At 53.8% G+C, this 114792-nt stretch carries 122 protein-coding genes and 2 pseudogenes (2 of these 124 running past the window's edge); 98 read left to right on the top strand and 26 right to left on the bottom strand.

Annotated elements, in window-relative coordinates; translation table 11 throughout:
* The 4 genes in view from lpdA to RT52_RS14790 are tightly spaced (at most 22 nt apart) and all read left to right on the top strand, a layout consistent with a single transcriptional unit that may run on beyond the window.
* Nucleotides 1-327: the 3' portion of a dihydrolipoyl dehydrogenase gene (gene lpdA / locus RT52_RS14775; RefSeq protein ID WP_034805965.1), read on the top strand. It extends 1083 nt beyond the left edge of the window; 327 of the gene's 1410 nt are visible here — the last part of the coding sequence; its start codon lies off the left edge, out of view; its stop codon occupies nt 325-327.
* 22 nt (nt 328-349) lie between these two features.
* On the top strand, nt 350-1348 hold the full coding sequence (locus tag RT52_RS14780; RefSeq protein WP_034806047.1) for a thiamine pyrophosphate-dependent dehydrogenase E1 component subunit alpha: 999 nt from the start codon (nt 350-352) through the stop codon (nt 1346-1348).
* The gene (locus RT52_RS14785; protein ID WP_034818123.1) at nt 1348-2325 is read left to right on the top strand and encodes an alpha-ketoacid dehydrogenase subunit beta; all 978 of its coding nucleotides are present in this window, start codon (nt 1348-1350) and stop codon (nt 2323-2325) included. Before RT52_RS14780 ends, RT52_RS14785 begins: the two co-directional genes overlap by 1 nt.
* Nucleotides 2326-2336: 11 nt before the next feature.
* Nucleotides 2337-3659, top strand: a complete 1323-nt coding sequence (locus RT52_RS14790) for a dihydrolipoamide acetyltransferase family protein (RefSeq protein ID WP_034818126.1) — start codon at nt 2337-2339, stop codon at nt 3657-3659.
* Between the two features lie 52 nt (nt 3660-3711).
* On the opposite strand, the gene RT52_RS14795 is transcribed toward RT52_RS14790, so the two are convergent.
* Nucleotides 3712-4485 carry a sporulation protein gene (locus RT52_RS14795; protein ID WP_034818128.1) on the bottom strand — a complete coding sequence of 258 codons (774 nt, stop codon included), beginning with the start codon at nt 4483-4485 and terminating at the stop codon, nt 3712-3714.
* A 98-nt stretch (nt 4486-4583) separates the two neighbouring features.
* Between RT52_RS14795 and RT52_RS14800 the strand changes: the two genes are divergently transcribed.
* From RT52_RS14800 to RT52_RS14835, 8 genes are all read left to right on the top strand, one after another.
* Nucleotides 4584-5768: a class I SAM-dependent methyltransferase gene (locus RT52_RS14800; protein ID WP_034818130.1), complete on the top strand. Its 1185-nt coding sequence runs from the start codon at nt 4584-4586 to the stop codon at nt 5766-5768.
* A 31-nt stretch (nt 5769-5799) separates the two neighbouring features.
* Nucleotides 5800-6228 (top strand): BrxA/BrxB family bacilliredoxin, encoded by a 429-nt coding sequence (locus tag RT52_RS14805; protein WP_034818132.1) that lies wholly within the window; start codon nt 5800-5802, stop codon nt 6226-6228.
* A gap of 56 nt (nt 6229-6284) precedes the next feature.
* Complete coding sequence (locus tag RT52_RS14810; protein ID WP_034805977.1) at nt 6285-6626, top strand: DUF952 domain-containing protein; 342 nt, start codon at nt 6285-6287, stop codon at nt 6624-6626.
* 182 nt (nt 6627-6808) lie between these two features.
* Entirely contained in the window at nt 6809-7597 is a 789-nt protein-coding gene (locus RT52_RS14815; RefSeq protein WP_051622579.1) for a transporter substrate-binding domain-containing protein, read from the top strand.
* A gap of 55 nt (nt 7598-7652) precedes the next feature.
* A complete protein-coding gene (locus tag RT52_RS14820; RefSeq protein WP_034805980.1) occupies nt 7653-8312 on the top strand; it encodes an amino acid ABC transporter permease in 660 nt (219 codons plus the stop codon).
* The gene (locus RT52_RS14825) at nt 8309-9031 is read left to right on the top strand and encodes an amino acid ABC transporter ATP-binding protein (RefSeq protein WP_034805982.1); all 723 of its coding nucleotides are present in this window, start codon (nt 8309-8311) and stop codon (nt 9029-9031) included. The genes RT52_RS14820 and RT52_RS14825 overlap by 4 nt, the downstream gene beginning before the upstream one ends.
* A 41-nt stretch (nt 9032-9072) precedes the next feature.
* A complete protein-coding gene (locus RT52_RS14830) occupies nt 9073-9747 on the top strand; it encodes a metal-dependent hydrolase (protein ID WP_034805984.1) in 675 nt (224 codons plus the stop codon).
* The gene (locus tag RT52_RS14835; protein WP_034805987.1) at nt 9747-10328 is read left to right on the top strand and encodes an HD domain-containing protein; all 582 of its coding nucleotides are present in this window, start codon (nt 9747-9749) and stop codon (nt 10326-10328) included. The genes RT52_RS14830 and RT52_RS14835 overlap by 1 nt, the downstream gene beginning before the upstream one ends.
* A 31-nt stretch (nt 10329-10359) precedes the next feature.
* On the opposite strand, the gene fadH is transcribed toward RT52_RS14835, so the two are convergent.
* Nucleotides 10360-11124 carry a 2,4-dienoyl-CoA reductase gene (gene fadH, locus RT52_RS14840; RefSeq protein ID WP_034818134.1) on the bottom strand — a complete coding sequence of 255 codons (765 nt, stop codon included), beginning with the start codon at nt 11122-11124 and terminating at the stop codon, nt 10360-10362.
* Nucleotides 11125-11219: 95 nt separating this feature from the next.
* Nucleotides 11220-12290 carry an N-acetylglucosaminidase gene (locus tag RT52_RS14845; protein WP_034818136.1) on the bottom strand — a complete coding sequence of 357 codons (1071 nt, stop codon included), beginning with the start codon at nt 12288-12290 and terminating at the stop codon, nt 11220-11222.
* 78 nt (nt 12291-12368) lie between these two features.
* Here RT52_RS14845 and RT52_RS14850 point away from each other — a divergent pair, with 78 nt between their 5' ends.
* Nucleotides 12369-13367, top strand: a complete 999-nt coding sequence (locus tag RT52_RS14850; protein WP_034805996.1) for an aromatic acid exporter family protein — start codon at nt 12369-12371, stop codon at nt 13365-13367.
* Between the two features lie 172 nt (nt 13368-13539).
* Entirely contained in the window at nt 13540-14667 is a 1128-nt protein-coding gene (locus RT52_RS14855) for a M20/M25/M40 family metallo-hydrolase (protein WP_034805998.1), read from the top strand.
* A 48-nt stretch (nt 14668-14715) separates the two neighbouring features.
* Here the strand turns inward: RT52_RS14855 and RT52_RS16500 are convergent, their stop codons facing one another.
* The gene (locus tag RT52_RS16500) at nt 14716-14889 is read right to left on the bottom strand and encodes a hypothetical protein (RefSeq protein WP_167331260.1); all 174 of its coding nucleotides are present in this window, start codon (nt 14887-14889) and stop codon (nt 14716-14718) included.
* A gap of 74 nt (nt 14890-14963) precedes the next feature.
* On the opposite strand from RT52_RS16500, the gene rnz reads away from it, so the two are divergent.
* The 7 genes from rnz to RT52_RS14890 are packed head-to-tail and all read left to right on the top strand — an operon-like array spanning nt 14964 to nt 19625.
* Entirely contained in the window at nt 14964-15869 is a 906-nt protein-coding gene (gene rnz / locus RT52_RS14860) for a ribonuclease Z (protein ID WP_034818138.1), read from the top strand.
* 1 nt (nt 15870) lies between these two features.
* Complete coding sequence (locus RT52_RS14865) at nt 15871-16761, top strand: hypothetical protein (RefSeq protein ID WP_034818140.1); 891 nt, start codon at nt 15871-15873, stop codon at nt 16759-16761.
* A complete protein-coding gene (locus RT52_RS14870; protein WP_034806005.1) occupies nt 16758-17168 on the top strand; it encodes a DUF4430 domain-containing protein in 411 nt (136 codons plus the stop codon). The genes RT52_RS14865 and RT52_RS14870 overlap by 4 nt, the downstream gene beginning before the upstream one ends.
* Nucleotides 17146-17820 (top strand): hypothetical protein, encoded by a 675-nt coding sequence (locus RT52_RS14875; protein ID WP_034806006.1) that lies wholly within the window; start codon nt 17146-17148, stop codon nt 17818-17820. Before RT52_RS14870 ends, RT52_RS14875 begins: the two co-directional genes overlap by 23 nt.
* A complete protein-coding gene (locus RT52_RS14880) occupies nt 17783-18739 on the top strand; it encodes an ATP-binding cassette domain-containing protein (protein ID WP_034818142.1) in 957 nt (318 codons plus the stop codon). Before RT52_RS14875 ends, RT52_RS14880 begins: the two co-directional genes overlap by 38 nt.
* Nucleotides 18712-19257, top strand: coding sequence for a hypothetical protein (locus tag RT52_RS14885; protein WP_034806008.1), 546 nt, complete (start codon nt 18712-18714; stop codon nt 19255-19257). The genes RT52_RS14880 and RT52_RS14885 overlap by 28 nt, the downstream gene beginning before the upstream one ends.
* 29 nt (nt 19258-19286) lie before the next feature.
* Nucleotides 19287-19625 carry a hypothetical protein gene (locus RT52_RS14890; RefSeq protein WP_156028832.1) on the top strand — a complete coding sequence of 113 codons (339 nt, stop codon included), beginning with the start codon at nt 19287-19289 and terminating at the stop codon, nt 19623-19625.
* A gap of 25 nt (nt 19626-19650) precedes the next feature.
* On the opposite strand, the gene RT52_RS14895 is transcribed toward RT52_RS14890, so the two are convergent.
* Nucleotides 19651-20445, bottom strand: a complete 795-nt coding sequence (locus RT52_RS14895) for an SDR family NAD(P)-dependent oxidoreductase (protein ID WP_034806010.1) — start codon at nt 20443-20445, stop codon at nt 19651-19653.
* A 147-nt stretch (nt 20446-20592) separates the two neighbouring features.
* Here RT52_RS14895 and RT52_RS14900 point away from each other — a divergent pair, with 147 nt between their 5' ends.
* The 3 genes from RT52_RS14900 (at nt 20593) to RT52_RS14910 (ending at nt 24214) form a co-directional block, all read left to right on the top strand.
* Nucleotides 20593-21492, top strand: coding sequence for a peptidase U32 family protein (locus RT52_RS14900; RefSeq protein ID WP_081852735.1), 900 nt, complete (start codon nt 20593-20595; stop codon nt 21490-21492).
* Nucleotides 21493-21502: 10 nt separating this feature from the next.
* Nucleotides 21503-22753 (top strand): peptidase U32 family protein, encoded by a 1251-nt coding sequence (locus tag RT52_RS14905; RefSeq protein WP_034818290.1) that lies wholly within the window; start codon nt 21503-21505, stop codon nt 22751-22753.
* Nucleotides 22754-22834: 81 nt separating this feature from the next.
* Nucleotides 22835-24214: an MATE family efflux transporter gene (locus RT52_RS14910; RefSeq protein ID WP_034818144.1), complete on the top strand. Its 1380-nt coding sequence runs from the start codon at nt 22835-22837 to the stop codon at nt 24212-24214.
* On the opposite strand, the gene RT52_RS14915 is transcribed toward RT52_RS14910, so the two are convergent.
* Nucleotides 24209-25078, bottom strand: coding sequence for a DMT family transporter (locus tag RT52_RS14915; protein ID WP_034806014.1), 870 nt, complete (start codon nt 25076-25078; stop codon nt 24209-24211). The two genes, RT52_RS14910 and RT52_RS14915, sit on opposite strands and share 6 nt — an antisense overlap.
* Before the next feature lie 124 nt (nt 25079-25202).
* Here RT52_RS14915 and RT52_RS14920 point away from each other — a divergent pair, with 124 nt between their 5' ends.
* Nucleotides 25203-27335: a DNA topoisomerase III gene (locus RT52_RS14920; protein ID WP_034818146.1), complete on the top strand. Its 2133-nt coding sequence runs from the start codon at nt 25203-25205 to the stop codon at nt 27333-27335.
* A gap of 14 nt (nt 27336-27349) precedes the next feature.
* Here the strand turns inward: RT52_RS14920 and ytzI are convergent, their stop codons facing one another.
* On the bottom strand, nt 27350-27529 hold the full coding sequence (gene ytzI, locus RT52_RS14925) for a YtzI protein (protein WP_034806018.1): 180 nt from the start codon (nt 27527-27529) through the stop codon (nt 27350-27352).
* A 154-nt stretch (nt 27530-27683) separates the two neighbouring features.
* On the opposite strand from ytzI, the gene RT52_RS14930 reads away from it, so the two are divergent.
* Nucleotides 27684-28802 carry a PP2C family protein-serine/threonine phosphatase gene (locus RT52_RS14930; RefSeq protein ID WP_245175568.1) on the top strand — a complete coding sequence of 373 codons (1119 nt, stop codon included), beginning with the start codon at nt 27684-27686 and terminating at the stop codon, nt 28800-28802.
* Nucleotides 28803-29393: 591 nt separating this feature from the next.
* Here RT52_RS14930 and RT52_RS14935 read toward each other — a convergent pair.
* On the bottom strand, nt 29394-30329 hold the full coding sequence (locus RT52_RS14935) for a magnesium transporter CorA family protein (RefSeq protein WP_034806021.1): 936 nt from the start codon (nt 30327-30329) through the stop codon (nt 29394-29396).
* A 139-nt stretch (nt 30330-30468) separates the two neighbouring features.
* Here RT52_RS14935 and RT52_RS14940 point away from each other — a divergent pair, with 139 nt between their 5' ends.
* Entirely contained in the window at nt 30469-30846 is a 378-nt protein-coding gene (locus RT52_RS14940; protein ID WP_034806023.1) for an Hpt domain-containing protein, read from the top strand.
* Nucleotides 30847-30885: 39 nt separating this feature from the next.
* Here RT52_RS14940 and RT52_RS17135 read toward each other — a convergent pair whose 3' ends face one another.
* A complete protein-coding gene (locus tag RT52_RS17135) occupies nt 30886-31767 on the bottom strand; it encodes a chemotaxis protein CheV (protein WP_034805146.1) in 882 nt (293 codons plus the stop codon).
* A 222-nt stretch (nt 31768-31989) separates the two neighbouring features.
* On the opposite strand from RT52_RS17135, the gene RT52_RS14950 reads away from it, so the two are divergent.
* The 10 genes and pseudogenes from RT52_RS14950 to RT52_RS14995 all read left to right on the top strand — a co-directional run bounded on the left by RT52_RS14950 (nt 31990) and on the right by RT52_RS14995 (nt 42079).
* A complete protein-coding gene (locus tag RT52_RS14950; protein WP_034818292.1) occupies nt 31990-33426 on the top strand; it encodes an NADP-dependent glyceraldehyde-3-phosphate dehydrogenase in 1437 nt (478 codons plus the stop codon).
* A 327-nt stretch (nt 33427-33753) separates the two neighbouring features.
* Nucleotides 33754-35099 (top strand): annotated as a pseudogene (locus RT52_RS16275) (IS1182 family transposase); the annotation flags it as partial.
* Nucleotides 35100-35314: 215 nt separating this feature from the next.
* Entirely contained in the window at nt 35315-36292 is a 978-nt protein-coding gene (locus tag RT52_RS14960; protein ID WP_034818149.1) for an MBL fold metallo-hydrolase, read from the top strand.
* On the top strand, nt 36286-37035 hold the full coding sequence (locus tag RT52_RS14965; RefSeq protein WP_034818151.1) for an SDR family NAD(P)-dependent oxidoreductase: 750 nt from the start codon (nt 36286-36288) through the stop codon (nt 37033-37035). Before RT52_RS14960 ends, RT52_RS14965 begins: the two co-directional genes overlap by 7 nt.
* Before the next feature lie 19 nt (nt 37036-37054).
* Nucleotides 37055-38224, top strand: a complete 1170-nt coding sequence (locus tag RT52_RS14970; protein ID WP_034818153.1) for an ABC transporter substrate-binding protein — start codon at nt 37055-37057, stop codon at nt 38222-38224.
* A complete protein-coding gene (locus tag RT52_RS14975; protein WP_034818155.1) occupies nt 38211-38987 on the top strand; it encodes an ABC transporter permease subunit in 777 nt (258 codons plus the stop codon). The genes RT52_RS14970 and RT52_RS14975 overlap by 14 nt, the downstream gene beginning before the upstream one ends.
* Nucleotides 38984-39679 carry an ABC transporter permease subunit gene (locus RT52_RS14980; protein ID WP_034818157.1) on the top strand — a complete coding sequence of 232 codons (696 nt, stop codon included), beginning with the start codon at nt 38984-38986 and terminating at the stop codon, nt 39677-39679. The genes RT52_RS14975 and RT52_RS14980 overlap by 4 nt, the downstream gene beginning before the upstream one ends.
* A complete protein-coding gene (locus RT52_RS14985) occupies nt 39679-40554 on the top strand; it encodes an ABC transporter ATP-binding protein (RefSeq protein ID WP_034818159.1) in 876 nt (291 codons plus the stop codon). The genes RT52_RS14980 and RT52_RS14985 overlap by 1 nt, the downstream gene beginning before the upstream one ends.
* A gap of 11 nt (nt 40555-40565) precedes the next feature.
* Entirely contained in the window at nt 40566-41147 is a 582-nt protein-coding gene (locus RT52_RS14990; protein WP_034818163.1) for a CDP-alcohol phosphatidyltransferase family protein, read from the top strand.
* A complete protein-coding gene (locus tag RT52_RS14995; RefSeq protein WP_034818165.1) occupies nt 41144-42079 on the top strand; it encodes an FAD-dependent oxidoreductase in 936 nt (311 codons plus the stop codon). The genes RT52_RS14990 and RT52_RS14995 overlap by 4 nt, the downstream gene beginning before the upstream one ends.
* 28 nt (nt 42080-42107) lie before the next feature.
* Here the strand turns inward: RT52_RS14995 and RT52_RS15000 are convergent.
* Nucleotides 42108-42452 (bottom strand): annotated as a pseudogene (locus tag RT52_RS15000) (thioredoxin family protein); the annotation flags it as partial.
* Between the two features lie 99 nt (nt 42453-42551).
* Between RT52_RS15000 and RT52_RS15005 the strand changes: the two are divergent.
* On the top strand, nt 42552-43091 hold the full coding sequence (locus RT52_RS15005; RefSeq protein ID WP_034818170.1) for a PadR family transcriptional regulator: 540 nt from the start codon (nt 42552-42554) through the stop codon (nt 43089-43091).
* Nucleotides 43092-43094: 3 nt separating this feature from the next.
* On the opposite strand, the gene RT52_RS15010 is transcribed toward RT52_RS15005, so the two are convergent.
* Nucleotides 43095-43925, bottom strand: coding sequence for an aldo/keto reductase (locus RT52_RS15010; RefSeq protein ID WP_034818173.1), 831 nt, complete (start codon nt 43923-43925; stop codon nt 43095-43097).
* A gap of 77 nt (nt 43926-44002) precedes the next feature.
* Between RT52_RS15010 and RT52_RS15015 the strand changes: the two genes are divergently transcribed.
* Nucleotides 44003-44533: an NUDIX domain-containing protein gene (locus RT52_RS15015; RefSeq protein ID WP_081852738.1), complete on the top strand. Its 531-nt coding sequence runs from the start codon at nt 44003-44005 to the stop codon at nt 44531-44533.
* A 113-nt stretch (nt 44534-44646) separates the two neighbouring features.
* Complete coding sequence (fur, locus tag RT52_RS15020) at nt 44647-45126, top strand: ferric iron uptake transcriptional regulator (RefSeq protein ID WP_034818178.1); 480 nt, start codon at nt 44647-44649, stop codon at nt 45124-45126.
* Nucleotides 45127-45170: 44 nt separating this feature from the next.
* Here fur and RT52_RS15025 read toward each other — a convergent pair whose 3' ends face one another.
* A complete protein-coding gene (locus RT52_RS15025) occupies nt 45171-46004 on the bottom strand; it encodes a Cof-type HAD-IIB family hydrolase (protein ID WP_034818181.1) in 834 nt (277 codons plus the stop codon).
* A gap of 157 nt (nt 46005-46161) precedes the next feature.
* On the opposite strand from RT52_RS15025, the gene tnpA reads away from it, so the two are divergent.
* Nucleotides 46162-46560, top strand: a complete 399-nt coding sequence (gene tnpA, locus RT52_RS15030; protein WP_034818184.1) for an IS200/IS605 family transposase — start codon at nt 46162-46164, stop codon at nt 46558-46560.
* A gap of 5 nt (nt 46561-46565) precedes the next feature.
* Nucleotides 46566-47657 (top strand): IS200/IS605 family element RNA-guided endonuclease TnpB, encoded by a 1092-nt coding sequence (gene tnpB / locus RT52_RS15035; protein WP_034818186.1) that lies wholly within the window; start codon nt 46566-46568, stop codon nt 47655-47657.
* Nucleotides 47658-47775: 118 nt separating this feature from the next.
* Here the strand turns inward: tnpB and RT52_RS15040 are convergent, their stop codons facing one another.
* Genes RT52_RS15040 through RT52_RS15050 form a run of 3 tightly spaced genes read right to left on the bottom strand, consistent with a single transcriptional unit; the run spans nt 47776 to nt 50333 of the window.
* Complete coding sequence (locus RT52_RS15040; RefSeq protein ID WP_034805110.1) at nt 47776-48156, bottom strand: VOC family protein; 381 nt, start codon at nt 48154-48156, stop codon at nt 47776-47778.
* On the bottom strand, nt 48153-49328 hold the full coding sequence (locus RT52_RS15045) for an MFS transporter (RefSeq protein ID WP_034818189.1): 1176 nt from the start codon (nt 49326-49328) through the stop codon (nt 48153-48155). The genes RT52_RS15040 and RT52_RS15045 overlap by 4 nt, the downstream gene beginning before the upstream one ends.
* 12 nt (nt 49329-49340) lie before the next feature.
* Complete coding sequence (locus RT52_RS15050; RefSeq protein ID WP_034818191.1) at nt 49341-50333, bottom strand: ROK family transcriptional regulator; 993 nt, start codon at nt 50331-50333, stop codon at nt 49341-49343.
* A gap of 226 nt (nt 50334-50559) precedes the next feature.
* Between RT52_RS15050 and xerD the strand changes: the two genes are divergently transcribed.
* From xerD to RT52_RS15080, 6 genes are all read left to right on the top strand, one after another.
* On the top strand, nt 50560-51444 hold the full coding sequence (gene xerD, locus RT52_RS15055) for a site-specific tyrosine recombinase XerD (RefSeq protein WP_034818193.1): 885 nt from the start codon (nt 50560-50562) through the stop codon (nt 51442-51444).
* Between the two features lie 23 nt (nt 51445-51467).
* Nucleotides 51468-52634, top strand: a complete 1167-nt coding sequence (gene deoB, locus RT52_RS15060; protein ID WP_034818196.1) for a phosphopentomutase — start codon at nt 51468-51470, stop codon at nt 52632-52634.
* Nucleotides 52635-52647: 13 nt separating this feature from the next.
* Entirely contained in the window at nt 52648-53457 is an 810-nt protein-coding gene (locus tag RT52_RS15065; protein WP_034805097.1) for a purine-nucleoside phosphorylase, read from the top strand.
* A 38-nt stretch (nt 53458-53495) separates the two neighbouring features.
* The gene (locus RT52_RS15070) at nt 53496-54797 is read left to right on the top strand and encodes a pyrimidine-nucleoside phosphorylase (RefSeq protein WP_034805095.1); all 1302 of its coding nucleotides are present in this window, start codon (nt 53496-53498) and stop codon (nt 54795-54797) included.
* A 105-nt stretch (nt 54798-54902) separates the two neighbouring features.
* A complete protein-coding gene (locus RT52_RS15075) occupies nt 54903-55373 on the top strand; it encodes a peptidylprolyl isomerase (protein ID WP_420834627.1) in 471 nt (156 codons plus the stop codon).
* A 61-nt stretch (nt 55374-55434) separates the two neighbouring features.
* Nucleotides 55435-55791 carry a GNAT family N-acetyltransferase gene (locus tag RT52_RS15080; protein ID WP_034805092.1) on the top strand — a complete coding sequence of 119 codons (357 nt, stop codon included), beginning with the start codon at nt 55435-55437 and terminating at the stop codon, nt 55789-55791.
* 60 nt (nt 55792-55851) lie between these two features.
* On the opposite strand, the gene RT52_RS15085 is transcribed toward RT52_RS15080, so the two are convergent.
* Nucleotides 55852-56322, bottom strand: coding sequence for a DUF309 domain-containing protein (locus RT52_RS15085; protein WP_034818198.1), 471 nt, complete (start codon nt 56320-56322; stop codon nt 55852-55854).
* Between the two features lie 81 nt (nt 56323-56403).
* Here RT52_RS15085 and RT52_RS15090 point away from each other — a divergent pair, with 81 nt between their 5' ends.
* From RT52_RS15090 to RT52_RS15205, 24 genes are all read left to right on the top strand, one after another.
* Nucleotides 56404-57168, top strand: a complete 765-nt coding sequence (locus RT52_RS15090) for a segregation and condensation protein A (RefSeq protein WP_034818200.1) — start codon at nt 56404-56406, stop codon at nt 57166-57168.
* On the top strand, nt 57158-57739 hold the full coding sequence (gene scpB / locus RT52_RS15095; protein ID WP_034805148.1) for an SMC-Scp complex subunit ScpB: 582 nt from the start codon (nt 57158-57160) through the stop codon (nt 57737-57739). Before RT52_RS15090 ends, scpB begins: the two co-directional genes overlap by 11 nt.
* A 3-nt stretch (nt 57740-57742) precedes the next feature.
* On the top strand, nt 57743-58501 hold the full coding sequence (locus tag RT52_RS15100) for a pseudouridine synthase (protein ID WP_034805086.1): 759 nt from the start codon (nt 57743-57745) through the stop codon (nt 58499-58501).
* 138 nt (nt 58502-58639) lie between these two features.
* Nucleotides 58640-59218 carry a redoxin domain-containing protein gene (locus RT52_RS15105; RefSeq protein WP_051690385.1) on the top strand — a complete coding sequence of 193 codons (579 nt, stop codon included), beginning with the start codon at nt 58640-58642 and terminating at the stop codon, nt 59216-59218.
* Between the two features lie 19 nt (nt 59219-59237).
* Nucleotides 59238-60785, top strand: a complete 1548-nt coding sequence (resB, locus tag RT52_RS15110; RefSeq protein ID WP_034805081.1) for a cytochrome c biogenesis protein ResB — start codon at nt 59238-59240, stop codon at nt 60783-60785.
* On the top strand, nt 60785-61969 hold the full coding sequence (gene ccsB / locus RT52_RS15115) for a c-type cytochrome biogenesis protein CcsB (protein ID WP_034818203.1): 1185 nt from the start codon (nt 60785-60787) through the stop codon (nt 61967-61969). Before resB ends, ccsB begins: the two co-directional genes overlap by 1 nt.
* A 160-nt stretch (nt 61970-62129) precedes the next feature.
* Complete coding sequence (locus RT52_RS15120) at nt 62130-62846, top strand: response regulator transcription factor (RefSeq protein WP_034818204.1); 717 nt, start codon at nt 62130-62132, stop codon at nt 62844-62846.
* A complete protein-coding gene (locus RT52_RS15125; protein ID WP_034818207.1) occupies nt 62846-64549 on the top strand; it encodes a sensor histidine kinase in 1704 nt (567 codons plus the stop codon). Before RT52_RS15120 ends, RT52_RS15125 begins: the two co-directional genes overlap by 1 nt.
* A 53-nt stretch (nt 64550-64602) precedes the next feature.
* A complete protein-coding gene (locus tag RT52_RS15130) occupies nt 64603-65154 on the top strand; it encodes a cob(I)yrinic acid a,c-diamide adenosyltransferase (RefSeq protein WP_034818209.1) in 552 nt (183 codons plus the stop codon).
* Nucleotides 65155-65162: 8 nt separating this feature from the next.
* Nucleotides 65163-66401, top strand: a complete 1239-nt coding sequence (gene yfmF / locus RT52_RS15135) for an EF-P 5-aminopentanol modification-associated protein YfmF (RefSeq protein ID WP_034818211.1) — start codon at nt 65163-65165, stop codon at nt 66399-66401.
* Nucleotides 66398-67657 (top strand): EF-P 5-aminopentanol modification-associated protein YfmH, encoded by a 1260-nt coding sequence (gene yfmH / locus RT52_RS15140; protein ID WP_034818213.1) that lies wholly within the window; start codon nt 66398-66400, stop codon nt 67655-67657. The genes yfmF and yfmH overlap by 4 nt, the downstream gene beginning before the upstream one ends.
* Nucleotides 67654-68349: an SDR family NAD(P)-dependent oxidoreductase gene (locus RT52_RS15145; protein WP_034818215.1), complete on the top strand. Its 696-nt coding sequence runs from the start codon at nt 67654-67656 to the stop codon at nt 68347-68349. The genes yfmH and RT52_RS15145 overlap by 4 nt, the downstream gene beginning before the upstream one ends.
* Before the next feature lie 96 nt (nt 68350-68445).
* Complete coding sequence (locus tag RT52_RS15150; protein WP_024371601.1) at nt 68446-69222, top strand: YmfK family protein; 777 nt, start codon at nt 68446-68448, stop codon at nt 69220-69222.
* A gap of 48 nt (nt 69223-69270) precedes the next feature.
* Nucleotides 69271-70122 (top strand): helix-turn-helix domain-containing protein, encoded by an 852-nt coding sequence (locus RT52_RS15155; protein ID WP_245175569.1) that lies wholly within the window; start codon nt 69271-69273, stop codon nt 70120-70122.
* A gap of 30 nt (nt 70123-70152) precedes the next feature.
* Nucleotides 70153-70731, top strand: a complete 579-nt coding sequence (gene pgsA / locus RT52_RS15160) for a CDP-diacylglycerol--glycerol-3-phosphate 3-phosphatidyltransferase (RefSeq protein ID WP_034818218.1) — start codon at nt 70153-70155, stop codon at nt 70729-70731.
* Between the two features lie 59 nt (nt 70732-70790).
* On the top strand, nt 70791-72020 hold the full coding sequence (locus RT52_RS15165) for a competence/damage-inducible protein A (protein WP_034818220.1): 1230 nt from the start codon (nt 70791-70793) through the stop codon (nt 72018-72020).
* Nucleotides 72021-72096: 76 nt separating this feature from the next.
* The gene (gene recA, locus RT52_RS15170; RefSeq protein WP_034805051.1) at nt 72097-73146 is read left to right on the top strand and encodes a recombinase RecA; all 1050 of its coding nucleotides are present in this window, start codon (nt 72097-72099) and stop codon (nt 73144-73146) included.
* A 187-nt stretch (nt 73147-73333) separates the two neighbouring features.
* Complete coding sequence (gene rny, locus RT52_RS15175; protein WP_034818221.1) at nt 73334-74896, top strand: ribonuclease Y; 1563 nt, start codon at nt 73334-73336, stop codon at nt 74894-74896.
* Between the two features lie 48 nt (nt 74897-74944).
* Nucleotides 74945-75739: a TIGR00282 family metallophosphoesterase gene (locus RT52_RS15180; RefSeq protein WP_034805045.1), complete on the top strand. Its 795-nt coding sequence runs from the start codon at nt 74945-74947 to the stop codon at nt 75737-75739.
* A 26-nt stretch (nt 75740-75765) separates the two neighbouring features.
* Complete coding sequence (locus tag RT52_RS15185; RefSeq protein ID WP_024371608.1) at nt 75766-76026, top strand: stage V sporulation protein S; 261 nt, start codon at nt 75766-75768, stop codon at nt 76024-76026.
* Between the two features lie 169 nt (nt 76027-76195).
* Nucleotides 76196-77272: an L-threonine 3-dehydrogenase gene (gene tdh / locus RT52_RS15190; RefSeq protein WP_051690386.1), complete on the top strand. Its 1077-nt coding sequence runs from the start codon at nt 76196-76198 to the stop codon at nt 77270-77272.
* 15 nt (nt 77273-77287) lie between these two features.
* Nucleotides 77288-78469, top strand: coding sequence for a glycine C-acetyltransferase (locus RT52_RS15195; protein ID WP_034818223.1), 1182 nt, complete (start codon nt 77288-77290; stop codon nt 78467-78469).
* Between the two features lie 325 nt (nt 78470-78794).
* Nucleotides 78795-79001: a hypothetical protein gene (locus tag RT52_RS15200; RefSeq protein WP_156028833.1), complete on the top strand. Its 207-nt coding sequence runs from the start codon at nt 78795-78797 to the stop codon at nt 78999-79001.
* Nucleotides 79001-79483: a hypothetical protein gene (locus tag RT52_RS15205; RefSeq protein ID WP_034818225.1), complete on the top strand. Its 483-nt coding sequence runs from the start codon at nt 79001-79003 to the stop codon at nt 79481-79483. The genes RT52_RS15200 and RT52_RS15205 overlap by 1 nt, the downstream gene beginning before the upstream one ends.
* Nucleotides 79484-79507: 24 nt before the next feature.
* Here RT52_RS15205 and RT52_RS15210 read toward each other — a convergent pair whose 3' ends face one another.
* A complete protein-coding gene (locus RT52_RS15210) occupies nt 79508-80056 on the bottom strand; it encodes a DUF4256 domain-containing protein (RefSeq protein WP_034818227.1) in 549 nt (182 codons plus the stop codon).
* A 90-nt stretch (nt 80057-80146) separates the two neighbouring features.
* On the opposite strand from RT52_RS15210, the gene RT52_RS15215 reads away from it, so the two are divergent.
* Both RT52_RS15215 and RT52_RS15220 read left to right on the top strand, forming a co-directional pair.
* Nucleotides 80147-80974: a hypothetical protein gene (locus RT52_RS15215; RefSeq protein WP_034818228.1), complete on the top strand. Its 828-nt coding sequence runs from the start codon at nt 80147-80149 to the stop codon at nt 80972-80974.
* Nucleotides 80964-81470, top strand: a complete 507-nt coding sequence (locus RT52_RS15220) for a hypothetical protein (protein ID WP_034818229.1) — start codon at nt 80964-80966, stop codon at nt 81468-81470. The genes RT52_RS15215 and RT52_RS15220 overlap by 11 nt, the downstream gene beginning before the upstream one ends.
* Nucleotides 81471-81529: 59 nt before the next feature.
* On the opposite strand, the gene RT52_RS15225 is transcribed toward RT52_RS15220, so the two are convergent.
* The gene (locus tag RT52_RS15225; RefSeq protein WP_034818230.1) at nt 81530-82690 is read right to left on the bottom strand and encodes an MFS transporter; all 1161 of its coding nucleotides are present in this window, start codon (nt 82688-82690) and stop codon (nt 81530-81532) included.
* A gap of 142 nt (nt 82691-82832) precedes the next feature.
* Here RT52_RS15225 and RT52_RS15230 point away from each other — a divergent pair, with 142 nt between their 5' ends.
* Nucleotides 82833-83381 (top strand): GNAT family N-acetyltransferase, encoded by a 549-nt coding sequence (locus RT52_RS15230; protein WP_034818232.1) that lies wholly within the window; start codon nt 82833-82835, stop codon nt 83379-83381.
* On the opposite strand, the gene RT52_RS15235 is transcribed toward RT52_RS15230, so the two are convergent.
* Together RT52_RS15235 and RT52_RS15240 are read right to left on the bottom strand one after the other, a co-directional pair.
* Nucleotides 83382-83777, bottom strand: a complete 396-nt coding sequence (locus RT52_RS15235) for a hypothetical protein (RefSeq protein WP_034818234.1) — start codon at nt 83775-83777, stop codon at nt 83382-83384.
* A 57-nt stretch (nt 83778-83834) separates the two neighbouring features.
* A complete protein-coding gene (locus tag RT52_RS15240; RefSeq protein ID WP_034805020.1) occupies nt 83835-84830 on the bottom strand; it encodes a tyrosine-type recombinase/integrase in 996 nt (331 codons plus the stop codon).
* Nucleotides 84831-84934: 104 nt separating this feature from the next.
* Between RT52_RS15240 and hflX the strand changes: the two genes are divergently transcribed.
* From hflX to glnA, 4 genes are all read left to right on the top strand, one after another.
* Complete coding sequence (gene hflX, locus RT52_RS15245; protein ID WP_034818236.1) at nt 84935-86179, top strand: GTPase HflX; 1245 nt, start codon at nt 84935-84937, stop codon at nt 86177-86179.
* A gap of 3 nt (nt 86180-86182) precedes the next feature.
* Nucleotides 86183-87478 carry a methionine gamma-lyase family protein gene (locus RT52_RS15250; protein WP_034818237.1) on the top strand — a complete coding sequence of 432 codons (1296 nt, stop codon included), beginning with the start codon at nt 86183-86185 and terminating at the stop codon, nt 87476-87478.
* A 93-nt stretch (nt 87479-87571) separates the two neighbouring features.
* Nucleotides 87572-87976: a MerR family transcriptional regulator gene (locus tag RT52_RS15255; protein ID WP_034805014.1), complete on the top strand. Its 405-nt coding sequence runs from the start codon at nt 87572-87574 to the stop codon at nt 87974-87976.
* Nucleotides 87977-88022: 46 nt separating this feature from the next.
* Nucleotides 88023-89363 (top strand): type I glutamate--ammonia ligase, encoded by a 1341-nt coding sequence (gene glnA, locus RT52_RS15260; protein ID WP_034818238.1) that lies wholly within the window; start codon nt 88023-88025, stop codon nt 89361-89363.
* 92 nt (nt 89364-89455) lie between these two features.
* On the opposite strand, the gene RT52_RS15265 is transcribed toward glnA, so the two are convergent.
* Both RT52_RS15265 and lexA read right to left on the bottom strand, forming a co-directional pair.
* The gene (locus tag RT52_RS15265; RefSeq protein WP_034818239.1) at nt 89456-89896 is read right to left on the bottom strand and encodes a metal-binding protein; all 441 of its coding nucleotides are present in this window, start codon (nt 89894-89896) and stop codon (nt 89456-89458) included.
* Nucleotides 89896-90516 (bottom strand): transcriptional repressor LexA, encoded by a 621-nt coding sequence (lexA, locus tag RT52_RS15270; protein ID WP_034818240.1) that lies wholly within the window; start codon nt 90514-90516, stop codon nt 89896-89898. Before lexA ends, RT52_RS15265 begins: the two co-directional genes overlap by 1 nt.
* A 204-nt stretch (nt 90517-90720) precedes the next feature.
* On the opposite strand from lexA, the gene RT52_RS15275 reads away from it, so the two are divergent.
* From RT52_RS15275 to RT52_RS15305, 7 genes are all read left to right on the top strand, one after another.
* Nucleotides 90721-90954 carry a hypothetical protein gene (locus tag RT52_RS15275; protein WP_034818241.1) on the top strand — a complete coding sequence of 78 codons (234 nt, stop codon included), beginning with the start codon at nt 90721-90723 and terminating at the stop codon, nt 90952-90954.
* 72 nt (nt 90955-91026) lie between these two features.
* The gene (locus RT52_RS15280; protein ID WP_034818243.1) at nt 91027-91671 is read left to right on the top strand and encodes a YneB family resolvase-like protein; all 645 of its coding nucleotides are present in this window, start codon (nt 91027-91029) and stop codon (nt 91669-91671) included.
* 60 nt (nt 91672-91731) lie between these two features.
* Complete coding sequence (locus RT52_RS15285; RefSeq protein WP_034804998.1) at nt 91732-91965, top strand: DUF896 domain-containing protein; 234 nt, start codon at nt 91732-91734, stop codon at nt 91963-91965.
* Between the two features lie 198 nt (nt 91966-92163).
* Complete coding sequence (gene tkt / locus RT52_RS15290; RefSeq protein WP_034818244.1) at nt 92164-94155, top strand: transketolase; 1992 nt, start codon at nt 92164-92166, stop codon at nt 94153-94155.
* A gap of 128 nt (nt 94156-94283) precedes the next feature.
* Complete coding sequence (locus RT52_RS15295) at nt 94284-94517, top strand: YneF family protein (RefSeq protein WP_024372458.1); 234 nt, start codon at nt 94284-94286, stop codon at nt 94515-94517.
* Nucleotides 94518-94642: 125 nt separating this feature from the next.
* Complete coding sequence (locus RT52_RS15300) at nt 94643-96397, top strand: ABC transporter transmembrane domain-containing protein (RefSeq protein WP_034818245.1); 1755 nt, start codon at nt 94643-94645, stop codon at nt 96395-96397.
* The gene (locus RT52_RS15305; RefSeq protein ID WP_034804992.1) at nt 96387-98150 is read left to right on the top strand and encodes an ABC transporter ATP-binding protein; all 1764 of its coding nucleotides are present in this window, start codon (nt 96387-96389) and stop codon (nt 98148-98150) included. The genes RT52_RS15300 and RT52_RS15305 overlap by 11 nt, the downstream gene beginning before the upstream one ends.
* Before the next feature lie 77 nt (nt 98151-98227).
* On the opposite strand, the gene RT52_RS15310 is transcribed toward RT52_RS15305, so the two are convergent.
* Nucleotides 98228-98410 (bottom strand): aspartyl-phosphate phosphatase Spo0E family protein, encoded by a 183-nt coding sequence (locus RT52_RS15310; RefSeq protein ID WP_034804990.1) that lies wholly within the window; start codon nt 98408-98410, stop codon nt 98228-98230.
* A gap of 192 nt (nt 98411-98602) precedes the next feature.
* Here RT52_RS15310 and RT52_RS15315 point away from each other — a divergent pair, with 192 nt between their 5' ends.
* Nucleotides 98603-99301 (top strand): cytochrome c biogenesis CcdA family protein, encoded by a 699-nt coding sequence (locus tag RT52_RS15315; RefSeq protein WP_034804988.1) that lies wholly within the window; start codon nt 98603-98605, stop codon nt 99299-99301.
* A 19-nt stretch (nt 99302-99320) separates the two neighbouring features.
* Nucleotides 99321-99773, top strand: coding sequence for a CcdC family protein (locus tag RT52_RS15320; RefSeq protein WP_034805147.1), 453 nt, complete (start codon nt 99321-99323; stop codon nt 99771-99773).
* Nucleotides 99774-99809: 36 nt separating this feature from the next.
* Here the strand turns inward: RT52_RS15320 and RT52_RS15325 are convergent, their stop codons facing one another.
* The 3 genes from RT52_RS15325 to RT52_RS15335 all read right to left on the bottom strand — a co-directional run bounded on the left by RT52_RS15325 (nt 99810) and on the right by RT52_RS15335 (nt 102386).
* Nucleotides 99810-101369: a solute symporter family protein gene (locus tag RT52_RS15325; RefSeq protein ID WP_034818246.1), complete on the bottom strand. Its 1560-nt coding sequence runs from the start codon at nt 101367-101369 to the stop codon at nt 99810-99812.
* On the bottom strand, nt 101366-101695 hold the full coding sequence (locus RT52_RS15330; RefSeq protein ID WP_034804984.1) for a DUF485 domain-containing protein: 330 nt from the start codon (nt 101693-101695) through the stop codon (nt 101366-101368). The genes RT52_RS15325 and RT52_RS15330 overlap by 4 nt, the downstream gene beginning before the upstream one ends.
* Before the next feature lie 259 nt (nt 101696-101954).
* On the bottom strand, nt 101955-102386 hold the full coding sequence (locus tag RT52_RS15335; RefSeq protein ID WP_034804980.1) for a DUF2621 family protein: 432 nt from the start codon (nt 102384-102386) through the stop codon (nt 101955-101957).
* A 173-nt stretch (nt 102387-102559) separates the two neighbouring features.
* On the opposite strand from RT52_RS15335, the gene RT52_RS15340 reads away from it, so the two are divergent.
* From RT52_RS15340 to RT52_RS15385, 10 genes are all read left to right on the top strand, one after another.
* Nucleotides 102560-104155, top strand: coding sequence for a peptide chain release factor 3 (locus RT52_RS15340; protein WP_034804977.1), 1596 nt, complete (start codon nt 102560-102562; stop codon nt 104153-104155).
* A gap of 201 nt (nt 104156-104356) precedes the next feature.
* Entirely contained in the window at nt 104357-107071 is a 2715-nt protein-coding gene (gene acnA, locus RT52_RS15345) for an aconitate hydratase AcnA (RefSeq protein WP_034818247.1), read from the top strand.
* 107 nt (nt 107072-107178) lie between these two features.
* On the top strand, nt 107179-107667 hold the full coding sequence (locus RT52_RS15350; protein WP_245175570.1) for a DUF3939 domain-containing protein: 489 nt from the start codon (nt 107179-107181) through the stop codon (nt 107665-107667).
* A 126-nt stretch (nt 107668-107793) separates the two neighbouring features.
* Nucleotides 107794-109359 (top strand): BCCT family transporter, encoded by a 1566-nt coding sequence (locus RT52_RS15355; RefSeq protein WP_034818249.1) that lies wholly within the window; start codon nt 107794-107796, stop codon nt 109357-109359.
* Nucleotides 109360-109463: 104 nt separating this feature from the next.
* The gene (locus RT52_RS15360; RefSeq protein WP_034818250.1) at nt 109464-110147 is read left to right on the top strand and encodes a hypothetical protein; all 684 of its coding nucleotides are present in this window, start codon (nt 109464-109466) and stop codon (nt 110145-110147) included.
* A 57-nt stretch (nt 110148-110204) separates the two neighbouring features.
* A complete protein-coding gene (locus RT52_RS15365) occupies nt 110205-112466 on the top strand; it encodes an AAA family ATPase (protein WP_034818252.1) in 2262 nt (753 codons plus the stop codon).
* A 30-nt stretch (nt 112467-112496) separates the two neighbouring features.
* On the top strand, nt 112497-112916 hold the full coding sequence (locus tag RT52_RS15370) for an acyl-CoA thioesterase (protein WP_034805448.1): 420 nt from the start codon (nt 112497-112499) through the stop codon (nt 112914-112916).
* Between the two features lie 75 nt (nt 112917-112991).
* Nucleotides 112992-113879, top strand: coding sequence for a M15 family metallopeptidase (locus tag RT52_RS15375; protein WP_034818254.1), 888 nt, complete (start codon nt 112992-112994; stop codon nt 113877-113879).
* Nucleotides 113880-113890: 11 nt separating this feature from the next.
* On the top strand, nt 113891-114505 hold the full coding sequence (plsY, locus tag RT52_RS15380) for a glycerol-3-phosphate 1-O-acyltransferase PlsY (protein WP_034818256.1): 615 nt from the start codon (nt 113891-113893) through the stop codon (nt 114503-114505).
* A 223-nt stretch (nt 114506-114728) separates the two neighbouring features.
* Nucleotides 114729-114792, top strand: partial view of a DeoR/GlpR family DNA-binding transcription regulator gene (locus RT52_RS15385; protein ID WP_034805457.1) — the start only. 707 nt of this gene lie beyond the right edge of the window; the window shows 64 of its 771 coding nt (coding positions 1-64); it begins with the start codon at nt 114729-114731; its stop codon lies beyond the right edge, outside the window.

The following is a 114792-nucleotide window of genomic DNA, read 5'->3' on the forward strand; positions in this document are numbered from 1 at the left end:
TCGGTCGGTTTGACCGAAGAGGCGGCGAAAGCGTCAGGTCGCAACGTCAAGACGGGCACATATCGCTTCAACGGACTCGGTAAGGCGCGAATCGAAGGGCAGGCGGACGGCTTCGTAAAGCTCGTCTCGGATGAAGAGACGGATGATTTGCTCGGAGTCCATATCGTCGGACCGAAAGCGACCGAATTGATCACGGAAGGCGGTCTTGCCCTTGTCTTGAACGCGACGGCATGGGAGATGGGCCAGCTCGTCCATCCACACCCGGCATTGAGCGAGGCTTTCCAGGAAGCGGCACTTGCCGTAGACGGCTTACCGATTCACGCCTAAGGAGGAAACGAAAATGGAACAAATGACAGTGAATTCATATGAAGAACTCGGCCTCTCGAAACAAGATTTGGTTGCGATGTTCGAGACGATGGTCCGAGCACGTAAAATCGATGAGCGGATGTGGAAGTTGAATCGTGCCGGGAAAATCCCGTTCGTCGTCTCATGTCAAGGGCAAGAGGCGGCCCAAGTCGGTGCGGCGTTCGCACTCGAGAAAGGGACTGACTATATTTTGCCGTATTACCGCGATGTCGCGGTCGTCCTGCATTTTGGGCAAACGGCACGAGACCTGATGCTGTCGGCGTTCGCGAAAGCGGAAGACCCGAACTCGGGCGGGCGTCAAATGCCGGGTCACTTCGGCTCGAAACAACATCGGATCGTGACGGGATCGTCACCGGTCACGACGCAAGTCCCCCACGCGGTCGGCGTCGCGCTTGCAGCGAAACTGAAAAAAGAAGAACTCGTGACGTTCGTCTCGTTCGGGGAAGGCTCGTCGAACCAAGGCGACTTCCATGAAGGTGCGAACTTCGCCGGCGTCCATAAATTGCCGGTCATTCTGTTCTGTGAGAACAACAAGTATGCCATTTCGGTACCTTTGTCGAAACAGCTCGCCTGTGAGCGTGTCTCGGACCGGGCGAAAGGTTACGGGATGCCGGGCGTGACGGTTGACGGGACCGACCCGATCGCGGTGTACGCGGCGGTGAAGGAAGCACGTGCACGTGCCCTGCGCGGTGAAGGACCGACGCTCATCGAAGCCGAAGTCGAACGTCTCGTCCCGCACTCGTCCGATGACGATGACAAGGCGTATCGTTCGGTCGAAGAGTTGGCCGACCTGAAGCATCGGGACGGAAACCAGCTGTTCCGCGCCCGTTTGATTGAAGATGGTATCGCGACTGAAGAAGAGCTCGCGTCCATCGAATCGAACGTCGATACGGAAGTGAACGAGGCGACGGCATATGCGGACAAAGCACCGTATGCATCACCGGAATCGACGATGGATCACGTGTACGAGGGGGATAACTGATGAAAACGTTTATTGAAGCGATCAATGAAGCGATTCATGAAGAGATGGAGCGTGACGAGAACGTCTTCGTCCTCGGCGAAGACGTCGGGGTCCGCGGCGGTGTGTTCCGGGCGACGCAAGGATTGATTGAAAAGTACGGTGAAGACCGCGTCATCGATGCTCCGCTTGCCGAGAGTGCGATTGCGGGCGTCGGCATCGGGGCGGCCATGTATGGGATGCGTCCGATCGCCGAGATGCAGTTCGCGGACTTCATCATGCCGGCTGTGAACCAAATCGTCTCGGAAGCGGCGAAAATCCGATACCGTTCAAACAACGATTGGACTTGCCCGATGGTCATCCGAGCTCCGTTCGGCGGCGGCATTCACGGTGCCCTCTATCACTCGCAGTCCGTCGAAGGCATGTTCAACTCGACGCCAGGACTCAAAGTCGTCATCCCGTCTGACCCGGTTGATGCGAAAGGGTTGCTCAAAGCGGCGATTCGTTCGAATGACCCGGTCCTCTTCTTCGAGCACAAACGGGCGTACCGACTTTTAAAAGCTGATTTGCCGTCTGAAGACTATACGGTCGAAATCGGTAAAGCGGCCGTCAAACGTGAAGGTGACGACATCACCATCATTACGTATGGCCTCTGTGTCCACATGGCACAAGAAGCGGCGAAGACGCTCGAGTCTGAAGGGATTAGCGCACATATCCTCGACCTTCGGACCGTCTATCCGCTCGATCAGGCCGGGATTATCGAAGCCGTCAAGAAGACGGGGAAAGTGCTCCTCGTCACGGAAGACAACAAAGAAGGAAGCATCATCGGCGAAGTCGCAGCCATCATTGCCGAGAAGGCGCTGTTCGAGCTCGACGCACCGATTGAGCGGTTGGCTGGTCCGGACGTTCCGGCGATGCCATACGCCCCGCCGATGGAGAAATTCTTCATCGTCTCGCCTGAAAAAATTGCGGAGCGGGCCCGTCAGCTCGCTGCGTTTTAAGGAGGGCTATTATGGAGCAGACGATTAAAATGCCACAGCTCGGTGAAAGTGTGACCGAAGGAACGATTACGACGTTTCTCGTCAAACCAGGGGACCGTGTCGATGAATATGAACCGCTAGCGGAAGTCATGACGGATAAAGTAACGGCCGAGATTCCAGCGACGAGTGCCGGTGTCATCAAAGAAATCCTCATCGGCGAAGGGGATACTGTCGCAGTCGGCACGCCCGTCCTCGTCATGGAAGTCGAAGCTGCCGTGCAAGAAGAACCGGTTCAAGAAGCATCAACAAAAGAAGCGGTCGTGGAAACTTCGGTTACAGAGGGACGTGCCGAAGCCGTGACGGCCTCGTCGGCGCGCAAACCGAGCGGGAACGGCCGCTTCTCTCCGGCCGTCATCCGCTTGGCGAACGAGAACGACATCGATTTGAATGAGCTCGATGGATCAGGACTCGGAGGACGAATCACACGGAAAGACGTGCTCCGTTACTTATCGGAAGGACGTCCTGTGAAGTCAGGGGCCACCCAAGCGCCGCTACAAGAGACGATGGTTCAACAAAAGCTTGATGTGCCGACTGAAGCCGAAGCGGTCAAAGAAGCGCCGCCTGCGCCAGCACCTGCACCGGAAACGTCATCTGATCGGGTCGAGATGATTCCGACAGCGGGCGTTCGCCAAGCGATCGCCACCAACATGGTCCGCTCGAAACACGAGGCCCCGCATGCGTGGCTCATGATTGAAGTCGATGTGACAAATCTCGTGGAAGCGCGCGCCAAATTGAAAGATGAATTCTTTAAACAAGAGGGCGTCAAGTTGACGTTCATGCCGTTCTTCATGAAGGCGGCCGTCGAAGCGCTCAAGAAGTATCCGATGATGAACTCGGAATGGGCAGGCGATCACATCAAAGTGCATAAAGACATCCATTTATCGGTCGCCGTGGCGGCAAATGATGCGTTATACGTCCCGGTGATCAAACACGCGGACGAAAAGAACATCAAAGGGCTCGCCGTCGCCTTACAAGACGTCGCGTCGCGTGCTCGCGCGAACCGCCTGAGTGCGAACGAGATGCGAGGCGGCACGTTCACGATCAACAACACGGGGGCGTTCGGTTCCATTCAATCGGCACCGATTTTGAACTACCCGCAAGCGGCCATCCTCTCGGTCGAGTCGATCGTGAAACGTCCGGTCTGGGTGAACGGTATGTTCGCGGCCCGCGACATCGTCAACTTATGTATGTCGGTCGACCACCGCGTGCTCGATGGCCTCGTCGCTGGTCAGTTCTTACAGGCGATGAAACAGTCACTCGAGTCGATTGACCCGAACACGTCTAGCGTTTATTAATGAAAAAAGAGATGGTCCTTTGTCAGCGTGACATCGGACACATCTCTTTTTTTTACAGCGAACGCTCAATCAACCGTTCCACATCTTGTTGAATCCGTCCACTTGTCAGGTCGCTGACGTCGTAGCTGAGGCGATGCGTCGACTCGTCCGTTCCTGTCAAGTCGGCGAACAGGCTTCCTAAATTGTGTACGCTCTTGTCGACTTGAATCAATACGTCGAGTGACGTCTCGTCTTGCAACAGGACGACTTCAAGTTCATCGAGCTTACGTCCAAAACGAGTCCCGTTTGGGGAATATTCGAGCTCTTGGGCGATCGGCAGGCGGCCGGAACGGTGACGGGCCGGCAACATCTCCGTGTCGGCCTTCTTCAAGCGGAAGCCGATGGCGTCGATGGCGTCGAGGACGGTTTGTTGCGCACGGTTCGGTTTGACGACGATGGCGTCCTCGTCTTTCGGGTCGACGGCTTGCGCGATGTCGAGTCCGGTCTCGATCCATGATTTGGATTGGCTGACGGATAACGGCGTATTATACGGGACGTGTATCGTGAACGGAATCTCTTTCACTTCGTTCGGGCCGATTAAAAACGGCGCCTCGTTCAACGACACCTTCTCGATCGTGAACGTCGAGTACGTCGGTTTATCGTTCACCTCGTGCTTATACAGCGTATTGAAGAAGATATAGATGCGGTCGACCGACTGTTCGACGTTCCCGCCTTTCACATGGACGACTCCGTTAAGCTGACCGCCTGGCTGACAGTTGCTGTCGGCGAGGCGCGTGTCGACGGTCGCGGCGCCGACCCCGATTGATGAAAGCAGTTTTTTGAACATGGTACTTCCTCCTTTGACGTTTGCACGGCTTCGTGTAATAGTATGTACGGATGAACGAATTGAAAAGTTCCGAAACTAATCAAAAAGGAATGATTGAAGTGGAATACGCACAATTAGTGGACCGCCTGAAGACGGCAATCGATCGTGAAGAGCTGGTCACGGCGACGATCAGTCAGCCTCGGTCGAAATCGAGCGACTTGCGACGCGTCAAACTGAAGCCGGTCTTGTTGAAAGAGACATATCATATACAGTTTGAGTACCAATATGAGCGGGTGATGAAACATAAAAATTTACTGCGGGATGAAGCGATGCAAGAACTCGTTGCGCTGCTCGATTCGTTCCGCCAAGGACAGTTCCAATTGAAGTCCTCTGATGTTCAATTCCAATTGTCTAAGAAGTTCAAAGTGACGTTCAAAGAGCGTCAGACGACGGCAAAACAAGTCCAGTTGACCCATAACCGCGAAAAACAGTACGTGTTGCCGTTACATGAGCCGGTACCTTTCCTCATCCGCCTCGGCGTGCAGTCAGAAGACGGGAACGTGAAACGACAAAAGTATGATAAGTTCAAGCAAATCAATCGTTTCCTCGAATTCATTGAGGACTCGATTAAACATTTGCCGACGGACCGGACGATTCGCATTCTCGATTTCGGCTCAGGCAAATCGTATTTGACGTTCGCCCTTTACCATTTCCTTCATGAAATGAAAGGGTATGACGTTCACATCACGGGCCTCGACTTGAAGAAAGAAGTCATCGAGGAGTGTGCCGGGATTGCCCGTGATTTAGGATACGAGCGGCTCGAGTTCCTTGTCGGGGACATCAACGAATATGAGGGCGAATCCGCGGTCGACATGGTCGTGACGCTCCATGCTTGCGACGTCGCGACGGACATGGCGCTCGCACGGGCCGTCCGGTGGGGGGCGAAAGTCATCTTGAGCGTCCCGTGCTGCCAGAAAGAGTTGAACCGTCAGCTCGATGCAAAGCCGTTAGACGTGATGCTTCAGCACGGGCTGATCAAAGAACGGTTCGCCTCACTCGCGACCGACTCGATTCGCGCCGAGTTGCTCGGCTTTGTCGGGTATGAGGCACAGCTGCTCGAATTCATCGATATGGAACATACACCGAAGAATATCCTGATTCGGGCATTTTTTACAAACCGGGAGGCGTCGGCAGAAGAGCGGGCCCGTTATATGGCGTTCAAATCGCTGCTCGGGGCTGACCCGTTCCTCGAACGAGAATTGAGCGATAGACTTGTTTTCCCGGCCAAAGAAGACGTAAAATGAGAAAGAACAGATGTCAGAAAGGGGAAACGATATGGATTTTCAATTATACTTCCAAGATGTAGTCGAACAGGCACGAAATGAGGTTCGCACCGCAGGATATACAGAATTAACGACACCAGAGGAAGTCGATGCCGCCCTCAAAAAAGAAGGGAAGACGCTCGTCCTCGTCAACTCGGTATGTGGTTGTGCCGGTGGGATTGCCCGTCCGGCGGCGGCTTATGTCAACAAGATGGAAGGGACGAAACCGGATCACTTCGTGACCGTCTTTGCTGGTCAAGACCGTGAAGCGACGGATCGGGCTCGCGAGTATTTTGAAGGATATGCTCCGTCATCACCTTCAATCGCGTTGCTTGAGGACGGCAACATCGTCACGATGGTCGAACGCAGCACGATCGAGTCGTCGACAGCGGAAGAACTCGTCGACCAACTTCAAACGTTGTTCGATATTTATTACGCATAACGGACAAGCGCAGAGGCACCGCCTTTGCGCTTTTCGCTAAGAAAGGAACCGATTCGATGGAACCAGTCGTTAAGATTATGAGCGAAGCCGAGTATACGATTGCGTTATCACGCGGTGAAATCAATGAACCGATGCTTCAATCGGAAGGATATGTCCGCTGTTGTACCCCGCAGCAGATCGGGCAATATGTGCGCCGTTATTACCCGAATGAGCGGGTCGTCCTCGTCTCGTTCCATGTCGGGCGTTTGGGGAGCTTGTTGCATTACGAGATGGATGAAGACGGCGAACGCTATCCGCACGTCTACAGTGCGATTCCAATCACCTCGGTCAAACGCGTCCAACCGTATGGCTCGCGAGACAACGGTACGGTCACTTATTTTGCTTACGAGCGAATGTGACCGTATTTTTTTGTCGTTTATGCATGAATATGCTTTACAAGTTATAATTATGTGTATATAGTGGTTGAAGGACAAGTCAGACATATGAAGAGTCAAAGAACGATTGAGTCATATTCACATATATGTCATAATTTTGTTAATGTTCTGATTATTTCATCTCAATGGAGAAGGGAACGATGATCATGAAAAAAGGTTTTCTAGCATTATGTATCGCAAGCCTCGCGGCTTTCTCGGTCGCCTGTGGCGCCGACGTCAACGAGGGAGGCTCTTCTTCTGGAGGCGACGAGGATAAAGTGCTCGTCATGGGTACGAGCGCAGACTACTTCCCGTACGAGTTCGTCGACACGGCGAACGGGGACGAGATTGTCGGATTCGATATCGACATCGCCAAACAAGTCGCTGAAAACATGGGGTATGAACTAAAGATTGAAGATATGGACTTCGGCAGCCTCCTCGGAGCGCTCAACGCCGGTCGTGTCGACTTCGTCATGGCGGGGATGACACCGACGGAAGAGCGGAAAGAGAACGCGGACTTCTCAGACATTTACTTCACAGCGAAGAACTTGATCTTGTCAAAAGGAGATGCCATTCAGTCGCTTGAAGACTTAGACGGCAAACAAGTCGGCGTCCAGCTCGGGTCGATTCAAGAAGGCATCGCCAAAGACCAAATCCCGGGGGCGGAAATCGTCTCGTTGAACAAGATCCCGGAAATCATTCAAGAAATCAAGACGGGCCGCATCGATGCGATGGTCATCGAGGACACGGTCGCGAAGAAATACTTAGATCAAGACAGCGAACTGTCGACGTTTGAAATCGTTGACGAAGAAGAAGCGGGATCGGCCGCGGCTTTCCGCAAAGACGATGAACTGCGCAATCAGTTCAATGAAGAGTTGAATAAGTTGATTGAGAGCGGAGAAATCGAGAAGTTGGCTCAAAAATGGTTTGAAGAAGAAGCCGCACCAGCGGAATAATTCATGTACGAGGCTGACTGGAATATCGGTCAGCCTTTTTTAGGAGGAACTCACAATGGATTTTAGTCGGATTTATGATTCAATCCCTTACATTTTAGAAGGGATTCCGGTCATGTTCCAAGTCGTGCTCGTCTCGGCACTGTTCGGAATCACACTCGGGATCGTGATCGCTACGTTTAAGATTATCCCGAACCGGTTCGTCAATTTCATCGGACATGCGTATACGGCCGTGTTCCGTGGGACGCCACTCATTTTACAACTGGCGATCATCCACTTCGGTCTCCCGCAGTTGACAGGCTTCATCACGACACCGTATCAATCGGCCGTCATCGCCTTCTCGCTCAACTCGGCGGCCTATATCTCGGAGATTATCCGAGCCGGGATTCAAGCCGTCGATAAAGGGCAATGGGAAGCGTCTGACGCACTCGGCGTACCTTATGTCAAACAGCTTCGGTCAATCATTTTGCCGCAGGCGTTCAAGAATATCCTACCGGCGCTCGTCAATGAGATGATTACACTCACAAAAGAATCGGCGCTCGTCTCGACAGTCGGAGTGCTCGACATCATGCGTCGCGCCCAAATCGTCGGTGGGCAAAAGGCGATCTACTTCGAACCGCTTCTGTTCGCTGGTGTGATATACTTTACGATAGTGATGGTGTTGACGTATCTCGGTCAGCGCCTTGAAAAACGGCTTAGAAAGAGTGATGGCAGATGATTCAAGTTAACGATTTATACAAACAGTTTGGTGAGTTAGAAGTATTGAAAGGCATCACGACGACGATTGAGCGTGGCGAGGTCGTCGCCGTCATCGGCCCTTCCGGTTCAGGGAAGTCGACGTTCCTTCGTTGCCTCAACATGTTAGAGGTCCCGACGTCCGGGACGGTCGTTGTCGATGGGTTCGAATTGACGAAAAAGGGTGCCAACGTCGCCAAGGCGCGCCAAAACATCGGGATGGTGTTCCAACAGTTCAACTTGTTCCCGCACATGAACGTGCTCGACAACTTGACGTATGCGCCAATCAACGTGTTGAAGGTGAGCAAGGCCGAGGCGGTCGAACGGGCGAAGAAGTTGCTCGAGCGGGTCGGTTTATCTGAAAAAATAAACGCTTATCCGAGCCAACTGTCCGGTGGTCAAAAACAACGGGTCGCCATCGCCCGTGCACTCGCGATGGAACCGAACGTCATGTTGTTCGATGAGCCGACGTCTGCGCTTGACCCAGAGATGGTCAACGAAGTACTCGACGTCATGAAAGGACTCGCCGAGACGGGAATGACGATGGTCGTCGTCACACACGAGATGGGCTTCGCACGTGAAGTCGCGGACCGTGTCCTCTTCCTCGATGAAGGGATTTTGATGGAGGAAGGTAAACCCGCGGACCTGCTCCTCAACCCGCAGACCGACCGGGCGAAGCGTTTCTTAGAGAAAGTCTTGTAAGTGAACCGTTCCAGCTGACACCAGTTAAGGGAGGAATCATGATGAAGATTACGTACTATGGCCATGCAACTGTGTTATTCGATATGGATGGGGTGAATGTCCTCATCGACCCGTTCTTGACGAGCAACCCGCACACGGACGTCGATCCAGCGACCGTACCGGCTGACTATATCTTGCTCACCCACGCCCATTTCGATCACATCGAGGACGTGGAATTGATTGCAAACAAGACCGGGGCGACAATCGTCGCGACCCACGAGCTCGCCACGTATTATGAGAAGAAAGGCTTCTCGGTCCACGGGATGAACATCGGCGGTGGCAACGCCTTTCCGTTCGGCCGTGTGACGATGACGCAAGCGTTTCACAGCTCCAGCCTCGACATGGGCGACACCCCGGTTTACATGGGCATGCCAGGGGGCTTCATCATCGAGACGAACAGCTTGACCGTCTATCATGCAGGTGACACGGCCCTGTTCTCCGACATGAAGCTGTACGGGGAGCGGTTTGAAATCGATGTCGCCTTCCTCCCGATCGGGGACAACTTCACGATGGGACCGACGGACGCGCTCGACGCGGCGCATTGGCTACAAGCCAAACGGGTCGTCCCGATTCATTTCGACACGTTCCCGCCAATCAAACAAGATGCCCGGGCATTCTGTGACCAGTTGCATCAACGCGGTCTCTTGATTGAACCGAACGCGACGATTGAGATTTGATGCAATCGAACGAGGTGATTGACGCGACGGAACGCTTCGTCGCGGAACTTCATGGAAACGACCATACCGGACACGACGTCGCCCACCTCGAACGGGTGAGGCGACTGGCCGAAGTGCTCTCTGACGGACTAGCGGTCAACCGACTCGTCGTGACGCTTGCGGCTCTCTTGCATGACGTCGAAGACCGTAAGCTCGGTCGGGAAGCGGGACTCGTGAAGCGTCATCTGGATTCACTCGACGTGTCAGACGCGTTGCGCCGACACGTCTTGGATGTCATTTCGGAGACGTCATACTCAAAAGGTTCGGCGCCGTCCTCGCTGGAAGCGGCAATCATCCAAGACGCCGATCGGCTCGATGCGATGGGGGCGATCGGCATCGCCCGGACGTTTCAATACGCCGGTGCGAGCGGCACCGCGTTATATGGAGAATCGAGCGCAATCTCACATTTTCATGAGAAATTGCTTCGGCTTCTTGACGGCATGCATACGGAGGAAGCGAAACGAATCGCGCGTGCACGCCATACGTTCCTCCTGACATTTTTGGAACGGTTCGAGGCGGAATGGAACGGAAGCGACATATGAAATGGCCGAGGAGCTCCTCGGCCATTTATTGTTAGAATGGATGTTTATTGAGCCAGTGACCGCCATCGAGCGAGATGCATTCCCCGTTCAAATAACGCATCTCATCCGACGTCATCCAAAACGCCAAGTCGGCAATCTCTTCAGGTGTGCCGAAGCGGCCGAGCGGGACGTTCCGTCGGATGCGTTCCACTTCCTTTACGTGGACCGCGAGTTTATCGGCGCCGCCCGTCCGTTCAATCGGTCCCGGGCTAATCGCGTTAATGCGCGCGCCGAACTGATAGCCCCATTCCACCGCGAGCGTCCGCGTCAAATTGAGGACACCGGCTTTCGCGGCGGCGCTCGGTGCGACACCGGCCCCGGCCTGCCAGGCGTAGGAGGCGACCATGTTGATGATTGAGCCGTCGCGTATCTGTTCAACTTCCCAATGTTTTCCGAGCGCATGCGTGCAGTTGAACGTGCCGTTTAAGACGATGTCGATGACGCTCGTCCAACCGTTCGGCGTCAAGTCGAGCGTCGGACAAACGAAGTTACCGGCGGCGTTGTTCACGAGCGCATGCACCGGTCCGTAGGAGTCGATGATGCGTTCAAGTGCCTTCTTGCATCCATCATAGTCGCGGACGTCGTGCTGGACGGCCAACGCCTGTCCAGTGTCGATCGCGTTCAGCTCGGCCATCGCCTCATCGAGCCGTTCTGCGTTTCGGCCGCTGATGGCCACGTTCCAGCCTTCTTGTTTGAACTTGAGCGCCATCGCTTTCCCCATACCGGACGACCCACCTGTAATCCAAATCGTTTTCATACATATTCCCCCTTTAAAAATGAATGGTCGTTCATTTATGTATTCTTGATGTGACGGGGAAATTCCTGCAATGAAAAAAGTGATGGTGTGCACCATCACTTGATTCGTTCATAATATGCAGAGCCTAGGGCACGGTCGATCCGATACATCGTGCCGGCAACTTTCTCACCCCAGTACGGGTCTGAAGCGTAATAGATGTTGATGCCTGTTTGTTTGTTCCCTGGGTACGGGCCACGCGCATACGCCCCGGTCACATACTTCTCGGCGAACAATCGTGACGCCGCATCGATGCTCGCCTCGACGGTCTCGAACGCCGCCGCGTTCCCGCTCGGGTCGTCATCGGTCGCCTTGAAGCCGAACAAGTTGTTCTTGTCTCGGGCGATGGCCGACGTGCCGTAACTCGACTCGTGCCCGGCAACGGCGAGGAGGAACACGGCGTTGATGCCATGTTTCGCTTCTGCGTCCTTGAAGGCGGCACCTTTTCCTTTGAGCGGAGAGTCAGCGAGCGTCTCGAGAAAACGGTCTAGTTCAGCCGCTCCGTATGGGGCAGGTGTCTCGATTGAGGCGAATTGATAGGGCGAGGCAAACACGTCGCGAACGTTCTCCGTATAATAGCGATCCGGCGCCGCCCCGCCGGCCGGTCCGACGAGAAACGTGCCGGCCAAAAAGTCGTTCGCCTCGACGGTGTGATACACGTCGCCGTCACGGACTTCATAGAATCCGCGTCGCTCGACGAGTGCGTCCGGATAGAGCGTCATGTTCGCGAGCGGCACATACACGTCCGCGCCTGAGATGCGCACCTTCAAATGGTCGTTCCCACGCTCAAGCAATCGCAATCGAGTACCTCCGGCCACGTACGACTGCCGCTCGGACAAGGCGGCGTCTTTAAAGAGGTAAGTGACCTCGTCCGTCGGCGTCACGGCGATACCGGAGCCGGTGAAGTCGATGACGTCACCATCGGGTCCGACGAGGGCGCGCTGTTCGCCTTGTTCCATATAGGCTCTTGCCTCATCGAGCGACTCGAACTGACGCGTCTCGGTCGTGCCGTCGACGTACGTCTTGACCGTATACGTGCCGACGGAGCGTCCCTCGAGCCAAAGAAACCCAATGACGGCGATACCGAGGATGACGAGGGAAGGGAGGATTTTTTTCTGTTTTGTCTTCATGTTCCATCACTTCCAAACATAAGGATTGCCAAACACGCGAAACTAGTGAACAATTTTGTATGAGAAAGGGGGGGTTCGATGAAAATCGGGTCACGTACGCTGAAGACGGCCGTCGCCGCCGGGATCGCGATGCTCATCGCTGAGACGATTCATTTGGATTACTATGTGTTCGCAGCCATCATCGCCATTCTCAGTATTCAAGAGACGAGGAAGAAATCCTTCCGTGCCTCGTATGAACGGGTCATGGCGAGTTTGATCGCCATCGGCATGGGTGCGCTCATGTTCACGCTCCTCGGCTACTCACCGGCCACGCTTACGTTATATTTTGTCATGTTTATCCCGCTCGTACAACAGCTCAAACTGCAGGACGGGATGATCACGAGTGTCGTCATCTTGACGCATCTGTATACAGAAGGTCGATTCACGATCGAGTTGTTCATGAACGAATTACTGTTGATTGCGATCGGTGTCGGTGTCGGGCTCATCGTCAACATGTACATGCCGGCACTCGACCGGGAGATTGAACGCATTAAAGACAATATCGACCGGGCGCTCGCCGTGTATTTTTATGACATCGCGGCTTGTGTCGAGACAGGTATCTATAACGACCACGCCATGATGCTCTTGAAGACGCGCGATTATTTGAAGCAAGGAAAAGACCTCGCGCTTCGCCGGATGGGGAATTCGATCGGGAAACGGAACGAGGATATGGATTACCTCTACTTCCGGATGCGCGAGCGCCAGTATGACATCTTGAAACGAATCGTCGACAACGCCCGTGAGATCACGCTCGTCGTCGATGAGGCAAAACCGGTCGCGACGTTCCTCCGCCTTGTCGGGGACAATGTGAATGAGCGGGCCGACGCGTCGGCGTTCCTCCGTGAGCTCGATGCGACGATCGACCACTACCGAAAAAACGTACCCCTCCCCACGTCACGTGAGGAATTCGAGGTACGTTCGTCGCTGCTCAATATCTTGTCGGATGTGAAGAGCTACTTGATTTTAAAAGAGCGCTACATTCTGCTGTTAAAAGAACATGGCCATGCTCGAGAGCACCGTGCTGAGCAAAAAGATTGATACGATGACGACAACGCCGATTTGAATGATGCGCTGTCGTTTCTTTTGTTTATTTTTCATGTCGTTCCTCCATTACACGTTTGACCCCATTGTACAGAATGGAAAACGTTCGTGCAATCGTCATGAGTTTGGTATAATGACCAAGAAATGTTTGGATGGAGGGATGGTTTTTATGGTAAACGAGACACGCGTGCTCGACACGTTTTTAGGACTTGTCGGCATCGATTCAGAAACGAAAGAAGAAGCGGTCATCTGTGAGCACTTGAAAGCGGTGTTCACTGAACTCGGCTGTGACGTCTATGAGGATGACGCATCGACGAAGACGGATCATGCGGGGAATAACTTGATCATAACCGTTCCGGCTACGAAAGAAGGTGTCGACCCGATTTATTTCACGGCGCATATGGATACGGTCACGCCTGGTAAAGGCATCAAGACGAGTATCAAAGACGGCTACGTCATCACGGACGGGACGACGATCCTCGGGGCGGACGATAAGACCGGCCTCACGGCGATGATTGAGCTCGTGCGCGTGTTGAAAGAGGAAGCGATTCCGCACGGTCAAATCCAGTTCGTCATCACGGTCGGCGAAGAGTCGGGCCTTGTCGGGGCGAAAGTGCTCGATTTGTCTAAAATCGAAGCCAAGTTCGGTTTCGCGCTCGACTCGGACGGCCCGGTCGGGGACATCATCGTCGCCGCGCCGACGCAGGCGAAAGTGAACGCACGGATTTACGGGAAGACGGCTCATGCCGGCGTCGCACCTGAGAAAGGGGTGTCGGCCATCCAAATCGCAGCGAAGGCGATTGCGAAGATGCCGCTCGGGCGGATTGATGAAGAGACGACGGCAAACATCGGACGGTTCGAAGGCGGTCGAGCGACGAACATCGTCTGTGATTACGTCGAGGTGTTCGCGGAGGCGCGTTCGCTCATCCAGGAGAAGATGGAAGCACAAGCGGACGCGATGAAGCAAGCGTATCTTGAGACAGCGGCCACTCTAGGTGGACGTGCGGAAGTTGACATCGACATCATGTACCCTGGCTTCAAGTTCGAAGAAGGTGACGAGGTCGTCGAAATCGCGAAAGCGGCGGCTGCTTCAATCGGCCGTCCGACGCGCATCCTTCACTCGGGCGGTGGGTCCGATGCGAACGTCATCGCGGGAGGCGGCATTCCGACGGTCAACCTTGGCGTCGGCTATGAAGAGATTCATACGACGAACGAGCGGATGCCGCTCACAGAACTGTATAAAATCGTCGAGTACGTCGTCGAAATCGTCAAGCACGTCGCCACACCGAACAAGTAACCAAAAAAGAGCCGACATGACGTCGGCTCTTCGTATGTGTTCGTGCAATTATGCGGCGAACTCCAGCGACTCGAGAATAAGTTCATCGGTACAGTGAAGTTCTAGTGCTATGTCGTGAATGCGGATTGAGGTGCCTTCTTCTTGTTGGTGTTTGCGATTCAACAAAGTCGCTCGTTCCCGAATCACTTGATAGACAGTGTCGGAATGGTCAACTGTTTTCATCACGGATCACATCCTTTTCAACGATTACGTTAAGTATAGCATGGAACGGTGTACAAGAAAGGACAAAATTATTTATGAAGTTACATTTTTTAGGAACTGGGTCAGGGATGCCTTCGAAACAACGGAACGTGTCCGGGCTCGGTTTGACATTACCGAAACAGACGTGGTTGTTCGATTGCGGCGAAGCGACACAGCATCAAATCCTCCATACGTCATTGAAGCCAAGGAAAGTGTCTGCTGTCTTTATCACCCATCTCCATGGCGACCACGTCTTCGGCTTGCCGGGTTTTTTATCGACGCGCTCGGCGCTCGCGGGGACGGACCCGCTCACGCTTTATGGGCCGAAAGGGATTAAGAAATGGCTCGAGATGACGCTGAACGTGACGGGGTCATATCTAGGGTATCCGTTGACCATCGTCGAGTATAGGGATGGAGACGAATTTCTCCAGGACGGTCATCGCGTCACGGTGAAAAAGCTCGAACACCGTTTTCCGTCGTACGGGTTCCGGATTGAGGCGCCGATTCGCCCAGGGACGCTCCTCGTCGACAAAGTGAAGGCGCTCGGCATCCCGAACGGGCCGATTTACGGTCAAATCAAGCAGGTTGAGACGTTCGAGTTTGAAGGGAAAACGTACGCGTCTAAAGAATACGTCACAGAGCCAGTCACCGGGCCCGTCATCGCAATTCTTGGGGACACGGTGCCTTGTGAGAATGCGGAGCGGCTCGCCCGGGACGCAGATGTGCTCGTCCATGAGGCGACGTTCATGGAGGCCGAGGCAAAACTCGCCCGACAATACGGTCATTCGACGACGGTCGAGGCGGCAGCGCTCGCGAAGACGTGTCGTGTCGGTCAATTGATCGTGACACATATCTCGGCACGCTATCAAGGACGGGAGTCGGAGTTTAAGGCGGAAGTCGTCACGGCGTTCGGCAATAGCCACGTCGCGTCCGACTTTGATGAAATCATAGTGGGGGATTGATGTGACTATTCAACTTTACGTGTGGCTAGGGTTTCTCGTCATCAGCGTGTTGCTCGGCCTGCGCTTGAACCAGCTGAAAGAACCGGAACCGCGCTTCTTCTTAAAGTTCTTGTTCTACTCATTGCTCGGAATCGTCTCGTTCCCAATCGGCGGATTCCATATTCCAATCGGTTTTTTGTTATCTTTCTTGTTTTTCCCGAAACGGAACAGCCGTTACAAATGGTACGGGGCACTCGTCGGCTTCTTTTTCTTTATCGTGCTGTTGTTCGTCCCGCTGTTCGACCAATCCGAGTTTCGGGCCGAGTCGCAACAAATCGGGGCCGTCTCGATTCAAGATGATTCGTTTGACCAGATGACGAACCACATCTTGCGTCGGGTCAACGCGGAAGGGATTAAGCTCGACCGCAGCAAAATGGTGTTCACCCGGGACGGCGACTTGCAGTCACTCGAGTACTTGCTCCTCGTCGAACGTAGCAATTCGTTCCAACAGATTCGCATCACTTACGACGAATCGGGCGAATTGTCTTACCGGCAAGTCGATGAGTTGAACAAAGATTCAGGGCGTGCTTTTTTCGAAAAACTCGTCGACTTTGATCGTGTGTTAAGTGCGGTCGGGGACACGGAGTGGCAAGACTTCGTGGACCAAGTGAACGCGCCGCTCGTCCAGCTCGCTTTTGACGGCCTGTACGACATGTATACGTATGAGAACGAGGCGATGTTCATGATTAACCGGGAAGGCCGCGTCGTCAAGTTTTGGCTCCAACGTGACCCGGTGCTTGCCAACAGCATCCAACTGTCGGGGCTCACCCGAGAAGGAAGGAGCACCGGAGAGCGTTATATTATTTTATACAACTATTCCATTCACCAACGAGAGGATTTGACGGACCAATGAAACGATTACTCCTGTTAGGCTTACTCGTCCCAATGCTCACGGCTTGTGCCGGGACTGGGACCGAAGAGGCAAGCGACGGATGCGCCGTCGAACCGACCATCTCTGTATACAACGCGGCGACGGAAGAGACGCTCTTCCATGAGAAGAGCGTCTGTCTCGATGAAGGGGCGACGGTCATGGATGCGCTCAAAGCGACGGAACTAGAGATTGAATCGGTAGGCGACGGAGAGATGACATACGTCACCGGAATCGATGGCATCGAGGAAAAGTCAGAAGGGCAATCATCAGGTTGGGTGTATGCATTCAACGGTAGCCCGGGTGACGAAGGTGCCGGAGCGAAAGAAGTCGAGTCGACCGATATCATTCAATGGCGTTTTGAAGAAGATGCGATTTCTTTCTTCGAATGAGGCGGATTGGGAGCGAAGACATCCGGTCACGCTCCTTTTCTTTCTTTTGGCGCATCTGTACGTCATCGTCCATTTGAACGGATCGCTTTGGCTCTTATTCGGCTTGGTCGGTCTGCTCCTCATCGAGCGCCGGTTTCCGCTGGCGATGACCGGTGTGCTCATCGCGTTCACGCTCATCTCGTTTTCCCCCGTCTTGATTGGATGGGACGTTTCGACGGCGCGGGTTACGCGTCAACTCGTCCAATTGGCGACGTTCTTGTTCGGGATGGTCTGGGTCAGTCGTTTCCTAAAGCTTGATCGGCTGTTGCCTTTACTCGAGCGTTGGCCGCGGTCGACGAAACTTCTTTACGGCGGATGGGCGCTCATTCCTTCGATGGAACGGGCCGTGCGTCTGTCCTTGAAGAGTCATGCGCGTCAAGACTGGCAGGAGGCGGTGGTGGTAGGGATTGAGAGCCAACGCGATGAGCCCGTATACGCGAAGGCGCGGCTGCGACGCCTCGGCTTGCATGACGTCACCCATCTGATTGTCATGGGGATTTGTTTCATAGCGATTTATTTAGGGTGGCCAGTCATTTGGTTACTGTATCCGTATTTAACGAAAGGAGGGCTACGCGATGGAATGGTTATCTTCCGGACAGGGACGAGTCGATGAGTGGGTGACCACCAATGGCGCGACGCCCGTTAAACTCGATTCACCGCTCGCTGGCAGGGTCGCCTCCTTGCTCATCGAGGAGGACCCGTTATATGGGTCCGAGGTCGTCGCCATCTTGCAAATCGATCACTTGCTCTATAAGCGGTTCGATGAATGCTCGAGCGGCGAACGCCAACTCGTCCGAATCGCCTATGCGCTCATGAGACGGCCACAGGCGCTCGTGTTACATGAGCCGTTCCGCCATCTTGATCGATATCGTCGCGAGCACTTGACGATGTTATTGGAACGTCTCACCCATCTCGGCGTCAAAGTGGCGTATACGGAGCGCGCGCGTGAGGCCGGTGCCGCATCCGCCTTTTCAGTCGCCCCTTCAATTGGGGAAGTCGAGATTTCGGCTCGTGACGTGTCTTACCGTCATCCGCTGCAACCTGCATATGCCGTCGAACATGCGACGTTCACGGCGGACAAGCCCGGCTTGACCGTTTTGATTGGCACGAACGGGAGCGGAAAGTCGACACTACTCGAGCTGCTAGCGAAAAGCATTCGCCCGCTTCAAGGGAAAATCAAGCGAGTGGGACGCCCGCTTTATTTACCGGCCGAGGAAGAATACGGTCCGTTCCCGGAGGCGTCGAACCGTCGGGTCGCCCAGCTGGCGGCCGTTCTCGTCGCGGATGTCCCGGTCGTCTTGCTCGACGAACCGACTGTCGGTCTGACAGATGAAGAGCGGCGGCATTTTTGTCGGGCGCTCCTTGAAAAGCGACAGACCGCTCAGCTTATTTGCGCGTCTCATGATCCCGTCCTTCTCGAGCATGCCGATCGAGTCGTGTCGCTATCGAATGGCACCATCGTCTTCGATGGAACAAAAGAAGCATTCTTGGAACGGAGTCTCGTATGGTCACATTCCTCGTCGGCGCTGTGATGGCGTACGGGTTAATGTCCCGATTCGAACGGACGACAACCCCATTGGCCGTGTTGACCCAGCTGCTCGCCGTGGCCGTCATCGGTCGTTGGCTGTTCGTCGCCATTCCGAACGTCCAACCGACGACGGCAATCATCATGTTGACCGCACTGTATTTTGGGTGGACGAGTGCCGCGATGCTCGCCTTGTTCGTCCCGGTTTTATCCGGACTGTTGCTCGGACTCGGTCCGTTCGTCTTGTATCAGTTTCTAGGGTGGCTCGTCGTCGTGACGACGGTGGTCGCGCTTCGGCGAATACTTATGAAGTCGAGACTCTTGCTCGGTCTCACCGGTCTAGCGGCGGGCTTTCTGTTCGGATGGACGACGAACGTCGCTTACGCCGAGGTGATTGGCAGTGAATTCGTGAATTTGCTCATCTTGAGCGTACCGTTCGACTTGGCCCATGGCGTCGGTAACGTTTTCTTCTTGCTCGTCTTGCGAGATCTGTTTGTTCGCATATTTGTCCGGGACGAAGGGTAAATGTTATGGAAAGAGTGAGGTGATGCATCGTGAGTGATTATATCAACGTCTATGAATTTGGCATGTTCCTCTTCATCGGATTGTTCTTCATCGGACTTCATATCTTTTTCATTCTTCGCCGCTACGTCCGGACGCGTTATGCGATGGTCGGGGTGCTCGCCGCGAGTGTCTGGCCGGCACTCATGATCGTCTTGTCCATCCAGTCCATCGACTTGGTTCAAGCGATCATGTCACGGGAAGCATCGACCGCTTCCATCCTCGCTGTCACGAGCGTGGCTGTGACCGGGCTGATGCTCCTCATTCCTGCAGTCGTCCTCATCAAGCGCCTGTTCCACGTCGTCGATTGGCCGACACGTAAAAAACCGTAAAGCGCCGCAGCGCTTTACGGTTTTTCTATGCGTTCGGAACTTGTTCCACTGCCGCGTCGGTCGGTTTTTGGAAACGTCGTAAAATTTCGAGGCTGACGGCGCGTGGCATTAGTTTCGCCGCGCCGACGAGCAATTGGTTCGATAGCCCTGGCACGATGACACGTTTATTGTTCATGACCCCTTTGTATCCGAAGAAAGCGACAAGGTGCGATGGCATTTTCGATACCATCATCTCGCTGCCGGCTCGATTGAAGAAGCCTGTGTCGGTCGGACCCGGACAGAGGACGCTGACGTGAACACCGGTGCCTTTCACTTCGGCATGAAGCGCTTCGGTGAGGGAGAGGACATACGCTTTCGTCGCATAATAGACCGCCATGTATGGACCAGGCTGGAACGCTGCGACGGAGGCGACATTTAACACATGACCGTGATTGCGGCGGACCATGTCTGGCAAATAGGCCTTCGTCAATTCCGTCAAGGCGTTGACGTTCAGGCGGACTTCTTCGGCTTCGGTCTCTGCATCCAAGTCGATGAACTCCCCGGCCGTGCCGAACCCGGCATTGTTGATGAGAAAGTCGACCGTCAACCCGGCTTCTTCGATGGCGTGGGTCAGTCGCTTCGCAGCCTGATGTTCCGACAAATCGAGGGCGAAGACGTGGACGTTCACCCGGTATCGCTTTTCGAGCACTTTCTTCAATTCATGTAGGCGGGGCTCGTTTCGTGACACGAGGATGCAATCATACCCATCGCGGGCAGCCAATACGGCGAGGTCGAGACCGATGCCGGTCGAGGCTCCAGTGATTAAAGCTGTTTTGGACAAAGTGGTTCACTCCTTTAGAAAAGTCATACATTGTTACTCATTTCTTCACGAGATGTTAAATTCCTGCCTCGCTCGCATATCGAAACGTATGCTAGAGTATAGCAAGAATATGTGATTAGACTCACAAAGTCAGGAGAAGAGAATGAGATGATGATTCAGTTAATCGCGACGGCGCAAAGCGTCGCGCAAGCAGAAGCACTTATGTTAGCGGGGGCAGACCGTCTCATCGTCGGAGAATCGACGTATGGATTGCGTCACAAAGGTGACTGGTCGCTCTCGGCTGTGAGAGAAGTCACAGCGCTTGCACATCGCTATGGAAAAGAAGTCACGGTCGCCGTGAACAACTTGATGCACAACGATCAAATCGCGTCATTACCGGACTATTTGAGCGCGTTAAAAACGATTGGGGTCGACAGTGTGACGGCCGGCGACCCTGGTGCGATTTCATTAATCCGTAAAGCCAATATCCCCTATTGGTACGACGCTCAAACGCTCGTCACGTCGGCCCGGCAGATTCAATTTTGGGCGAAGCGGGAAGCGATTGGTGCCGTCGTCGCCCGTGAAGTGACGTTGACCGAACTTAATCAGATTCAGCGTCAACTTGGTCTGCCGATTGAGGTACAAGTATACGGTCCGACATGTATCCACCATTCTAAACGTCCACTCGTAACGAACTACTTCAACGAGTTAGGACGAAACGAGTCGGGGGAGATGCGTGAATATTATATAAGCGAACCGAATGATGAAACGAGCCGTTATCCGATTTATGAAGATGCGAACGGCACCCACGTCTTTTCAGAAGATTTGACGTTAATGGCCCAACTGCCCGAACTGTTCCGAAACGAGCTTCATACGTGGAAACTCGACGGATGGCATGCCGGGGAGCGGTTCGTAGAAATCGTCGCCTTGTTTAGTCAGGCCCGCTCGCATTTGTTGAACGCCAAGTTTGACCGAATCGAGATGGAGCGGCGGTTAGCCGAACTCCAACCTGAACCGTTCCGGCTCGGGACCGGATTACTGTTACGAAATCCAGAAGAGATCAAGTGAGGGAACGATGATGAGAAAACGACCAGAGTTATTGGCACCGGCAGGAAACTTGGAGAAATTGAAGATGGCGATTCGATACGGCGCGGATGCGGTCTATATCGGCGGGCAACAGTTCGGTTTACGCTCGCGCGCCGGAAACTTTAGTTATGACGAAATGCAAGAAGGCATTGCGTTCGCCCATGCGCATGCGGCGAAAGTGTACGTGGCCGCCAACATGGTTACGCACGAAGGCGATATCGAAGGGGCGGGCACGTTCTTCACGACGTTACGTGACATCGGGATTGATGCCGTCATCGTCTCCGATCCAGCGATGATTGAGGTCTGTCTCTCGGAAGCACCTGGGCTTCCGGTCCACTTGTCGACACAAGCCTCGGCGACGAACTATGAGACGCTTCGATTCTGGAAAGAGGAAGGGTTGGAACGGATTGTGCTCGCACGTGAAGTGTCGATGGAAGAAATCAGGGAAATGAAGCGACACGTGGACGTCGAGATTGAGACGTTCGTTCACGGGGCGATGTGCATCTCGTATTCCGGTCGATGTACGCTCTCGAACCATATGGCGCTCCGAGACGCGAACCGAGGCGGCTGTGCGCAGTCTTGTCGGTGGAAATATGGGTTTTTTGAAGCCGATGGACTTTTGACCCCGGCTATGGAAGCCCGAGACGAGGAACCGTTCTCGATGAGCTCGGTCGATTTATCGATGGTTCGTCACATTCCAGACTTGGTCGAGGCGGGTGTCGACAGTTTAAAAGTGGAAGGACGGATGAAGTCGATTCATTATGTGGCGACGGTCTGTAACGTGTATCGAAAAGTAATCGATGCCTATTGTGACGATCCCGAAGCGTTCGAATTCGACCCGGCTTGGGAAGAGGAGATTTGGAAAGCGGCCCAGCGTGAACTATCGACCGGCTTTTATTACGGGACGCCGACCGAGAAAGAGCAACTGTTCGGACAGCGACGTGCCATCCCGCAATATGCGTTCGCGGCGCGCGTCATCGCATACGATGAACAGACTCGTGAAGCCACGCTCGAACAACGAAACCATTTCCGATGTGGGGAGGAGGTTGAGTTTTTCGGTCCCGGTTTTACACGGTTCACACAACGGATTGAGGAAATGTGGGACGTCGAAGGGAAGCGCATCGAGACGGCCCATCAGGCGATGATGACCGTTCGTGTCCGCGTCGATTATCCGGTCGGCGTCGACTTCATCATGCGCAAGCGAAAAGTCAGAGTGAAGGAAACTGCCGCGATTGAAACGTGACACATCGCACAAGACAACATAGTCGACCGTTCCATTCAATCTTGCTACCCTATTACCATAAGAGATGGAGGGGATGGAAGGATGAATCAAAATACGGAGCAACTCCGGACCGAGCCGATTGCGCGACTGTTGTTCAAACTGTCGCTCCCGGCGATGATCGGGATGCTCGTGACGGCGCTCTATAACATCATCGATACGATCTTTGTTGCACGTGGCATCGGGGCGTCAGCAGTTGCGGCGATTGGGATTGCGTTTCCGATTCAAATGATTCTCATGGCTGTCTCGAGCGCGGTCGGGTTAGGGGGCGCTTCCATCAGTTCCCGGAAGCTCGGAAAAGGAGATGACGCCGGCGCGGCCGTGACGTTTTTAAACGTGCTCGTCCTCGTCGGCGTGTTCGCCGCCTTTGCCGTCAGTTCGGCCTTCTTTATGCTTGATTCGATTTTGACCGTCTTCGGGGCGACGGCCGCCATCATGGAGTTGAGTCAACAATACTTATCTGTCGTACTGATCAGTTCTCCGTTCTTCATGTTCACGCTCGCGGCCAGTGCGATGGTACGGGCCGAAGGACAAGCGCCGTATCAGATGAAAGTCATGCTCACGACAGTCGTCGTCAACTTGGTGACAACACCGCTCTTCATCTTCACGTTCGGCTGGGGCATTTACGGTGCAGCTTGGTCAACCGCACTCGCTCAAGTCGTCGGTTCGGTTCTCATGCTGCGCTTTTTCTTCTCAAAAAATCGCCGAACGGCGCTCGACTTCCAATGGCGGAAGTTTCGGCTTCGTTTCGGCGAGTTGAAAGAGATTATGGCGATCGGGTCTTCGTCGTTCATCATGATGGTGTCGCAATCGATATTATTCGTTTGTGTCAACGTCATGCTCGGGACGTACGGTGGAACGGAGGAGTTGGCTATTTTCGCCATCATCAACAAGTTCATGGCACTCGTCGGCATGCCGATCATGGGCATCGTGCAAGGGATGCAACCGATTGTCGGCTATAACTTTGGCGCGCGCCAGTTCGAACGAATGCGCGAGACGATTTGGACGGCGCTTCGGGCCGGCCTCGCGATCGCCGTGTTGATTTGGCTGACACTTCAGCTGTTCCCGAACCCGCTCATGCGCATGTTCACGAACGATACCGCACTCATCGCCGGAGGGGTCACAGCGATTCATGTCCTGTTCGCCGCGTCGTTTTTACCGAGCGTCCAAATGCTCATCAACGGCATCTATCAATCGCTCGGCAAGGCACGGGTGGCGATGTTTTTATCGCTCTCGCGTCAGACGCTTTACACAATCCCGCTCGTGTTTATCTTGCCGTCTTACCTTGGCGTATTCGGCGTTTGGCTCGCGTTTCCGATTGCCGACGCGCTGACGTTTTTGACAGCGGTCGGCATGGCCGTCTGGGATCGGAAGCTTTTATTCCGCCCGGCAGAAGAGGAAGTCAAACAAGCGACCAACTTATGAAGCGACGTCCGCTCTTACAGAGCGGGCGTCTTCTTTTAAGAACAAGTATATCCCGCCGAGTAAGACGGCTGCCCCAATCAGCTGGAACGGGCCGAGCCGTTCCTCGAAAAAGAAGAAGCCGAACAACATGCCCCAGAGCGCTTCTCCGAGAATAGTGATGCTGACGACAGTGGCGCTCACACGGGCAAGCGCATAATTGAATAAGTTATGCCCGAGTAGCGTCGGGAAGAAGGCGAGGGCGATGAAATACCACCAGTTGACCGTCTCAAAGGCGACGAACGTCGTATCGCGAACGAGCAGCATGAAGCCGAGCACGATTGTCGCGACGATATAGACGCTAAACGAATAGTCGTTCGTCTTCATCTCCGTCCGGACGTGTTGTCCGACGAGCCAATAGCCGGCAATCAAGATAGCGGCCGCTAAAGCGAGCGCGTCCCCGATGAGTGCGTCCCGACCGAGCTGGAAATCACCGGCCGCGACGAGCATGCCGCCGAGAACGGCGACGAGGGCGAACGTGAGTCCTTTCGGTGTCGGTCGTTTTTTGAAGAACACGGCGTTCCCGATTAACACAAAAATCGGACTCGACGTGACGAATAGTGTCGAGCTCGCGACGGTCGTATAGTCGAGCGATAAGAACCATAACCAGAAATGGAAGGCGAGCAAGACGCCGCTCAGCCCGATCGCATAGCGGGTGTTCGTCCGCAAGGAGACGAGCGACCGATAATCGAGAAACGGCAACAGCATCAGGCTCGAGAACAACATACGATAAAATGCGGCCGTCTCGGCTGGTGCGGACGTCCATTTGACGAAGAGGACGCTCGTTGATAAGAAGAAGACGGCAGCAAAAAGAATCAGATAAGACAATCGATGGCCCTCCTTTTGTATGTATGTAATCCTCCTAATGATATAGTAAAATGACAGAGCGACCAACATAAACTCGAATCGTGGCGCAAACAATTGTAGTCGCGTCACAGAGGAAAGGAACGATATGAGACTAATCATTGCCGAGAAACCATCGCAAGCACAAAAGCTTGCGGCCCCATATCCGTCAAAAAAACGGAAAGAAGAGATTGAAATCTCGCCGTGTGCCCGTTTCCCGGAAGGGGCGATCGTCGTTTGGGCGGTCGGGCACCTGTGCGAGTTGCAAGAGCCGGCCTATTACCGACCGGAATGGAAGTCATGGAAGTACGAGGCGCTCCCGATCGTGCCGGACCGGTTCGACTATCGCATTTCGAAAGGGAAGTCAAAGCCGTTCCAGACGATCAAGCGATGGCTCCATGACAAGTCGATCACGGACATCATCATCGCCTCGGATGCCGAACGCGAAGGTGAGGCGATCGTCCGGCTCATCTTGCGGTTGGCCGGGAACAAGAAACCGCTCACGCGCCTTTGGATTTCCAGTTTGACGGAACAGGCGGTCGACCGTGGCTTCGCGAACTTGCTACCAGGGGAAGAGACGGTCCCGTACTATCACGAGGCGATGAGCCGGGCCTGTGCCGATTGGCTTGTCGGGATGAACGCTTCGCGTGCATATACGACGTTACTGAAGACGATCGGGATTGAAGACGTCTTTTCGCTCGGCCGCGTGCAGACGCCAACCCTCGCACTCATCGTCGAGCGGGAACGTGAAATAAAACAGTTCGTCCCAGAACCGTATTTTGAGGTCGAGGCGACGCTTCAAAAATCACGGGCGACCTTCAAAGCAAAATATACGGTCGGGAAGACAACGAAGTTGAAGACTCGGCAAGAAGCGGACGACGTCGTCAAACGCGCGTCCGGTCAAGCGGTCGTCCAATCGATTGATACGGAAGAGAAAATCGAACAACCGCCGTTTTGGTTCAGTTTGTCCGGCTTGCAAGCCGAGGCTGGGAAACGATTCGGGTTCGGTGCAAAAAAGACGCTCGATGTGGCCCAAAAGTTGTACACAAAAGGTTGGATCAGCTATCCGCGGACGGACTCCGGATTCGTGACGCCAGACGAGGCGACGCTCTTTCCGGTGACGAAGGCCCGTCTGTTGAAGTCTTCGGCTTATGCCGAGATCGCGCCTTTCTTGACCGAGAATCCGGCGTCCAATAAACGTTACGTCAACGCGAAAAAAGTGAGTGACCACTATGCGATCATTCCGACGGAGGCGTGCGGGGACGTGATGCGGTTGAGCGGGGACGAGGCGAAGCTTTACGATTTAATCAACCGACGATTCCTCGCCGCGTTCGCCAAACCGGCAAAGCTCGAGAAGACGACGGTCGATTTAGTGGACGGGAACGATTTGTACCGGGCAAAAGGGACGGTCGTCGTCAGCCCGGGGTATCGTCAAGTCGTCGAGATGAAATCAAAAGACGTCGAACTGCCTGCCCTTGAAAAAGGAGAGGTGCTCGCTGAACGAAAAGTCGAAGTACTGTCAAAGCAGACCGAACCACCGAAACGGTACACGGAAGGGGCACTCATCTTGGCGATGAAGGTCGCCGGCCGCCAGCTAGACGATGATGAGTTGATTCATATCATGAAAGAGGTCGAAGGGCTCGGGACGGAAGCGACTCGAGCGAACATTATCGACGGGTTGAAAAAGCGCGGGTACGTCATGCTTCAAAAGAAAGAGCTCGTCCCGACGGACAAAGGGCGACTGCTCATCGATGTCCTCGGAGACAGCATCCTTGCTTCCCCGGCGATGACAGCGAAATGGGAGAAGCGACTTCATGAAATCGGTCAAGGCGCGGCCTCTGCCGCCGAGTTCATCGATCAAGCGAAGAAGATGTCTATCCATCTCGTCGATGAGGCGAAAAATCGAGTCGGGTCAGCCAACCCGGAAGGCTATACGATTGAACCGAGACGCGGTTCGCGTAAAGGCCCGGGCTCGAGTCGTCCAAAACCGTCGTTCGGCGTATGCCCGAGCTGCGGGAAAGCACTCGTCGAGCATCCGAAATTCATCGGGTGTAGCGGTTTTCGAGACGGCTGCAAATTCACGATGTCGAAGCAAGTGCTCGGAGTCGGCATCTCGAAAGACGAGTTGAAGCAGATGATCGGTGGGGGCCAGTCGAACGTTCATACGTTTACGAAAGGGGAAAAGACGTTCAATGCCGCCCTTTATCTCGAGGAGGGGGCGCTTCGATTCGAGTTCAAATGAAAACAAGACCGTCCTCATGGGCGGTCTTGTTTCTCTTCTTGCTCTTTTTCTAAAATGCGGCGATTGATCTCGTCATAATCGAGGACGATGTCATCCTTGTTGTCTTTATAAGCGTACCCTTTTTGGATGACAACGACAGAGGCGATTAAGACGAGCAAGATAATCAAGCCGCTCACGGCGAATATCCATCCCATCCGGCATCCCTCGCTTTCATAATTCTAGTATGCCAAACTCTGCATCATTTCTCCACGCTTGAACCCGACGAACTGTCACAAGTTTGAAATGGGCGGACCGCCGAATAAATATGATACAATAACTCTTAGATGAACATTGACTGAGAAGGTAGGGATGAAGATGGCGATTATGATTGTGGATGATGAACCGGTCAACACGATGGTTCTCGAACAATTATTGCATCAACACAATTACGAGACAATCGCTGTCTCAAGCGGTGAAGCTGCGCTCGAGCTCCTCATGGATCCGCAGGCACCGTCACTGTATGATCTAGTCTTACTCGATGTCGAGATGCCCGGTATTTCAGGTATCGAGACGTGTAAGCGAATTCGTCAGATGGCCGGGTACGAAGAACTGCCGGTGATCATGGTGTCGGGGCGAACAGAAGAAAAACAAATTGCCGAAGGACTCGACGCCGAAGCGTCGGACTATACGACGAAGCCGATTAAAATTACGGAATTGCTTGCCCGGATTCGTTCGGCTTTGCGCTACAAGGCAGCCGTCGATGAACGAAAAAAATATGAGGCGCGACTGCAGTACGACCTCGACTTGGCGCAAAAGATTCAACAAAGCGCGTTGACGCCGCCAATCAGCAATGGTGAGATTGATGTGCGCGCGCTCTATTTACCGTCTAAAAAATTGGCGGGCGATATGTACGCTTGGTTCCAAGTCGCCCCGGACCGCTATGGCGTCATCATCTTCGACGTCATGGGGCACGGCGTCTCCTCGGCGCTCATCACGATGGGCATCCGTTCGATTTTGCCAGGGCTCGTCGGGAACGTCCAGTACCCGGTTGACGTCATGAGCGAATTGAACCGACAGATGACTTTCTTGTTCTCTGGGGACGACATGCAAAGTTACTTCACAGCCGTTTACTGTTACATCGATACGACGAACCGCCGAATCGAATACGTCAACGCGGGCCATCCGCCGGTCATCGTCACGTCAGATGAAGGCGTCTGTCACCTGGAGACGACCGGGGTGCCGGTCGGCATGTTCGAAGAACCGAACTATGAGGCGAAAGAGATTGAGATGCAGCCGGGGATGGTCTTGCATATGTACACGGACGGATTGATGGAGTGCTACAGTAAAGACATCGACGATGGCATCCGTTGGCTCGAGAAAGACATCGCCACATACGGTGTCGGCTATGCCGACCACGTCGCCGAACGTCTCGTTCCGAAAATCGAGATTGAAGATGACCTTTGTCTCGTCACGGTCAAACTCATGTAAGGTGATCGAAAAGGAGCGTCATTCCGGAAGGGATGACGCTCCTTTGTTTTCCTTGCTTCAGCCGCCCTGTCCGGCACGCCGCTTTCGTGTCGGCGGGCGTCGAGCCGTATCGCGAAACGCTGCTCGGTCTCGCTGATTCCCTAGTCGGTGTGCCCTAGGGTGGCGCGTCATTCCGGACGATGCTGGCTGTAACCAGCCAACATGGAGACGATCTCGCTGCTGTCCAACCTACCGAACATGAAACTGAGCCTGTATGTGGTCCTCTATGACCTGTTGATTCCGGCCGATGTCATGTAGCAAGTCGGGCCAGTCACCTTTATCACATTCTCAGACTCGAATAGATTGAGGCTTTATCTTCGGCATTCGAAGCCGAAGATAAAGACAAACGGCCACCGAATGGCAACCGTTTGCGTCGCTCGTCCGAGGCGCCCCGAATCCTGCAGGAAAGCAATCCAACGGAGACCCAGCAGCGATGCGAGTCGCGATGCGGCTCCGGGATTGCCTGCGGAAAGCGTGAGCGCCGGAAGGACGAGCGATGTTAGTCATGTTAGTCAACAAATTAAGCAACCACACGTAGTGATTGCTTTCTGTCTAAAAATACCGTTTCCGCCATAAGATGTAGAAGGCGAGGCTCGAGAATCCGAGCATGAGCGTGATGGCGATGACGAAGCCGATCTCTTGTCCTTCGAACGGCACTTCGACGTTCATCCCGAAAATCCCAGAGATCATCGTCGGGATGCTCAAGACGATCGTGATGGACGCCAAGAACTTCATGACGAAGTTGACGTTGTTCGAAATGATTGAGCCGAACGCTTCCATCTTGATGCTGATGATGTCGTTATAAATCGACGCCATCTCCATCGCCTGACGGTGCTCGACGAACACATCGTCGAGTAGCTCCTCGTCCTCTTCATGCTTCTCGAGACTCGGCGTCTTGACGATTCGGTCGAGGACACTGTCATTCGCCTTCAAGGACGTCATGAAGTAGACGAGAGATTTCTGTAAGTTCATCAATTGAAAAATTTCTTGGTTTCGCATCGATCGTTGCAACTCTTGCTCGAGTTCATCCATCCGCCGGTCGATTTGACGCAAAAAGCGCAAATACGTCATGCTGACGCGGTGCAGAATTTGAAAGACGAATCGGCTGCGATAGTTCGTCCGGAACAAGCGGGCTTTTCCGGTCGAAAACAAGTTCAATACGTCAAGTTCTCGTGAACAGACGGTAATGAAATGTCTCCCGGTCACGATGATACCGAGCGGGATCGTGTTGTAGGCTCTTCCCGTATCGTCTTCTTCAACGTACGGTACGTCGATGATCATGAGGAGGCCTTCATCATCTTTTTCAAACCGTGGTTTTTCTTCAATATCGAGCGGGTCATAGACGAAGTCTTCCGGGATGCCGGAGGCGGCGATGACTTGATCGGCCTCGTCTTTCGTCGGATTGACGAGCTGAATCCAACTGCCTTTTTCAAAGTCTGCAATCTCGTCGACATGTCCTGACGCGTCGGTCCGGTAAATCGTTAGCATAGTTCTCCTCCTACCTTAGCTCAACTTCATTATAGGTAGGCGTTTAGGGGAGCGCAATCGGAAAGAAGGAGATTTTTTCTTTTCTGGCGAAAACGTGCTACAGTGAGGAAGAATGGATTGACATTCAGACAAAGGAGGGATGGAGTTGTCACAAACGCCCAAGCATGCTCTGTTTAACGAAGAAAAGTTGGCGGAGCTCCATCAAATTGCCGGCGGGAATAAAGATTTTCTAACGAAAATCGCTCAAACGTACTTGAAACAGTTTGAGGACAAGTTTCCTGAATTGAAGCAAGCGGTCCAACGTGAGGACCACGAACAAGTCGAACAACTCGCCCACCTGTTAAAAGGTGCATCGTATTCGGTCGGTCTCGAACAGACGGCCGAACAGTTCCACACGCTCGAACGAGCGGGGGAAGAGGAGGTTTCGGACGATTTAGATCCGGTGCTCGATACGATCGAACAACAAATGGAACGATTTTCGGTGGAATGGGATGACCATTTCGACCGATTCAATTAAATCATAAGGGTCCCGCCATTCCTGGCGGGACCCTTTGTCTTAAGCGAGAAACTCGTCGAGCGTCGCAATCAAAATCCCGATTTCGGGTTTCGTGATTTGGGCGTTCGCACCGACAGCCTCTCCTTTATGTTTCAAATCGTCTGAGATGAGCGAGGAGAAGATGATGATCGGAAGGTCGCTGTACTGCTCCATCTCCCGGAGACGTTTCGTCAAATGCAAGCCGTCCATCTGTGGCATCTCGATGTCCGTGATGAGCAGGTCACAACTCGCCCCGTCCACCTCGAACGCCTCGAGTGCTTCCTTCCCGTTATTAAAGATCGTCGTGTTGAAATAGCCTGCATCGTCGAGCGTATCGATGATGAGCGTACGGAGCATCTCCGAGTCTTCGGCGAGCCAAATCTGTTTATGCGATCGTTCACGGGCACCGAGGCGTTTCACCGACTCCCGAGCCATGATGTCTTTTCGTGACAATTCGAGGGCGATTCGTTCGTAGTCAAGTAAGATGATCATTTGGTCGCCCGTCTTGACGACGCCGTTCGTGATGCCTTGCATGCCGCGCGCCAAGTCAGACGGCGTATCGATTTGTTCCCAAGAGATTCGTTTAATCTCGGTCACTTGATCGACCCGAAGCACCGACTTCTCACCGTTGAACTCACAGACGATTAGACGGTCGCCTTCGCCGACTTCACGCGGATGACCGATGACCATCGGCAAATCGATGACAGTCATCACTTCTCCACGTAGTTCGATGAGCCCCATGATGGCCTCCGGCGTCCCCGGCAGCGGGGTGAGCGGAAGCATTGTGATGATTTCTCTGACTTTCATGACGTTGATCCCGAAAATGAACGGGCCCGATTGGAAAATGACGATCTCAAGCTCATTCGTGCCTGCTTCAAGTAAAATGTTATGGTCCATGCTCATTCGTAGTCCCTCCTAGTTCACGTACTCTCTTCTTCTCTATCGGTCGAACGGGCCGGACTCTTCAGTTGAAAAGTGTCAATCTGGAGACGGATTTCACAAAAAGTTGCCACGTAACCGTTTACATTACATAAACTGAATCTTTATAGTTGTTCATCCGAATTAATTTTGCATACAATGGGGATGGCAACGAGATATCAAAGCTTACTCAGGAGGCAGATAGAGATTATGAGTATGAACACGTATCCATATTTAATCAATGGACAATGGCAGGAATCAACAACCAACGAGACGATTGAACTCGTTTCCCCTTATACAGAAGAAGTCGTCGGCAGCGTACAGGCAATGTCACGTGATGAAGTCGACGAAGCCATTCATGGCGCCAAACGTGCACAACAAGAGTGGGCAGCGCTTCCGGTCAACAAGCGTGCTGAACTCCTTTACGCATGGGCAGATAAGTTAGAAGAGCGTGTCGATGAGATTGGTCAAATCATCATGCGCGAAGTCGGGAAAAACTTGAGCGACGCGAAGAAAGAAGTCGTCCGGACAGCGGAAATCATCCGTTACACGGCTGAAGAAGGTCTTCGCTTCACGGGCGGGTTCATGCAAGGCGATTCGTTCCCGGGTGGTTCGAAAAACAAGATGGCAATCATTAAAAAAGAGGCGCTCGGTGTCGTCCTCGCCATCTCGCCGTTCAACTATCCGGTCAACTTGGCGGCAGCCAAGATTGCACCGGCACTCATCACAGGAAACGCCGTCGTCTTCAAACCGGCGACACAAGGCGCGATCAGTGGGGTGAAAATGGTCGAGGCGCTTCAAGACGCGGGTCTTCCGAGCGGTCTATTGAACCTCGTCACGGGACGGGGCTCGGTCATCGGTGACTATTTGACGTCGCATCCGGGCATCGACATGATCACGTTCACGGGCGGCACGGGGACAGGGCAACACTTGTCTCAACAAGCTTCGATGGTACCGGTCGTCTTAGAGCTCGGAGGGAAAGATCCGGCGCTCGTCTTAGAAGACGCCGACCTCACGCTTGCTGCCGATCAAATCGTCAGCGGTGCGTTCTCGTACTCTGGACAGCGCTGTACGGCGATCAAGCGTGTCTTTGTGCTCGAACACCAAGCGGACGAGCTCGTCGGTATGTTGAAAGAGCGCGTCGAGAAGCTCTCGGTCGGTTCGCCGGTCGACAATAGCTTCATCGTGCCGCTCATCGACAAGAAGTCGGCGGATTACGTGCAAGGCTTGATTGACGATGCCGTCAACAAGCAGGCGACGGTCGTACACGGCAACGAACGCGACGGCAACTTGCTTCACCCGACGCTCCTTGACCACGTCACACGTGAGATGCGTGTCGCATGGGAAGAGCCGTTCGGACCGGTCTTGCCGATCATCCGTGTCTCGTCACTTGACGAGATGATTGAGCTTACGAACGAATCAGAGTTCGGCCTTCAAGCGAGTGTGTTCACGCAAAACGTGAACAACGCCTTCACTGTGGCCGACAAGCTCGACGTCGGGACGGTTCAAGTGAACGGACGCACAGAGCGCGGCCCTGACCACTTCCCGTTCATCGGCGTGAAGCAGTCAGGTCTCGGCGTTCAAGGGATTGGACGCAGTCTCGAGACGATGACGCGCGATAAAGTGACGGTCATCAACTTATAATTTGTAAGGAGAGGAGACATCCTCTCCTCAGCTTGTTGACTAACCTCAATCGAATCGCTCGTCCTTTCGGCGCCCACGCTTTCCGCAGGCAATCCCGGAGCCGCATCGCGACTAGCGTCGCTGCTGGGTCTCCGTCGGATTGCTCTCCTGCAGGAGTCGGGGCGCCGTCGGACGAGCAACGCAAACGGTCGCCATCTGGCGGCCGTTTGTCTTTTTCTGAGGCCTCGATGGCCGAAGAAAAAGCCCAGATATGTTCTTCGAACCGATGAAAACGGGAAACGGTAGGTATGGACCGTCACCGCCTCCGAACAGGAAGGGGAATCAATCATGTACCGAGCCCACATCGCCAAACGTCATGAACCGATCCACACCGCGGCCTCGTTGGACCAGTTGGTCCCGAAAGACCACCTTGTCCGAAAGATCGACCGCCATGTCGACTTCTCCATCGTCCATCGTCTGTGTGCACCGCTCTATTCGAACACCGGGCAGCCCGGCATCGATCCGGAGATCCTCATCAAGATCATCCTCCTCGGCCCGTTGTTCAACATCCGGTCCGTCCGCCAGACCATCAAGGAGATCGAGACGAACCTGGCGTACCGATGGTTCCTCGGGTTCGGGATGGACGAGAAAGTCCCTGACCATTCGACGATCAGCCAAGCCTACCGGCGACGGTTCGCCGGGACGGACGTCTTCCAACAAATTTTTGACGACATCATCCACCAGGCGGAGGCGCATCACCTCGTCTCGGGACGGATCCTCCTCACGGATTCGACCCATATCCGGGCGAACGCCGGCAAGAAGAAGTTCGACAAGACCGAGGTCGACGCGGTCGTCACTGCGGTCGAGGACGAGCTGTTGGCGCGCGTGAACGAGGATCGGTCCGCGCACGGAAAAAAGCGCTAGAGCCCGCCGAGCCCAGCGAACCTAAAAAGAAGGTGAGCAAGGTGAGCCGGACCGATCCCGAGGCGGGCTACATGTATCGGACCCGGAAGCCGGAAGGCTTCTTTTGGCTCGTCCACCGAACGGTCGACGCAAAGTATAACTTCATCGTCGATGCCTACGTCACGCCGGGGAACGTGCATGACAGTACCGTCTATCTGGAGCGTCTAGACTACATTCTTCAGCATTTCGCCTTCCCGCTCGAGGCGGTGGCGCTCGACGCGGGCTATTTCTCAACGGAGATCGCCAAGTCGCTCGTCAATCGTGGCATCTATAGCGTCATCTCGAGACGCCGCTTCGGCGGCAAGAAAGGGAAGTTCCGAAAGTCCAAATTCACCTACCTCGCGGATGAGGACGCCTATCGCTGCCCGGCCCGCCAAATCCTCCGTTACAGCACGACGACCCGCCAAGGATACCGTCAATACGTGTCCGACCCGAAAGTCTGTCAAGACTGCCCGCTCCTCGAAAAATGCATGGAGAACGAGACGAACCGTCGGATCATCACGCGCCATTTGGACGAGCCGTTCCTCGAAGCGGTGAACAGAAATCGATTGACCGCATCCGGTCAATACCTATACCGTCTCCGGCCACAGACCGTGGAGCGCTCGTTCGCTGACGCGAAGGAGCTTCATGGGCTCCGTTTCACGTTCTACCGTGGGCGTGAGGCGGTCCAGCGCGCCAACCTGGTGGCAGCCACCGCACAAAACATGAAGAAGCTGGCCAACCTGTTGGCCTGGAGAGACCGTATACATACCATTTTTTCAATCTTGTGCCGGGCAGAGCGCCTCAAGCTCATCGAACCTAAAAAAGACGAACCAATCCGCGAAAAGCGAATTGGTTCGTCAACAGCCTGAGGAGAGGAGACATCCTCTCCTTTTTTTGTGTCATTGAAATCCAATCTTTCAGACGGGTATAATGGGTGGAGATAGGTGGAAGGGGTTGGGGGCACGTGGCGAACTGGATTTCGAGCCAATTGGCTAGATTGGACATACCGACGCCGTTTGAAGTCGGGAACGTGAACGTATACATCGTCGAACATATGAACCGGTTCTTTATGGTCGATTGCGGACCGGATACGGAAGAGGCGTGGACGTCGTTGAATGCACAGCTCGCAGAGTTGGAGCTGTCGCTCGAGTCGATCGACTTCTTGTTTTTGACGCACCACCATGCCGATCATGCCGGACAAGCGTGGCGCCTTCGAGACGCCGCGATTCCGGTGTATGGTCATGAAAAACTCGTCCGTTACTTGGAGCAGACACCGAACTTCATCAAGCGGGGTAATCAATTTCTGCACGATTTGGCCCATTCGTTCGGCACCCCCGAGTCGATTGTCGCCAAACTGCCCGACTATCGGGAAGCGCTACGTTGGATCGGCCCGACGACCGTGACGATGACGTTCGAGGATGGTCAGGCCGTCACACCGGACGGGGCGTGGCGGACGATTCACTTGCCGGGTCATGCGAGCGACCAGCTTGGACTCATCGGACCTGGCGGCGTCTTGATTGCCGGTGACCATCTGATTGACACGGTCGAACCGAACCCGCTCATCGAACAACCGTATGAAGGGGAAGGGTTTGCGTCGCCGGTGCTCTTGTATCTCGATTCGCTCCGTAAGCTGCAGACGTATGAGTTGAAGCTCGTCGTGAGCGGGCACGGCGACCCGATTCTTCACCCGATGTCGTTGATCGAGAATCGAATTTCACAGCGATACGACCGGAGCGAGCAACTATTAGGCGATTGGGTCGACGGATTGAGCGTCTTCGATTGGTCGATGCGCCTTTATGGGCGTAAGATGCGCCGGGCGATGCCGCTCGTCTTCAGCGAAGTGTTCGCCCGTCTGACGTTGCTCGAAGAACGTGGCCACGTCGAACGAATTCTCGTCGACCGGAAATGGACATATGAACGGACAAAGGAAGTGGAATGGTGAAACATATCGTGATCACAGGTGCGTCAAGCGGCTTTGGTGCCGCATTGGCGCACTGTTTTTATGAACGAGGTTACAAGTTGACGTTAGTGGCGCGAAGCGAGGAGCGGCTGAAAGGCTTGGCCAAACAACTTAACGCAAATTGGCACGTCGCCGACGTCATTACGAGCTATGACACGCTCGTGTCGGAAATCGAACAGGCTTACGGACCGATTGACGGTTGGGTGAACAATGCCGGAATCGGCGAGTTCGATGCGGTCGTCGATCAAACAAAAGCCGTCATCGAAGAGACGATGATGTTGAACGCGACGGCGCCGATGGTCCTGTCACGCGACTGTGCGAAGCGGATGCGTGCCGGTGGGACGATCGTCAACGTCTGTTCCCAGGCAGCGAAAGTGCCAACGCCGAAGTCGGCGGTCTATGCCGGTTCGAAAGCGGCCCTTCTCCAATTTTCAAATGCACTCCGGCTCGAGCTCAGACCGCGAGATATTCACGTGCTGACCGTCAACCCGGGACCGATCGCGACTCCGTTCTTTGAACGGGCCGACAAGAGTGGGCGGTACGAACAGAGCGTCAAACGAATCATGCTATCTCCTGACCGGTTGGCCCGGCGCGTCGTCAAGGCGTTTGAACGGGCCGAACGGGAAGTGAACGCCCCGTGGTGGATGAATGCAGGCGCAAAAGCGTATGCGATGTGCCCGGTCTGGTTCGAACGGCTCGCAAAACGGGGATTTGATAAAAAATAGAGAACTAGGGGGAACATGAATGAACCGATTACGTATAGCCGGGCTCGTGCTCGTTTTATTTTTAAGTGCGTGTGGCGCGGAACGTGCGGAGGTCGCGGGGACATACGATGAGGCGGCTGAAACCGCGAAAGGGACGACCGTCAACTTTTACTTATGGGGCGGTGACGAAGGCATCAACCGCTACTTGGATGAATACGTCGCACCTCGACTCGCGTCGTCCCACGACATCGAGTTGAACCGTGTGCCGATGGATACGGCCGAGTTCGTGCGACAGCTGTCGCTCGACAAACAGGCTGACCGTGAACGCGGGACCATCGATTTGATGTGGATCAACGGGGACAACTTCCGGAACGCCGCCGATGCGGACTTGCTGACAGGCGGCCTGTTAGAGCGGATTCCGAACGCGTCACTGTTGAACGAGACGGCGCAAGCGACCGATGCGGGTACGCCGACCGATGGCCTCGAAGTCGCCTGGGGCAACGTACAATTCGTCCTTCATTACGATGCGGATTACGTCAAAAATCCGCCCGAAACGTTCGAACAACTCATTCGATGGACCGAGGAAAATCCTGGCCGTTTCACGTATCCTGAAGTGACGGACTTCACAGGTAACGCCTTTATCCGTCATCTGCTATATGCGGAATATGGAGAGTCTTTACGTGACATGGAGACGATTCCTGAAGCGTTTTGGGACGAACTCGCCGCCTGGTCACCGAACTTGTGGAAACAAGGCGAGACGTATCCGAAGTCGCTCGCCCAGCTGGACCAACTGTACGCAAACGGTGATGTGTGGATGACGATGGGCTTCAATGAACGTCGAGCTGAGGCGGAAGTGAACGCCGGCGTCTTCCCGGACAGCACACGCGCGCTCGTGCTTGATCATTCCATCGCCTCCACGCACTTCCTTGCCGTACCGTTCAACGCACCGAACCCGAACGGCGCCATCGTCGTCATCAACGAATTGCTCGCCCCGGAAGTCCAGCTCATGAAACAACAGGACACATACTGGGGCGACGGGACGTCACTCGACCTCGAGAAGCTCGACGAGGGTGACCGGGAAGCCTTTTTGGCGCTAGATGCAGGCCGCACGTATCCGGACCCGGAACGGTTGAGCGAGCGTCAAGTCCCGGACTATGGACCGAACGTGATCGACCTCGTCCGAGAGGGTTGGACACGTGTCGCGCGTTAACGTCTTCGTCAGCCTTATCGTCGCATCGTTGCCGCTCACGGCGATTTTGTTCTTATTCCGTGGGGCAGTCGGTACCGACATCGTGGCACTCGCACAAGATGAGGCGTGGCGCGCGAGTCTAGGCGTCACGTTATATGTGACGCTCGTCTCGACGTTCTTCTCGCTCGTGCTCGGGACGTTAGCGGCCCGAGCCGTCTACGTGACGGGGCAGACGTGGCTCTTGACTTGGTTGAAGTGGCCGTTGTTCGTCCCGCACATCGCGGGGGCGTATTTGTTTTATTTATTGTTTGCCGGGGGCTTCCCGTTTTACGGACTGATTGAATCGAATGAACGGCATCATCTCGTCGTCATCTTGACGTATATATGGAAAGAAGTCCCGTTCGTCTTTCTCATGGTGCTCGGCACGTATGCCCAGCTGAACGCCGGCTATCGCGACATGGCGAAGACGCTCCAACTGAGTCGTTGGCGCCAGTTCGCCGTCGCGGAATGGCCATTTCTGATGAAGCCGCTCCTCGACTCGTTTTGGATTTTGGTGGCGTTCGTCTCGTTCGCGTACGAAGTGCCGGCGCTCCTCGGTGTCACGTTTCCGAAACTCTTCGGCGTTCTCGCCTATGACCGGTTGACGACCGGCTTGTTCTTGGACGAGAGCGAGGCGTATGCCGTCGCTCTCATCTGGACGCTCTTCCTCTTCGTCGGCGTATTGATTTCATACGCATTGACGGCGAGGCACCGGCGTCGAATTGAGAGAGGGGTGAGACGATGAGACGTCTCTTTGTGCTCGTGCTCATCTTGTCGCCGTTCCTTGGATTGCTCACGACCGTGCCGACCTTGGTTTGGGACGATGCCATCGTCAACACGGTCGTCCACGTCGTCGTCATCGCGAGTTTGAACGTATGGCTCGCCCTCGGGACGGCGTGGTGGATCCTGTTCACACAATCTAAGTGGCGCACGTTCGTCGAATGGTTCGTCTTTTTACCTTTGTTCATCCCGGCGCTCGCGGGTACGTTCGGCATGTATATCGCGCTCGCACGGTTCGGACTCATCGGTACAGACATCGGCGTGCTCATCGTGCTGCTCGTCGTGACGTTGCCGTACTCGATTCGGCTCGCCTATAACGCGATGTATGTGATCGGGCGACCGATGTTCGAACAGGCGCTATTTTTACCGCCGCTCAGACGGTATCGTGTCGTCTTGTTCCCGCTTTTAAGCGGGACGATACAGACGATTGTCCTCATGTCGACGGTGATCGTGCTCGGTCAGTTCGTCCTCGTCCAACTGATCGGGGCAGGACTCGTGCCGACCGTGACGACGAGGCTGTATCAAGTTTATGCGGGGAATGATATCGCGCTCGCGTTACAACATACGTGGCTCTTGATTCTCATTCCGGCGGCTTTATATATCGCCATCGGCTTTGGGGTGCGCATGGGCGTGAAGTTCGTGAAAGGAAGGTTATGATGGGCTTACAATTGACGAACATACAAAAGCGATTTAAACGACGTGACGTGTTGGCAGGCGTCGACTTTTTTGTGCGGCAAGGGGAGATACACGCCCTTGTCGGCACGAGCGGGTCCGGGAAATCCACACTGTTGCGCATCATCGCCGGTCTCGAGACGCCGGATGTAGGGAACGTCACATGGAACGGGGCGGCTCTGCTCGGTGTCCCGGCCCACGAGCGGAAAATCACGTTGCTGTCGCAGACCCCGCTCTTGTTCCCGCATTTGACGGTCGGCGAGAACGTGTTGCTCGCAATCCCTGAACGCTCACGCGAGCAGGCAGAGCACTGGCTCGCACGCGTCCGACTCGCCGGCCGTTACGACGATGAAGTGCACACGTTGTCAGGTGGGGAGGGACAACGGGCCAGCTTTGCCCGGGCGCTCGCCGCCGACCCGCGTCTGATTTTACTCGATGAACCGTTCACGAACCTCGATCCCGATTTGAAGTATGAGCTGCAACAGTTGATTCGTGAGGTGGTAGGCGAGCTTGGTCTGACGGCGCTACTCGTGACGCATGACCGGGAAGAGGCGATGCTCGTCGCGGACCGGGTCACGTTACTCGACGGCGGAACGGTTCATGCGACCGGGACACCACGAGAATTGAGTGAGACAGAACCGACGTTCGGTGATTTCATCGAATTTGAAGGCGAGATGTATCCACTGACGCAATTCGGCGTGTTTGACGACGAGGACGGGGAACGGGTCGAATTGACCCGTCATCTCGTCAAGTTCGGTGTCCGGCTCGGTGAATATCGACGTTCGAACGGGGAGTATGTGATCTTGCCGTCGGACGTGTCGTACACGACTGGCCGAGCGTATTCGTTACGGAAAAAATAAGGAGTGGTTTTATGTTAGATACGTATGGTAGCCGAATCGTCCGTCCCGTCGTCGAACGCGGGGCCGATCGGTTGTTGAAATGGAAGTTTACGCCGAACGAGGTGACCTTACTCGGCGGCATCGTCGGGGTGTCGGTCGGCTTCTTCATCTATAACGATATGCACTGGACGGCCGTCATCTTGTTATGGCTGTCAGGACTGTTCGACGTATTGGATGGGACGATGGCCCGGCGTTCCTCGAAGACAGGATTCGGGACGGTGTTAGACCTTGTCGTGGACCGTCTCGTCGAAATCGCGGTCGTCATCGCGCTCGCTTTGCGGTACCCGGAGCATATGACCGTGTTTCTGTTGCTCCTTGCCTCGTTCATCGTGGCAATGACGGTGTTTTTGGCCGTCGGCGCGAGCAGTTCTCGTCGGTCGGAAAAGACGTTTTATTATCAGCCGGGGATACTCGAACGGACCGAATGCTTTATCTTGTTCAGTCTCATGATTTTGTTCCCGAGCTTTGTCGGGGTCATCGCCACGATTTTCTTGATTCTCGAAGTGGTGACGATCTCTCAACGGATGCTCGAAGCCCGGCGGATTTTACGATGAAGCCGCGTCTCGTTCTCGTCGGTCTCGGGCACGGCCAACTTGAGATTCTGGACCGATTCGACGAGTTGCAAAAGTCGTATGACGTCAAATATATCGGCGGAGAAGAAGCGATCTATACCGGTGCCTTCCCCCAAGTCATCGCCGGAGAACTGACGGACGCGACCGTTCACTTGAGACAAGACGTCAAACCGATCGCTTCGCGACTCGTGTCACTTGACCCGATCAGCCGCGTCGTGAAAACAGAGACGGGCGAGGTCCCGTATGACGTGCTCGTCCTTGCGACGGGAGCGGTCAGCCGTGGTGTCGGGCTGGACATTAAGCCGATGACGAAGGAAGGATTGGCAAAGATCGCTTCGAGCGATGCTGTCACGATTGTCGGGGGCGGCAAGGCGGGCGTCGAACTCGCTTTCGCATGCATCCGGACGAAACGTCACGTCACGCTATACGCCTCTGACGTCTTGTCGGATTTGCCGGCCCGTGTGCAACGGACGATAAAGCGACACCTCGTGAGGAGCGGTGTCACCCTCGTATTGCGTAAATACGAGAGGAATGTGCTCCAAGACGGTCTCGTCCTTGATGCGTCAGGCGTCGTACCCGATGGTTGGTGGCGAGAAGCTCGACTCGCAAAGGCGGGTGCGTTCATAGAGACGGACCGTTATTTGAGACACGCTGACTATAAACAAATCTTCATCACCGGCGACATGGCCTCAAGGTTGAACGGCGGCGTCGATGCGGTCCGTTCCGGGCGACACGTCGCCGCCTATTTGCTCGGAGACCGCCGACCGTTCCGGGAGCGGACGTCACTCAATATTTTATTGACGCTACCCGGACAGGCGTTGTTGACGTACGGGAAGTGGACGTGGCACGGACGTCTCCCAAATCATGTGAAACGGCTGATTGATTCACGCTACTTGAAACGGTTCCATTCATGAAAAAAGACGGCCGCAGCCGTCTTGTCGTTTATACGTTCAACGTGTCGAGGAACGATCGGATTTGCATCTCCGTCTTGGCGTGCGCCGAGTGAAGGTGTTCTTGTTTCGTGCCGTCTTGATAGAAGAGTAGTGACGGGATGCCACGTACTTCTTGTTCGTCGGAAAGCTCGGGTAACTCGTCGCGGTCGACGACGTACCAATTGAACTGTGGATAGTCTTTGACGAGTTCGTCGACATACATATCGAGACGACGGCAATCCGGGCACCAAGATGTCGTGAAGATGACCATGCCGTTCTCTTTCGTCGCTTCTTGGAATTGTGCTGCTGTTTGAATCGGTTTCATCGTTGAATCTCCCCTTTCCATCTTATTGTCTGTGTCTTTCGAGCGTCCGTCAACCGATTGGCGTTCTCGGTCTGTTCACTAGATGTGATACACTAATAAAAATAGAACCGCAAGGGATAGGTGATGGTTATGGCGTTACGTCATGCACTACTCGGGTTGTTGACCCATCAGTCTGCGACCGGCTACGCCTTGAACGCGACGTTCAAAGCACAAATGATTCATTTTTGGCACGCTCATCATACACAGATTTATCGCGAGTTACTGAAGATGGAAGACGAGGCGCTCGTCTCATCTGAACACGTCGCCCAACACGATTTGCCGGATAAGAAAATCTATTCAATCACCGATCGTGGACGGGAGGAATTGATTGATTGGCTCCGGCAGCCGACGTCGTTCCAACCGAAGATGAAAGATGAGAACTTGCTTCGGATGAGCCTGCTCCAACTCCTTCCGCTCGATGAGGCGATTCGATACGTCGAGGAGACGAAAGCCCATCACGAGCAGGTCGCCCAGCAAATCCGGACTTTCCAAGCCGCCCATCAATCCGAAGACGACACGCTCGGTTATTTATTGACGAGCGAATATGCGATTCGGATGATGGAAAACTATGCAGGTTGGGCCGATTGGGCCATTGAAGAAATGAAACGACGCGCTCCGAATGCGACCTGACGATCAGGTCGCATGTTTTGTGTACGGATGAATCGGGAGACGGGACAAGACGTCGTCGAGCTTGTCCTCGTCGATTGATTGATGAAACGCGTCAATCGTCTCTTGAAGCTGCTCGACCGACGAAGCACCCGGCAAGACGACGGCGCACGTTCGTCTCGCCGCGGCAAGCGCGTACGCTTGGATCGGTTTTGGCAACGTCGGCAACAGGTCGCGCAACTCGTCCTCGTTCCAAGACTCAAATCCTTTCTCACCCAGGCGTTCGGACCATTCGTCGGTCAACAGCCCTTTTGCGAGCGGACCACGGCCAACGATTGGGACGTCGAGCTCGAGCGTCTCGATGCGTCGGTCGAGCAAGGAATATGGCGTCATCAACACGTCGAGCTCGCCGTGCTCGAGCCAATAACGGATGACGTTCGGACGGATGGACGACAAACCGATTTGACGGATGACGCCTCGCTGTTTCTGTTCACGCATGAACGCGATCGTCTCGTCGAGATCATCTTCAATCGTACCGCCGTGGACGTAGTATAGATCTAAATAGTCGGTCTGCAATCGCTCGAGCGAGCCGGCGAGCGCCGTCTCTAAATAGCTCGCCCGCGGATTCCACCGCATCCCGTCTGCCGTCAGTTCATTGCCGCCTTTACTCGTCAAAAACAGTTCTTCGCGACGAGAGGCGAACGTCGAACCGACGATCTCCTCGACTTTGTACCGGTCATAGACGTCAGCGGTGTCGAAGTGCCGAATCCCCGCACGATAGGCTGCTTCTAAAATCGCTTTCGCTTCCGTTTCCCCATGCTTCAAGATGGACATCGTGCCAAGACCTAGTTCTGCCATTCATAATTCCTCCTTGTTCCGTCTACTTGTTTCACTCATAATCAAAGTATAAAGCAAAAAGTGAGGCGGATATACATATGGTCGAGAAAACGATTGAACGTGAAGTCATCTATGAAGGAAAAATCTTTGACGTCGAGAGGCACGTCGTCGAACTGCCAAACGGTGGAACGTCGGTCCGTGAGCTCGTCTACCATAACGGTGCCGTCGCCGTACTCGTCATCGATGAAGACGATCGCATCGTGCTTGTGGAGCAGTATCGGAAGGCGTTCGAGTCGATGTCACTCGAAATTCCGGCCGGGAAACTTGAAAAAGGAGAAGAAGTGCTCGCGAGCGCACGACGGGAACTCGAGGAAGAGACCGGTTATCGGGCTGAGTCGCTTGAAAAGATCTTCTCGTTCTATGGGGCTCCGGGCTTTTGCAGCGAGCGGGTGGATGTGTTCGTCGCACATGGGCTGACGGCAGGGGCGATGAATTTAGACGAGGACGAATTTTTGAACGTGGAACGTTTCACGTTCGACGAGGCGAGTGCGCTGTTAGCGAGCGGGCGCATCACTGACGCCAAGACGATTATGGCGATTCAATGGTGGCAATTGTCTAAATTAAAATAATTCTAATCTGAAGTGTCGTGTGCTACACTTACTTAGTAATGATTTTAATTTGAAAATGATGCCGATTTTCGGTATGCTTTGAATAGCGAACTATTGTAAAGAGGGGGCGCCTTATGGAAACGCGAATTGACCGAATCAAACAGCAGTTGAGCGCCAAAGGATATAAATTGACTCCGCAGCGAGAATCAACCGTCCGCATTCTACTTGAGAATGAGGCCGACCATCTTAGCGCCGAGAACGTCTTCATGCTCGTCAAGGCGATCGCACCTGAGATCGGTCTCGCGACGGTTTACCGTACGCTCGAGTTATTGACCGAACTCGGTGTCGTCGATAAAGTGAACTTTGGAGACGGCGTAGCCCGATTCGACTTGAGACCGGAAGGGGCGAACCACTCGCACCATCATCTCGTCTGTGTCGAGTGCGGGTCGGTCGAAGAGATCATGGAAGATTTGCTCGTCGACGTCGAGAAAAAAGTGGAACGCAAATACGAATTCTTAATTAAAGACCACCGCCTGACGTTTCACGGTATCTGTAAAGTATGCCAAGCGAAAGGTGTCACGCTTGAAGGCCATAAGGCCGTCATCAACGGATGAATCGAAAAACCGCACGCTCCGACTCGGAGCGTGCGGTTTTGTTGTTAAGGCAAATATCGGGCTAGATGATGCGCGATGCCCTCTTCATTGTTCGAGCGGGTCACTTCGGTCGCGATTGCTTTAATCGCGTCGACCGCATTATCCATCGCTACACTGATACCTGCATATTCGAGCATGGAACGGTCGTTATGGCCGTCTCCGAAAGCGATCGTCTGGTCACGTGCGATGCCGACCTGTTGAAAGACATGGTCGAGGGCACGTGCTTTGTCGATCCCATAATCCGTGAACTCGTAATACATATTTGCGGTGAACATCCCGGTCACTTGTTGATTGAACGGTTGTGACATGGCGTCCACGTTCGCCTGCAAGTAGTCCGGTTGGCCGGCGACGAGGATTTTATATACGGGGAAGGCGATCGCATCTGCGAGGCGCGGTTCTTCCCTCAGTTGAAACCGTCCGCCACGCGATTCATATTTGATGATGTTAAACGGTTCCCCGTTCAGTTCGAGCATGCCAGAAAACACGTCGTTCACGTACATGTACGTCTCATCGTTAAGCATCGGGATGACGTCAAAGCCGGTCAAATGGTCGAGTATTGCGCGCGCAACGTCTCGGTCGATTGCTTGTTCAAACAACGTCTCGCCGGTCGTCGCATCCGTCACACATGCCCCGTTCGACGAGACGATCAACCCCCCGTATTGTTCGAGCTTCAATTCCGTCGCGAACGGTTCGATGCCCCGCTTCGGCCGACCCGAGGCGAGCACGATTCTTATACCGTTCGCTTGGAGCGAGAGGAGCGTCTCTTTCGTCTTCGGTGAAATCATCTTCTGGTCGTTCAATAATGTGCCGTCAAGGTCTAACAAAACCGCTTGAATCATTTGTCCATCTCCTTTTAACTAAATCAGGCGAGAATTCTCCCTCCTCTAAGCGTCTCGGGGCGAAGCCCAGCGTAGGTGGGAGATGAATCGCCTGTGTTAGCAAGATTGTATGCGCTTGGTATAATGGATGTAACCAATCAAAAGGACTGAACTATCAATGAAAATGGATACAAACAAACATTCAGTCTTCCTCCTGAACTACCACCTCGTCCTGGTGGTCAAATATAGACGCAAGGTGATCGATGACGCCATCTCGGGGTTCGCGAGACAGACGTTCGAACGGATCGGCGCGTCGTACCATATCACACTGACCGAGTGGAATCATGACGGCGACCATATCCATGTGTTGTTCAAAGCCCATCCGAACACAGAGATGTCGAAGTTTCTGAACGCCTACAAGAGCGCGAGCAGCCGACTGATCAAACGAGACTTTCCACACGTCAAGAGACGACTGTGGAAAGAAATGTTCTGGTCCCGGAGCTACTGCCTCGTGACGACCGGCGGTGCGACGATCGACGTCATCAGGCAATACATCGAAAAACAAGGAGAGGAGTGATCACTTTGCTGAAGGCGTACAAGTTTCGACTATACCCGACAAAGCCACAACGAGAACACTTCATGAAGACGTTCGGTTGCGTCCGTTTCGTCTACAACAAGATGCTCGAGGAACGGATCCGGTTATATGAAGAGTCGAGGCTGAACCCTGACGCGAAGCAGAAGCTCCCGACCCCGGCGAAGTACAAGCCCGAGTTCCCTTTCTTGAAAGAGGTCGACAGTCTATCCCTGGCGAACGCCCAGATGGACTTGAACAAGGCGTATGCCAACTTCTTCCGCGACAAGTCTGTCGGGTTCCCGAAGTTCAAATCGAAGCACGGCGACCGCGCCTCCTACACGACCAACAATCAGAACGGGAGCGTCCGGATCGAGGACGGGAAGGTGAGACTCCCTAAGGTGGGGTTCGTGCGGTTCAAACAACATCGTCCTTTCGAGGGGATCATCAAGTCTGCGACGGTCTCGATGACGAAGACGGGCAAGTTCTTCGTCTCCATCCTTGTCAATCAAGGCGAGGAAAAATGGGTTCCTGCCAAGAATAAGATTGGGATCGATCTTGGTCTTGAGCACTTCGCCATCATGACAAATGACGAGATGGTTTCTGAGAAGATTGACAATCCTCGTTTCCTTCGCAAGTCAGAAGAGAAGGTCAAGAAGGCGCAGCGCGCTCTGTCACGAAAGAAGATCGGAAGCAAGAACAGAGAGAAGGCCAAGCTGATCCTCGCCAAGAAACACGAGAAAATCGCAAACCAACGCAAAGACTTCCTTCATAAACTGTCGAAACAAATCGTTGACGAGAACCAAGTCATCGTCGTGGAGACGCTGAAGTCGCAAAATATGATGAAGAACCACAGGATCGCCAAATCGATCGCAGATGTCAGTTGGTACGAGTTTGTTCGACAGCTAGAATACAAATGCAAGTTCTACGGACGGACTCTTATCAAAGCGGATCAGTGGTTTGCATCGACGCAAATCTGCTCTTCCTGTGGATCAAAAGGCGAGAAGAAAACAGTGGATGTCCGTGAATGGACGTGTACGTGTGGCGCTCATCATGACCGCGACATCAATGCGAGCATCAACCTGTTGATGTTGGCAGACTGAAATACCTTCAGGGCAGGGACTTGCCCGACGAGCTTGGTAAACAATCGTGGCTAGTAAACGTGCGGTCTTCCCAAGAAGCTCCCACTTCAATTTGCGAAGCGAATAAGTGGCGAGTAGTTCACACGGTGAGTTCGATTCGATTTTGCTCGGGGTCGAGCACGACGCTCTCGTAATAGCCGTCCCCGGTCGTACGTGGACCGTCAAGTCGCTCATAGCCGTCGTCGACGAGACGTCGCGTCATCACATCGACCGCTTCTTTGCTACCGAGACTGATGGCGAGGTGGGCATAACCGAGCGTCTGTTGCCCTAGGTCTTGAATATCTGACCGACGCATCAGTTCAAGTCGGCAGTCTGACTGTGGGAACGTCAAAAAGTACGAAGCGAACTGTTTTTGTTCATTCTGATAAAGGTCATTCGCCTTCGCCTCAAAATATGTTTCATAAAAACGACGCATGACGTCGAGGTCGTTCACCCAGATGGCGAGATGGTCAATTTTCATACGGTTTCCTCCTTATGTTTAGCTAAGATCCGGTTCAGTCGTTCCGTGTTCAGCAGCATGAAGAGCATGATGAACAAGAGGACGATTGGGAAGATGCCGAGTGACAACTTCGTGGCGATCAAGCCGAATAGTGGAGGCAAGAACGTGCTCCCGATATAGGCGAACGCCATTTGGTAACCCATCAAGTGTTTCGCCCGCTGTCTACCGAATCGAACGGGCGTCTCATGCAACATACTCGGATAGATCGGGGCAAGGCCGAGACCGACTAGAATGAGACCGACAATCATCGCATCGTTGAGCGGAAGGACGAATACGAGACTTCCTATTAAGGCGAGGCATTGACCGAGTCGAATCATCTGACGATTCGTAAAACGGAACGACAAAAACCCGCTCAACAATCGTCCGACTGTGATGCTGCCGTAGTAAATCGACACCCACGTCGCGGCCGTTGCAATCGAGAACTGCTTCATTTGGACGAGATAGCTGCTCGCCCACAAACCGACGAGCGCCTCGACGCCGCAGTATAAGAGAAACGTGACGAGCGCATAAGACAAGCCGCGCGGAAGCGTGTGGTCCAGTTTGGTCACGGCCGCCTCATCCTGATGATTGGATTTGTCGCATTTTACTTCCTGACGCCACAAAGGAAAGGATAGTAACAGTAAGAATGCCAGACCGAATTGAATCAAAGCGACGACGAGATAGCCGTCGCGCCATCCGTTCTCATCCAACAAGGAAGCCATGATGAGCGGGCCACCGGTCGCCCCGACTCCCCAAAAACAGTGGAGCCAGTTCATATGATGTGCCGCGTAATGCTCGGCCACATAATGATTCAACGCGGCATCGACGGCACCGGCGCCAAGGCCGAGCGGAATCGACAGGGCGAATAACCACGGGAGCGACGGGGCGGTAGAGAAACCGAATAGACAAAGGGCCGTCAAGACGCCTGAACCAAACGTGACTTGTTTCGTGTCGAACCGCTCGAGCAGTTTCCCGCTGAACAAACTCGATATAATCGTTCCTGCCGCGATGGTCATGAAAATCCAGCCCGCCATCGCCAGAGGCGCATTCAATTCTACACGCATCGATGGCCAACCAACTCCGAGTAACGCATCGGGGAGGCCTAAGCTAATAAAGGCGATATAAATCACCGTCAATAATAAAAAGCCGCTCATGTGTCACCTCATTCAAATCGTTTCAAGTAGTGTCTCGACACAAAAGGTGATGAGACCTTGGAAGTAATGCTCTTCCCATAGACCGCGTGTCAAATCGGGCAAATGCGTCGCCGCGATGTAGCGTTCACTTCGTTTACGAACCCGGCGGATATCTTCCTCAGTCACATCGATATCCGAAAAGACGATCGTATGCGGATTGAGCGTCGCAGTGAACGTCGTGACGAGCCGGGCAAGCGCATCGCATGCTTGATCCGTCAGCGACGTTCCGCGTTGGTGATTGCGAATGCGATCGTAAAACGTGTGATGCGCATAAAACGGTAGAAACGAAATCTCCCCCGTGAAATTCGTCTTTCCACGAATTAAACGACCGTTAAGGAGAATGCCCGACCCCGGCCCGTTCTTGCCTAAATAGACGTAAACGATCGTTTCATCTGCATACGTCGGTACAGACCGACCGTAGCCGTATACAGCTGCGTTCATGTCGTTCTCGACTACGACGGGCACATCGAACGTCGACTCAAGTAACGTGGTCAGCGCAACGTTAGAAAGGGTCGGGTAATCCGGTGCATAGATAATCTCACCGTCTGCGACGGCGGCAGCGACGCCGATCGTGATGGCTTGTATCGAATGTGACGCCAGTTGGCTAGCCAACAAGTCGAACAGCGTCTGTAGATGATTTCCGTGTCGGATCGCCATCCGGCCCTTGTCGAGCGTCGTCCCGATCGCGTCAATGCGGCGGTAGGCGATGACATCTTGCTCGATGTAGGCACATAGTCCGTTCGCCGCAGACGGATTGAATACATAGCGTGTGGCCGGTCTTCCTCCTGTCGAAGGGGTGAGGCCTTGTTCGTTGACTTCGCCAGCCGCACGCATCAATTCCAAATGCTTTTTGACCGTCGGAAAACTATGACCGATCGCTTCGCTAATTTCAGCGACGGTGTGATGGTCATGAAAGACGAGTTGACGTCGAATCGCAACCGACAACGGAGTCGCGTTTCCTTGCATCTCAATCCTCCCTTCCTACTTTTTAAATAATTTTAATAAGTCGTCGATAGTGTAGCAAACTATTCATTTCCGAGCAACTCAATTGTCAAAACGTTGGCGGGATTCATCACGAAAAATTGTCACAAAAAAGCTTTAAAAAAAATGAGGTCAGACGTCTTCACAACGGTTTACATAAGTGATATGATGTAAGCGTATTCAGGTGTGAACGAGAAAGGAGGGGGATATCATGCGTTCGCAAGTCGAGTCTTTTTTACAATATATGACCGTTGAGAAACGAATGTCCTCGAACACGAGACAAGCCTATGCGAGCGATTTGACGCAGTACTTATCGACATTGACGCAACTCGATGTCACGGACTGGAACGATGTCTCACGGTCCCATATCGTCAAACATATGGAAGAGTTGTCTCAAGCAGGACGAGCCGCATCATCACTTCGACGCGCCGTCAGTTCGATTCGGACGTTCCATCACTATCTAAAGATGACGAATGAAACGTCGACCGACCCGTCACTGTATCTCGAGTCGCCGAAAGCGGAGCGGCAACTGCCGGACACGTGGTCGCAAGAGGAAGTCGAGCGGTTGCTCGACAGCGTCCCGACGTCAGACCCGCTCGCGCTTCGTGACCGGGCCATGCTCGAACTGTTGTATGGTACCGGGATGCGGGTCAGTGAACTTCTTGGCCTTGATTTGGATGATTTACAGTTCGAATTGGGGTATTTACAGTGTGAAGGCAAAGGGGAGAGTGCTCGAATCATCCCGGTCTCCTCTGTCGCCCAAGGATTTGTCGAACGGTATATCCAGCAAGCCCGTAACGGGATTGGTGGTCGGGAGACGGAAGCACTGTTTCTGAATGGACGGGGTGGACGCCTCAGCCGTCAAGGATTTTGGAAGATGATCAAGCGACGTGCGAAAGAGGCCGGCATCCAAAAAGAAATTACGCCGCACGTGCTCCGTCATTCGTTCGCCACGCACCTTCTCGAGAACGGTGCCGATTTGCGTGCGATTCAACAGATGCTCGGTCATGCAGACCTCTCTACGACTCAAGTTTACACCCATGTCAATAAGTCCCGGCTTCACGATGTATATCGGAAACATCATCCCCGGGCGTAACACCTTTAAAGGAGGAACTTTTTGTGAAGAAATTTAAACGTATTTTCCTAGTCGTCATGGACTCGGTCGGGATTGGCGAAGCGCCAGATGCCGAACAGTTCGGGGACGCAGGCTCAGACACGCTCGGTCATATCGCTCGCGAGCACGGCGGGTTGGCGATGCCGCACATGGGCCGTCTCGGTCTAGCGAACATCAAACCAATCGAAGGCATCGAGGCATCGGACGCACCGAGCGCTTACGGACGGATGCAAGAAATCTCGGCTGGGAAAGATACGATGACAGGACACTGGGAAATCATGGGGCTTCACATCGATACGCCGTTCCGTGTATTCGAGGAGTTCCCTGACGATTTGATCAATCGATTGAAAGAGTTCAGCGGGCGTGACATTATCGGCAACAAACCGGCTTCAGGGACAGAGATTTTAGATGAGCTCGGAGAAGAGCACGTCAACACGGGCGCCCTCATCGTCTACACGTCGGCCGATTCGGTGCTCCAAATCGCAGCGCACGAAGAAGTCGTGCCGCTCGACGAGTTATACCGCATCTGTGAGTATGCGCGTGAAATCACACGAGAAGATCCGTACATGCTCGGTCGCATCATCGCGCGCCCGTTCCTCGGTACGCCTGGGGCTTGGGTCCGGACCTCGAACCGTCACGATTATGCCCTCAAACCGTTCGGGAAAACGGTCATGAACACGCTTCAAGATGCCGGGAAAGATGTGATCGCACTCGGGAAGATTAGCGATATTTACGACGGTGAAGGCGTGACGAAGGCCGTTCGCACAAAGTCGAACATGGACGGCATGGACAAACTTGTCGAATCGCTCGATGAAACGTTCGAAGGACTTTGCTTCTTGAACCTCGTCGACTTTGATGCACTCTTCGGTCATCGCCGTGACCCGGCTGGTTATGCGCAGGCACTCGAAGAATATGACGCGCGGTTACCAGAAGTGTTTTCCAAGTTGCGCGAGGACGACCTCTTAATCATCACGGCAGACCACGGGAACGACCCGACGCATCCAGGTACGGACCATACGCGTGAATACGTCCCGCTCATCGTCCATCACCACGGAGCGACAGCGATCGACCTCGGCATTCGAGGCACGTTCGCAGATATCGGCGCGACGGTCGCGGATAACTTTGACGTCGACGCACCAGCAATCGGAAAAAGTTTCTTAAACGAAATTTGAGGAGGCCATTCACATGGTAAATTGGAATGAAACGAAAGCATTTTTACAGGAACGCATGAACGGCACACCGGAGATCGGTTTGATTTTAGGGTCAGGGCTCGGTGTACTCGCCGACGAGATTGAAAACCCTGTCGCCATCCCTTATGAAGACATCCCACATTTCCCGGTGTCGACGGTCGAAGGCCATGCCGGCCAACTTGTCTTCGGAGACCTTGAAGGAAAACGCGTCGTCGCGATGCAAGGTCGTTTCCACTTCTACGAAGGCTATTCGATGGAGCAAGTGACGTTCCCGGTACGTGTCCTCAAATTGATTGGTGTCGAGACGCTCATCGTCACAAACGCTGCCGGCGCATGTAATGAGAACTTCAACCCGGGAGACCTGATGATCATCACGGATCACATCAACTTCTTCGGGACGAGCCCGCTCATCGGAAAAAACGCGAACGAATTCGGAACGCGTTTCCCGGATATGTCGGAAGCTTATGACAAACAGCTCGTGAAATTGACGGAACAAGTCGCTTCAGACCTCGGTCTCAACGTCCAAAAAGGGGTGTACTTCGGGAACACCGGCCCGACGTATGAGACGCCTGCCGAAGTGAGAATGGCTCGCCTGCTCGGAGGAGACGTCGTCGGGATGTCGACGGTCCCAGAAGTCATCGTCGCACGTCACTCGGATATGCGCGTTCTTGGCATTTCTTGCGTCTCGAACATGGCGGCCGGTATTTTGGATCAGCCGCTCAATCACGAGGAAGTCATCGAGACGACAGAACGCGTCCGTCAAGACTTCTTGTCACTCGTGCGCGGCACGATTAAAAGCATCTAATTAAATCCCACTTACATCCAACTAGGAGGACGAAACTTATGCGTATGGTCGACTTGATTTTGAAGAAACGTAACGGTGGCGAATTGAACGAGGAAGAGATTCGCTTCGTCGTCGAAGGGTTCACGAACGAATCGATTCCAGATTATCAAATGTCTGCCCTCTCGATGGCGATTTACTTCAACGGGATGACAGAGAAAGAGACAGCTGCCCTCACGATGGAGATGGTGAAGTCTGGGGACGTCATCGACCTCTCGAACATCGAAGGCAAAAAAGTCGATAAACACTCGACAGGAGGCGTCGGCGACAAGATCAGTCTCATCGTCGCGCCACTCGTCGCGTCAATCGGGATTCCGGTCGCGAAGATGAGTGGCCGTGGCCTCGGCCACACGGGCGGCACGATTGACAAGTTGGAGTCGTTCCCTGGTTTTAACGTCGAATTGACGGAAGAACAGTTCACGAAACAAGTGAACGACATCAAGATGTCGATTATCGGCCAGACGGGGAACTTGACGCCAGCTGATAAGCGCCTGTATGCGCTACGCGATGTCACGGCGACAGTTGATTCAATCCCGCTCATCGCGAGCTCGATTATGTCGAAGAAGATTGCGGCCGGTGCCGACAGCATCGTCCTCGACGTGAAGACGGGGTCTGGCGCGTTCATGAAATCGTTCGATGATGCGAAAGCGCTCGCCGAGGAGATGGTCGCGATTGGGAAGAACGTTGGCCGCCAAACGGTCGCTGTCATTACCGACATGGACCAACCGCTCGGTTTTGAGGTCGGGAACGCGAACGAAGTGAAGGAAGCGATTGAAGTATTGTCTGGAAAAGACGTCGAGGACTTGAAGACGATCGCGTTGACGATTGCTGGCCACATGGCCGTTCTCGGCGGGTTCTATCCGACGTTCGATGAAGCGTACGCTGACCTCGAGAAACGGATTGCCGATGGGCACGCCCTCGAGGTGTTCCGTCAGTTCGTAGCGGCACAAGGTGGCGACGCGTCGCTCGTCGATGACTTGTCGAAACTTCCGCAAGCAAAATATGAGACGACGTTCGTCGCGAAGCAGGCGGGCTACGTCGAGTCAATCATCGCCGATGAAGTCGGTGTCGCCGCGATGCTCCTCGGGGCAGGTCGGGCAACAAAAGATGATCAGCTCGACTTCGCGGCCGGCATCACGCTCGAGAAGAAAGTCGGCGACCGGGTCGAAGAAGGCGACGTCATCGCCGTCTTGCGCGCGAACATTGAAGATATGTCTTCGGCGCTCGAACGGATGGATCACGCCTACACAATCGGTGAGGCGAAGCCTGAGGCGCGTCCGCTCATTCACGCGGTCATTCAGTAAGTCAGAACGCCTGTTTCCACAAAACAGTGGAGACAGGCGTCTTTTTTTGATAGAATGGGCAATGTGAGTGATGATAACTATATGAACATAAAGGGGTTTTTGTACATGAAAAAAGGATCGATGAAACTTGAGAACGGTGAAATGATCGAATTCGACTTGTTCCATGACGCAGCACCAATCACGGTAGAAAACTTCGAAAAACTTGCGAACAGCGGCTTCTACAACGGCTTGACGTTCCACCGTGTCATCCCTGGCTTCGTGAGCCAAGGCGGATGCCCACAAGGAACGGGTATGGGCGGCGCAGGCTATACGATTCCTTGCGAGACGTCGACATCGTTCCCATATAAACATGAGGCAGGCTCGCTCTCGATGGCACACGCTGGACGCAACACAGGTTCGTCACAGTTCTTCATCGTCCACGAGCCACAGCCGCACTTGGACGGCGTGCACACCGTATTCGGGAAAGTGACGTCTGGTCTCGAGCATGCGGTCAAGCTCCGTCAAGGCACGAACGAGTGGCCGAAGTCAAGGTGTGGGACGAGAATTGATTTTTGTATGACCGTTATGGCACAATGAGCCATGTCTCTCACGTGTTCACTTCGTGAAACTTGAATGACTAAAGGTGGTGAAACCAGCAATGCTGGTGAAATATAAACAATCGTACGAAAAGACAGCGATGGGCCTCTTGGCGTTCTCGTGTAGCGACAAGTCCCCGCTCGCGCTGTTAGAGCTCGTCCGCTCTTACGAGGAAGACCCTGCCCGTTTCCTTTATCTATGGAAAGTCGGGGAAGACTTCGTCGGAATCATCGGGATGGAACAACAAGATACGACGATGCATATTTTGCATATCGCCTTGTCGCCATCGTTCCGGGGCGAGAAACGCTCTTATGAACTGCTCGATGAGACTCGAAATTTGTTGCCGCTTGACTTGACGCTAACGGGTCAAGGCAAGACAGGTGAACTGCTTGATAAATGGAATCAAGTGGCCATATAAAAAGCTAGGCAGCGTGCCTAGGTACTCGACTGCAGACAACGATGTCTGCAGTTTTTTATGTCATTTTTTGGCCTTGTTTCGAGCTTCAAGTGCCCGCAGTCGTTCCTTGACGACTGGACTTCGGTCGCGATACAAGTGCTTATGCACAAGTTCCTCAAAGGAGAGCGCGGTCGGTTCGAACGCGTGTTTCAATCGTTCGATGCGGGCCCTCGTCGTCGGCTCGAGCGGGAGTACGGTCGACAAAGGCCATATAGTCAGGTCGCGTTTGAATTGTGGGATGTCGACGCCGAGCGACTGGAGTTCGTCTGCGGCGAAATCGAGTTTACGGTGCAATGCGGCGATACTCTTTCGTGCACCGATCTCATTGCCGCGTCGGGCGTGATAGTGGGCGACCGCATATTGGATGAGCACCGCATAGCCGAGTGATGCCCGGTTTCCGGCTTGCCATGCCTCTTCGAGTACTTCGTGGCATTCAAAATAATCGGCATGGCACTCGAACAAGAGCGTATACTGGGTAAAAGGGGTAGTCAAATCAAATTTCTCCTTTCGTGGTCGCAGTCCTATAAAACATGTTATACTAAAGCGCAAAAATGTAAAATGGCAGGTGTCTCTATGGAAGCGTATAACGTCAAAATTGATACGTTCGAAGGGCCGCTCGATTTGTTGCTCCATTTGATTGGGAAGATGGAGCTCGACATCGTCGATATTTCTGTTGCGGAAGTCACGGACCAGTATGTCGCCTTCATCCGTACAATGCAAAAGTTTGAGCTCGACGTCGCGAGCGAATATTTGGTCATGGCGGCGACGCTCCTCCAATTGAAGAGTAAGCAGCTATTGCCCCCTGTACCCGTCGAGGAAGACGACATCCCTGACTTTTCGGATGAACCGACACGCGAAGGGTTGATTCGTCAATTGATTGAATATAAAGCGTACAAAGAAGCGGTCGTCTTCATGCGTGAACAAGAGGAGCAACGGCTCGAACTGTATAGCCGTCCCGGTGACGATTTATCGCGTTATACGTCTGAACATGAGCCGTATGACGGGCCGCTGAACTTTTCTGATTTACTTCACGCCTACTCGAAGATGGTCGAGCGAAAGCGTTGGAAAGAACGGCGTAAGAAAACGATCAAACGTGAAACGCGCACGCTTGAAGAGCAGATGACGCGGCTGCATGAACACGTCGCATCGAAACGGAAGACGTCGTTCTTCGCTTTCTTCGAGGAACGGCCGGACGTGTCCGACCTCGTCGTGACGTTCATGGCGCTCCTCGAGTTGATCAAGTTGCGCGTCGTGACGACTTCGCAAGTCGAGCGTGATATCGAGATCTCGTTCATCGAGACGTCAAAGGAAAGGGATGAAGCCGTTGTTGTCCTATGAAACTATCATTGAAAGTTTACTGTTCGTCGTCGGGGAGGAAGGGATGGAAGTCCGAGCACTCGCCGAGACGCTCGACATCTCGGAAGCCGCCGCCCGTGAACAGTTAACGAAACTCGAGATCTCGTTCAAAGACTCGGGTCGTCCGTTTCAACTGATTGAATCGGCCGGTGTCTATAAGCTCGTGACAATCCCGGACGTGTCGCCTTACATTCAGCGATACGTCGGGACGATGGCGGAACAGGCGCTCTCGCGTGCGGCGATGGAGACGCTCGTCATCATCGCGTATAAGCAACCGGTGACGCGGGCAGACATCGAGGAAGTGCGCGGTGTGAAAGTGGAACGTGTCATTCACACGCTACTCTCAAAAGGCCTCATCGAATCGGCCGGTCGCGCGAAGACGCTCGGTCGCGCAAAGCTTTACCGGACGACCGAGCATTTCCTTGATCATTTCGGGTTTAACTCGCTCGACGAGTTACCACCATTAACATTTGAAGACGAGCTCTCGGACGAAGGCGATTTGTTCTTCGCAGAGCCGGCACGTCATTCGCAAGACAGATTGGAGAAGGATTAATTCATGGAACGTTTACAAAAAGTAATTGCCCAAGCAGGTGTCGCTTCACGGCGAAAAGCAGAAGAAATGATTTTAGACGGCCGCGTCCGTGTCAACGGGAAAGTCGTCCGTGAACTCGGTACGAAAGTTGGACCGAAATCAGAAGTTGAAGTCGATGGTGTCAAAATCGAACAAGAAGAGCACGTCTATTACGTCGTCTACAAACCGAGCGGCTACGTCTCGACGGTCGATGACGATAAAGGACGAAAAGTCGTCACGGACCTCGTCCCACCAGGCTCGCGCGTTTTCCCGGTCGGTCGTCTCGACTACAATACGACAGGGTTGATTCTACTCACGAACGACGGCGAGTTCTCGAACTTGATGACGCACCCGAAGTTCAAGATTCCGAAGCGCTATGTCGCGAAAGTGAAAAATGTCCCGTCGTACATCGCCATCAAAGAACTCGAGTCGGGCGTCAAGCTTGACGACGGCTTCAAGACGGGTGGTGCGAAAGTCCGGATGAAATCGGTCGACCATAAGAAAAACACGGCGATCGTCGAGCTCGTCATCTCCGAAGGTCATAATCGCCAAGTCCGTCGCATGTTCGAAGCGGTCGGCTCGGAAGTGATTAAACTGAAACGTGAACAGTTCGGTTTCTTGACGCTTGACGGGTTGACGACAGGAGAATGGCGTGAACTTTCACGCAAAGAAGTGTCGAAACTTCGCGAACTCGCGAACCCGACCGTCCCGCTCGAAAAACGAGGCAAGAAAAAGAAGAAATGACAATAAAAAAATCGTCCTTTGTAGGATGATTTTTTTGATTGTGGAGATTGTGTGACAAAACAATGAAAAAAGTCTGTTAATGTGCGTTTTTATTGTTTTTTCAGTACAATAGCAACTGAAAGGAAGGTGTGATCAATCATGAAGAAAGAGAAGACGGGTGACCGCATGGAGCAAGCGATGGCCCATAAGAAGAAACGGTCGTTTTGGCGGCTCATGGTAATGACGATGGTGCTGTTCGCAGGTGCGGTCGTCGTCATGCAACTGATTGAACAAGCAGGAAACGACGGCCGGGTCGAAGCCGGAGATACGGCACCGAATTTCAAGCTTGTCAGCCTCGATGGGGCGACGATGCTCGAACGTGAGAACTACGAGGGCAAGGGACTGCTTTTAAACTTCTGGGGTACGTTCTGTGAGCCGTGCAAGAAAGAGATGCCGGTCGTCCAAGAAAACTATGCGACGCTACAAGACATGGGGGTCGACTTCTGGGCGGTCAACGTCGGGGAGACGCCACTTCGCGTCGACAATTTTGTAAACGGTCTCGGCGTCAAGCTCGACTATCCGATTTTGATGGATACGCGTAGCGAGGTCGAGAAGGCATACGGCATTTATAACTTGCCGGTCACGTTCGTCATCGATGAGGACGGGAACGTGATTGAAAAATATGAAGGTGAACTCACAAAAGAGAAATTGATGGAGTTGGCCGAGAAGTCATTGTAAGGGAACGGGGGGCGCACACATGCTAGATATGAAATATGACGGCGCTGATTTGCGGTCGAAACGACGTCCGAGATCATGGATTGATCGCGTCTGGAGCTTCTTTGCATCGGTAAAGGTCGGGCTCTGGTTGATTGCTGTGATTATCGTCGGTTCCGCTGTCGGTACGATTTTCCCGCAGGAAATGTACATCCCGCAACAATTGCCGGCGAGCCAGTATTACACGCAAGAGTACGGTTCGGCCGGAACGCTCTATTACACGCTTGGATTCCATAATCTTTATACGTCATGGTGGTATATCGGGCTCATCGTCATGTTGACACTGTCGCTCATCGTCGTGTCAATCGATCGGTTCTTCCCGTTGTACAAAGCGTTGAAAAACCAGCCGGTGCGACGTACCGACCGTTTCATGCGTGGGCAACGTCTAACTGGAGAAGGAAAAGGCTCGGACGCACAAATCGATGCGTTCGGTGACGCTTTAAAAGCGAAACGCTATCAAGTGAAGCGTGACGGTGACGCACTGCTCGCCGAGAAACATCGCTTCGGGCGCTGGGGCCCATACGTCAACCACGTCGGTCTCGTCATCTTCTTCATCGGGGCGATGCTCCGCGTCTTCCCTGCCTTCTATACAGACACGCTCGAATGGGTGCGGGAAGGGGACACGGTCGCGCTCGAGGCGACCGAAGACGAGTATTATTTGCGCAACGATCAATTCATTCTCGAGATGTACGACCCAGAGAACAATGAGGAAGATGCGAAGTTCGCCGATGCGATCGAGAAGGCGGGTGCCGTCCCGAAAAACTATGAGACGGAATTGACGCTCTTCAAGAAGACCGGGACGAACGATGACGGATCGCCTGTTCTCGAAGAAGTCGAGGTCGGTTCGACGAAAGTGAACCATCCGTTCAAGTTTGATAAGTATGAAGTCTATCAAGAGCAGTACTCGAGCCGTCCCGAGTTCTTATCGATGTCGTTTAGCGTCGGTGATAAAGAGACGGGCGAACTGTACGGCCCGTTCACGGTCGACTTGGACAACCCGGAGACGACGTATGCGCTCGGGGACGTGACGGTCTCGTTGAAAGACTTATATCCTGACTTTGAAGTGCGAAACGGGGTGCCGGATACGAAATCGCCGCGCGCATTGAACCCGGCGTTCTTCTTCACAATCGATACGCCGGAAGGGACGAGCGAGACGAACTTGATTGGAATCCGGATGAACGTGGCCGACGAAGAAAATCGGTATGCCGTTCAATTCGCAGGGACCGAGATGGCGAGTACGAGTGGTCTCCGGGTGAAGAGCGACTCGACGTACCCGATTTTAATCGTCGGTGGGACGATCTTTATGATTGGGATCGTGATGGGGATGTATTGGCCACACCGTCGCGTCTGGATACGTCGTCACGGTGAGACGGACGTTCTCGTCGCGGGCTTCACGAATAAAAACCCGTCGTCGCTTCGTCGTGAAGTGTCGCCGCTTCTCGAGAAGGCAGGGCTGCCGATTTGGGAAGATCAGGCGATGTTCGAAAAAGAGACAAACGCCAACTCAACAACTGAAAGAGGGGAATCTTAATGGAATGGATTCAATGGAGCAGTCGTCTGCTCCTCATCGCGTTCATTTTATACGCCGTCGCGACCGTGTTGTTCACGATCGCGGTCAGCGGGATGCGTAAAGACCGAAACGTCAACCGTGTCCCATACGGCAAAATCGCGTTCATCTTGGCTGTGATCGGGTTTATCGCCCAGACCGGCTACTTTATTTTACGCTGGGCCGGTGTCGGTTATGCACCTGTGTCGAACTTGTACGAATATACGACGTTCTTTGGAATGATGATGGTGCTCGGTTTCCTCGTCGTCTATGGGATTTATAAAAATGATGTGCTCGGCTTGTTCGCGATGCCGGTGGCGCTGCTCGTCATCGCCTTCGCTTCGATGTTCTCAAGCGACGTGGCACCACTTATCCCGGCACTCAACAGTGTCTGGTTGAAGATTCACGTCACGACGGCCGCCCTCGGGCAAGGCATTCTCGCAATCAGTTTCGCGTCAGGACTCATCTTCTTGTTAAATGAGACATCGATGCGCGAACAATCGAAGTCGCGCACGTGGCTCGAAGTGACGATGTTCGTCCTCGTCTGTACGCTCGGCTTCATCCTCATCTCGATGCTCTTCAAAGGAATTGGTGCCGGTGGTGTCGTCGAGTTCACGAACGACCGAGGCGGCCAAGAGACGTACGAGTACTTCATGCCGATCTTGTTCGCACCAGAAGGCGCACAACTCCTATCTGGGTCGAGCGGCTTGTCACTTGAGCTTCCGAACTTCATCAACACGTTGAAGTTGAATACGCTCGTCTGGTCGGTCATCGCGGGACTCGTGCTCTACGTCTTGCTCCGCTTCGTCATTCTCCGTAAGCGGATCGCCGAGTCGTTGCAGCCGCTCGCGAAGAAAGTCAGCCTCGACCTCGCCGATGAGATCAGTTATCGCTCGGTCGCCATCGGGCTACCGGTCTTCATCCTCGGCGGCCTCATCTTCGCCATGATTTGGGCACAAATCGCCTGGAACCGATTCTGGGGCTGGGATCCGAAAGAAGTGTGGGCGCTCATCACGATGCTCATCTATATCTATTATCTCCACATGCGAATTCAGCGCGGGTGGACGGGAACGAAAGCGGCCTGGTTATGTGTCGGCGGTTTCGCTGTCATCATGTTCAACCTCGTCTTCGTCAACCTCGTCATCGCCGGGTTGCATTCGTACGCGTAATGAAAGAAGTCACTTCGGTGGCTTCTTTTTTCGTAAGGGCATACAACTCACCGTTGTGAAGCCAAATAATAGAGTGGTATAGTTATGAAAGAGAGCGGAATGTTCACAATTGTGCAACAATCGCTACATCTTGCAATGGATCTCTAGGAGGTTTTAGTGGATGGCTGATAAAACGAAAATTCTAGTGGTCGACGATGAGGAAAGAATTCGTCGACTGTTGAAAATGTATCTCGAACGCGAACAGTACGTCATCGAAGAAGCGACGAACGGGGAAGAGGCGCTGCAGCTCGCACTTGAGCGTGATTATGACGTCATCTTGCTCGATTTGATGATGCCGAAGATGGACGGGGTCGAGGTGTGTACGGAACTCCGTAAGTCGAAAGCGACGCCGGTCATCATGTTGACGGCGAAAGGCGAAGAGATTGACCGGGTCCAAGGGTTCGAGGTCGGGGCGGACGATTATATCGTCAAACCGTTCAGCCCACGTGAAGTCGTCCTGCGCGTCAAGGCGCTTCTTCGCCGCTCGGGAGCGACGAAGTTCCTCCGGACGTCAGAGAAGTCGAAAGACTTGATCGTTTATCCGCATCTGACGATTGACAATGACGCCCACCGCGTCACCGTCGATGGCGAAGAGATCGCCCTCACGCCGAAAGAGTACGAGCTCTTATTCTTCTTGGCGAAACAAGTCGATAAGGTGTTCTCGCGCGAACAGTTGTTAAAAGAGGTATGGAACTATGAATTCTTTGGAGACCTTCGAACGGTCGACACGCACGTCAAACGGCTTCGTGAGAAGCTGAACCGGGTCTCCCCTGACGCCGCCCAAATGATTACGACGGTATGGGGTGTCGGCTACAAGTTCGAAGCCGTCAGTGAGTGATGGTTCGCCGTAACAGTATCGTCACGAAGCTCTGGCTGACGATTCTCGTCCTCGTCAGCCTCGTCTTGTTCATCGTCTCGGTCCTCATGCTCGAGTTCTTCAACTCGTTTCATATTGACCAGGAGCGAGGACACTTGGCCAAGCTCGGTGGACAAGTCCAGTCGGTGTTGCTTCAAGAAGGCGACACGTCGCGCACCGTCGACCAAATCATCGAGGTGTACGGGGCCAACTATATTCTAGAGAATGGTTCTGTCCGTTCGAACTTCGGGACGGAAGTGGACGGACTCATGACCGAGCTCGGACGTCAGGCGTGGGAGCCGTATCAACAAGTCGGCGAGACGGCGATTGGTAATTTTTCTTCCTTCGACGATCAAGCCGCCTTGGCGTACCGGACGACGTTCCCGCTCGAGACGGGTGACTACACGCTCTACTTGCTCGAGCCGCTCGATGCGATTTCAAGCGCCAATGAAGGGGCGCGCACGATCATCTTTTGGACCGTCGCCTCCGCGATTATCGCGACGACCGTGTTCGCGTTCTTCCTGTCGACGCGAATCACGGCGCCGCTTCGGGAGATGCGTGACGCCGTCAACAAGACGGCCGAAGGTCAATTCGATTTACGTCTCGAACAACGGACACATGATGAAATCGGACAGCTCGCCGGATCGTTCAACGCGATGAGCAGCCAGCTCGCGACGTACGTCAACGCGCTCGACCGGGAGCGGCTACAACTCGCCTCGATTTTACGCTCGATGGCCGACGGTGTCATCACGCTCGACCGCCACGCGAACGTCATCGTGACGAACCCGCAAGCCGACCCGTTGTTCATCGACGGGCAGCCGCATGACGTCGTTTTGTCACTCTATGAGGAAGTCGTCGACGGCGCCCCGGAGAAGACGATTGAAGTGAAACAGAACGAGCATTATTATACGCTCACGGTCACGCCGCTCATCGGGGAAGAGGATTTCGAAGGCGCCGTCGTCGTCATCCGCGACACGACCGAGAGCCATCGCCTCGACAAGATGCGGACCGATTTCGTGGCGAACGTCAGCCATGAGCTCAGGACCCCGCTCGTCACGCTACAAGGCTATTCGGAAGCGATTATCGACGGGATGACGGAAAGCGATGACGCGACGAAAGAATTCGCCTCCATCATCTACGATGAGTCGCTCCGTCTCGCGAGGCTTGTCAACGATTTGCTCGACCTCGCGAGAATCGAGTCGGGCAAAGAGACGATGCAGTTCATGCCGCTCGACCTCGGTGAGTTCTTGCCGCGCGTCATGCGCAAGTTTAAGCAGATGGCGAAAGAGAAAGGGATTGAACTCGATGCGAGCGCACCGAGCCGGATGCTTGAAGCAGACGGCGACCGTCTCGAGCAAGTGTTCACGAACTTGATCGGCAACGCCATCGCCCATACGGACAGCGGATCGATTCGCCTTGACGCGGTCGAGGAGGAAGACGGGGTAGTGATTCGCCTCATCGACACCGGAACGGGCATCCCGAAAGAAGACTTGCCGTTCGTGTTCGAACGGTTCTATAAAGCCGACAAGGCGCGGACGAGCGGTGGCAAGACCGGCACCGGAATCGGCCTCGCCATCGTCAAAAACGTCATCGATGCCCATCACGGATCGGTCGACGTCTCAAGTGTGCTCGGTGAGGGGACGACGTTCACGATTCGTCTCCCGTACACCCAGCCCGATGCATAATGACAATGGTGACTCCTATGGGTCACCATTTGTGGCATAAAGGAGGAAATGACATGAAACTGTACACTCGAGGCGGTGACAAAGGCGAGACGTCTCTTATCGGGGGACGCGTCTTAAAAGTTCATCCGCACATTCAGGCGATGGGGTTGTTAGATGAACTGAACAGTCATATCGGCCTCGCGCTCGCCCATCAAACCGATGATGTGCTTCGTGCCCAGCTGACGAAGATTCAACACGACTTGTTCGACCTCGGTTCAGAGCTCATGTACACTGAGACCCCACCGAAACTCGTCGATCTGGTCATCGTCACCGAGCTCGAGACATGGATTGACGAGCTCGAACCGAAATGCCCGGAACTGAAACGGTTCATCTTACCGGGTGGGAGCGTCGCTGCGGCGAGCCTGCACGTGGCGCGCACCGTCTGTCGACGTGTCGAGCGAGAGCTCGTCAATGTCGATGCGGCCTCACGCCAACTCCCATTTTATAACCGGCTGAGCGATTACTTGTTCACTGCGGCCCGTTACGCGAACGTCGTGGCCGGTGTGCCCGACCAAGAATATGCCCGTGGCGCCGATGTGTTCAAAACGAAAAAGAAAAAGGAGTAGGTCTACTTATGAAAGGAATCGAACAATTCCAACAGCGTTTGCACTATTCGGTCTATCCGACCGATAAGTTTAAGACGACGACGTGCCTCGTCTCGTTCTCGGCACCGCTTTCGAAAGAGACGATTGCCGACCGTGCGTTGTTGCCGTATATCATGGAGAAGTCGACAGCGAACTATCCATCGATTGAAGCGTTCCATACGCCGTTAGAAGAACTGTACGACGCCGCGCTCTACGCCGGCGCCTCGAAAGTCGGGGCCGAACATGTCATCCAGTTCCAACTCGAGGTCGTGAACGACAGTCTCGTCGGGGAAGCCGTACTCGCGAAGGCGATCAAACTACTAGAAGAAGTGCTGCTTCGCCCGAACGCGTTCGATGGCGCATTCCAACCGTTGATTGTGGAACAGGAACTGCGTCTTCAACGACAGCGCATCGAATCCGTCTACGATGACAAGATGCGTTTCGCCCAACAACGCCTGCAGGAGATGCTCGGCGGCGAGCTCGCCATCCCGTCGCTCGGTACGCTCGAGCAATTGGCGGAAGTGACGCCGCGCTCGTTATTCGAGGCGTACGAGGCGATGATTCAACACGACCGAATCGACGTCTACGTCGTCGGCGATGTCGACCGGGCTCAAGTGACGGAAGCGTTCGCGCCGATTGAAACGCTCGGCGCCGCGCTACCGCGCCGCTACCCAGAATCCGTCGTGCGCGAGTTCCAACGTCTCGAGGAAGCCCAGTCCATCAACCAGAGCAAACTTCACCTCGCCTATGCCGTCGATGTCGACCCGACGAGCGAGGATGCGGTCCGGATGCAAGTCGTCAACGGGTTGTTCGGTGGGTTCCCACATTCGAAGCTGTTCATGAACGTGCGCGAGAAGGAGAGCTTGGCGTACTACGCGGCCTCGCAATATAGCTCGCTTAGCCGCATGTTGTTCGTCTACGCCGGCATCGACATGACGAATCAAGCAAAGACCGAACAGATTATCACCGACCAGCTCGTTGACTTGCAGGCGGGTACGTTCGAAGAGGAGACGCTCGAGCAGACGAAAGAGATGCTCTACCACCAGCGCCGTCAGCTCGGAGACAACCCGCGTCAATTGATCGCCTGGATGAGCGGGTCGGATATCCGCCCGTTCACACTCGAGGAAGAGATGGCGATTATCGGACGGACATCGCGAGACGATGTCGCGAAGCTTGCACAACGAATCGATTTGAAGGCAGTGTATTGTTTAAAGGGGGAGACGACATGAGAGTAGAGTTTCCGCACGTCGGTGAGACGCTGCATCATACCGTGCTCGACAACGGATTGACCGTCTATTTATTGAAAAAAGTCGGCTATGAGAAGACGTACGCCACGTTCACGACGAAATACGGGTCGATTGACCGCCGCTTTAAGACGGAAGAATGGGTGGACGTGCCGGACGGGATTGCCCATTTCCTCGAGCATAAGATGTTTGAAAAAGAAGACGGGGACGTCTTCCAGAAGTTCGGGCGATTCGGGGCGTCGGCGAACGCATTCACCTCGTTCACCCGGACGGCGTATTTGTTCGGAGCGACCTCGAACGTCGAAGCGAACTTGACGACGTTGATCGACTTTGTCCAAGCACCTTATTTCACCGAGGCGTCGGTCGAGAAAGAGAAAGGGATTATCGGTCAAGAGATTCAAATGTATCAAGACAATCCCGGGTGGCGTCTATACTTTGGATTGATTGGGGCGATGTACGCCGAGCATCCAGTGAACATCGATATCGCCGGAACGATCGAATCGATTGGCAAAATCACGGCGGACGACTTGTACACCTGCCACCGCGCCTTCTACCACCCGAGCAACATGGTGTTGTTCGTCGTCGGGAACATCGATCCTGAAGGCGTGCTCGAGCAGATTAAAGCAAATCAAGCCGCGAAGACGTTCGAAGCACCCGTCTTGACGGCACGGGAACAAATCGAGGAACCAGAAGCAGTCCATCAGTCCGAACGAATCATCGAGATGGACGTCTCGGTGCCGAAAGTGATGATTGGTTATAAAGACACGCCACGTGCCGGTGCGGCGGGCATGAAGCAGGAGCTCATCGTCGAGTTGCTCCTCCACAGCCTGTTCGACACGACGGCGCCCCTTTACGCGGAACTTTATGCGGAAGGATTGATTGACGATGCGTTCTCGTTCGATTATACGTCGGAAGACACGTTCGCGTTCGCCGCGCTATCGATGGAGACGCCTCACGTCGACACGTTCGTCTCGCGCATCACGGCCGCGCTTGAACGTCCGCTCAACTTAGACGAGGCGACGCTCGACCGCAAGAAACGGATGATGAAAGGGCAATTTTTAAAAGCGCTCAACTCACCGGAGTTTATCGCCAACCAGTTTTCACGGTACGCCCTTAGCGGTGGCAACATGTTCGAGATGCCGGACGTGATCGATGAAATCACGCTCGATGACCTATACGAGGCGTACGGCCGACTGTTCCAGTCTGACAAACGAGCCGTCTCGATCGTCAAAAAGCCGTGAGAACGCTCATTACCGGTGCGAGCGGGGCGATCGGCCAAGCGGTCGCGAGAGCGTTTCGCGGTGACGCACTCATCTTGCAGGCGAATCGAAACGGCGCCACGCTCGAGGCGTTCGTGAAAGCGGAACGACTCGATGCCCGAGTCGACACGTGCGACCTCGAAGACGAAGACGCGCTCGAAGCGTGGATGACGTCAATCGAGCAAATCGACCGTCTCGTCTACGTCGCAGGGAACCACGTCCACGGCCTCGTCGTCGACCAACCGATTCACGACCTCGATCGTTTATACCGTGTCCACGTCCGTGCGCTCACACGTCTCGTTCAACGGGCCGTCGCAGCGAAACCGTATGACGCCCCGCTCGACATCGTCGTCGTCTCGAGCGTCTGGGGCGAGGTCGGGGCAGCCGGTGAAGTGTTTTACTCGACCGTGAAAGCGGCGCAGCTCGGTTTCGTCAAAGCGTTCGCCCGCGAGGCCGGACCGTTCCATGTACGCATCAACGCCGTCACGCCGGGCTGGATAGATACGCCGATGAATGATACGGTAGAAGAGACGAAAGACGAGGCGATTCAGGCGATTCCGCTCGGGCGTCTCGGCCATGTCGACGACGTGGCCCGGACGATTCGCTTCCTCTGTTCTGAGGAGGCAGGATATATGACCGGCGCCATCCTGCGAATCGATGGAGGTTGGCAGTGACGACTTCGTGAAATGGAAAAACGAGTTCTTTTCAATTCTTCTAAAATAATTTAGAATGAACAAGGTAGTGAACGTGTAGCGGAAAGGGTGGACCGGATGGATCATAAGTTCGAAGAATGGTATCTCGAGTATGAACTTTGCCAAAATCGACCTGGTATTCTCGGTGACATCGCATCACTCATGGGAATGCTCCAAATCTCAATCGTGACGATTAACGGGGTCGACCTGCAACGCCGTGGGATGCTGTTAAAAGCGCCGGCAGCCGATCACGTCCACCGACTCGAACATATCCTCCGCAAGATGGAAGCGATCGCCGTCATCAAGCTGCGTCGGCCGAAACTTCGCGACCGTATCGCGATTCGGCACGGGCGCTATATCGAACATGATAACGATGACAAAAAGACGTTCCGGTTCGTCCGCGAGGACTTAGGTGTCCTCGTCGACTTTGTCGCCGAACTGATGAAAGAAGAGCGTCACCTGTTGATTGGTGTCCGCGGCAATCCGCGTGTCGGGAAGACCGAGTCGATTGTTGCGGCCAGCGTATGTGCCAACAAGCGCTGGCTCTTCCTCTCGTCGACGCTCATGAAGCAGACGGTTCGGACATCGCTGTTTGAAGAAGAACGGGAAGGCGATCACGTCTACATAATCGACGGCGCCGTCTCGACAAGGACGATGGACGAGCGGCACCGTCAACTGATTCGAGAAGTCATGCGGCTCCCGGCCGTCAAAGTGATTGAACATCCTGACCTATACGTCCGGAACACGGACTGCGTGTTCGAGGACTTTGACTATATTATCGAGTTGCGCAACAATCAAGATGAAGTCATCATCATCCCGCAAGAAACGCATCGTGAAGCAGAATGGTTTGAATAATTATTTGAATGGAAGGTGTGGACCCCTGTGACAGAACTAGGGACTTTTTTGAAACAAAGGCGTGAGGCGAGCGGCTTGACGCTCGACCAAATCCAGCAGACGACGAAGATTCAAAAGCGCTATATCATCGCGATCGAGGAAGGTGATTATAAAAATCTCCCTGGTTCGTTCTATGCACGGGCGTTCATCAAGACGTATGCCGAGTCGCTCGGTCTAGACGTCGACGAGTTGTACGAAACGTATGCGAAAGACTTGCCGAAAATCGAACCACAACCGACGGCGCAGTTGTCTCGCAAACAGACGTACTCGAAAGCATCGGAGACGTCGAGCCGCATCTCACGTTGGGTGCCGAAAGTGATGCTCGTTCTCGTCGCCTTCTTGCTCATGACGGCCGTGTGGTACGTGGTCCGAAGCCTTGATTTCGGCGGGCAAGACGCTTCACCGAACGAGGCGCCGAGCTCTGGCGTGTCGATCAACCAAAATGAAGAAGTGCCAGAAGAAGAGCCGGCTGAAGAAGCGCCGGTCGAGGAAGAGCCAGTCGAGGAAGAGCCAGTCGAAGAGACAGGCCCAATCGCCGTCACCGAGACGAACGGAGCCGACTTGACGTATGAGATTGCGACCGATGAGCGATTGACGACCGAGATTCATGTGAAGGAGTCACCGGCGACGTATGTCGGGGTCCGCGATACGTCGCTTGAAGGACCGTTCCTCGCACCTGAGTATCCGAACCAATCGAAACAAAATCCAATCGTCATCGAAGACGCCGAGACGGACACGCTACGCATCCGAATCGGTTTGATCGGTGGCGTCGAGAAAATCGTCGTCAACGGTCGAGAGCTCGAACTAGCCGATTCACCGGTCACACAAAATATTTTTGTGAAGAGAGTCGATGCTGAATAAGCCGACGCTCTTCTAGAGGAGGAGTTCTCGATGAACCTACCTAACCGCTTGACGATGTTACGGGTCGTATTGATTCCCGTCTTCGTCGTCTTGCTCGCAGTAGACTTTGAGTGGGGAGACATCGCTTTCCTCGGAGCGGAAGTCCCGCTCCATCAATTTTTAGCCGCCGTCGTCTTCACGGTCGCGGCCATCACCGATTGGCTGGATGGCCATTTGGCGAGAAAGCACAACTTGGTGACGAACTTTGGGAAGTTCATGGATCCGCTCGCAGACAAATTGCTCGTCACCGCGGCGCTCGTCTTGCTCGTCGAGATGAATCTCGTCGCGGCGTGGGTCGTCGTCGTCATCTTGTCGCGTGAGTTTGCCGTGACCGGGCTGCGACTCGTCGCAGCCGATGAAGGCATCGTCGTCGCGGCCGGTAAGTCAGGCAAGGCGAAGACGTGGGTCCAGCTGTTTGCCATCATCTTCTTATTGTTCGGGAACCCGATTTTTAGTTACGTCGGCATCCCGTTCGGAGAGTGGGCGATGTGGCTCGCTCTCGCCTTGACGATTTATTCGGGAGCCGAATATTTCGCCCAAAACTATAAAATCATTGTAAAGTCGATGTGAATCGAGGAGACGAGTTGTGGTTGCAACTCGTCTTTTTTGAATCGTGAGGAGGAGAATCCATGCAACGGACCGAAATCATTGCGGTAGGTTCTGAACTACTGCTAGGCGAAATCACAAACACGAACGCGCGTTACATCTCACTTCAATTGTCGAAGCATGGCATCCCCGTCCTGTATCATGTAGTCGTCGGGGATAACGCCGCGCGCCTTAAAGAGACGTTCGCCAAGGCGCGGGAGCGCAGCGACTTCGTCATCGTCACCGGCGGGCTCGGCCCGACGAATGACGACATCACGAAGACGGTTCTCGCCGACTTACTCGGCCGTCGAATCACCCGGGACGAAGCCTCGCTCGACACGATTGCGCGATTCGTCCGCTCGCGAGGACGTGAATTGAACGAAGGGGACCGTCGGCAAGCCGACGTGTTAGAAGGTTGTGAGGTGCTCGCCAACCCGGTCGGTCTCGCTCCCGGGATGTGGCTAGACGATGGGGGGACGACGTGGCTCCTCTTGCCGGGCGTCCCTCGGGAGATGAAGGCGCTCGTCGAAGCGACGTTTCCGCAAAAGTTTTCGGGGGCGACACTCGTATCCGAGTCGCTCCGTTTCTATGAGATAGGCGAATCGGCACTCGATGACGCCGTGTCGCACTTGATGACCGGATCGAATCCGACCGTCGCCCCGTATGCGGAGTCCGGGGAGGCGCGGCTACGGATCAGTGCGAAGGCGACAACGGAAAGCGAGGCAAACGAGATGATTGCCGCCGTGAAGCAAGATATTTTGAACCGTGTCGGCGCCTATTATTTTGGGTCGGATGAGGATACGTTGGCGACCGCGTTGCTTCGCGAACTCGAACGTCGACAGTCCACGTTGTCCGTCGCCGAGTCGTTGACGGGCGGACGCGTCCAAGCGATGCTCACCGCCGTCCCGGGTGCGTCGAACGTGTTTCGAGGTGGCGTCGTCACGTACTCCGACGAGCTAAAAAATAGGTGTTTAGGGGTGTCTCTTGCTACAATAAAGTCTCACTCGGTCGTCTCAAAAGAAGTGGCTTTTGAGATGATCCACGGCTTGATTCAACTGACGTCGACCGATTATGGGTTGGCTTATACAGGAGAGGCCGGTCCCGTCTCAAGTTCCGGACGGCCTGTCGGGACGGTATATATCGGCGTGAAGACGAGACGTGGCATTGATGTGATTGAACGCCACTATCCGCATCAAGAACGACACGTGATTCAAGAACGGGCCGCAAAAGATGGATTATGGGCATTATTGAAACGAGTAAAAAAAGGCGAATAAACGTTCGCAAAAAACTTGTGTATGTGATGTCGTTAGCTTATAATAGGAGTATCAATCAAAGGAGGCTCATTTATCTATGAGTGATCGTAAACAAGCGTTAGACATGGCGTTACGCCAAATCGAGAAACAGTTCGGTAAAGGCTCAATCATGCGCCTTGGTGAAAATACAGATCAACAAGTATCGGTCACACCGTCAGGGTCGATCGCCCTCGACATCGCCCTCGGCGCCGGCGGCTATCCGCGGGGACGCGTCATCGAAGTGTACGGACCAGAATCTTCAGGTAAGACGACAGTAGCCCTCCACGCGATCGCCGAAGTACAAAAACGCGGAGGTCAGGCAGCGTTCGTCGATGCCGAGCACGCCCTCGACCCGAAATACGCGAAGAACCTCGGTGTCAACATCGACGAGCTTCTCTTGTCACAGCCTGATACAGGGGAGCAAGCGCTTGAAATCGCTGAGGCGCTCGTCCGTTCAGGTGCGGTCGACATCCTCGTCGTCGACTCGGTTGCGGCACTCGTCCCGAAAGCCGAGATTGAAGGGGAAATGGGGGACTCGCACGTCGGTCTCCAAGCCCGTCTCATGAGCCAAGCGCTCCGTAAGTTGTCTGGGGCGACGAACAAGTCGAAGACGATCGTCATCTTCATCAACCAAATCCGTGAGAAGATTGGGATCATGTTCGGGAACCCGGAAACGACTCCAGGTGGACGTGCCCTCAAGTTCTACTCGTCTGTCCGTCTTGAAGTGCGTCGTGCTGAGACGCTCAAGCAAGGACAAGACATGGTCGGGAACCGGACGAAGATTAAAGTCGTCAAAAACAAGATCGCACCACCGTTCAAAACGGCGGAAGTTGACATCATGTACGGAGAAGGAATCTCACGTGAAGGGGAGCTCATCGACATCGGGGCCGACCTCGATATCGTTCAAAAGAGCGGTGCGTGGTACTCATACAATGAAGAACGTCTCGGTCAAGGCCGTGAGAATGCCAAACAGTTCATGAAAGAGAATCCGCACGTCGCGGCAGCTGTCGAAGAACAGATTCGCGATCATTACGGGTTGAACGGCGAAAAAACGGTCACCGTCGCTGCGGAAGACGATGAAGTGCTCTCGCTTTTAGATGAGGAATAAGTGACACGTCTCACTCAGAGGATTCTGAGTGAGATTTTTTTAGTATTAATTTTTTTATGAATTGGTAGTTCTATCCTGTCCGCGCATTGCATTCTCCTATGTAAATAAGTACAATAAAGCTATACGCGGGCTCGCTCGCGTATTCATTCATGAAAAAATAAAATAACCTTGCGAAAGGGAGGTGAACATGATGGAATGGCTATTAGAGCTTATTCTGATCCTCCTTTTGCCGATAGCTTTTGTTGCAGGTTTTTTTGTGCGTAAATCGATCGCCGAAGCGAAGATTCAAGGTGCTGAGACGGAAGCGACCAAGATTGTAGAGCAAGCGCGACAACAATCGGAAGCGATGCAAAAAGAAGCACGGCTTGAAGTAAAAGAAGAGATGATTCAACTTCGCAACGAGACGGAGCAAGAACTGCGCGAACGTCGCGAAGAGCAAAAGGTGAAAGAGAACCGCCTCGTTCAAAAAGAAGAGGTCCTCGACCGGAAAGCAGACATGCTCGAACGGAAAGAAGACTCACTCGACGAACGGGAAGCGACACTCGCGAAACGCAAACGCGAAGCCGAGACGCTTGAGAGCAAAGTGGAGGAACTGTACGAGGAAGCGCGCCAAGAACTCGTTCGCGTCGCAGCCTTGTCGAAAGAAGAAGCACGGACCATCATCATGGACGAAGCGAAGCAGGAAGCGCTTCACGATGCTGCTCTCCTTCAAAAAGAAATCGAGCAAAAAGCAAAATTTGAAGCTGATAAAAAAGCGAAGCACCTCTTGTCGCTCACGATGCAACGTTACGCCGCCGAGCATGTGGCCGAGACGACGGTATCGGTCGTCAACTTGCCGAGCGATGAGATGAAAGGCCGCATCATCGGGCGCGAAGGACGTAACATCCGGACGCTCGAGACGCTCACAGGTATTGACCTCATCATCGATGACACACCGGAAGCGGTCATCCTATCCGGATTCGACCCGGTCCGTCGTGAAATTGCCAAGATGACGCTCGAGAAACTCGTCCAAGACGGTCGGATTCACCCGGCCCGAATCGAAGAGATGGTCGAGAAGTCACGCCGTGAAGTCGATGAGCGCATCCGTGAATACGGGGAAGAAGCGACGTTTGAGGCCGGCATCCACGGTGTCCATCCAGACCTCGTCAAGACGCTCGGTCGCATGCGCTACCGGACGAGCTACGGTCAAAACGTACTCGCCCACTCGGTCGAAGTGGCACATCTCGCCGGCATGATGGCCGCCGAGCTCGGAGAAGACGTGACGCTCGCGAAACGAGCGGGTCTCCTCCACGACATCGGGAAAGCGATTGACCATGAGGTCGAAGGCAGCCACGTCGAGATTGGCGTCGAGCTGGCCACGAAGTACAAAGAGCATCCGGTCGTCATCAATTCGATCGCCTCGCACCACGGAGACGTCGAAGCGACATCGACGATTGCAGTGCTCGTCGCTGCGGCCGACGCGTTGTCAGCGGCACGGCCTGGTGCCCGCCAAGAGACGCTCGAAAGCTACATTCGTCGCTTAGAGCGCCTCGAATCGATTTGTGAATCGTTCGATGGCGTCGAGAAATCATACGCGATTCAAGCAGGTCGAGAAGTGCGCATCATCGTACGTCCGGACGTCGTCGACGACGTCGTGGCAAGCAAGATGGCACGCGATATCTGTAAGCGGATTGAAGATGAACTCGATTATCCAGGACAAATTAAAGTGACGGTCATCCGCGAAACGCGGTCCGTCGATTATGCGAAGTAAAAAAGCGGAGACCTTCTCCGCTTTTTCTATTGATGGAGGAGGAACAGCATGAAAATTTTATTTATCGGTGACGTCGTCGGGAAACCGGGACGGGACATTTTGGCCGCGCAAATCGGTCGTTTGAAAGACAAATACAACCCGACGTTCATGCTCGTCAACGGCGAGAACGCGGCGAACGGGCGCGGCATCACGAAGAAGATTTACCAACAGTTTTTAGAGCTCGGTTTCCATGGTGTGACGATGGGGAACCATACGTGGGACAACCGCGACATCTTCGATTGGATTGATGATGCCGACCGCATTGTCCGCCCGGCCAACTATCCGGACGGGACACCAGGCGTCGGGGTGATGGTGTTGAAGCAGCGCGGGAAGAAGCTCGCCGTCATCAATGCGATGGGGACGGTCTTCCTCCCGTCGCTCAACTGTCCGTTTCGAACGGTCGATGCATTGATTGAAGAGGTGAAAGATGACGTCGACGCCATCTTCGTCGATATGCACGCTGAGGCGACGAGCGAGAAGATTGCGATGGGCTACCACTTAGACGGTCGTGTCCAAGCGGTCGTCGGCACACACACGCACGTTCAGACGGCCGATGAGCGCGTGCTCGCGGGTGGGACGGCCTATATCACAGACGTCGGCATGACGGGACCGCTCGACGGTGTGCTCGGTATGGACGCGGACGTCGTGTTGAAAAAATTCCTGACACAACTGCCGGTCCGGTTTGAAGTTGCCGAGGGACGGGAACAACTAAATGGAGTTTTAATCACAATCGATGACCAATCGAAGCGAGCCACAAAAATCGAACGCATACACCTAGACGATCAGACCGTTTGGTTTGACTGAACAACCTACCCGAGGGGGAAACAAGAATGGACGTACTCAAAGTTTCGGCAAAATCGAATCCCAACTCCGTTGCGGGTGCACTCGCTGGCGTACTTCGTGAAAAGGGAACGTGTGAAATTCAAGCAATCGGCGCCGGAGCGCTCAATCAATCGATTAAGGCGGTCGCCATCGCGCGCGGTTTTGTCGCGCCGAGCGGTCTCGACTTGATTTGTATTCCGGCGTTCACGGATATTTTGATTGACGGGGAAGAACGAACTGCGATTAAGCTCATCATCGAACCGAGATGAGCTTGCGGTCGGGACATAGGTCCTATTCTTGTAAAGAGGAGCCATCGGCGCGGATGGCTCCTCTTTTTTTGATTGAAATCCGACGTTCTGTCTTCTCAGTTTCGTCATTTTATGACAAGATGAAAGGGAACGTGAAGTTCGATTAAGAGATAAGAGGGGGACGTTTTCGATGGAACAGCTCGTGTCAACGACAGAGAAGGAAGCAACGACACCTGTTATGAAAGCGATTCAAAAACATGCGGCCGGGTTCGGGGCAAAATTGGTCGAAGTACCGATTCCGACGCCAGGTCCGGGTGAAGTATTAATCAAAGTGACGGCGACATCGATTTGTGGGACCGATGTCCACATTTATGAGTGGGACGATTGGGCGAAGAGCCGCGTCAAGCCGCCGTACGTGTTCGGTCACGAGTTCTCGGGGGAAGTCGTGGCGCTCGGGGAAGGGGCGAAGCGCATCAAAATCGGTCAAGCCGTTTCGGCCGAGACGCACATCGTCTGTCACCAGTGTAAACAGTGTCTGCGCGGACAATATCACATCTGTAAGAACACGAAGATCATCGGCGTCGACACGCAAGGGTGCTTCGCCGAGTACGTCGTCATGCCGGAAGAAAATCTATGGGTCAACCCAGACTCGATGCCGGCGAAGCTCGCCTCGATTCAGGAGCCGCTCGGCAATGCCGTCCATACGGTGCTCGCGAGCGACGTGTCGGCCAAATCGGTCGCCATCGTCGGCTGCGGACCGATCGGGCTCATGGCCGTCGGGGTCGCCAAGGCGGCCGGGGCGAGCCGTGTGTATGCGATTGACGTCAACCCGTATCGGTTGAAGCTCGCCGAAGAGATGGGGGCGGAGGTCGTCATCAATAGCTTAGAAGAGAATCCGCTCGAGTTGATTATGAACGAGACGGACGGAGACGGCATCGATGTCGTCTGTGAGATGAGCGGGCATCCCGTCGCGATTGATCAAGCGTTCAAGATGGTCACGGCAGGGGGCGACGTCAACGTGTTGTCCCTTCCGGCGAAACCGGTCGCCATCGACTTGACGCGCGACGTCGTCTTTAAAGGGGTCCGAGTTCAAGGAATCACCGGGCGCAAGATGTATGAGACGTGGGGCCAAGTGTCGACGATGCTTGCGACCGGGCAATTGAACGTCGAACCGATTATCACCCACGTGTTCAAGCTCGAGGAGTTCGAGCAAGGTTTCGAGCTCATGCGGGCCGGGAAATGTGGAAAGGTCGTCTTATTACCATAAACAGGGGGAATCGATATGGCATTTGAACATATTACAGAAGCAGTCAATGAGATGAAGCAAGCGGGCACGTTCCGCTCGCTCGTGCCGCTCGAGTCGGCGCAAGGGAACGAGGTCACGATCAATGGGAAGTCGCTCGTGCAATTGTCATCGAACAACTATCTCGGCCTCGCCAACCATCCACGTCTGAAGCAAGCGGCGATTGAAGCGGTCGAACAGTTCGGCGCCGGTACGGGCTCGGTCCGGACGATTGCCGGGACGTTCAAGATGCATGAGGCGTTCGAACGTGAGCTCGCCGAGTTCAAACATACGGAAGCGGCACTCGTGTTCCAGTCGGGCTTCGCAACGAACCTCGGCGTCTTGTCGGCGCTCCTCGGTCCGGAAGACGTCGTCATCAGTGACGCGCTCAACCACGCCTCGATTATCGACGGCATCCGCTTGACGAAGGCGGCCCGTCGCATCTATAAACACGTCGACCTCGCCGATTTAGAGGTGGCGTTGAAAGAGACGCAAGACTATCGGACGCGCCTCATCGTCACGGACGGCGTCTTCTCGATGGACGGAAACATCGCCCCGCTCCCAGAGATCGTCGAGCTCGCCGAGAAGTATGACGCGGCGGTCATGGTCGACGATGCGCACGCCTCGGGCGTCCTCGGTCAGAACGGGCGCGGGACGGTCAATCACTTCGGACTCGATGGACGGGTCGCGCTCCAAGTCGGGACGCTCTCAAAAGCAATCGGTGTCCTCGGCGGTTACGTCGCCTGTTCGAACGACGTCCGTGACTTCTTGATTCAAAAAGGACGTCCATTTTTGTTCTCGACGTCACACCCGCCAGCGGTCGTCGCGGCGAACCGCGAGGCGATTCGTGTTATGAAAGAGGAAGAAGAGCTGTTCGATAAGCTTTGGGCGAACACGGAGTTCTTCAAGACGGGTCTTCGTGACCTCGGCTTCGACATCGGTCACGCGACGACGCCGATCACACCGGTCATGCTCGGCGAAGAGACGCTCGCGCACACGTTCTCGGACAAGCTGAAAGACCATGGCGTGTTCGCACAGAGCATCGCCTTCCCGACGGTCGAGAAAGGCAAGGCGCGGATCCGGACGATCGTGACGGCGGAACATACACGTGACGACCTCGAACGCGCGCTCGCTGCCTTCAAGGCGGTCGCCGAAGAATTGAACGTGACGCTCCACGCGTAAACTTGAGACTGCAGACGAACTGTCTGCAGTTTTTTTGTGTCTTAGTAAGTGCAGGATTGTTCTCGATTTTTCAATCAATCGTGCAGCCCGACCAATCGAGGAGTGGGCGATTAGTGTTTTAAACAAGGTAGTGCGTTTCATCTTGAAAATTTTGGTAGACATTTCAAAGGGGAGACTATAAAATTTGAAGAGAAATATTTTAAAAAGTATTTTTATTTCAAATACCGAATTGAAATTAAAAGTTTGGAGAAATATAGGGATGATTGATTTTATTTTAATCGCGAGCCTAAGTATGCTTGTTTCGACAGTAGGCATTTATTTATTAGTGAAACCTAAACAAGCAATCACGGATGGCTCTGGTACGGTAGACAGCATCATCGCAACGATTGTGATTCATGTACTGCTTCTCTTCATGACGACGAAACATCTCGGTGCAATCTTGTTACTTGTCGGCATCGGGCTAGGCATTATGTTGTACGTCGAATTATATGACACATTGCTCCCACCCGTAAAAGCGATGAGGATCCGATGATGGGTCAACTTTCAAATGTAGTAGCCGGATCATTCATGACAGCGGAAGAATTTTCGATTCTGACGATTTCTCCGCTGTTTATTATTAACGTTGTGATTGGGATTGGAATTTTAATCGCCATTTGTATCATCGACGTGGAGTCGTGGAAAGAATTTTTCATATTTTTATGGATGACGATTTGGGCATCGCTGTTCGTATCAGTTTATGCGATGGCGTGGTACGTACGCATTAAATATGATACGTCGCCGGATTTCACGGAATCGTTTGGGATCGATTCATTCCCTGGATGGGGAGCTTACTTTAGTCAAATGCTGCATGGTTCAAACGTCACACAGAATGCACTGCTTCACGCCCTCTTTTTGTTCTGGATGCGTAAAAACAACGCCTGGTATGTGTGGGTGCTGAAAGTACCCTCGCTCTTTTTCGTAAGCCTCTTCTTTATCAAATACATCCCGATCGTCTTTCAGTGGCTATTCAGGTAAAAAGAGCAAGGCACTTGGCCTTGCTCAAATCTTGAACATCCCACGAAATCCACGGGCCGCGTAATACGAATCGGCACCGTTGTGATAAACAAAGGTGTGGTCATAGCGGCGGTCGCAGAACAAGGCGCCGCCTTTTTGACGAATCGTCTCTGGCGTTACAATCCAACTCGACGTCTTTAAGTCGAACGTCCCGAGCGTCTGCAAATAGCGATACGTCGCTTCGTCAAGTAGCTCAAGCCCCATCTGTTCAGCTAAGGCGACGACACTCCCGTCCGGCTTGTTCTTCTTCCGGGCCGCTAGCGCCTGCTCATCGTAACAAAGACTACGCCGTCCGCTCGGACTTTCCGGGGAGCAGTCACAAAAGGCGAGCTCACCGTTTGGAAGTCGAATCACGTCCGGTTCGCCGCCGGTCCGTTCCATTTCAAAGAGTGTGAGGAGCTTGTCCGGATTCGTCTCAAGCTTCATTACCACATCTGACCAGACGACATCCGGATGTCGCTCCATGTGGCTATCAAAGCGCGATTCGATCATCGCAAATAACTCGTTTTTGTCTTCAGTTGAGAGGTCGGTCACGATGCTTCACTCCGTTTCAGTAGTTTCTATCAGTATAAGATATTTTTTCGCCATCCATTCATAATTCATTGAGCGAAAGGGGAATGTACGTTGAACTTTGATGAAGTGAATGTCCAGAAGCTACACGAGCAGACGTTCCAGACGATTGATTTGTTTCAAATCAAAACGATTTGGTCTGATTGTCTGCTGAATGATTCTTATCGTGTGACAGATTATTCAGAGCTGAACTTACATATGACGAAGCAAGAATTACTTCAGCTTCGGTGGATTGATTTGACGTTACCGATTGGCATCTATTCGAATGAAAAACTAGTCTTTTTGTATAATTCGTATCATCGCAAATTATATACAGAAAATGTTGTGTCCATCGCGCTAGCCGGACACGATGCTTCCTTCCTCGATTTTTTATTAGCACACAGTCAGACATTTCATTATCCAGATTCATTCTCTGCACAAATGGAATCTCTCTATGATTTTTCGTGGGACAATTTGTGGGACAGCCAATGGAGGGAGTTTTATTTACCGAAGTTGAAAGAACCTACATCATTTATAACTTATTTGTTGGTCACGCTTGGTGCTCAATCATTTCATATCGTTTCATCAAAGAATGAATTTTTGTCCGGTTTTGAAATCTGGGCGAAGCGGACGGGATGCGATCATTCGATGGAACGCATCGGGAAATGGATGTGGTCGAAGACATATAAGGTGAGAGGTGAGATATCACAACTTTCAGAACATTCCTTGCATCAGCTTGTCTCATTAGTAAACCAATCTGAAGAGTGGAAAGGCATTCGATTCCTCATCCCGACCGCGACAGAAACCGTCTCATTGTTCATCGGAGGCGATTTGACGCAAGGGGATGGGTACGGTGCGTTTCAGTATAAACTTGCGGGAGAAGTGATTTCCAATGAGATTTGAAGATTTATTCTTGTATGACGGGATGATGCACGTGTTTGCTTTCAATTATGACATCGGTCCGAAACGTCTGACGTTCCAGCTTCAGCTTCTCGACCACCGCAAGAAACAGAACACCTCTTTCCGTGAGCGCCTCGAGACGAATGGGGTTCATCCGCAAAGCGAGATGGTGAACGTGAAGCTCCGCTTTGAAGACATCATCTACATGGAAGTCATCGATGAATCGTATGCCGATGGGGTGGTGGTCACGTCTCACGACCACTTTGAAGGGAATCAAGTCGTTCGCTATACAAAGTCAGGTTATCTCGACCAGCTACAAAAGACGCGATTTCAGTTATGGGAGTTCATCAAACCGGACGATGTCATGTTGTATCACTATCGGATTTACGGTTTGGACACGGTCCTTGAGATCATCACGCTGTCGGAACCGACTGTCGAGGCGGCGATTGGGTTAACCTGTATCCGTCGCGGAAGCCCGAGCTTTTACTTTGATTGGTAAACTAAAGTACGCATGACAGTAAACAGGCGCCCTCTCAGAAGCGAGAAGGCGCCTATTTGTTAAGTTGATTGAACTACATCTTCCGTCAAATCGATTTGTCGACCGAGCCAGACGAGTGGGACGGTCAACGCTGCACCAATCAAATAGACGACAGCGATCGGCAATCCGTCCGCGAGTAGCCCGAACGTCAGACTGCCGATGCTGAAGGCGAGGGTGTAGGCCGTCTGTTGGACGCTATAGACGTATGGCAGTTGCGCGGCCGGCATTGTCTCTTGGAGCACCGTGTTCGTCTGGACGATCCGGAGTTGGGTGGCGTATCCTTGAACCGCGAGCGCGATGAGTGCGAACACGATATGAGACGTCACGCCGAACAACAAGGCCGCCCCGACCGACAGCATGGAGCTGATCCCAAGCGAACTGCTTCGTTGCGCGCGATACAGATACGCACTGGCCAGAATCATGCTGATCAAGAAGCTCGCGTTCATCGTCCCCCACCAGCTCGTATCGATGTGGAGCTGACGTTCCAGATAGACGAGTAGGAGCGCCGAGATCCAGAGCGTGCTGACGAACGATTCGAGCGTGACGAATACCGTCAGTAACCGAACGAAAGGCGCCGTTCGCACGATGGCAAGGCTGTCTCTTAGGGAAATGTCTGATTCGCCATTTTCTATCGTCACGTCGCGCTCAAGGGAACGGACGAATTGATACGTGACGAGCGTCGAGAGCATGAACATCATCAACGCAATCATCAGAGCAAGTGCGCTAGAGAACGAGGTGACAAGAATCGTACCGAGTGGCCACATCGCCAGCTGGATGAACTGGTTCGACCCTTGAACGAGACTGTTCGCTTGTTGGCGATTCGTCGTCAGCCGTGGGATGAAAGACGCCTGGACCGGACGGGCGAACCCGTCCAAGAAGGCGATGAGCACGACGAGTCCGAGGACGAAAATCGAGTCAGACCAGATGACGGCCCCGAGCAAGACCGTCTTCAACAGTTGTGTGACGAGCAACGTCTGACCGAGGGTGAACCGAGACAAGACGCGGGCAAAGAACAGACCGCTCACGGTCATGCCGATTGTGACGGCAATCGGGAAACTAGCGGCGGCCAGAGCGGAACCGGTCTGTTGATATAACAAAGCGATCAAGGCGACGATATAAAGCACGTCACCGATATTCGCCAGCCATTGACTGACCAGCAGCAGGTAAAACGACTTCCTCATGATTCTCCTCCAGAACTATTCAATTTTGGGTGGATGACATGATGTCGATTTACATACTTTCACCGCTTTCAAATTATTTACAAATAGTTTACGATAAAATGATTAAGAACACAATAAATGGAAAGTGACAGGGGGAAACGACATGTTACACTATGACATCAATGACCAGCTTCAACTACGAATGTTTACCATCGATGATGCGGAGGCGTTGTTCCAATTGACGATGGCCTCGAAGCCATACCTTCGCGAATGGCTCGGTTGGCTCGATTATATCGAGACGGTCGACGATTCGCGACAAAATATCGAAGGCAGAATTAAAGGATTGATGGAGACGGGCGGGTATCCGAAATCGTTCGCGATTGTGTATCAGGGCGAGCTCGCCGGGACGATCGGCTTCAACGATATCAACCGGGGCATTAAGTGCGGCACGGTCGGCTATTGGCTCGGCCAAGACTTTCAAGGGAAGGGCATTATGAGTCAAGCGCTCGAGACGCTCATCGAGTATGGGTTCCGCGACCTCGGGCTCAATAAAATCGAGATTCGTGTCGCGACGGGGAACGTGAAAAGCCGGGCGCTCCCGGAAGGACTCGGATTCAAACAAGAAGGCGTGCTCCGCGACGCCGAATGGCTATACGACCGCTACGTAGACCATGTCGTCTATGGGCTGTTGCGAGCGGAATGGACCGGTTGATTATGAGGTTTTGAAATAATGACCGAGCAGCTGATCGATGATGAAAAAGACGGCTGCGCTCAATACACCGAGTAAGGATGCGAAGTTGAACACTCCCGTCTCGAAAATCGATAGGTCGAACAACAGGCCGTATGGAAGCACGAACAACCAGCCAGCGATAAGGTGGAACATCAAAGACGTCATCCGTTTCGAGCGGAATGGCGTCTTTTCGCTGAGGTATTCCGACAATAGCGACATCGTCGTCCCGTACAGAAACACGACGGGGAGGGCGAACAAGGCATAGACGAGGACGCTCTGCCAATACGGTAATTCGAATGCGTCCAGGAGTACGAGCGGTAAGACGAACGGGATGATGAACAGACTGAACAATGCGGCTTGAATCTTTTGGAACAGCATGGCCTCTCCTCCTTGAAATCATCAGTCGAAAAGCCGACATGCGTTCATGCCGGCTCGTTACAGAATCGTTTTTGATGCATAGAGCGTCTCACCGAACTCGGCATACGCCTGCTCATAACGGCGAAGCGACGACTCCTTATGCATGCACGTGACGTTCATGCGCTCGATTGGGGTCATGTCTTCCGCATACGTCTTCAAAACATGGGCGTTCCGGAGCATCGACGGTGTGACCGAGCGGGCGAGACCGCTCCGTTCGTTCAACTGGCGCATCATTTTCGTGATCATGACGATCGTCAGCTGCTTCGGCTGGTTCTTCGCATACACCCAGCGGAACGTCATCCGGGCGAAATCGAACGAGACGAAGACGGGGTCGTCCGAGTACCAGCGCGGGCGCACCGGTGTCGGGATGTCGGCGAGATAGTTCATGAGGAGCGACTGGTCCGCTTGGCTGAGTTTCAACGTGAATTTGTTGCCGAGCCGGTCGTAGACGTCGAACGCATGGCTCGCGAGATGCAAATCATTCATTCGCAGCCGGATGATATGGTGGACGCGGAGCCCGTATTTATAGAAGAGCGTCACAATCAGCTCATTCCGGTTAACAAGATACGGATGCGCTTGCAGTTGGTTCTCGCTCAATCCTTTCGTCGAACGAATCGTCTTGACGAGCCGGTCGAACTCCGTCTCGAGTGCGATTTGGTCAATCGTCAGCGTATGCGCCGGTTGCGCGTAGTGGAGCATCTTTTTACGGAGCGGGTTCAAAAACGTCGTCAAGCTGTTGATGACCGTGACGATGCGGGCGACCGTCGCCTGTTGGTACAGTTTCTCTTCGATGAGGAAGTCGTTGACGAACGTCTTCCACGATTCGAGCGGGACGGCGAGCCAGTCGTTCGGTGTGTCGAGTTCGACGTTATGGTCACGGAAGTATTTATGGACGTCGATCAAGTCGTAGCGGTAGCGTTTCAGCGTCGACGGTTGCCGTCCGCTCGCCCCGAGGTGATACAAATACGTCTCGATGTATTCCGGGAGTGGATAATCTTTCGTTCGTTTCGTCATCGTCGTTCCTCCTTCTCTTCTTATCGTACCACAAACGGACGTTCTCCATTCCTCGATTCGTGGTAAGATGGGAGGTGAGATTCAAAAAGGAATGAGGAATGGATATGCAACGAGAGAAAGTAATCATCGTCGGCTGTCAGCTACCGACGGTCGATGATTGGACATATGAACAGTCGATGGGCGAGCTCGTCGAACTCGTCGACACCGCGAAGGGTGAAGTCGTCGCGAGACTCGATCAAAAGCGGCAACAAGTCGACCGCCGCACGTTCATCGGCAAAGGGAAAATCGAAGAGCTCGCCATGCTCGTCGAACAGTTCGAGCCGGACATCGTCATCTTCAACGCTGAGCTGTCACCGGCGCAATCGAAGAACATCCGCATCTCGCTGAACGATCCCGAAGAGATGAAATTGATTGACCGGACCCAGCTCATCCTCGACATTTTCGCAGGACGCGCCCAATCGAAAGAAGGGAAGCTCCAAGTCGAGCTCGCACAGATGAACTATCTGTTGCCACGCCTAATCGGACAGGGCACGCAGTTGTCACGTCTTGGAGGCGGCATCGGGACACGCGGACCGGGTGAGACGAAACTCGAATCGGACCGTCGTCACATCAAGCGTCGAATCGATGAGATCTCGAAGCAACTCGAAGGGACCGTCGCGCACCGTGACCGTTACCGAGAACGCCGGAAAGAGAACCGCGTCTTCCAAATCGCCCTCGTCGGATATACGAACGCCGGGAAGTCGACAATCTTTAACCGTTTGACCGAGGCGGACACGTATGAGCAAGACGAACTGTTCGCGACGCTCGATCCGCTCACACGTGAGCTCGAACTGCCGCGGGGCGGAAAAGTGCTCATTACCGACACGGTCGGATTCATCCGCGACTTGCCGACGAAACTCGTCGCGGCGTTCCGGTCGACACTCGAAGAAGTCGTCGGGGCTGACTTGGTGCTACACGTCATCGACGCGTCGAACCCGCACTACTTGAACCAAATCGACACGACGAACTCCGTTCTTTCAGAGCTTGGGGCGAGCGAGGTGCCGCAACTCGAGGTGTACAACAAGAAAGACCGGTTGACCGAGGACTTCCTCGGTGGGCCGCTCCTCATCTCGGCGATTGACCCGAGCGACATCGAGACGCTCATCGGCGCGGTCGAAGATAAGATTTGTGACGTGTTGACGCGCGTCCACGTCGTCTTGCCGGTCAGTTCGTTCGAGCACTATCATCCGGCGAAAGAGGCGATGTATCGGCTTGAAGAGAAGTTTTTAGATGACGGTTCGGTCGAACTCGTCGGATATATGAGAGAAGACACGCGTCTATATGCGACGCTGAAACAATTTGAGGTGTGACGTATGTGGCAGGAAAAGATTGAACATTATGAAGAGATTGCGCCGTTCGTGAAAGCAGCGGAAGCGCGAATCAAACCATTCGTGGAACGAATCGAGGAGACGGCGGAATACAATCAGTTCCGCGTCCTCGAATCGTTCAAAAAACATAAAGTGTCGGATTTCCATTTCAATCCGACGACGGGCTACGGCTATGACGACATCGGTCGGGATACGCTCGAAGCCATCTATGCCGACGTGTTCGGTGCCGAGCTCGCGCTCTGCCGGCCACAAATCATCTCAGGGACGCACGCCATCGGGATTGCCTTGTTCGGTGTGCTCTTGCCTGGAGACGAGTTGCTCTATATCACCGGGAAGCCATACGACACGCTCGAGGAAATCGTCGGGATTCGCGGCGATGGTCGCGGTTCATTGAAAGAGCTCGGCGTGACGTATGACAAAGTCGAACTGAAAGACGACCGGATTGACGTCGATACCGTCATCGCGCGGATTCGTCCCGAGACGAAGCTCGTCGGCATCCAGCGCTCAAAAGGCTACGCCAACCGGCGCAGCATCCCGGTGCAGGAGATTGGGGAGGCGATTACAAATATCAAGGCGGCCCATCCGCACGTGTTCGTCTTCGTCGACAACTGTTACGGCGAGTTCGTCGAGACGTTGGAGCCGACACATGTCGGAGCCGACCTCATGGCCGGTTCCCTCATTAAGAACCCGGGAGGCGGGCTTGCGAAGACGGGCGGCTATATCGCCGGGACACGTGAACTCGTGGAGCGTTGTTCGTTCCGAATGACGACCCCTGGTATCGGCAGCGAGGCCGGCCCGTCGCTCTATTCGCTCCAAGAGATGTACCAAGGCTTCTATATGGCCCCGCACACGGTCGCCCAGGCGTTGAAAGGGGCGCATCTGTCAGCAAGCCTGCTCGCGTTGCTCGGTTTCGAGACGACGCCGCACCACGCCGAGCGTCGGACCGATTTGATTCAATCGGTGACGTTCCGAGACCGCGACAAGATGATCGCTTTCTGCCAAAGCATCCAGATGGCCTCGCCCGTGAACGCGCATGCGCTCCCGGTGCCGGCGTATATGCCAGGCTATGAGGATGACGTCATCATGGCGGCCGGGACGTTCATCCAAGGGTCGTCGATCGAGCTATCAGCCGATGGACCGCTCCGCGCACCGTATACGGCTTACGTTCAAGGCGGCTTGACGTATGCGCATGTCAAGGTCGCATTGATGCTCGCCTTGAGCCAGTTACGCACGAAAGGACTCGTCACGTTTGACCAGACTAAACTCACAACTGCATTGTAACCGAAATGTCATGTTAACTTTCTTAACATCTCTTGACAGGAAAAGTGTCATGTATTATTCTCACAGTGTAAGACAGCAAAGGAGGGGTAAGGGATGGCCGATCAATTTCGTCGCTCCAACCCGTTGTTTCCGATTGGAATCGTCCAAGATTTAACGCAACTGACAGGTAGGCAGATTCGGTATTATGAAGAACAGGGTCTGATTTCGCCTAGTCGGACGGAATCGAAACGACGACTTTATTCCTTCAATGATGTCGAACGTCTACTCGCGATCAAGGACTTCATCGACCAAGGGTTCAACTTGGCGGCGATTCGCCACATGTTGGACAATGAAGAGCCGAAAGAGGCGGAAGCTTCCGCCGCACCGGCACCGGTCAGTGATGCGCCGAAAATCTCGGAAAAAGAATTGCATCAACTGTTAAAGACACAACTGCAAGAAGCCGGACGCTTCAATAAGACATCGCTCATCCAAGGTGAGCTTTCGCGCTTTTATCGCTGACGGCAACACATCAACCATTACACAATGTGAGAGGGGACATTTCACCATGGCCAGAAAAACGTTCACAAAAGAAGACATTAAACGGATCGCACAAGAAGAGGACGTACGCTTTATTCGTCTTCAATTCACAGACATCCTCGGAACAATCAAAAACGTCGAGGTGCCAATCAGCCAATTGGACAAAGCACTCGACAACAAGATGATGTTCGACGGTTCTTCAATCGAAGGTTTCGTCCGCATCGAGGAGTCAGACATGTACCTTTATCCAGACCTTAACACGTGGGTTGTCTTCCCGTGGACAGATGGCAGCGGAAAAGTCGCCCGCTTGATTTGTGATATTTATAACCCAGACGGCACACCGTTCAGCGGTGACCCGCGAGGTACGCTCAAACGCAACCTTGAGCACATGCAAAAGCTTGGCTTCACAGCGTTCAACGTCGGTCCTGAGCCAGAGTTCTTCCTCTTCAAAAAGGATTTGAACGGTCAACCGACGCTCGAATTGAACGACCAAGGCGGCTACTTCGACTTGGCGCCGGTCGACCTCGGTGAGAACTGCCGTAAAGAGATCGTCATCGAGCTTGAGAACATGGGCTTTGAAATCGAAGCGTCACACCACGAAGTCGCACCAGGGCAACACGAGATCGACTTCAAATATGCGGATGCCGTGACGACAGCCGATAACATCCAAACGTTCAAGCTCGTCGTCAAGACGATTGCGGCGAAGTACGGTCTTCACGCGACGTTCATGCCGAAGCCGCTCTTCGGCGTCAACGGTTCAGGGATGCACGCGAACATGTCGCTCTTCAAAGGCGACACGAACGTCTTCTACGACCCGAACGGCGACATGGAACTCTCGGATACGGCACGTGCCTTCACGGCGGGAATCCTCGAGCACGCTCGTGCGTTCACGGCCATCTGTAACCCGACGGTCAACTCGTATAAGCGTCTCGTCCCAGGTTACGAAGCACCTTGCTACGTAGCGTGGAGCGCCCGCAACCGTTCACCACTCGTTCGTGTCCCGGCGGCCCGTGGCCTCTCGACGCGTATCGAAGTACGTTCGGTCGACCCGGCGGCGAACCCGTACCTCGCGCTCTCGTCACTCTTGGCTTCAGGCCTCGACGGAATCGAGAAAGATTTGGTTGCTCCAAAACCGATCGACAGCAACATCTACGTGATGGACAAGCCTGAGCGTGTCGCGAACGGAATCGATGATCTTCCAGCGACGCTCTTCGACGCACTCGAAGTACTTCGTGGCGACAAAGTCGTCATGGACTCACTCGGCGAGCATATCGGCGAACACTTCCTCGAATTGAAAGAGATCGAGTGGGACATGTTCCGTATGCAAGTGACAGAGTGGGAACGCGATCAGTATATGACGCTCTACTAATCCAAGCAAAAAAGCGCTCGTGCCTTCTTCGGAAAGCACGAGCGCTTTTTTTTGCGCGTTTAAAAGGACGTCCCCGAGTGGAGACGTCCTGATTAGAACGCACGTTTGAAAAACGTGGACGTATAGTCGAGCGTCGTATGTAACGTCGTCGCGAACGTGAGCCCGAGGAAGAACGACAAGCCAAACTCGTCGAGCCAGGCGATCGCCGCCGTCTCGTACGGCGTGAACGTGAGTAGAATGACAAGCGGGAAACCGAGATAGATGACGCGAATCAAGTCGCTCAGTACCGGTAAGTGCGAAAGCAACGACCGGTGCGGCATGAGTTTCACGTAAGGCAACCAAAATCCACGGAGCGGCCCCCAACGGAAATAGGCGTCCGATTTCAAATCGAGGTCCGGGGAGAGCCAGAGCGTCCCGACGATCGCGCCGAGAAGGAGGGCGAGCGGGACATCGAGTTCAATAAAAGGCGTGGCAATCGCTAAAGCTCCGATTGCCACGAAATTCGTACGCGTATGCGTCTTACCACTCGCCATTAATGAATCGTCCGGTATACACCGATGACCTTCCCTAAAATCGACACGTTATCAAAATACATCGCCTCGAGCTCGTCGTTCTCTGGTTGCAGTCTGATTTTCGAAGCTTCTTTATAGATGCGTTTGACGGTCGCCTCGCCTTCGTCGGTCATCGCGACGACAATCTCTCCATTGTCGGCTGTGCTTTGTTGACGCACGAGCACCCGGTCTCCATCTAAGATTCCGGCGTTAACCATCGAATCTCCTGAGACAGAAAGCATATAGACGTTATCGGCGCCGACCATGTGTGTCGGGAGCGGGAAATGTTCTTCCACGTTCTCGATTGCAGTGATCGGTGTACCGGCCGTGACTTTCCCGATGACCGGGACGTACGTGACGGCGTCGTGGTCTTCGATGACGACCGTGTCATCGCTCAAAATCTCGATTGCCCGCGGTTTCGTCTTGTCACGGCGGATAAGGCCGCGCTTTTCAAGACGGTCCAAATGACCGTGGACGGTCGAGCTTGAGGCCAAACCGACGGCTTCGCCGATTTCACGGACCGAAGGCGGATAACCTTTGGTGCGGACCTCGTCTTTTATAAAATCAAGTATCTGCTGTTGTCTTGCTGACATTTTTTTCAATGGAAGTCACCTCGATTATGTCGAATATCCTGCGAACGCATCCTATTCTTTATGGTCTAAGTTTAACATAGAACACATGAGCGCACAAACATTCGTTCGTTTTTTTAGCTTGACCGAACAGAAGTTCCTGTTTTATGATGAGAACAGATAAACGAACAAACGTTCTTGGGAACGTGTATTCCTATGATACGGAGGCGAAATTTAATGAAAGATACAGTGAATGGAATCATCTTAGTCGGATTGTTGGTAGTAGGGATGTTCGCATTTTTTATGGTCGGCGAAATGAGACAAGTGGACGTGGCGGCGCCGGTCGTCGAAGACACGCGCAGCATCGAGGCGGAAGTCGCCAAGACGGAAGCGGAGACGCTTGAAGCGCGCATCATCGCTGAGCGGGCTGAAAAGCAAGAGCGCAAGACGACTTGGTTCGCCTCGGAATAATCGTTTCTGTTTGCGAAACGCCCCCGTTCCTGTGTATCGTAGAAAGGGAATGGAAAGAAAGGGAGTGACGAGATGCGAGTCGTCATTTATTGTCGCGTATCGACGAACAAGGCGGCGCAAGAGACGTCTCTCGATCGCCAAGTCGACGAATTGACGCGGATGGCGCGTCGGCTTGACGCCGACGTCGTCGATGTGATCACCGAACAAGAGAGCGGTTATGAAGTGAACCGTGGCGGCCTTCTCGATTTGCTTGAACACGTATCCGCCTCAAACCTCGACGCCGTCCTAGTGACCGACGATAGCCGTCTCGGGCGAGGGAACGCTAAAATCGCGATTTTGCACACGCTCATGAAGCATGACGTTCGGCTCTTGACGATGCAATCACCAGACGAATATATCGTATCCGATGCCGAGAAGATGGTGCTCGAGATTGTGAGCGTCGTCGAGGAGTATCAGCGGAAGATCCATAACGCCAAAATCTCACGCGGGATGCGCCGGGCCGTCGCGAACGGGTTCAACCCACAGCGAAACATTCAGCACCATGACCAAGGCGGTCGGAGCCGCATCGAAGTGCCGATTGAGGAGATCGTCCAGCTACGCGAACGAGGCCTGACGTTCGCCGAAATCGCGGCCACGTTGCGCGGGTTCGGTTACGAAGTGTCGAAAGCGACCGTGAACCGGCGTTACCTCGAGCACGTCTCAGGATTGAAAACTTGATTCCTCGCCGCTGATTTTGTACAGTAGAAGAACAAATTCAGTAGAGAGGGGGCGAGCCTGATGCTAGCACCTGAACAGTTAGAACGAATCAATTTTCTCGCCAACAAAGCGAAGACAGACGGTCTGTCACAACAAGAGATGGACGAGCAACAAGCGCTTCGTCAGCAATATTTGAAAGCGTTCCGACAATCGTTCAAGTCCCAGATGATGGGCATGAAGGTGGTCGATCCGGAAGGAAACGACGTGACGCCACAAAAACTAAAAGAAGAGCAAGATCGACAACGCTCCGAGTGACTTCGAATGCACATCCTATTTCATATAGGATGTGCATGTTTGTTATACACGAACATGGATAAGGTTCGACGATTGACGGGTAAACAAAGCGAAGGAAGTAAACGATTTCAATCAATGTGTTATACTAATTAATTAGTTGTGACACACGAATGAGTGTGCTAAAATATGACGGGTAGAAACTTTGTAACAACAGAGAGGATGAAATTAGTGGAAACAACTACTAAAGAATTATTAGCGATTAACTCGATTCGGACGCTCTCGATTGATGCGGTCCAAAAAGCGAACTCTGGTCACCCGGGTATGCCGATGGGTGCGGCTCCGATGGCGTTCACGCTTTGGACAGATAAGATGCGTCACAACCCGAAAAACCCGAACTGGTTCAACCGCGACCGGTTCGTGCTTTCAGCGGGACACGGTTCGATGCTCTTGTACTCGCTCCTTCACTTATCTGGTTACGACCTTTCACTCGACGATCTCAAATCGTTCCGTCAAATGGATTCGAAGACGCCTGGACACCCAGAGTACCGTCACACGGCCGGTGTCGACGCGACGACTGGACCGCTCGGCCAAGGGATTGCCATGGCAGTCGGGATGGCGATGGCAGAGAAACATTTGGAAGCGACATACAACCGTGATGAGTTCAAAGTGGTTGACCACTTCACATACGGGATTTGCGGAGACGGTGACTTGATGGAAGGCGTGTCGGCAGAAGCTGCCTCACTCGCTGGTCACTTGAAGCTCGGCAAGCTCGTCGTCCTTTATGATTCAAACGACATCTCACTCGACGGTGACCTTCACAAGTCGTTCTCGGAGAGCGTCGAAGACCGTTTCAACGCATACGGCTGGCAAGTCATCCGTGTCGAGGACGGAACGGACATCGACACGATCGCGAAGGCGATCGATGAAGCGAAAGCGGAGACGTCGAAACCGACGCTCATCGAAGTGAAGACGGTCATCGGCTTCGGTTCACCGAACAAGTCAGGGAAATCGGCGTCGCACGGCGCACCACTCGGCGAAGCCGAAATCGAGCTCACGAAACAGTTCTACAAGTGGGAAGGCGAGAACTTCTACGTGCCGACTGAAGTGTATGACTTGTTCAACGAGAAAGTCATCGAGCCGGGCGCGAAGTATGAGTCGGACTGGAACGAACTCGTCGAAGCTTACAAATCGGCTCATCCAGAGCTCGGTGCCCAATTCGAGCGTGCGATGAACAACGAACTCCCAGAAGGTTGGGACAGCGAGTTGCCGACGTTTGAAATCGGCTCGAAGAAAGCGACACGTCAGACGAGCGGAGAAGTATTGAACGCGATCGCGAAAGCCGTTCCGACGCTCTTCGGTGGGTCGGCTGACCTCGCCGGTTCGAACAACTCGATGATTAAAGGTGCGGCGGACTTCGACGAAGATCCGGCTGGTCGCAACATCTGGTTCGGTGTCCGTGAGTTCGCGATGGCAGCTGCCGTCAACGGCATGGCCCTCCACGGTGGCGTCCTTCCTTACGGCGCGACGTTCTTCGTCTTCTCAGACTACCTCCGTCCAGCGGTCCGTTTGGCTGCCCTCATGGGTCTCCCGTCGACGTTCATCTTGACGCACGATTCGATTGCGGTCGGTGAAGATGGTCCGACACACGAACCGGTCGAGCACTTGATGAGCTTCCGCGCGATGCCAAACGTTTCAGTTCTCCGCCCAGCGGATGGGAAAGAGACGATCGCGGCTTGGAAACAGGCGGTGACGACGACATCGACACCATCACTTCTCGTCTTGACGCGTCAGGCGCTTCCTGAGCTTGAAGGGACGTCAGTCGAGCAGGCGGCGAAAGGTGCATACGTCGTCGCGGGCGACTCGAACGGGGCGGACGTGCTTCTCCTCGGTACGGGTTCTGAAGTCCACGTCCTCGTCGAAGCGCGCGAACAACTCGCTTCAGAAGGCGTGAACGCGGCTGTCGTGTCGATGCCTTCTTGGGAATTGTTCGAAGCACAATCGGCTGAATACAAAGAGTCTGTCCTTCCGTCATCTGTGACGAAGCGCGTCTCGCTCGAAGCGGGATCGACGCTCGGATGGTACAAATACGTCGGCTTCGGCGGTAAAGTACTCGGAATCGACAAGTTCGGGGCCTCGGCTCCTGGCGACCTCCTCATGAAGGAGTACGGCATGTCGGTCGAGAACGTCGTCGACGCTGTCAAATCGCTTTAAATCAAGAACCGTCGTGATGTCATCCGTTTCTGGAGGGCATCACGATTTTTTTTCTGACGACTAGCGAATTAGCGTAATATAGTGTATAGTAAAAAACGATGTTTCATATGGTAGAGGAGGTAAAAACCTTGAGTACATTGTTCTGGATTCTTATCGTCGTAGCAGCACTCATCGGAGGTATCGCGATCGGTTTCTTCATCGCTCGTAAATACATGATGAACTACCTCGAACAAAACCCGCCAATCAATGAAGACATGATTCGCACGTTGATGATGCAGATGGGTCAAAAACCGTCACAGAAGAAAGTCAACCAAGTGATGCGTGCCATGAACGTTCAAATGAAGAACGAAAAGAAATCATAATGTTTGTGTTTGAGACACTCCGCCATCGCGGAGTGTTTTTTCGTACCCATATTTTGTTAGACAATCGAACAAACTTTCGCTACCATAAATGAATAGTCTTATTTCAAGATAAGGGGGCGATTCACATTCGTGTATTTAAACAATTATCATGGTTTTTCAAGCTTGAATGGCGAACGTATGCGCTCGGGATCGTGCTGCTCATGTTCGTCGCCGCACTCGAGCTCGTACCGCCACGCATCATCGGCCGCATCGTCGACGAGATGAACGAAGGGTCGCTTGAGCGAAACCTATTATGGCTCCTCCTCGGTGGACTCGCAGCCGTCGGGATTGGCAACTATGTCGCGCGCTTCTTCTGGCGCTACTTCATCTTCGGTGCCTCGATTCGGCTCGGGCGATTGCTCCGGAGCCAGCTCTATCGACATTTCACCGATTTGGATCAACGGTTTTATAAGAAGTCCCGTGTCGGCGATTTGATGGCCCACGCGACGAACGACGTGCAAGCCGTCTCGATGACGGCCGGTGCCGGGATTTTGACGCTCGTCGACAGTGTGACGATGGGGACGTTCGTCATCATCACGATGGTGACGACGATCAGTTGGAAGTTGACGGTCGTCGCGCTCTTACCGCTACCAATTATGGTCGCCTTGACGACACGTTACGGAAAGTTACTACATAGCCGCTTCGGCGTCGCGCAGGCGGCGTTCTCGGAGCTAAACGACAAAGTCCAAGAGAGCGTCAGTGGCGTCCGTGTCTTAAAGTCGACCGGGGAAGTCGGGCGTGACGTTGATTCGTTCGAGACGCTCTCGGACGAGGTCATGGCAAAGAACGTCCGCGTCGCCAAAATCGACGCCCTGTATGACCCGACCATCTTCGGTATCGTGGGGTTATCGTATATCCTCTCGATCGGTTACGGCGCATACTTGATTGAACAAGGCGAACTGACAATCGGACAAATCGTCAGCTTCACCGCTTACCTCAGTTTACTCACGTGGCCGATGCTCGCCTTCGGCTGGCTATTCAACATCGTCGAACGTGGTCGCGCTTCATACGACCGAATCGAGCGTATGCTCGCCGTCAAACCTGAGATTCAAGACGATCCGGTCGCGGCGACGAAGCTCGCGCACTCGGAGGTTGAGGCGGACATCCGTTCGTTCGCCTATGACGAACATGCCGTCCTTACAGACGTCTCGTTCCGGCTCGAACGTGGGAAGACGCTCGGCGTGGTCGGTCGGACCGGTTCCGGGAAGACGACGCTCGTCCGTCTGTTGACGCGTGAGTACGATGTGAGCGAAGGGAAAGTCAAAATCGGGGGCATCAACATCCGACAAGTGCAGAAACAGGTCCTGCTCGAGCGGGTCGCGCTCGTCCCGCAAGACCATTTCTTATTCTCAGACTCGATCGCAAGCAACATCGCGTTCGGTCGCCCGGACGCAAAAATGGATGAAATCATGGAGGCGGCGAAAATCGCAGAGGTCCATGACGACATCATGCGCCTCCCGGACGGATATGCGACGCTTGTCGGGGAACGCGGCGTCACGCTGTCTGGCGGACAGAAGCAGCGTATCTCAATCGCGCGGGCGCTCATGGTCGAGGCGAACGTGCTCATCCTCGATGATGCGTTATCTGCCGTCGATGCGAAGACAGAGGAAGCGATTATCGACCATTTTCGAACCGGCAATCCGGATCAATCGCGTCTCATTGTGGCGCATCGACTGTCGGCCGTCGAACATGCGGACGAGATTCTCGTCCTCGAAGCAGGACGCGTCATCCAACGGGGGAGTCACGCCGACTTGATTCGACAAGACGGTTGGTATAAAGACACGTATGATCGTCAACAGCTCGAGGCGATTGTAGAAGGAGGTGGCCATCATGAAGCATGATATTCAGGAATGGGCGGTCATCAAGCGGCTACTTGGCTATACGAAACGGTATGGTCGACCGCTCGGCCTCGCGTTCGTCTTCCTGTTGCTCGCGACAGGCGCGAAGCTCGCCGGACCGTTTTTAATCAAGGTGTTCATCGATGAGTTCGTCACGCCGGGCGTCTATCCGACGAACTGGGTCGTCACACTTTTCGTCGTCTATATGGTGCTCCACGTGTCGGCGATCGTATTCGATTATTTGCAGTCCATCTCGTTTCAAAAGATTGCGCTCAAAATCGTCCAAAACATCCGAATCGACATTTTCAAACATGTGATGGGAATGCGTCTCGCCTACTTCGACCGGACCCCGGCCGGCGTGCTCGTCTCCCGGATCACGAATGACACGGAAGCCGTCAAAGAGTTGTACGTCGGTGTCATGAGTACGTTCGTCCAGTCAGGGGTACAGTTGCTCGGGACGTACATTTTCCTTTACATCCTCGAGCCGACGCTCGCGACGATGGGGCTCGTGCTCGTCCCGCTGTTTTGGCTCATCATCTGGGCGTACCGCCGATACTCGACGAAGTATTTCGCGCAAGTGCGCGATTTGTTGTCCCAATTGAACGCCCAATTGAACGAGTCGATTAACGGCATGGGCATCGTGCAACAGTTCCGTCAAGAAGAGCGGTTGATTCGCCAGTTTGAAGAGACGAACGAAGCGCATCAAGAGGCGCGTTACCGCAACTTGAAGCTCGATAGCATGTTGCTGCGCCCAATCATCGAACTGCTGCTCGCCTTCTCGATTATCGGTCTGCTCGGTTACTACGGTGTCTTGTCGACGACCGAACAAGTCCAAGTCGGGGTCGTGTATGCGTTCATCAGCTATATCGAGCGCATCTTCCGCCCGGTGCTCGATATTATGCAACGGTTGAGCGAGTTCCAACAGGCCGTCGTCTCGGCCGACCGCGTCTTCAAGATTCTCGACACGGACGAGCCGGCCCCTGGGAAGAGGCTTCCGGGAGAAGCGGAAGTCGCCTCGGGAGAGGTCCGCTTCGACAACGTCACGTTCAGTTATGACGGCGAAGTCGACGTGCTGAAGAACATCTCGTTTGTCGCGAAGCCAGGGGAAACGGTCGCGCTCGTCGGCCACACCGGCAGCGGAAAGAGCTCGATCATCAACTTGCTGACGCGGTTCTATCCGTATCAATCCGGTCAAATCACGATTGATGGGCAACCGATTGAACAGTTTGAAGAGGCGGAACTACGGGACAAGGTCGGCCTCGTCCTTCAAGACCCGTTCTTGTTCACGGGGACGATTGAAGACAACTTGAAGCTGTTCAATCCTTCGATTGATTCGGACCGGGTGCGCGAGGCGGCCGAATTCGTCCAAGCCCACACGTTCATCGAAAAACTAGATGCCGGCTACGGTCATCAAGTCGGAGAACGCGGGGCGACGTTCTCGAGCGGGGAGCGGCAGTTACTCGCTTTCGCCCGCACCGTCGCGCGGGACCCGAAAATCCTCATCCTGGATGAGGCGACGAGTTCGATCGATACGGAAACGGAAGAACGGGTCCAACTCGCGCTCGACCGGATGCGTCGCGGACGCACGACAATCGCGATCGCCCACCGACTCTCGACAATTCAAGATGCGGATTTGATTCTCGTCTTACATCGAGGGGAAATCGTCGAGCGAGGCAACCATCAGGCGCTGCTCCGCCAGGACGGACTCTACAAGAAGATGTACGAGTTACAGTCCGGTCAACGTCTGATGTCATAAAATTGAAAAGATACCGTTTGGCGTATCGAGTTTCCAAAAAAAGCTCGTCCCTCATGTTGAGGGACGAGCTGTTGTGTTCAACGAATCAATTGTTCTTCCGGGTGTTTCAATAGGACGTGCCGTGTAATCAACGTATCTAATTCCTGGCTGATATGAATCACTTCAGGAGACGTCCAACTGTGTTGCGACGCGATTTCGTATAGTTCATCGCGTTTTTGTTCAATGGCATGGTGTAAGTTTTCAGCTGTGATGACCGCCACTTTGTTTCCCCCATCGTTATAAAATAGAAACTGGCATACTTGAATATCCAAATGTTAGCATCTAACTCTACGTATGACAAGTTTCATTTCCATGTCAAACATTACAAAAAAAAGTGACGCTTACCACAAACAAAAGATACGAGCATTTTGAAAAGGTTTTCGCTATAATGGGGCTGAAAGGTGGAAGATCGCATGGAAGTCACTCTATGGCTCGCTTTTGGGGCGGGCGTCTTATCATTTTTATCTCCGTGTACACTCCCGCTTTATCCCGTCTTCTTGTCCTATATTACCGGAGTATCGGTCTCTGACTTGAAGAATGAAGGATTGCGGCAACGGAAAGCTTGGTTTCATACATTCGCGTTTTTGTTCGGGTTCTCGATCGTCTTCCTCGTCCTCGGACTATCAACCTCACTGATCGCCGACGTCTTTATCCAGTATAAGGACAGCTTGCGCATGTTCGGCGCCATCCTCATCTTCGTATTCGGTGTCTTTTTGGCGGGGATTTGGCAACCGAGCTTCATGATGCGGGAGAAAAAGCTGTCGCTCGGGGAACGGAAGAGCGGTTATTTCGGTACGGTCTTGATTGGAATCGGTTTTGCGGCAGGGTGGACACCGTGCACAGGACCGATCCTCGCCGGGGTCATCGCGCTCGCGGCATCGAATCCGAGTCAAGGGATGGGCTATATGCTCGCTTACGTCATCGGCTTTGCGATTCCGTTCCTCATCATGGCCGGTTTTGTAGGGAAGATTAAATATTTGGCAAGAAACAGTGCGACCGTCGCCAAATTCGGCGGCTATCTCATGATGGCGTTCGGCGTCTTGTTATATTTTGATGGTATGAACCGATTCGCTGCGTGGATGAGCGAACTCGTCGGCTTCACCGGATTTTAAAGGGGTTGACCATATGTCGATATTTTGGGGATCGACCATCGTCGCGTTGCTCATGGGGCTCGTCGCAAGTTTCGTTCGGGTCAAAGCCTCGGCCTATCCGACGAACGCGAAGAAGATCTTAATCCCGCCACTCGCGATGTCGACCGGGATGCTCCAATTTCTCGTTCCCGCTTTTCGGCTCACGTGGCTCGAGGTCGGAGAGGCGCTTCTCGTCGGTTTGATTTTTAGTGTGTTCCTCATCAAGACGTCAAACTTCGAGAAACGGGACGGGGAAGTCTATCTTTCCCGTTCGAAAGCCTTCTTCATCGTCGTTTTCGTCCTGCTCGCCATCCGGACCGCGATGAAGGCGTTCATCGGGGCGGAAGTGAACATCTTCGCGACGGGCGGACTATTTTACTTGATCGCCTGGGGCATGATCGTGCCGTGGCGAATCGCGATGTATCAAAAGTACAAACAGATCATGGCCACATGAAAAGCGTACCTGATGATGAAATCAGGTACGCTTTTTTTAGTCTGCTTTCGAGGCGGCAGCTTCCGTCTCGGCATCGATGCCGGTGTTCGCCTTTACGAGAATCCGTTCATAGTTCCCAATCGCTTCGTCAGACTTGGTCAAATACGTCCCGACGATCGCAGCGAGGAAGCCGAGCGGAATCGAGACGATCCCCGGGTTCGTGAGCGGGAAGAGCGCCTCACCGATAAAGATAGCGGAGCCGTCTGGCGCCCAAATGTTCGGACTGATGGCGACGAGGAACAAGGAAGAGAACAAGCCGACGACCATCCCGAAGATGGCACCACCCGTGTTGAACCGTCGCCAGAAAATCGTGAAGAGGATGACCGGCAAGTTCGCACTCGCCGCGACAGCGAACGCGAGCGAGACGAGGAACGCCACGTTCATCGACTGGGCGAAGAAAGCGAGGCCCATCGACACGACGGCGACGGCGACCGAAGCGATGCGAGCCGCAGCCACTTGTTCTTTCTCCGTCGCTTCCCCTTTACGGATAATGTGACCGTAAAAATCGTGGGCGAACGCGGAGGCGGCCGACAAGACGAGACCGGCGACGACAGCGAGGATCGTCGCGAAGGCGATCGCGGCGACGAAGGCGAACAATAAGTCTCCGCCGAGCACTTGTGCGAGGAGCGGAGCGGCCATGTTTCCGGCCGGGTTGGCAGCGATGATGGCGTCAGACCCGACGAAGGCGGCGGCACCAAAACCAAGGAAAATGGTCAATATGTAAAACGCGCCGATGACCCACGTCGCATAGACGACCGATTGACGCGCGGTCGGTGCATCTTTGACCGTAAAGAAACGGATCAAAATATGCGGGAGACCGGCCGTCCCGAGGACGAGCGCCAAGTTAAGCGAAATCGTATCGAGCGGTAGTTTGAATTTGTTGCCCGGATTCAAGAAGCTCTCACCGAGCGGGGTCGCCTTGCTCACTTCCGAGAACATCTTGAAGACGGAGAAGTCGAACTTGGCGAAAACGAGGAACGAGATGATGGCCGTCCCGATCATCAAGAGGACTGCCTTCGTAATTTGAACCCACGACGTGGCCGTCATCCCACCGAAGACAACGTACACCGTCATCAAAATCCCGACGACGACGACGCTCGTCGTGTAAGGGATGCCGAGCAATAGCTCGATGAGCGCACCGGCGCCGACAAGTTGGGCAATCATGTAAAAGATAGAGATGACGATAGCGTTCATCGCGGCGACGCCGCGGACGCGCGGCTTGTTGAAGCGAGCGGCAATCATGTCGGCCATCGTGTATTTCCCTAGGTTTCGAAGCGGCTCGGCGACGAGATATAAGACGACGAGGTACGCGACGAGAAACCCGATTGAATAGAAGAATCCGTCGAAGCCGGCGAGGGCAATCATTCCGGCAATCCCGAGGAACGAGGCGGCCGACATATAGTCCCCGGCGATGGCGAGACCGTTTTGAAAACCGGTCAGTCCGCCGTCGGCCGTATAAAAGTCGCTGGCCGTCTTCGTTTTGCGGGCGGCAAAAAATGTGATGACGAGCGTCAATCCGACAATGGCGAGAAACAAGAGTACGGCAGTCAAGTTCATCGTGTTTCCTCCTGCTTAATTTGTTCGACGAGCTCATCGAAGCGACGGGCGCGTCGGCTGTAGAGGACGCAGAACGTCCATGTCATGAAGAACTGAGCGAAGGCGAGTACCCACGCCCATGTGATGTACCCGGCGACTTGATTGTTTAAAAATGTAAAATAACTCGTCGAAACCGGTAACGTAAAATAAAAGATAAGTGAGAAAATAATCGATGGGAGAATGAAGCGGTTCTTCTCCCGCATGAGTTGAATGAACGTCGGACTCTCGACGATCGCCTCAGCAGAACGGCTACTCTCGGTCTGGGTTGCTTGCGTGACGTCATGCATAAGTGTACCTCCTTCATATTCGAGATACGTACATTATAGAAACGAGAATAAAGGAAAAGCTATCCATTTTTTCACTACTGAAATCCAAACGTTATACTAATATTGGTCATACCAATTTATTGTAAGCGTTTTCAATATTGTCTAAATGTTGAACGTTATTCTATAATAATTAATACCGGAAAAAATAGTTCTTTAGACTTACTAGTCGTATGGCACAATTTACAAACGATGCCATACAAAAAGTCCTCGAAATCGAGGACTACTGTTGGAAATAGTGTTTGTATCTCGTCCAGTCGATCTGTTCTTGCTCGAGCGCTTTCTTTAAAAACTTGTGGTCGCGTTTCGGTGTCGCGGCGATGTAGCCTTTCACGACGAGTTCGGTCGTCATCTCGTTCGCCCGCGATTCTAGCGCGAACTGTCCGATTTTACCGGCGATTTTCCGAATCGCGACATCACGGAACAGTTCCGGTACCGGCGTGACGAGCCGGTCCAGCAGCGTGCGTGTCTCCGGTGTCCACATGTGCCGGGTGCGGTCGATATAATCGTCTTCGATGTCGAGTAAGGACAACCCGTCCTCTTTTGGCATCCGCTTTAAAAATTTGCGGAACATGAAAAACCCGCCGATTGACATTAAGCCAATCATCACGAAACCCCAAAAGACAATGAAATACATGACGAGACTCTCTGGCATCGTCTTTCCCCCGTTCTATTTACAGTCATTCAAACTTAGTATACAAAAAACCGCTCGATTGCAAAAGTATCCGCTTTGACTCAGGATGGACGAACCGGTCACATTTCGTTAGAATAGATAGCGTTGCAAAATGAACGAATCAGGAACGTCTTGAATCAGAAAGGATCACATATATGAGCCAATTGAAACACGAAGTGGAAAAACGTCGCATCTTCGGTATCATCTCCCACCCGGATGCCGGTAAGACGACTTTAACAGAAAAACTGCTCCTACACGGAGGGGCCATCCGTGAAGCGGGGACGGTCAAGGCCCGCAAGAACTCAAAACACGCCAAATCCGACTGGATGGAAATCGAGAAGCAGCGTGGAATCTCGGTCACATCTTCGGTCATGCAATTTGTCTATCAGGACAAAGTTGTCTCGATCATGGATACGCCGGGGCATAACGATTTCGGTGAGGACACGTATCGCGTTTTGACGTCGGTCGACAGTGCCGTCATGGTCATCGATGCCGCGAAGGGGATTGAGACGCAGACGAAGAAACTGTTCCAAGTTTGCCGCATGCGTGGAATCCCAATCTTTACGTTCATGAACAAACTCGACCGCCAGGCGAAAGATCCGCTCGAGTTGATGGAAGAACTAGAAGAAGTACTCGGTATGCCTTCAGTCGCCGTCACTTGGCCAATCGGTAGCGGGATGCAGTTCGAAGGGGTGTATGACCGCATCAAGAACGAAGTTCATTTGTTCCGAGGCGACAAGTCGACGCTCACGCTAAACGAAGACGGTGTGAACGACCCGGTGCTCGCCGACTATTTGACGGAAGAGAACTTGACGAACTTACGTGATGAGATTGACCTGTTAGACGGTGCCGGCAACGAGATTGACGTCGAGGCGATTCAACACGGGAAATTGACGCCGGTCTTCTTCGGGACGGCCCTCGTCGATTTCGGTGTCACGTCGTTCCTTAACCACTACCTCGACATGTCACCGGCGCCAGAAGCACGCAAATCGAACGTCGGTCCAATCGACCCGACGTCAGAAGAGTTCAGTGGCTTCGTCTTTAAAATCCAGGCGAACATGAACCCGGCCCACCGTGACCGCATCGCGTTCGTGCGCATCTGTTCGGGTGTGTTCGAGCGGGGCATGGATGTGACGCTTACGCGGACGGGCAAGAAAATCAAGCTCAGTCAATCGACACAGCTCATGGCGAACGACCGGGAAACGGTCGACAAAGCGTTCGCCGGCGACGTCATCGGGATTTACGATTCGGGCACGTATCAAATCGGGGACACGATCACGACGGCGAAGCAAAAGATTGCGTTCGAGGCGTTGCCGACGTTCCCGCCAGAACTGTTCATGCGTGTGTCGCCAATCAACTCCCTCAAGTCGAAGCACTTCCACAAAGGGGTCGAGCAGCTCGCGCAAGAAGGTGCGATTCAAGTGTATCGCAACGAATATAACGAGATTTACCTCGGTGCGGTCGGCCAACTCCAATTCGAAGTGTTCGAGTACCGCTTGAATAACGAGTATGGTGTCGACATCCGCATGGAGCCGGTCTCTTACAGTGTCGCACGTTGGGTGAAGGACAAGGAATTGAAGGCGCTCAAGCCGTTCCAGGACTCACGGAACATGCTCGTGACGGACCGCTGGGAACGCCCGGTGTTCTTGTTTGCCAATGAATTCACGTTCGACCGCTTCAAAGAGCGTTACGAAGACGAACTCACGCTCGTCGATGCGCTCGACGTGAATGCGGAAATCGGTGTAGAGTAAGTTCGGCTGTCAAAGCGATTCCGTTATGGAGTCGCTTTTTTCATGTTCAACCGAAAATGGAATCTTGATAAGTTTTACTTATGACTAATTTGTGACGGAATGTATTTTACGTCACGCTATAGTTGTATTATGATAAACATGTGATAAGTAAGCGATTACGGCAACTGCCGACGTCGCCGCTTTCAAAAAGGGGGAAATCGTATGGAACAAACGAACGTGTTAGACGCTTTTTCATCGCGGACGAAGTTCGAGGTGAACGGGCAAGCGTATGACTATTACCGACTTAGAAAACTTGAAGAAGATGGAGTGACTGAACTCAGTCGTCTTCCATATTCGATTCGTGTCTTGCTCGAATCGGTGCTACGTCAACAAGATGGCCGCGGCATCACGAAAGAGCACGTCGAGAACTTGGCTAAATGGGGTACAGCCGAGGTGTCGAAAGATATCGACGTCCCGTTCAAACCGGCCCGCGTCGTCCTTCAGGACTTCACAGGCGTCCCGACCGTCGTCGACCTCGCCTCACTCCGTAAAGCGATGGCTGACCTTGGGGGAGACCCGAACAAGATTAACCCGGAAATCCCGGTCGACCTCGTCGTCGACCACTCGGTCCAAGTCGATGCGTATGGTTTCGCCGGCGCACTCATGAAAAACATGGACATCGAGTTCGAGCGGAACGAAGAGCGCTACAAGTTCTTACGTTGGGCTCAAACGGCGTTCGACAATTATCGTGCCGTCCCACCAGCGACCGGAATCGTCCACCAAGTCAACTTGGAGTACTTGGCGTCGGTCGTCCTCGAGAAACAAGATGGCACAGGCAACGTGGCGTATCCGGATTCACTCGTCGGAACGGATTCGCATACGACGATGATCAACGGTCTCGGTGTCCTCGGTTGGGGTGTCGGTGGGATTGAAGCCGAAGCGAGCATGCTCGGTCAACCGTCATACTTCCCGGTACCGGACGTCGTCGGCGTCAAAATCATCGGAGAAGTCAACCCGGGTGTCACAGCGACCGACGTCGCGCTCGTCGTCACAGAAATGCTCCGGAACGAGAAAGTCGTCGGCAAGTTCGTCGAGTTCTTCGGTCCATCGCTTCACACGATGCCGCTCTCAGACCGGGCGACGATCGCCAACATGGCGCCTGAATATGGTGCGACGTGTGGCTTCTTCCCAGTCGACACCGAGACGCTCAACTACATGCGCACAACGGGTCGCCCAGAAGAATTGATCGACCTCGTCGAAGCGTACTCAAAAGCGAACGACTTATTCTATACACCGGACCAAGCCGATCCGTCGTTCACGAAGACGCTCACGCTCGACTTGTCGAAAGTTGAGCCGTCGCTTGCTGGACCGAAACGTCCACAAGACCGCATCAACTTATCAGACCTTCAGACGGCATTCGTCGACAGTGTGACGGCACCAGCCGGACACAGCGGCTTCGGTCTTGAAAAAGCTGAGCTTGAGAAGACGGCGGCGGTCAACTACACAGACGGCGCTGTCGACATGCGTACGGGTGACGTCGCGATCGCAGCCATCACGAGCTGTACGAACACGTCAAACCCATACGTCATGGTCGGAGCAGGACTTGTCGCGAAGAAAGCCGTCGAACGCGGTCTCACGGTTCCAAAATTCGTAAAGACGTCGCTCGCACCGGGCTCGAAAGTCGTTACCGACTACCTCGACAAAGCCGGCCTCACGCCGTACCTCGACCAACTCGGTTTCAACACCGTCGGTTACGGATGTACGACATGTATCGGAAACTCGGGTCCACTCGACCGCGAAGTCGAAGACGCGATCACATCGAATGATTTGCTCGTCTCATCGGTCCTCTCGGGGAACCGTAACTTCGAAGGCCGCGTCCACCCGCTCGTCAAAGCGAACTTCTTGGCGTCACCGCCACTCGTCGTCGCGTACGCGCTCGCTGGATCGGTCAACTTCGACATCATGAACGAGTCGTTCGGAACAGACAAAGATGGCAACGAGGTCTTCTTCAAAGACATCTGGCCATCAAACGATGAAATCAAGATGGTCGTTCAAGACGTCGTCTCACCGGAAGCGTTCCGCAAAGAGTACGATACGGTCTTCACGGGCAATGAGCGTTGGAACGCGCTTGACGTGCCAGAAGGCAACTTGTATGACTTCTCGGACGACTCGACGTATATCCAAAACCCGCCGTTCTTCGAGAACCTGGAGCCGGAAGCGGGAGAAGTCCATGCGTTGAACGGCCTCCGCGTCATCGGGAAGTTTGCCGATTCGGTCACGACCGACCACATTTCACCAGCCGGTGCGTTCTCGAAGACGACTCCAGCTGGACAGTACCTTCAGTCGAAGGGCGTCGCACCGCTCGACTTCAACTCGTACGGCTCACGCCGTGGGAACCACGAAGTCATGATGCGCGGCACGTTCGCGAACATCCGCATCCGTAACCAAGTCGCACCAGGCACTGAAGGCGGCTTCACGACGTACTGGCCGACTGGCGAAATCATGCCGATGTACGATGCGGCCATGAAGTACAAAGAGCAAGGCACAGGCCTCGTCGTCTTCGCTGGAAACGACTACGGTATGGGCTCGTCGCGTGACTGGGCAGCCAAAGGAACGAATCTTCTCGGCATCCGTGCCGTCATCGCGCAAAGCTTCGAACGGATTCACCGCTCGAACCTCGTCATGATGGGCGTCTTGCCACTCCAGTTCATGGACGGGGAGTCAGCCGACTCCCTCGGACTCACAGGCGAAGAAGCGATCGACATCCAAGTCGACGAGTCGGTCCGCCCACGTGATATCTTGAACGTCAAAGCAACGCATGAGAACGGTACGGTGACCGAATTCAAAGTCATCGCTCGGTTTGACTCTGAGATTGAAATCGACTACTACCGTCACGGCGGCATCCTACAGATGGTCCTTCGTGACAAATTGAAGTAAACATGTTGACCTTCCTTTGAAAAAAGGAAGGTTTTTTTTGTGAATGTGCGGAATTAAGGTGAGAGGCCCATCGATATCGGGAACAGGATGAGGAGAGGGGGGAGTGTATGGAGCGACAGACGAAATCAGGGAAAAGCTGGTGGCAACGTTTGATGCAAAAGGAAGAGGTCGTAGAGCATGACGTCGACATCACGCTACCGGAACTCAGACAGGCGATTCATGAGTACGAACAGACGCTACCGAAAGGGGTCAACCGGACCGTCTTACTCGATGATACACAAGAAATCGACTTGACGCGGTTGAAGCGGCATCTGCCCGGCAAACCGAGACAGCGGTTTTTCATGTCGAAAGAGACGTTTTATATCGTTCCAGAAGAGGAGCGGGACATCATTTATGAGATGGACCAAGTCCAACGGGCACTCGACCTGTACATGGAACAAGAACAGAAATTACCGCTCCGCAAGTTTCAACAGACGATGCAACTCGATTTGGCACGTCTACGAGAAGGCGGTTATTTGAAAACGCTACCGAAGCGCCCGTATTATGTCGTTGATGAGACGTTGATTGTCTCGCTCGAGCCGAAACCACCTGAGTGACGTTCACGTTCCGTCACTCTTTTTGGTTTCATTCAATACAGGTCGAGCGGTTGTGGAGGGTTTACAAAGTATGTTACGGTGGAAAACGTATATGAAAATAAGAAAATTGAATAGGAGTGACTACTAATGAAAAGGAAAAGCCAAGTGACGACCGTTTTCATCGTTTCAGCTATCATCACGGTCTTGTTCACGATTTGGGGCATCTTTCCGGAACGCCTCCTTGGCAACGCCAGCCTATTGAACGTGACGACGACCGTTCAAGGATGGCTCTCGAACGGCATGGGCTGGTTTTACTTGCTCAGCGCGACCGGGATTTTGCTCGTCGCCGTCTTTTTAATCTTCTCGCGATTCGGCTCGATTCGGCTCGGAAAAGATACGGATCGTCCCGACTTCGGTTATTTGACGTGGTTCGCCATGCTGTTCAGTGCCGGGATGGGAATCGGACTCATCTTCTGGGGGGCGGCCGAACCGCTCCTCCACTTCCACAGCCCGCCATTCGAATCACCGACTCCTGAAGGCGACGCTCGTACCGCGATGCGCTACGCGTTCTTCCATTGGGGCTTCCATCCATGGGCGATTTACGCGATGATCGCACTCGCCATCGCCTACTCGACGTTCAGAAAAGGACGTCCGGCGACAATCGGAGAGACAATCGGGTCGCTCGTGAACGATCGTTATGAACGTCCCGTTAAACAGACAGTCGACATCCTCGCGGTCATCGCGACGGCATTCGGTGTCGCGACGTCGCTCGGGTTCGGGGCGCAGCAAATCGCAGGGGGTCTTCACTATTTGATTCCAAGCGTACCGAACGCGTTCTCGACGCAACTGATTATCATCGCTGTCGTGACGGTGCTCTACATGATCAGCGCCTCGACCGGCCTCGAGAAAGGGATTCGGATTTTAAGTAATACGAACATCTTCCTCGCCATCGTCTTGCTCGGGGCGACGCTCATCGCCGGACCGAGCGCGTTCATTCTCGACCTGTTCACCCAGACGATTGGGACGTACGTCCAACAGTTGCCGTCGATGAGTTTCCGGACGGCCGCACTCGAACCGGTCGAACGCGAATGGATTAACGGCTGGACGATCTTCTATTGGGCATGGTGGATCTCGTGGTCACCGTTCGTCGGAACGTTCATCGCCCGTGTCTCGAAAGGGCGGACGATTCGCGAATTCATCATCGGCATCTTACTCGTCCCGACCTCGTTCGGACTGCTTTGGTTCTCGGTATTCGGTGGTTCGGCGATCTGGGCAGACTTGTTCGGCGGACAGAGTTTGATTACGGCCGTCAACGAGATTGGAACGGAAGTCGGACTGTTCGCCTTGTTCGAGACGTTCGGAGGGTTCGGTACGTTGCTCAGCATCATCGCCATCTTCCTTATCTCGACATTCTTCATCACGTCGGCCGACTCGGCGACGTACGTGCTCGGGATGCTCACGACGAACGGGAAGCTGATTCCCCCGATGCGCATCAAGCTAACGTGGGGTTTCATTCAGTCCTCGATCGCCGCCGTGCTCCTTTACGCGGGTGGACTGAGCGCACTTCAGGCCGTCGCCATTCTCGTGGCGTTCCCGTTCATTTTCGTGCTCATCTTCATGATCATCGCCTTGTTCAAAGACTTGTCGGATGAACCGGATGAGCGAGACAAATGGATTGATGCGTATAAAAAAGAAGAAGATAAGCTCGGATAATGAAATGAGGGTCTCCATGCGAGACCCTTTTTTGGTCGTAAATATTTTGCATGACCTCCACGCTAGTGTAGGATAGTAAGTGAAGCAGAGTGGGAGGGCATGATATGAAACAACAAATGAAAAAACGTCTGAGTTGGGTGATTGGGGCTGGCATTCTCATCATTGGTGCCTTACTCATTTACAACCTTTACTCGTTGTTCAACTTTTCGGATGACGAAGGCAGGGAGAACCGCACCGAGCCATTCTATACGTCCGTCGTCATCGGCTATGAAGAGAAGAAGCTACCGACGGAAGGCGAGACGCTTGAAGAGCGCGACTACCTTGTCACTTACGACGAGAACGGTCATTTCGTCTCGGAAGTCGTCTCGGGACCAAACGTCGGAGCGAAAGCAGAATGGGACGGCTCGATTTACCGCGAATTAAATCCGGAAGGCGAGGAGACGATTCGTCAAGAGACGACGTCGGGCGCGGTCGCACCTCATCCGTTCCTGTCTCGAGCGACGAACGAACAGATCCGTAGATGGCTCGATGACGGCTCGCTCGGTTCGAGTGAAGGAGACGTCGAGATTATCGGTCGTACCGCGCAAGCGTTCGTCAAGACGGAAACGGCAGAATCGGTCCCGGCTAAATGGATTGAACAATATCCGTCGATCTTCAGTGAAGAAGGAAACGAGGAAGCGGTCACGTACTACATCGATGCGAACGAGCGGATTTTGCTCGCCGCAGAATCGCGTAATAACGGGAAGTTGTTCCACTCGATTCGCATGACGTCTTTTGAATCACGATAAATCGGCTAGGAGCAGACTGAGACGTCCGCTCCTTTGTCGTCTGAAAGGAAGAATGGAATGAAACAAATCAACTTGGACCAAGTGCAGGCTGACCTCACACGTTGGGAAGAAGGCGAGACGGTCGACGAGGCCGCCTTATTGTCTTACGCCCATTGGTCGCGCGCGACAGGGCAACGTGACGAATTGGCTCGCACGTTGACGTTACTCGCGACGAGACGGTTTCGGGAGACGGAGACGATGGACCCGCTTCTCAACCGCTGGATGAAAGAACTGGAGTCGATGCATGCCTTACCGGCAGAACTGCGGGTCAGCCAATTGAACGAGAAGTTGCGCCGATTCCGGCAGACGCTCCAAATCGAATGGCCGACACTTCGTGAGGCCGATTATGCGTCCATGAAAGTACAGATTTTGACCGACTATGAGGCGAAGACGTCGAGCCTGCTCGATCAGTTGGACCAACTTCACGAGGAAGTCGAACGGGCGAAGTCTGATTTACGCGACTCGGAATTCAAGCACCAGCTCGAACAGCTCTCCGCCGTCGTCGTCGAGGCGATGCAAGAAGTGGCGGCGCTCGAGGACGACACCGCGTCCCTCCTTGCCTCGATGCAGGGCAATTACTTTAGCCGTGAGGCGTTCCGTCGCTTCAATGAACGGGTGACGGCCGTGAAATCGAGACTTGAGACGATTATCGGATTACTCCCGGAACAAAAGCGCGAGACGAAGTCGAGCGGCATTGAGAAGTTGGAGACGATGATCGGCTTGACGGACATCAAAGCCCGCGTCAAATCGTGGTACCGCTTTTTGCTGTTCCAACAAGAACGAGAAAAAGCCGGTTTTTCATCGATTCATCAACCATCGCTTCATCTCGTCTTCACCGGGAACCCGGGTACAGGGAAGACGACGCTCGCTCGACTGATGGCTGAGATATACTTTGAACTCGGACTTCTCAGCCGGCCGGACGTCATTGAAGCCGATCGGTCGAGCCTCGTCGGCGCGTTCGTCGGACAGACGGAAGAACAAGTGATGAATAAAGTGAAAGAAGCCGAAGGTGGCGTCTTGTTCATCGATGAGGCATACGCACTGAAGCGACAAGATGCGAGCGGGAGCGACTATGGACAAGCCGCGATCGATACACTTGTCGCCGCGATGACGAGCGGCGAATATGCCCGGAAATTCGTCGTTATCCTCGCCGGGTATCCGGAAGAGATGCGTCACTTCCTCCTCGCCAACCCTGGCCTCCGGTCCCGGTTTCCAGAGTCGAACCATTACGAGCTACCGAACTATTCGGACGAAGAGCTCGTGGCGATTGGCGAGAAAGTGGCCGATGATAACAATTACGTGTTGACGGCTGAAGCGAAACGGGCGCTCCTCGCCCGACTCGACCGCGAACGTGTCGATGCGACGTTCGGAAACGCGCGCACGGTCCATAACATCTTGCTCGATGCGATGTTCCAAAAAGGGTCACGATTCGGCGCGGAGGCTCCGCTTGACGAGATGGCGATTTTGACCGAACTCGATTTTGTTGAGACTGAGTCCGAGGAAGACCGTGCGTTGTCTGTTGACGACCTCGTCGGCATGGATGAGGCGAAACGACAACTCCGGGAAATCGAGGCGCTCATTACCGTCCAAAAACGGCGGCGTGAACTCGGTCTGAAGACGGCGCCGGTCGAGCTCCATGCCACGCTCGTCGGAAACAGCGGGACCGGCAAGACGACGTTCGCCCATCTGTACGCCCAGCTGCTTAAAAAGACGGGCTACCTGAAGCGGGGCCATTTGAAAGTTGTCAGCCGTGCCGACCTCGTCAGCGGATACGTCGGTCAGACGGCACAGAAGACAAAAGCCGCGATCCGAGATGCGCTCGGCGGGGTGTTGCTCATCGATGAGGCGTATAGTTTGAGCGGGGGCCCGAACGATTATGGCAAAGAAGCGATTGACACGCTCGTCGACGAGATGCCGAAACACGGGGAGAACTTGGTCGTCGTGCTCGCGGGCTACGATGCCCCGATGCGTCGATTGATTGAATCGAATCCAGGGCTCAGCAGTCGAATTAAACGAAGCATTCACTTCGAGGACTATTCGACGAATGAGCTCGTCGAAATCGCCATCCGCTACGCCGAGAAATTCGGCTACGTGATGGACGAGGACGTCCGCAGCGAAATCGAGAATCGAATCAGGCAGATGGAACGGCCGAACGCCCGCATGGCCCTGTCACTCATCGACGAGGCGATTGCAAGGCAGTCGTATCGACTTGTCGGCCAAGACGTGTCAGAAAGTGATTTCAACCAATTGTTAGTAGTAGATATTAGTACCAAGTTATAATATAATGATGTGGAAAGTGAGGACGATTTAATGCATACGATTCAAATTCCGGTTCGTTATCAAGAGACTGATATGATGGGGATCGTCTACCATGCGAACTATCTCGTCTATCTGGAGATTGCCAGAACCGAACTCTTGCGTGAACTCGGCGTCGAGTATAAAGACATGGAACAGGCGGGCTTCGTCTCGCCGGTCACGAACGTATCGGTCGACTACAAGAAAAGCGTGACGTTTGGTGACACGGTCAACGTCCGGGTCTGGGTCGACAGTTATTCTAAAATTCGTACCGTTTACGGCTATGAATTGACCGACCAGGATGGTCATTTGGTCGGCACCGCGAAAACGACACACGTCGTCGTCAAACAAGGCGACTTCAAGCCCGTCCGTCTCGACCGTGAGTTCCCGGAATGGCACGAGATGTACATGCGTGTCATGAGTCCCGTCTCATAACAGTGGTTCTTTTGTACCGTCAGTATGGTATCATATCTTGACGGTACTTTTTGTATATAGAAAGGGGAAGATCGCATGCGAAACCCATCGCAATGGATGGTGTGCTGCGCCTTGACGCTCACGTTAGTGGGCTGTACCACCAGCGAACAACCCGCAACGAATGAACCGGTGGAAGAGCCGGTCGTGACGGAAGAACCGACCGCGCCAGAAGAGGCACCGGAATCAACTGATGATGCCTCCGATACACCAGAACCGGAGGTGGCAGAAGAGCCAACGACCGAAGAAGAACCGGCCACGGAAACGCCAGAGGATTCAGCCTCAGTCGAAGAGGCGCCCCCGGTCGAACTCGTGCCGAAAGAACCGCTTGAGACGGAGGGACAGGCCAATTTGGCACTCGGCACGCTCATCCTCGTCAATAAACAAATCGCGCTTCCGAGCAACTATAAACCGCAAGACCTCGTGACCCCGAACATCGCTTTCGTCGACTCGGCGACGGGTGACCGTCGCATGCTTCGTCAAGAGGCGGCGACCGGAATCGAGGGACTCATGGCTGCCGCGAAATCGGCAGGGATTGACTTGAAAGGGACGAGCGCTTTCCGCTCTTATGACTATCAAGTTCAGCTCTTCAACGCGTACGTCGCCCGAGATGGCAAAGAACAAGCGATGAAATATTCAGCGCCACCGGGTCATTCTGAACATCAGACCGGACTCGCGATTGATGTCTCGAGCGCCTCGGTCGGGTATCAGTTGACGCAAGGGCTCGAGCAGACGAAAGAAGGCAAGTGGCTTGCCGACAACGCCCATAAGTACGGATTTATCGTCCGTTACCAGCGGGCTTTTGAAGATGAGACGGGTTATATGTATGAACCGTGGCATCTACGTTACATCGGGGTAGAACACGCAACGAACGTCAAACAAATGAACGTCCCGTTCGAACAATACCTCAAGCAATTAATGGACTAAGGGGAATTGCGATGCCTTATTTAACAGAGATTTTCATTGTATTGATCAGTTATGTGCTCGGGTCGATCCCGTTCGCGCTCATCATCGGCAAGCTCGGCTATCGGGTCGACGTCCGTGAACATGGGAGCGGGAACCTTGGGACGACGAACACGTTCCGTGTGCTCGGCAAACGGGCCGGAACGCTCGTCTTGCTCGGGGATATGGGGAAAGGGCTCGTCGCCGCGCTGCTCCCGCTTTTATTCGGGAGCGACATGAGTCTGCTGTTGGCCGGAATCCCGGCCATCATCGGCCACTCGTACCCGGTGTTTGCAAAGTTCAAAGGGGGCAAGTCGGTCGCGACGAGCGCCGGCGTCTTGTTGGCGGCCTTCCCGTGGTTTTTCCTCGTCGTCGTCACGACGTTCGTCGTGACGCTGCTCGTCTCGAAGATGGTGTCGCTGTCTTCGATGGCGGCGTCCGTCGTCGGACTCGTGACCGTGATCGCGTACGGCATCATTGCGCGAGATTGGTTGCCACTCATTGTCATCGTGCCGCTCGCCTTGTTCATCATCATCAAGCACCGCTCGAACTGGCAACGCATTCGTTCTGGGACCGAGCCGAAAGTGCCATTGTTTCAAAAGCGAAAATAATGCGAATACGGAGATGGATCGTTCAGTGACCTCCATCTCTCGTGTCCTCGATTCTTAGAGCCAAGCTTAACAAGCTTGGCTTTTTTGTGGATTTCTGTTGATTTTAACGAAAATTCACGAAAAACATGTTGGATTTGCCCGTTCTTTACCTTCCGTTTACGTTAAATTTACATCCGTTCGCTACACTAAGAAAGGAAACGAATATTGCGGAGGAGGCAGGCTTGTGTCTTTAATAGGAGAAGAACGTAAACAAAAGATTGTCGAGTGGATTGAACGGGAAGGAAAAG

The sequence above is a fragment of the Exiguobacterium alkaliphilum 12/1 genome (assembly GCF_000714435.1).
Classification (GTDB): domain Bacteria; phylum Bacillota; class Bacilli; order Exiguobacteriales; family Exiguobacteriaceae; genus Exiguobacterium; species Exiguobacterium alkaliphilum.

Bases quoted from the DNA above. Each gene is read 5' to 3' on its own strand.
- rny (WP_034818221.1), top strand. From the start codon at position 73,334: ATGATGGAATGGCTATTAGAGCTTATTCTGATCCTCCTTTTGCCGATA.
- RT52_RS14980 (WP_034818157.1), top strand. From the start codon at position 38,984: ATGAGACGTCTCTTTGTGCTCGTGCTCATCTTGTCGCCGTTCCTTGGA.
- tdh (WP_051690386.1), top strand. From the start codon at position 76,196: ATGGAACAGCTCGTGTCAACGACAGAGAAGGAAGCAACGACACCTGTT.
- RT52_RS14870 (WP_034806005.1), top strand. From the start codon at position 16,758: ATGAAACGATTACTCCTGTTAGGCTTACTCGTCCCAATGCTCACGGCT.
- RT52_RS15305 (WP_034804992.1), top strand. From the start codon at position 96,387: ATGAAGCATGATATTCAGGAATGGGCGGTCATCAAGCGGCTACTTGGC.
- RT52_RS15350 (WP_245175570.1), top strand. From the start codon at position 107,179: ATGGAGCGACAGACGAAATCAGGGAAAAGCTGGTGGCAACGTTTGATG.
- RT52_RS15205 (WP_034818225.1), top strand. From the start codon at position 79,001: ATGGGTCAACTTTCAAATGTAGTAGCCGGATCATTCATGACAGCGGAA.
- RT52_RS15180 (WP_034805045.1), top strand. From the start codon at position 74,945: ATGAAAATTTTATTTATCGGTGACGTCGTCGGGAAACCGGGACGGGAC.
- RT52_RS15255 (WP_034805014.1), top strand. From the start codon at position 87,572: ATGGCCGATCAATTTCGTCGCTCCAACCCGTTGTTTCCGATTGGAATC.
- RT52_RS14825 (WP_034805982.1), top strand. From the start codon at position 8,309: ATGATTCAAGTTAACGATTTATACAAACAGTTTGGTGAGTTAGAAGTA.
- RT52_RS14850 (WP_034805996.1), top strand. From the start codon at position 12,369: ATGAAAATCGGGTCACGTACGCTGAAGACGGCCGTCGCCGCCGGGATC.
- RT52_RS14835 (WP_034805987.1), top strand. From the start codon at position 9,747: ATGCAATCGAACGAGGTGATTGACGCGACGGAACGCTTCGTCGCGGAA.
- RT52_RS15025 (WP_034818181.1), bottom strand. From the start codon at position 46,004: ATGATTCAAGCGGTTTTGTTAGACCTTGACGGCACATTATTGAACGAC.
- RT52_RS15125 (WP_034818207.1), top strand. From the start codon at position 62,846: ATGGTTCGCCGTAACAGTATCGTCACGAAGCTCTGGCTGACGATTCTC.
- fur (WP_034818178.1), top strand. From the start codon at position 44,647: ATGGAAACGCGAATTGACCGAATCAAACAGCAGTTGAGCGCCAAAGGA.
- RT52_RS14810 (WP_034805977.1), top strand. From the start codon at position 6,285: ATGGAACCAGTCGTTAAGATTATGAGCGAAGCCGAGTATACGATTGCG.
- RT52_RS15070 (WP_034805095.1), top strand. From the start codon at position 53,496: ATGCGTATGGTCGACTTGATTTTGAAGAAACGTAACGGTGGCGAATTG.
- RT52_RS15235 (WP_034818234.1), bottom strand. From the start codon at position 83,777: ATGCTGTTCCAAAAGATTCAAGCCGCATTGTTCAGTCTGTTCATCATC.
- xerD (WP_034818193.1), top strand. From the start codon at position 50,560: ATGCGTTCGCAAGTCGAGTCTTTTTTACAATATATGACCGTTGAGAAA.
- RT52_RS15335 (WP_034804980.1), bottom strand. From the start codon at position 102,386: ATGCCAGAGAGTCTCGTCATGTATTTCATTGTCTTTTGGGGTTTCGTG.
- ccsB (WP_034818203.1), top strand. From the start codon at position 60,785: ATGGAATGGATTCAATGGAGCAGTCGTCTGCTCCTCATCGCGTTCATT.
- RT52_RS15150 (WP_024371601.1), top strand. From the start codon at position 68,446: ATGGATCATAAGTTCGAAGAATGGTATCTCGAGTATGAACTTTGCCAA.
- RT52_RS15050 (WP_034818191.1), bottom strand. From the start codon at position 50,333: ATGCAAGGAAACGCGACTCCGTTGTCGGTTGCGATTCGACGTCAACTC.
- hflX (WP_034818236.1), top strand. From the start codon at position 84,935: ATGCAACGAGAGAAAGTAATCATCGTCGGCTGTCAGCTACCGACGGTC.
- RT52_RS14805 (WP_034818132.1), top strand. From the start codon at position 5,800: ATGGATTTTCAATTATACTTCCAAGATGTAGTCGAACAGGCACGAAAT.
- RT52_RS14965 (WP_034818151.1), top strand. From the start codon at position 36,286: ATGGTGAAACATATCGTGATCACAGGTGCGTCAAGCGGCTTTGGTGCC.
- RT52_RS14780 (WP_034806047.1), top strand. From the start codon at position 350: ATGACAGTGAATTCATATGAAGAACTCGGCCTCTCGAAACAAGATTTG.
- RT52_RS15005 (WP_034818170.1), top strand. From the start codon at position 42,552: ATGGCGTTACGTCATGCACTACTCGGGTTGTTGACCCATCAGTCTGCG.
- yfmF (WP_034818211.1), top strand. From the start codon at position 65,163: ATGAAAGGAATCGAACAATTCCAACAGCGTTTGCACTATTCGGTCTAT.
- resB (WP_034805081.1), top strand. From the start codon at position 59,238: ATGCTAGATATGAAATATGACGGCGCTGATTTGCGGTCGAAACGACGT.
- RT52_RS15240 (WP_034805020.1), bottom strand. From the start codon at position 84,830: ATGACGAAACGAACGAAAGATTATCCACTCCCGGAATACATCGAGACG.
- RT52_RS15090 (WP_034818200.1), top strand. From the start codon at position 56,404: ATGGAAGCGTATAACGTCAAAATTGATACGTTCGAAGGGCCGCTCGAT.
- RT52_RS14940 (WP_034806023.1), top strand. From the start codon at position 30,469: ATGGAGTTGTCACAAACGCCCAAGCATGCTCTGTTTAACGAAGAAAAG.
- RT52_RS15285 (WP_034804998.1), top strand. From the start codon at position 91,732: ATGCTAGCACCTGAACAGTTAGAACGAATCAATTTTCTCGCCAACAAA.
- RT52_RS14785 (WP_034818123.1), top strand. From the start codon at position 1,348: ATGAAAACGTTTATTGAAGCGATCAATGAAGCGATTCATGAAGAGATG.
- RT52_RS15080 (WP_034805092.1), top strand. From the start codon at position 55,435: ATGCTGGTGAAATATAAACAATCGTACGAAAAGACAGCGATGGGCCTC.
- RT52_RS14795 (WP_034818128.1), bottom strand. From the start codon at position 4,485: ATGTTCAAAAAACTGCTTTCATCAATCGGGGTCGGCGCCGCGACCGTC.
- tnpA (WP_034818184.1), top strand. From the start codon at position 46,162: ATGAAAATGGATACAAACAAACATTCAGTCTTCCTCCTGAACTACCAC.
- RT52_RS15280 (WP_034818243.1), top strand. From the start codon at position 91,027: ATGCGAGTCGTCATTTATTGTCGCGTATCGACGAACAAGGCGGCGCAA.
- RT52_RS15275 (WP_034818241.1), top strand. From the start codon at position 90,721: ATGAAAGATACAGTGAATGGAATCATCTTAGTCGGATTGTTGGTAGTA.
- RT52_RS15375 (WP_034818254.1), top strand. From the start codon at position 112,992: ATGCGAAACCCATCGCAATGGATGGTGTGCTGCGCCTTGACGCTCACG.
- RT52_RS15355 (WP_034818249.1), top strand. From the start codon at position 107,794: ATGAAAAGGAAAAGCCAAGTGACGACCGTTTTCATCGTTTCAGCTATC.
- RT52_RS15075 (WP_420834627.1), top strand. From the start codon at position 54,903: ATGAAAAAAGGATCGATGAAACTTGAGAACGGTGAAATGATCGAATTC.
- RT52_RS14830 (WP_034805984.1), top strand. From the start codon at position 9,073: ATGAAGATTACGTACTATGGCCATGCAACTGTGTTATTCGATATGGAT.
- RT52_RS15330 (WP_034804984.1), bottom strand. From the start codon at position 101,695: ATGCATGACGTCACGCAAGCAACCCAGACCGAGAGTAGCCGTTCTGCT.
- RT52_RS15120 (WP_034818204.1), top strand. From the start codon at position 62,130: ATGGCTGATAAAACGAAAATTCTAGTGGTCGACGATGAGGAAAGAATT.
- RT52_RS14995 (WP_034818165.1), top strand. From the start codon at position 41,144: ATGAAGCCGCGTCTCGTTCTCGTCGGTCTCGGGCACGGCCAACTTGAG.
- RT52_RS15165 (WP_034818220.1), top strand. From the start codon at position 70,791: ATGCAACGGACCGAAATCATTGCGGTAGGTTCTGAACTACTGCTAGGC.
- rnz (WP_034818138.1), top strand. From the start codon at position 14,964: ATGAAGTTACATTTTTTAGGAACTGGGTCAGGGATGCCTTCGAAACAA.
- RT52_RS15340 (WP_034804977.1), top strand. From the start codon at position 102,560: ATGAGCCAATTGAAACACGAAGTGGAAAAACGTCGCATCTTCGGTATC.
- RT52_RS15360 (WP_034818250.1), top strand. From the start codon at position 109,464: ATGAAACAACAAATGAAAAAACGTCTGAGTTGGGTGATTGGGGCTGGC.
- RT52_RS15370 (WP_034805448.1), top strand. From the start codon at position 112,497: ATGCATACGATTCAAATTCCGGTTCGTTATCAAGAGACTGATATGATG.
- RT52_RS15265 (WP_034818239.1), bottom strand. From the start codon at position 89,896: ATGGCGAGTGGTAAGACGCATACGCGTACGAATTTCGTGGCAATCGGA.
- RT52_RS17135 (WP_034805146.1), bottom strand. From the start codon at position 31,767: ATGAGCATGGACCATAACATTTTACTTGAAGCAGGCACGAATGAGCTT.
- RT52_RS15315 (WP_034804988.1), top strand. From the start codon at position 98,603: ATGGAAGTCACTCTATGGCTCGCTTTTGGGGCGGGCGTCTTATCATTT.
- RT52_RS15225 (WP_034818230.1), bottom strand. From the start codon at position 82,690: ATGAGGAAGTCGTTTTACCTGCTGCTGGTCAGTCAATGGCTGGCGAAT.
- fadH (WP_034818134.1), bottom strand. From the start codon at position 11,124: ATGAAAACGATTTGGATTACAGGTGGGTCGTCCGGTATGGGGAAAGCG.
- ytzI (WP_034806018.1), bottom strand. From the start codon at position 27,529: ATGGGATGGATATTCGCCGTGAGCGGCTTGATTATCTTGCTCGTCTTA.
- RT52_RS14885 (WP_034806008.1), top strand. From the start codon at position 18,712: ATGGTCACATTCCTCGTCGGCGCTGTGATGGCGTACGGGTTAATGTCC.
- RT52_RS15195 (WP_034818223.1), top strand. From the start codon at position 77,288: ATGGCATTTGAACATATTACAGAAGCAGTCAATGAGATGAAGCAAGCG.
- RT52_RS15100 (WP_034805086.1), top strand. From the start codon at position 57,743: ATGGAACGTTTACAAAAAGTAATTGCCCAAGCAGGTGTCGCTTCACGG.
- pgsA (WP_034818218.1), top strand. From the start codon at position 70,153: ATGAACCTACCTAACCGCTTGACGATGTTACGGGTCGTATTGATTCCC.
- RT52_RS15365 (WP_034818252.1), top strand. From the start codon at position 110,205: ATGAAACAAATCAACTTGGACCAAGTGCAGGCTGACCTCACACGTTGG.
- RT52_RS14875 (WP_034806006.1), top strand. From the start codon at position 17,146: ATGCGATTTCTTTCTTCGAATGAGGCGGATTGGGAGCGAAGACATCCG.
- RT52_RS14935 (WP_034806021.1), bottom strand. From the start codon at position 30,329: ATGCTAACGATTTACCGGACCGACGCGTCAGGACATGTCGACGAGATT.
- RT52_RS14815 (WP_051622579.1), top strand. From the start codon at position 6,809: ATGAAAAAAGGTTTTCTAGCATTATGTATCGCAAGCCTCGCGGCTTTC.
- RT52_RS15185 (WP_024371608.1), top strand. From the start codon at position 75,766: ATGGACGTACTCAAAGTTTCGGCAAAATCGAATCCCAACTCCGTTGCG.
- RT52_RS15230 (WP_034818232.1), top strand. From the start codon at position 82,833: ATGTTACACTATGACATCAATGACCAGCTTCAACTACGAATGTTTACC.
- RT52_RS15220 (WP_034818229.1), top strand. From the start codon at position 80,964: ATGAGATTTGAAGATTTATTCTTGTATGACGGGATGATGCACGTGTTT.
- RT52_RS15040 (WP_034805110.1), bottom strand. From the start codon at position 48,156: ATGAAAATTGACCATCTCGCCATCTGGGTGAACGACCTCGACGTCATG.
- RT52_RS14905 (WP_034818290.1), top strand. From the start codon at position 21,503: ATGAGAAAACGACCAGAGTTATTGGCACCGGCAGGAAACTTGGAGAAA.
- RT52_RS14855 (WP_034805998.1), top strand. From the start codon at position 13,540: ATGGTAAACGAGACACGCGTGCTCGACACGTTTTTAGGACTTGTCGGC.
- RT52_RS14930 (WP_245175568.1), top strand. From the start codon at position 27,684: ATGAAGATGGCGATTATGATTGTGGATGATGAACCGGTCAACACGATG.
- RT52_RS14985 (WP_034818159.1), top strand. From the start codon at position 39,679: ATGGGCTTACAATTGACGAACATACAAAAGCGATTTAAACGACGTGAC.
- RT52_RS14920 (WP_034818146.1), top strand. From the start codon at position 25,203: ATGAGACTAATCATTGCCGAGAAACCATCGCAAGCACAAAAGCTTGCG.
- RT52_RS15065 (WP_034805097.1), top strand. From the start codon at position 52,648: ATGGTAAATTGGAATGAAACGAAAGCATTTTTACAGGAACGCATGAAC.
- RT52_RS14820 (WP_034805980.1), top strand. From the start codon at position 7,653: ATGGATTTTAGTCGGATTTATGATTCAATCCCTTACATTTTAGAAGGG.
- RT52_RS14790 (WP_034818126.1), top strand. From the start codon at position 2,337: ATGGAGCAGACGATTAAAATGCCACAGCTCGGTGAAAGTGTGACCGAA.
- RT52_RS14845 (WP_034818136.1), bottom strand. From the start codon at position 12,290: ATGAAGACAAAACAGAAAAAAATCCTCCCTTCCCTCGTCATCCTCGGT.
- tkt (WP_034818244.1), top strand. From the start codon at position 92,164: ATGAAATTAGTGGAAACAACTACTAAAGAATTATTAGCGATTAACTCG.
- RT52_RS15105 (WP_051690385.1), top strand. From the start codon at position 58,640: ATGAAGAAAGAGAAGACGGGTGACCGCATGGAGCAAGCGATGGCCCAT.
- recA (WP_034805051.1), top strand. From the start codon at position 72,097: ATGAGTGATCGTAAACAAGCGTTAGACATGGCGTTACGCCAAATCGAG.
- RT52_RS15130 (WP_034818209.1), top strand. From the start codon at position 64,603: ATGAAACTGTACACTCGAGGCGGTGACAAAGGCGAGACGTCTCTTATC.
- RT52_RS14970 (WP_034818153.1), top strand. From the start codon at position 37,055: ATGAACCGATTACGTATAGCCGGGCTCGTGCTCGTTTTATTTTTAAGT.
- acnA (WP_034818247.1), top strand. From the start codon at position 104,357: ATGGAACAAACGAACGTGTTAGACGCTTTTTCATCGCGGACGAAGTTC.
- RT52_RS14910 (WP_034818144.1), top strand. From the start codon at position 22,835: ATGAATCAAAATACGGAGCAACTCCGGACCGAGCCGATTGCGCGACTG.
- RT52_RS15325 (WP_034818246.1), bottom strand. From the start codon at position 101,369: ATGAACTTGACTGCCGTACTCTTGTTTCTCGCCATTGTCGGATTGACG.
- RT52_RS15250 (WP_034818237.1), top strand. From the start codon at position 86,183: ATGTGGCAGGAAAAGATTGAACATTATGAAGAGATTGCGCCGTTCGTG.
- RT52_RS14990 (WP_034818163.1), top strand. From the start codon at position 40,566: ATGTTAGATACGTATGGTAGCCGAATCGTCCGTCCCGTCGTCGAACGC.
- plsY (WP_034818256.1), top strand. From the start codon at position 113,891: ATGCCTTATTTAACAGAGATTTTCATTGTATTGATCAGTTATGTGCTC.
- RT52_RS14880 (WP_034818142.1), top strand. From the start codon at position 17,783: ATGGAATGGTTATCTTCCGGACAGGGACGAGTCGATGAGTGGGTGACC.
- yfmH (WP_034818213.1), top strand. From the start codon at position 66,398: ATGAGAGTAGAGTTTCCGCACGTCGGTGAGACGCTGCATCATACCGTG.
- RT52_RS15010 (WP_034818173.1), bottom strand. From the start codon at position 43,925: ATGGCAGAACTAGGTCTTGGCACGATGTCCATCTTGAAGCATGGGGAA.
- RT52_RS15045 (WP_034818189.1), bottom strand. From the start codon at position 49,328: ATGAGCGGCTTTTTATTATTGACGGTGATTTATATCGCCTTTATTAGC.
- RT52_RS15015 (WP_081852738.1), top strand. From the start codon at position 44,003: ATGGTCGAGAAAACGATTGAACGTGAAGTCATCTATGAAGGAAAAATC.
- glnA (WP_034818238.1), top strand. From the start codon at position 88,023: ATGGCCAGAAAAACGTTCACAAAAGAAGACATTAAACGGATCGCACAA.
- RT52_RS14900 (WP_081852735.1), top strand. From the start codon at position 20,593: ATGATGATTCAGTTAATCGCGACGGCGCAAAGCGTCGCGCAAGCAGAA.
- RT52_RS16500 (WP_167331260.1), bottom strand. From the start codon at position 14,889: ATGAAAACAGTTGACCATTCCGACACTGTCTATCAAGTGATTCGGGAA.